Origin of the sequence: Curtobacterium poinsettiae, from assembly GCF_047226435.1 — a bacterium.
Lineage (GTDB): Bacteria > Actinomycetota > Actinomycetes > Actinomycetales > Microbacteriaceae > Curtobacterium > Curtobacterium poinsettiae.
In genome coordinates this window covers 506833-622175 of record NZ_CP178434.1, presented here as the reverse complement: position 1 = coordinate 622175, position 115343 = coordinate 506833, and the positions used below count along the sequence as shown (strand labels likewise).

Annotated in this window: 106 protein-coding genes (2 of these 106 only partly in view); 44 read left to right on the top strand and 62 right to left on the bottom strand. The window is 71.1% G+C overall.

Translation table 11 applies throughout. The features are described 5' to 3' along the window. Together ACL00U_RS02995 and ACL00U_RS02990 are read left to right on the top strand one after the other, a co-directional pair. Window positions 1-156, top strand: partial view of an alpha/beta hydrolase gene (locus ACL00U_RS02995; protein WP_082046918.1) — the 3' end only. It extends 855 nt beyond the left edge of the window; only the last 156 of its 1011 coding nucleotides appear in the window; its start codon lies off the left edge, out of view; it ends in the stop codon at window positions 154-156. 84 nt (window positions 157-240) lie between these two features. Then, window positions 241-537, top strand: a complete 297-nt coding sequence (locus tag ACL00U_RS02990; protein WP_042539069.1) for a hypothetical protein — start codon at window positions 241-243, stop codon at window positions 535-537. On the opposite strand, the gene ACL00U_RS02985 is transcribed toward ACL00U_RS02990, so the two are convergent. The 3 genes from ACL00U_RS02985 to ACL00U_RS02975 all read right to left on the bottom strand — a co-directional run bounded on the left by ACL00U_RS02985 (window position 534) and on the right by ACL00U_RS02975 (window position 6413). Continuing rightward, window positions 534-4019: an efflux RND transporter permease subunit gene (locus ACL00U_RS02985; RefSeq protein WP_412873795.1), complete on the bottom strand. Its 3486-nt coding sequence runs from the start codon at window positions 4017-4019 to the stop codon at window positions 534-536. The two genes, ACL00U_RS02990 and ACL00U_RS02985, sit on opposite strands and share 4 nt — an antisense overlap. 63 nt (window positions 4020-4082) lie before the next feature. Further along, complete coding sequence (locus ACL00U_RS02980) at window positions 4083-4757, bottom strand: DUF6518 family protein (protein ID WP_412873794.1); 675 nt, start codon at window positions 4755-4757, stop codon at window positions 4083-4085. Between the two features lie 204 nt (window positions 4758-4961). Further along, window positions 4962-6413, bottom strand: a complete 1452-nt coding sequence (locus ACL00U_RS02975) for a PLP-dependent aminotransferase family protein (RefSeq protein ID WP_042539078.1) — start codon at window positions 6411-6413, stop codon at window positions 4962-4964. A 61-nt stretch (window positions 6414-6474) separates the two neighbouring features. Between ACL00U_RS02975 and ACL00U_RS02970 the strand changes: the two genes are divergently transcribed. The 3 genes from ACL00U_RS02970 to ACL00U_RS02960 all read left to right on the top strand — a co-directional run bounded on the left by ACL00U_RS02970 (window position 6475) and on the right by ACL00U_RS02960 (window position 8743). Further along, complete coding sequence (locus tag ACL00U_RS02970) at window positions 6475-7128, top strand: YczE/YyaS/YitT family protein (protein ID WP_071251513.1); 654 nt, start codon at window positions 6475-6477, stop codon at window positions 7126-7128. A gap of 134 nt (window positions 7129-7262) precedes the next feature. Then, window positions 7263-8165: a DUF4097 family beta strand repeat-containing protein gene (locus tag ACL00U_RS02965; RefSeq protein ID WP_412873793.1), complete on the top strand. Its 903-nt coding sequence runs from the start codon at window positions 7263-7265 to the stop codon at window positions 8163-8165. Continuing rightward, the gene (locus ACL00U_RS02960; protein WP_214519028.1) at window positions 8162-8743 is read left to right on the top strand and encodes a PadR family transcriptional regulator; all 582 of its coding nucleotides are present in this window, start codon (window positions 8162-8164) and stop codon (window positions 8741-8743) included. The genes ACL00U_RS02965 and ACL00U_RS02960 overlap by 4 nt, the downstream gene beginning before the upstream one ends. Before the next feature lie 83 nt (window positions 8744-8826). Here the strand turns inward: ACL00U_RS02960 and ACL00U_RS02955 are convergent, their stop codons facing one another. Further along, window positions 8827-9279 carry a MerR family transcriptional regulator gene (locus tag ACL00U_RS02955; RefSeq protein ID WP_056069352.1) on the bottom strand — a complete coding sequence of 151 codons (453 nt, stop codon included), beginning with the start codon at window positions 9277-9279 and terminating at the stop codon, window positions 8827-8829. A 130-nt stretch (window positions 9280-9409) separates the two neighbouring features. Between ACL00U_RS02955 and ACL00U_RS02950 the strand changes: the two genes are divergently transcribed. The 4 genes from ACL00U_RS02950 (at window position 9410) to ACL00U_RS02935 (ending at window position 13300) form a co-directional block, all read left to right on the top strand. Next, a complete protein-coding gene (locus ACL00U_RS02950) occupies window positions 9410-11635 on the top strand; it encodes an APC family permease (RefSeq protein WP_412873792.1) in 2226 nt (741 codons plus the stop codon). Window positions 11636-11646: 11 nt separating this feature from the next. After that, the gene (locus ACL00U_RS02945; RefSeq protein ID WP_017886245.1) at window positions 11647-12402 is read left to right on the top strand and encodes a hypothetical protein; all 756 of its coding nucleotides are present in this window, start codon (window positions 11647-11649) and stop codon (window positions 12400-12402) included. A 61-nt stretch (window positions 12403-12463) separates the two neighbouring features. Then, window positions 12464-12739 carry a DUF3072 domain-containing protein gene (locus ACL00U_RS02940; protein ID WP_017886246.1) on the top strand — a complete coding sequence of 92 codons (276 nt, stop codon included), beginning with the start codon at window positions 12464-12466 and terminating at the stop codon, window positions 12737-12739. A 120-nt stretch (window positions 12740-12859) separates the two neighbouring features. Continuing rightward, complete coding sequence (locus ACL00U_RS02935; RefSeq protein ID WP_017886247.1) at window positions 12860-13300, top strand: DoxX family protein; 441 nt, start codon at window positions 12860-12862, stop codon at window positions 13298-13300. A 22-nt stretch (window positions 13301-13322) separates the two neighbouring features. On the opposite strand, the gene ACL00U_RS02930 is transcribed toward ACL00U_RS02935, so the two are convergent. After that, the gene (locus tag ACL00U_RS02930; protein WP_262160507.1) at window positions 13323-14450 is read right to left on the bottom strand and encodes an NAD(P)/FAD-dependent oxidoreductase; all 1128 of its coding nucleotides are present in this window, start codon (window positions 14448-14450) and stop codon (window positions 13323-13325) included. Between the two features lie 158 nt (window positions 14451-14608). Here ACL00U_RS02930 and ACL00U_RS02925 point away from each other — a divergent pair, with 158 nt between their 5' ends. Further along, window positions 14609-14827 (top strand): DUF3073 domain-containing protein, encoded by a 219-nt coding sequence (locus ACL00U_RS02925; protein WP_017886249.1) that lies wholly within the window; start codon window positions 14609-14611, stop codon window positions 14825-14827. A 309-nt stretch (window positions 14828-15136) separates the two neighbouring features. On the opposite strand, the gene purM is transcribed toward ACL00U_RS02925, so the two are convergent. Further along, window positions 15137-16252: a phosphoribosylformylglycinamidine cyclo-ligase gene (gene purM, locus ACL00U_RS02920; RefSeq protein WP_056069361.1), complete on the bottom strand. Its 1116-nt coding sequence runs from the start codon at window positions 16250-16252 to the stop codon at window positions 15137-15139. A gap of 74 nt (window positions 16253-16326) precedes the next feature. Here purM and purF point away from each other — a divergent pair, with 74 nt between their 5' ends. Further along, window positions 16327-17784, top strand: coding sequence for an amidophosphoribosyltransferase (gene purF / locus ACL00U_RS02915; RefSeq protein ID WP_017886251.1), 1458 nt, complete (start codon window positions 16327-16329; stop codon window positions 17782-17784). An 84-nt stretch (window positions 17785-17868) separates the two neighbouring features. Here the strand turns inward: purF and ACL00U_RS02910 are convergent, their stop codons facing one another. Next, complete coding sequence (locus ACL00U_RS02910) at window positions 17869-18270, bottom strand: hypothetical protein (RefSeq protein WP_017886252.1); 402 nt, start codon at window positions 18268-18270, stop codon at window positions 17869-17871. Between the two features lie 108 nt (window positions 18271-18378). Between ACL00U_RS02910 and ACL00U_RS02905 the strand changes: the two genes are divergently transcribed. Beyond that, window positions 18379-20967, top strand: coding sequence for a LuxR C-terminal-related transcriptional regulator (locus tag ACL00U_RS02905; RefSeq protein ID WP_412873791.1), 2589 nt, complete (start codon window positions 18379-18381; stop codon window positions 20965-20967). Window positions 20968-21377: 410 nt separating this feature from the next. Here the strand turns inward: ACL00U_RS02905 and ACL00U_RS02900 are convergent, their stop codons facing one another. Then, window positions 21378-21749 carry a sterol carrier family protein gene (locus tag ACL00U_RS02900; protein ID WP_031259311.1) on the bottom strand — a complete coding sequence of 124 codons (372 nt, stop codon included), beginning with the start codon at window positions 21747-21749 and terminating at the stop codon, window positions 21378-21380. A gap of 57 nt (window positions 21750-21806) precedes the next feature. Between ACL00U_RS02900 and purD the strand changes: the two genes are divergently transcribed. Continuing rightward, on the top strand, window positions 21807-23075 hold the full coding sequence (gene purD, locus ACL00U_RS02895; RefSeq protein ID WP_017886255.1) for a phosphoribosylamine--glycine ligase: 1269 nt from the start codon (window positions 21807-21809) through the stop codon (window positions 23073-23075). Continuing rightward, a complete protein-coding gene (locus ACL00U_RS02890; RefSeq protein ID WP_140448323.1) occupies window positions 23072-23941 on the top strand; it encodes a phosphoribosylaminoimidazolesuccinocarboxamide synthase in 870 nt (289 codons plus the stop codon). The genes purD and ACL00U_RS02890 overlap by 4 nt, the downstream gene beginning before the upstream one ends. Before the next feature lie 490 nt (window positions 23942-24431). Here ACL00U_RS02890 and ACL00U_RS02885 read toward each other — a convergent pair whose 3' ends face one another. Further along, a complete protein-coding gene (locus tag ACL00U_RS02885; protein ID WP_071250456.1) occupies window positions 24432-25646 on the bottom strand; it encodes a PP2C family protein-serine/threonine phosphatase in 1215 nt (404 codons plus the stop codon). Between the two features lie 109 nt (window positions 25647-25755). On the opposite strand from ACL00U_RS02885, the gene ACL00U_RS02880 reads away from it, so the two are divergent. Beyond that, window positions 25756-26073, top strand: coding sequence for a hypothetical protein (locus ACL00U_RS02880; protein WP_017886258.1), 318 nt, complete (start codon window positions 25756-25758; stop codon window positions 26071-26073). 65 nt (window positions 26074-26138) lie between these two features. On the opposite strand, the gene ACL00U_RS02875 is transcribed toward ACL00U_RS02880, so the two are convergent. The 4 genes from ACL00U_RS02875 to ACL00U_RS02860 form a co-directional block, all read right to left on the bottom strand. Next, complete coding sequence (locus tag ACL00U_RS02875; protein ID WP_161598091.1) at window positions 26139-27758, bottom strand: MFS transporter; 1620 nt, start codon at window positions 27756-27758, stop codon at window positions 26139-26141. Between the two features lie 252 nt (window positions 27759-28010). Beyond that, entirely contained in the window at window positions 28011-28838 is an 828-nt protein-coding gene (locus ACL00U_RS02870; protein WP_412873790.1) for a helix-turn-helix transcriptional regulator, read from the bottom strand. Then, on the bottom strand, window positions 28835-29482 hold the full coding sequence (gene lepB, locus ACL00U_RS02865; RefSeq protein ID WP_263137118.1) for a signal peptidase I: 648 nt from the start codon (window positions 29480-29482) through the stop codon (window positions 28835-28837). Before lepB ends, ACL00U_RS02870 begins: the two co-directional genes overlap by 4 nt. Next, the gene (locus ACL00U_RS02860; RefSeq protein WP_139179626.1) at window positions 29479-30054 is read right to left on the bottom strand and encodes a hypothetical protein; all 576 of its coding nucleotides are present in this window, start codon (window positions 30052-30054) and stop codon (window positions 29479-29481) included. Before ACL00U_RS02860 ends, lepB begins: the two co-directional genes overlap by 4 nt. 194 nt (window positions 30055-30248) lie before the next feature. Between ACL00U_RS02860 and ACL00U_RS02855 the strand changes: the two genes are divergently transcribed. From ACL00U_RS02855 to ACL00U_RS02845, 3 genes are all read left to right on the top strand, one after another. After that, window positions 30249-31034 carry an SDR family oxidoreductase gene (locus ACL00U_RS02855; protein WP_042539098.1) on the top strand — a complete coding sequence of 262 codons (786 nt, stop codon included), beginning with the start codon at window positions 30249-30251 and terminating at the stop codon, window positions 31032-31034. A 68-nt stretch (window positions 31035-31102) separates the two neighbouring features. Beyond that, entirely contained in the window at window positions 31103-31972 is an 870-nt protein-coding gene (locus tag ACL00U_RS02850) for a VOC family protein (RefSeq protein ID WP_214532703.1), read from the top strand. Window positions 31973-32082: 110 nt separating this feature from the next. Further along, the gene (locus ACL00U_RS02845) at window positions 32083-32649 is read left to right on the top strand and encodes a GNAT family N-acetyltransferase (RefSeq protein WP_412873789.1); all 567 of its coding nucleotides are present in this window, start codon (window positions 32083-32085) and stop codon (window positions 32647-32649) included. Window positions 32650-32723: 74 nt separating this feature from the next. Here ACL00U_RS02845 and ACL00U_RS02840 read toward each other — a convergent pair whose 3' ends face one another. Both ACL00U_RS02840 and ACL00U_RS02835 read right to left on the bottom strand, forming a co-directional pair. Beyond that, window positions 32724-34241 (bottom strand): catalase, encoded by a 1518-nt coding sequence (locus ACL00U_RS02840; RefSeq protein WP_412873788.1) that lies wholly within the window; start codon window positions 34239-34241, stop codon window positions 32724-32726. 94 nt (window positions 34242-34335) lie between these two features. After that, a complete protein-coding gene (locus ACL00U_RS02835; protein WP_017886267.1) occupies window positions 34336-34782 on the bottom strand; it encodes a Fur family transcriptional regulator in 447 nt (148 codons plus the stop codon). Window positions 34783-34951: 169 nt separating this feature from the next. Here ACL00U_RS02835 and ACL00U_RS02830 point away from each other — a divergent pair, with 169 nt between their 5' ends. After that, window positions 34952-36265 (top strand): acyltransferase family protein, encoded by a 1314-nt coding sequence (locus tag ACL00U_RS02830; protein WP_412873787.1) that lies wholly within the window; start codon window positions 34952-34954, stop codon window positions 36263-36265. A 166-nt stretch (window positions 36266-36431) separates the two neighbouring features. Continuing rightward, on the top strand, window positions 36432-37253 hold the full coding sequence (locus tag ACL00U_RS02825; RefSeq protein WP_017886269.1) for a cytochrome c oxidase assembly protein: 822 nt from the start codon (window positions 36432-36434) through the stop codon (window positions 37251-37253). Between the two features lie 103 nt (window positions 37254-37356). Here the strand turns inward: ACL00U_RS02825 and ACL00U_RS02820 are convergent, their stop codons facing one another. Both ACL00U_RS02820 and ACL00U_RS02815 read right to left on the bottom strand, forming a co-directional pair. After that, window positions 37357-38901, bottom strand: coding sequence for a DHA2 family efflux MFS transporter permease subunit (locus ACL00U_RS02820; protein ID WP_412873786.1), 1545 nt, complete (start codon window positions 38899-38901; stop codon window positions 37357-37359). Continuing rightward, on the bottom strand, window positions 38898-39506 hold the full coding sequence (locus ACL00U_RS02815; protein ID WP_017886271.1) for a PadR family transcriptional regulator: 609 nt from the start codon (window positions 39504-39506) through the stop codon (window positions 38898-38900). Before ACL00U_RS02815 ends, ACL00U_RS02820 begins: the two co-directional genes overlap by 4 nt. A 178-nt stretch (window positions 39507-39684) precedes the next feature. On the opposite strand from ACL00U_RS02815, the gene purS reads away from it, so the two are divergent. The 4 genes from purS to ACL00U_RS02795 are packed head-to-tail and all read left to right on the top strand — an operon-like array spanning window position 39685 to window position 43970. Continuing rightward, the gene (gene purS, locus ACL00U_RS02810; protein ID WP_017886272.1) at window positions 39685-39936 is read left to right on the top strand and encodes a phosphoribosylformylglycinamidine synthase subunit PurS; all 252 of its coding nucleotides are present in this window, start codon (window positions 39685-39687) and stop codon (window positions 39934-39936) included. Between the two features lie 5 nt (window positions 39937-39941). Continuing rightward, the gene (purQ, locus tag ACL00U_RS02805) at window positions 39942-40637 is read left to right on the top strand and encodes a phosphoribosylformylglycinamidine synthase subunit PurQ (RefSeq protein ID WP_031259320.1); all 696 of its coding nucleotides are present in this window, start codon (window positions 39942-39944) and stop codon (window positions 40635-40637) included. A gap of 17 nt (window positions 40638-40654) precedes the next feature. Continuing rightward, window positions 40655-43036, top strand: a complete 2382-nt coding sequence (gene purL, locus ACL00U_RS02800) for a phosphoribosylformylglycinamidine synthase subunit PurL (RefSeq protein ID WP_236559540.1) — start codon at window positions 40655-40657, stop codon at window positions 43034-43036. A gap of 13 nt (window positions 43037-43049) precedes the next feature. Then, window positions 43050-43970: a 2-hydroxyacid dehydrogenase gene (locus ACL00U_RS02795; RefSeq protein WP_412873785.1), complete on the top strand. Its 921-nt coding sequence runs from the start codon at window positions 43050-43052 to the stop codon at window positions 43968-43970. A 254-nt stretch (window positions 43971-44224) separates the two neighbouring features. Here the strand turns inward: ACL00U_RS02795 and ACL00U_RS02790 are convergent, their stop codons facing one another. Both ACL00U_RS02790 and ACL00U_RS02785 read right to left on the bottom strand, forming a co-directional pair. Next, window positions 44225-45313 (bottom strand): lactonase family protein, encoded by a 1089-nt coding sequence (locus ACL00U_RS02790; protein WP_412873784.1) that lies wholly within the window; start codon window positions 45311-45313, stop codon window positions 44225-44227. Next, window positions 45310-45645 carry a chorismate mutase gene (locus ACL00U_RS02785; protein ID WP_017886277.1) on the bottom strand — a complete coding sequence of 112 codons (336 nt, stop codon included), beginning with the start codon at window positions 45643-45645 and terminating at the stop codon, window positions 45310-45312. Before ACL00U_RS02785 ends, ACL00U_RS02790 begins: the two co-directional genes overlap by 4 nt. Window positions 45646-45705: 60 nt before the next feature. Between ACL00U_RS02785 and ACL00U_RS02780 the strand changes: the two genes are divergently transcribed. Next, entirely contained in the window at window positions 45706-46110 is a 405-nt protein-coding gene (locus ACL00U_RS02780) for a DUF1304 domain-containing protein (protein ID WP_017886278.1), read from the top strand. A gap of 86 nt (window positions 46111-46196) precedes the next feature. On the opposite strand, the gene ACL00U_RS02775 is transcribed toward ACL00U_RS02780, so the two are convergent. Continuing rightward, the gene (locus ACL00U_RS02775; protein WP_031259322.1) at window positions 46197-47204 is read right to left on the bottom strand and encodes an iron-siderophore ABC transporter substrate-binding protein; all 1008 of its coding nucleotides are present in this window, start codon (window positions 47202-47204) and stop codon (window positions 46197-46199) included. Window positions 47205-47262: 58 nt separating this feature from the next. Between ACL00U_RS02775 and ACL00U_RS02770 the strand changes: the two genes are divergently transcribed. Next, complete coding sequence (locus ACL00U_RS02770) at window positions 47263-48129, top strand: shikimate dehydrogenase family protein (RefSeq protein WP_159557320.1); 867 nt, start codon at window positions 47263-47265, stop codon at window positions 48127-48129. 20 nt (window positions 48130-48149) lie between these two features. On the opposite strand, the gene ACL00U_RS02765 is transcribed toward ACL00U_RS02770, so the two are convergent. From ACL00U_RS02765 to ACL00U_RS02755, 3 genes are read right to left on the bottom strand one after another with little or no spacing between them, the layout of a single operon-like run. After that, on the bottom strand, window positions 48150-49103 hold the full coding sequence (locus ACL00U_RS02765; RefSeq protein WP_412873783.1) for an SDR family NAD(P)-dependent oxidoreductase: 954 nt from the start codon (window positions 49101-49103) through the stop codon (window positions 48150-48152). Between the two features lie 34 nt (window positions 49104-49137). Next, window positions 49138-49524 carry a YchJ family protein gene (locus ACL00U_RS02760; protein ID WP_017886282.1) on the bottom strand — a complete coding sequence of 129 codons (387 nt, stop codon included), beginning with the start codon at window positions 49522-49524 and terminating at the stop codon, window positions 49138-49140. 10 nt (window positions 49525-49534) lie between these two features. Then, window positions 49535-49960, bottom strand: coding sequence for an organic hydroperoxide resistance protein (locus ACL00U_RS02755; protein ID WP_017886283.1), 426 nt, complete (start codon window positions 49958-49960; stop codon window positions 49535-49537). 253 nt (window positions 49961-50213) lie between these two features. Here ACL00U_RS02755 and ACL00U_RS02750 point away from each other — a divergent pair, with 253 nt between their 5' ends. From ACL00U_RS02750 to ACL00U_RS02740, 3 genes are read left to right on the top strand one after another with little or no spacing between them, the layout of a single operon-like run. Next, window positions 50214-50909, top strand: a complete 696-nt coding sequence (locus ACL00U_RS02750; protein ID WP_140448313.1) for a hypothetical protein — start codon at window positions 50214-50216, stop codon at window positions 50907-50909. 3 nt (window positions 50910-50912) lie between these two features. Next, window positions 50913-51542 (top strand): hypothetical protein, encoded by a 630-nt coding sequence (locus tag ACL00U_RS02745; RefSeq protein WP_263137116.1) that lies wholly within the window; start codon window positions 50913-50915, stop codon window positions 51540-51542. Window positions 51543-51591: 49 nt separating this feature from the next. Continuing rightward, window positions 51592-52323, top strand: a complete 732-nt coding sequence (locus ACL00U_RS02740) for an SOS response-associated peptidase (RefSeq protein ID WP_262160530.1) — start codon at window positions 51592-51594, stop codon at window positions 52321-52323. Between the two features lie 105 nt (window positions 52324-52428). Here the strand turns inward: ACL00U_RS02740 and ACL00U_RS02735 are convergent, their stop codons facing one another. Further along, window positions 52429-52758: a hypothetical protein gene (locus ACL00U_RS02735; RefSeq protein WP_214519769.1), complete on the bottom strand. Its 330-nt coding sequence runs from the start codon at window positions 52756-52758 to the stop codon at window positions 52429-52431. Between the two features lie 101 nt (window positions 52759-52859). Continuing rightward, window positions 52860-53189 (bottom strand): hypothetical protein, encoded by a 330-nt coding sequence (locus ACL00U_RS02730; protein WP_412873782.1) that lies wholly within the window; start codon window positions 53187-53189, stop codon window positions 52860-52862. Window positions 53190-53448: 259 nt separating this feature from the next. Here ACL00U_RS02730 and ACL00U_RS02725 point away from each other — a divergent pair, with 259 nt between their 5' ends. Then, window positions 53449-53913, top strand: coding sequence for a VanZ family protein (locus ACL00U_RS02725; protein WP_017886289.1), 465 nt, complete (start codon window positions 53449-53451; stop codon window positions 53911-53913). 69 nt (window positions 53914-53982) lie between these two features. Here the strand turns inward: ACL00U_RS02725 and ACL00U_RS02720 are convergent, their stop codons facing one another. The 18 genes from ACL00U_RS02720 to ACL00U_RS02635 all read right to left on the bottom strand — a co-directional run bounded on the left by ACL00U_RS02720 (window position 53983) and on the right by ACL00U_RS02635 (window position 74047). Further along, window positions 53983-54546, bottom strand: a complete 564-nt coding sequence (locus tag ACL00U_RS02720) for a hypothetical protein (protein WP_017886290.1) — start codon at window positions 54544-54546, stop codon at window positions 53983-53985. 379 nt (window positions 54547-54925) lie between these two features. Next, the gene (locus ACL00U_RS02715; RefSeq protein ID WP_017886291.1) at window positions 54926-56746 is read right to left on the bottom strand and encodes a DUF4012 domain-containing protein; all 1821 of its coding nucleotides are present in this window, start codon (window positions 56744-56746) and stop codon (window positions 54926-54928) included. A 35-nt stretch (window positions 56747-56781) separates the two neighbouring features. Next, window positions 56782-57753 (bottom strand): GDP-L-fucose synthase family protein, encoded by a 972-nt coding sequence (locus tag ACL00U_RS02710; RefSeq protein WP_017886292.1) that lies wholly within the window; start codon window positions 57751-57753, stop codon window positions 56782-56784. Continuing rightward, entirely contained in the window at window positions 57753-58781 is a 1029-nt protein-coding gene (gene gmd / locus ACL00U_RS02705; protein WP_017886293.1) for a GDP-mannose 4,6-dehydratase, read from the bottom strand. Before gmd ends, ACL00U_RS02710 begins: the two co-directional genes overlap by 1 nt. A gap of 40 nt (window positions 58782-58821) precedes the next feature. Beyond that, the gene (locus tag ACL00U_RS02700; protein ID WP_017886294.1) at window positions 58822-59727 is read right to left on the bottom strand and encodes a beta-1,6-N-acetylglucosaminyltransferase; all 906 of its coding nucleotides are present in this window, start codon (window positions 59725-59727) and stop codon (window positions 58822-58824) included. 124 nt (window positions 59728-59851) lie between these two features. Beyond that, complete coding sequence (locus ACL00U_RS02695; protein WP_412873781.1) at window positions 59852-61303, bottom strand: oligosaccharide flippase family protein; 1452 nt, start codon at window positions 61301-61303, stop codon at window positions 59852-59854. Continuing rightward, window positions 61300-62127, bottom strand: a complete 828-nt coding sequence (locus ACL00U_RS02690) for a hypothetical protein (protein ID WP_017886296.1) — start codon at window positions 62125-62127, stop codon at window positions 61300-61302. The genes ACL00U_RS02695 and ACL00U_RS02690 overlap by 4 nt, the downstream gene beginning before the upstream one ends. A 143-nt stretch (window positions 62128-62270) precedes the next feature. Continuing rightward, window positions 62271-63359: a hypothetical protein gene (locus ACL00U_RS02685; RefSeq protein ID WP_152427178.1), complete on the bottom strand. Its 1089-nt coding sequence runs from the start codon at window positions 63357-63359 to the stop codon at window positions 62271-62273. Further along, on the bottom strand, window positions 63352-63921 hold the full coding sequence (locus ACL00U_RS02680; RefSeq protein WP_315972888.1) for an acyltransferase: 570 nt from the start codon (window positions 63919-63921) through the stop codon (window positions 63352-63354). Before ACL00U_RS02680 ends, ACL00U_RS02685 begins: the two co-directional genes overlap by 8 nt. Beyond that, a complete protein-coding gene (locus tag ACL00U_RS02675; protein WP_262160538.1) occupies window positions 63918-65000 on the bottom strand; it encodes a glycosyltransferase in 1083 nt (360 codons plus the stop codon). Before ACL00U_RS02675 ends, ACL00U_RS02680 begins: the two co-directional genes overlap by 4 nt. Then, the gene (locus ACL00U_RS02670; protein ID WP_042539119.1) at window positions 64997-66298 is read right to left on the bottom strand and encodes a hypothetical protein; all 1302 of its coding nucleotides are present in this window, start codon (window positions 66296-66298) and stop codon (window positions 64997-64999) included. Before ACL00U_RS02670 ends, ACL00U_RS02675 begins: the two co-directional genes overlap by 4 nt. Beyond that, a complete protein-coding gene (locus tag ACL00U_RS02665) occupies window positions 66295-67161 on the bottom strand; it encodes a glycosyltransferase family 2 protein (protein WP_017886301.1) in 867 nt (288 codons plus the stop codon). The genes ACL00U_RS02670 and ACL00U_RS02665 overlap by 4 nt, the downstream gene beginning before the upstream one ends. Continuing rightward, the gene (locus ACL00U_RS02660) at window positions 67154-68257 is read right to left on the bottom strand and encodes a glycosyltransferase family 4 protein (RefSeq protein ID WP_152427179.1); all 1104 of its coding nucleotides are present in this window, start codon (window positions 68255-68257) and stop codon (window positions 67154-67156) included. The genes ACL00U_RS02665 and ACL00U_RS02660 overlap by 8 nt, the downstream gene beginning before the upstream one ends. 1 nt (window position 68258) lies before the next feature. Beyond that, on the bottom strand, window positions 68259-69353 hold the full coding sequence (locus ACL00U_RS02655; RefSeq protein WP_017886303.1) for a glycosyltransferase family 4 protein: 1095 nt from the start codon (window positions 69351-69353) through the stop codon (window positions 68259-68261). Then, the gene (locus ACL00U_RS02650; RefSeq protein ID WP_017886304.1) at window positions 69346-70152 is read right to left on the bottom strand and encodes a WecB/TagA/CpsF family glycosyltransferase; all 807 of its coding nucleotides are present in this window, start codon (window positions 70150-70152) and stop codon (window positions 69346-69348) included. The genes ACL00U_RS02655 and ACL00U_RS02650 overlap by 8 nt, the downstream gene beginning before the upstream one ends. Continuing rightward, window positions 70153-71649: a sugar transferase gene (locus ACL00U_RS02645; RefSeq protein WP_017886305.1), complete on the bottom strand. Its 1497-nt coding sequence runs from the start codon at window positions 71647-71649 to the stop codon at window positions 70153-70155. Beyond that, window positions 71633-72580, bottom strand: a complete 948-nt coding sequence (locus tag ACL00U_RS02640) for a hypothetical protein (protein ID WP_017886306.1) — start codon at window positions 72578-72580, stop codon at window positions 71633-71635. Before ACL00U_RS02640 ends, ACL00U_RS02645 begins: the two co-directional genes overlap by 17 nt. Window positions 72581-72595: 15 nt before the next feature. After that, entirely contained in the window at window positions 72596-74047 is a 1452-nt protein-coding gene (locus ACL00U_RS02635; protein WP_017886307.1) for a polysaccharide biosynthesis tyrosine autokinase, read from the bottom strand. A gap of 152 nt (window positions 74048-74199) precedes the next feature. Here ACL00U_RS02635 and ACL00U_RS02630 point away from each other — a divergent pair, with 152 nt between their 5' ends. Both ACL00U_RS02630 and ACL00U_RS02625 read left to right on the top strand, forming a co-directional pair. After that, a complete protein-coding gene (locus ACL00U_RS02630; RefSeq protein ID WP_017886308.1) occupies window positions 74200-74922 on the top strand; it encodes a CPBP family intramembrane glutamic endopeptidase in 723 nt (240 codons plus the stop codon). 74 nt (window positions 74923-74996) lie between these two features. Continuing rightward, entirely contained in the window at window positions 74997-76280 is a 1284-nt protein-coding gene (locus ACL00U_RS02625; RefSeq protein WP_017886309.1) for a PP2C family protein-serine/threonine phosphatase, read from the top strand. Window positions 76281-76446: 166 nt separating this feature from the next. Here the strand turns inward: ACL00U_RS02625 and ACL00U_RS02620 are convergent, their stop codons facing one another. Beyond that, window positions 76447-76929, bottom strand: coding sequence for a hypothetical protein (locus ACL00U_RS02620; protein WP_412873780.1), 483 nt, complete (start codon window positions 76927-76929; stop codon window positions 76447-76449). A 117-nt stretch (window positions 76930-77046) separates the two neighbouring features. Here ACL00U_RS02620 and ACL00U_RS02615 point away from each other — a divergent pair, with 117 nt between their 5' ends. After that, window positions 77047-77586: a hypothetical protein gene (locus tag ACL00U_RS02615; protein ID WP_412873779.1), complete on the top strand. Its 540-nt coding sequence runs from the start codon at window positions 77047-77049 to the stop codon at window positions 77584-77586. A 47-nt stretch (window positions 77587-77633) separates the two neighbouring features. Here ACL00U_RS02615 and ACL00U_RS02610 read toward each other — a convergent pair whose 3' ends face one another. The 10 genes from ACL00U_RS02610 to ACL00U_RS02565 form a co-directional block, all read right to left on the bottom strand. Further along, the gene (locus tag ACL00U_RS02610) at window positions 77634-78305 is read right to left on the bottom strand and encodes a response regulator (RefSeq protein WP_017886312.1); all 672 of its coding nucleotides are present in this window, start codon (window positions 78303-78305) and stop codon (window positions 77634-77636) included. Next, the gene (locus ACL00U_RS02605; protein WP_412873778.1) at window positions 78302-79741 is read right to left on the bottom strand and encodes a sensor histidine kinase; all 1440 of its coding nucleotides are present in this window, start codon (window positions 79739-79741) and stop codon (window positions 78302-78304) included. The genes ACL00U_RS02610 and ACL00U_RS02605 overlap by 4 nt, the downstream gene beginning before the upstream one ends. After that, the gene (locus ACL00U_RS02600) at window positions 79728-80702 is read right to left on the bottom strand and encodes a CPBP family intramembrane glutamic endopeptidase (RefSeq protein ID WP_159557280.1); all 975 of its coding nucleotides are present in this window, start codon (window positions 80700-80702) and stop codon (window positions 79728-79730) included. Before ACL00U_RS02600 ends, ACL00U_RS02605 begins: the two co-directional genes overlap by 14 nt. A 334-nt stretch (window positions 80703-81036) precedes the next feature. Continuing rightward, a complete protein-coding gene (locus ACL00U_RS02595; protein ID WP_017886316.1) occupies window positions 81037-81528 on the bottom strand; it encodes an SRPBCC family protein in 492 nt (163 codons plus the stop codon). A gap of 109 nt (window positions 81529-81637) precedes the next feature. Further along, window positions 81638-84313: a hypothetical protein gene (locus ACL00U_RS02590; RefSeq protein WP_412873777.1), complete on the bottom strand. Its 2676-nt coding sequence runs from the start codon at window positions 84311-84313 to the stop codon at window positions 81638-81640. After that, window positions 84310-86112: a S53 family peptidase gene (locus ACL00U_RS02585; protein ID WP_017886317.1), complete on the bottom strand. Its 1803-nt coding sequence runs from the start codon at window positions 86110-86112 to the stop codon at window positions 84310-84312. The genes ACL00U_RS02590 and ACL00U_RS02585 overlap by 4 nt, the downstream gene beginning before the upstream one ends. A 158-nt stretch (window positions 86113-86270) precedes the next feature. Continuing rightward, window positions 86271-86828, bottom strand: a complete 558-nt coding sequence (locus tag ACL00U_RS02580; RefSeq protein WP_031259331.1) for a hypothetical protein — start codon at window positions 86826-86828, stop codon at window positions 86271-86273. Window positions 86829-86830: 2 nt separating this feature from the next. Next, window positions 86831-88165, bottom strand: a complete 1335-nt coding sequence (locus tag ACL00U_RS02575; RefSeq protein WP_017886319.1) for an adenylosuccinate synthase — start codon at window positions 88163-88165, stop codon at window positions 86831-86833. 230 nt (window positions 88166-88395) lie between these two features. Further along, window positions 88396-88560, bottom strand: a complete 165-nt coding sequence (locus tag ACL00U_RS02570) for a hypothetical protein (RefSeq protein ID WP_159557278.1) — start codon at window positions 88558-88560, stop codon at window positions 88396-88398. Window positions 88561-88714: 154 nt separating this feature from the next. Next, window positions 88715-92362, bottom strand: coding sequence for a S8 family serine peptidase (locus tag ACL00U_RS02565; RefSeq protein ID WP_250894424.1), 3648 nt, complete (start codon window positions 92360-92362; stop codon window positions 88715-88717). 160 nt (window positions 92363-92522) lie between these two features. On the opposite strand from ACL00U_RS02565, the gene ACL00U_RS02560 reads away from it, so the two are divergent. From ACL00U_RS02560 to ACL00U_RS02550, 3 genes are read left to right on the top strand one after another with little or no spacing between them, the layout of a single operon-like run. After that, window positions 92523-93173: a TetR/AcrR family transcriptional regulator gene (locus ACL00U_RS02560; protein ID WP_194590366.1), complete on the top strand. Its 651-nt coding sequence runs from the start codon at window positions 92523-92525 to the stop codon at window positions 93171-93173. Continuing rightward, window positions 93170-93958 (top strand): hypothetical protein, encoded by a 789-nt coding sequence (locus ACL00U_RS02555; RefSeq protein WP_259575652.1) that lies wholly within the window; start codon window positions 93170-93172, stop codon window positions 93956-93958. The genes ACL00U_RS02560 and ACL00U_RS02555 overlap by 4 nt, the downstream gene beginning before the upstream one ends. Next, window positions 93955-96189, top strand: coding sequence for a YhgE/Pip family protein (locus ACL00U_RS02550; RefSeq protein WP_159557274.1), 2235 nt, complete (start codon window positions 93955-93957; stop codon window positions 96187-96189). The genes ACL00U_RS02555 and ACL00U_RS02550 overlap by 4 nt, the downstream gene beginning before the upstream one ends. 78 nt (window positions 96190-96267) lie before the next feature. Here the strand turns inward: ACL00U_RS02550 and ACL00U_RS02545 are convergent, their stop codons facing one another. Further along, entirely contained in the window at window positions 96268-97239 is a 972-nt protein-coding gene (locus ACL00U_RS02545) for an endonuclease domain-containing protein (RefSeq protein WP_263137106.1), read from the bottom strand. Between the two features lie 186 nt (window positions 97240-97425). Here ACL00U_RS02545 and ACL00U_RS02540 point away from each other — a divergent pair, with 186 nt between their 5' ends. Beyond that, a complete protein-coding gene (locus ACL00U_RS02540) occupies window positions 97426-98415 on the top strand; it encodes a LacI family DNA-binding transcriptional regulator (RefSeq protein WP_017886326.1) in 990 nt (329 codons plus the stop codon). 103 nt (window positions 98416-98518) lie between these two features. On the opposite strand, the gene ACL00U_RS02535 is transcribed toward ACL00U_RS02540, so the two are convergent. After that, entirely contained in the window at window positions 98519-99166 is a 648-nt protein-coding gene (locus ACL00U_RS02535; protein ID WP_056069460.1) for a TrmH family RNA methyltransferase, read from the bottom strand. A gap of 42 nt (window positions 99167-99208) precedes the next feature. After that, window positions 99209-99898 (bottom strand): TetR/AcrR family transcriptional regulator C-terminal domain-containing protein, encoded by a 690-nt coding sequence (locus ACL00U_RS02530; RefSeq protein WP_017886328.1) that lies wholly within the window; start codon window positions 99896-99898, stop codon window positions 99209-99211. A gap of 188 nt (window positions 99899-100086) precedes the next feature. Here ACL00U_RS02530 and ACL00U_RS02525 point away from each other — a divergent pair, with 188 nt between their 5' ends. Then, a complete protein-coding gene (locus ACL00U_RS02525) occupies window positions 100087-100884 on the top strand; it encodes an HAD-IIA family hydrolase (RefSeq protein ID WP_017886329.1) in 798 nt (265 codons plus the stop codon). Window positions 100885-100933: 49 nt separating this feature from the next. On the opposite strand, the gene ACL00U_RS02520 is transcribed toward ACL00U_RS02525, so the two are convergent. Next, complete coding sequence (locus ACL00U_RS02520; protein WP_042539144.1) at window positions 100934-101350, bottom strand: hypothetical protein; 417 nt, start codon at window positions 101348-101350, stop codon at window positions 100934-100936. 759 nt (window positions 101351-102109) lie between these two features. Here ACL00U_RS02520 and ACL00U_RS02515 point away from each other — a divergent pair. From ACL00U_RS02515 to ACL00U_RS02505, 3 genes are all read left to right on the top strand, one after another. Beyond that, window positions 102110-103303 carry an EfeM/EfeO family lipoprotein gene (locus tag ACL00U_RS02515; protein WP_307360080.1) on the top strand — a complete coding sequence of 398 codons (1194 nt, stop codon included), beginning with the start codon at window positions 102110-102112 and terminating at the stop codon, window positions 103301-103303. Next, window positions 103300-104724 carry an iron uptake transporter deferrochelatase/peroxidase subunit gene (gene efeB / locus ACL00U_RS02510; protein WP_412873776.1) on the top strand — a complete coding sequence of 475 codons (1425 nt, stop codon included), beginning with the start codon at window positions 103300-103302 and terminating at the stop codon, window positions 104722-104724. Before ACL00U_RS02515 ends, efeB begins: the two co-directional genes overlap by 4 nt. A 162-nt stretch (window positions 104725-104886) precedes the next feature. Then, window positions 104887-106854, top strand: a complete 1968-nt coding sequence (locus ACL00U_RS02505) for a phospholipase C (RefSeq protein ID WP_412873775.1) — start codon at window positions 104887-104889, stop codon at window positions 106852-106854. Between the two features lie 155 nt (window positions 106855-107009). On the opposite strand, the gene ACL00U_RS02500 is transcribed toward ACL00U_RS02505, so the two are convergent. Further along, window positions 107010-107900, bottom strand: a complete 891-nt coding sequence (locus ACL00U_RS02500) for a CPBP family intramembrane glutamic endopeptidase (protein WP_259495273.1) — start codon at window positions 107898-107900, stop codon at window positions 107010-107012. Between the two features lie 37 nt (window positions 107901-107937). On the opposite strand from ACL00U_RS02500, the gene ACL00U_RS02495 reads away from it, so the two are divergent. Continuing rightward, window positions 107938-108627 carry a metal-dependent transcriptional regulator gene (locus ACL00U_RS02495; RefSeq protein ID WP_017886335.1) on the top strand — a complete coding sequence of 230 codons (690 nt, stop codon included), beginning with the start codon at window positions 107938-107940 and terminating at the stop codon, window positions 108625-108627. Window positions 108628-108991: 364 nt separating this feature from the next. On the opposite strand, the gene ACL00U_RS02490 is transcribed toward ACL00U_RS02495, so the two are convergent. Further along, window positions 108992-109636: a HEAT repeat domain-containing protein gene (locus tag ACL00U_RS02490; protein ID WP_412873774.1), complete on the bottom strand. Its 645-nt coding sequence runs from the start codon at window positions 109634-109636 to the stop codon at window positions 108992-108994. Between the two features lie 108 nt (window positions 109637-109744). Between ACL00U_RS02490 and ACL00U_RS02485 the strand changes: the two genes are divergently transcribed. Further along, window positions 109745-110698, top strand: coding sequence for an aldo/keto reductase (locus tag ACL00U_RS02485; RefSeq protein ID WP_412873773.1), 954 nt, complete (start codon window positions 109745-109747; stop codon window positions 110696-110698). A 168-nt stretch (window positions 110699-110866) separates the two neighbouring features. On the opposite strand, the gene ACL00U_RS02480 is transcribed toward ACL00U_RS02485, so the two are convergent. Then, window positions 110867-113155 carry a septum formation family protein gene (locus tag ACL00U_RS02480; protein ID WP_412873772.1) on the bottom strand — a complete coding sequence of 763 codons (2289 nt, stop codon included), beginning with the start codon at window positions 113153-113155 and terminating at the stop codon, window positions 110867-110869. Further along, complete coding sequence (gene pyrE, locus ACL00U_RS02475) at window positions 113152-113703, bottom strand: orotate phosphoribosyltransferase (RefSeq protein ID WP_017886338.1); 552 nt, start codon at window positions 113701-113703, stop codon at window positions 113152-113154. The genes ACL00U_RS02480 and pyrE overlap by 4 nt, the downstream gene beginning before the upstream one ends. Window positions 113704-113799: 96 nt before the next feature. Between pyrE and ACL00U_RS02470 the strand changes: the two genes are divergently transcribed. Beyond that, window positions 113800-115343: the 5' portion of a hypothetical protein gene (locus ACL00U_RS02470; RefSeq protein WP_412873771.1), read on the top strand. It continues 124 nt past the right edge of the window; only the first 1544 of its 1668 coding nucleotides appear in the window; its start codon is at window positions 113800-113802; its stop codon lies off the right edge, out of view.

The window sequence follows — 115343 nt, the reverse complement described above, 5'->3', positions numbered from 1 at the left end:
CCTTTGTGGGAGTCGCAGGAGTTCGCCGCGACACTCCGATCCCACGACGTCCCGGTGACGTTCGTGGCGGTCGAGGGCACGGCGCACTCGATCGCGCAGCTCGACGAGGCGATGAGCCGCCGGGTGGTCACCTTCCTGCGGACCCAGCTCGGCTGACCGGACGACCGACCGCGTGCCCCGGGTGGGTGGCACCCGGAGTCGGGACTGCCGCTGCGGAGCCCGTGGCCGCAGACTTCGGTGGTGACCGACACCTCGACCCGCCCTGCCCGCGCCGCTGCGACGCGCTGGGACCGCCCTGCGCTGCAGACGTTCGCGGAGCTGCTGCTCGGGCTGTCGTTCGTCACCGCGGTGGCCTTCGGCGGCTACGCCTCGGTCACCGGGCAGCTGGCCGTCGTGTCGCAGGGCGCCGCCGTGGTGTTCCTCGTGACGCTGACCCTGGTGCTGGTGTCGTGGTTCCGGGGCGTCGAGCGCGAGGAACGAGCCGAGCCGGTCGTCGTCTCGCCCCTCGCCGCGGTCGACGCCGAGTACCGCCGCTAGGCAGCGCTGCCGGAACGCTCCGCTCGCCGCCGCTGTCGTTCCGCCCGACGCTCCGCACGTTCCTGGCGTCGCTCGGCACGCGCCTGCTTCCGGGTCTTTCCCGCGGCGATCCGGTCCGTGTTGCGTTCGCGGGCCCGCTCGACCACGAAGTACAGCGCCGGCAGCACCACGAGCGTCAGCAGTGTCGAGGACACCAGACCACCGATCACGACCAGCGCCAGCGGCTGCGAGATGAAGCCGGACTTGCCGGTCAGTCCGATCGCCATCGGCAGCAGCGCGAAGATCGTCGCCATCGCCGTCATGAGGATCGGACGGAGGCGTCGTGTCGCGCCCTCGATCAGGGCCTCACGCACCCGCAGCCCGCGTCGTCGGTACTGGTTGACCAGGTCGATGAGCACGATGGCGTTCGTCACGACGATGCCGACGAGCATGAGCAGACCGATGAGCGACGCGACGCCGATCGGGACACCGGATGCGATCTGCAGCAGGATCGCGCCCGTCGCAGCGAACGGCACCGACACGAGCAGCAGCAGCGGCTGGAGCAGGCTCCGGAACGTCGCGACCATGATCACGTAGACGATCAGCACGGCGACCAGGACCGCGAGCCCGAGCTGCGAGAACGCCGATGACTGGCTGGCGGCGACGCCACCGATGGAGGCGGTCGCACCCTTCGGCAGGTCGAGTTCGTCGACCGCGGTCGTGACGGACTGCACGGCCGCACCCAGGTTGGTTGCGTCCGGCGTCACGGTGATCGTGGCGGTGCGGGCGGCGTTCGTCGTGGTGACGGTGGTGGGGCCCTCGGACTCCTCGACCGTGGCGACGTCGGACAGCGGGACGGTGCCGGTGCTCGTCGGGACGTCGAGGGCACGGAGCGCGGCGATGGTGGTCGGCGGCTCCGGGTCGGCGATGTAGACGTCGAGCGTCGCGTCGTCGATCTCGATGCTGCCGGTGTCCCGCGGTGAGACCGCGGCGGCGACGAGGCCGCCCACCTGGGTCTCGGTGAGGCCGAGCGACGCGGCCTTGGCACGGTCGACCCGGACGGCGAGGAACGGTTCCGCGGCGGAAAGGTTGCTGGTGGCGGCCGTGGTGTCCGGCACCGACTGCATGGTCTTCAGCACCTGGCGCGATGCCGTCTCGAGCTGCGACTGGGTCGGCGCGGTGACGTCGACCTCGATGTCGCTGCTGCCGCCGAACCCGCCGCCGGAGGACGCGATGGTGACCTCGCCGACGTCCTTGATCGACCCGATCGCCTTGCGGGCGTCGGCTTGGATCGTCGGCTGGTCGGCCTCGGCGTCGGTCGTCACGGCGTACTGCACCGAGGCGCTGCCGACACCGCCGAACGCGGCCTGGATCGACTGGCCGCTCGTGCCGATGGTGGTCTGCACGGTCTCGACGCCGTCGACGTCCTGCAGCGCCCGCTCGACCTTGCGCGCGGACTCGGACTGGACGGCGAGGCTGGAACCGGCCTTCAGGTCCTGCGTGACCGTGAACGTGTTCTGGCCCGAGTCGCCGAGGTAGTTCGTGGTGACGAACGGCAGCGTGGCGGCCGTGCCACCGAGGACGATCACGGCGAGCAGGATGACGACGACCGGCTTCCGGACGACCCACCGGAGCACCGGCAGGTAGACGCGGCGCAGGCGGTCGACCCGGCCGGCGTCGTGCAGGTCCGCGGCGGAGGCGAGCGCGCCTTCCGAACGGTCGCGGTCGCGGTCGCGGTCACGATCGGCATCAACCGCCGACGGTGCTGCTGCCGCTGCTGTGTCTGCGTCTGCGTCTGCGGCCGTCGTCGCGTCGCCCGGCTTCGCCTTCGGCGGGCGGAGCCACCAGTACGCGAGCACCGGGACGATCGTGAGCGAGACGAACAGGGAGGCGACGAGTGCCAGGGTGACCGTCACGGCGAACGGCCGGAACAGCTCCCCGACGAGTTCGGCGACGAAGGCCACCGGCAGGAACACCGCGACGGTCGTCAGGGTCGAGGCGGTGACCGCACCGGCGACCTCGCGCACGGCGTCGCGCACGGCCTGGCCGCGGTCGACGCCGGGGAGCATGTGCCGCTTGATGTTCTCGATGACGACGATGGAGTCGTCGACCACGCGGCCGATCGCGATCGTGAGCGCGGCGAGCGTGATGATGTTGAGCGTGTACCCGGCCGCGCGCATGCCGATCGCGGCGAGGAGCACCGACGTCGGGATCGAGATCGCGGTGACGAGCGTGGAGCGCCAGGACAGCAGGAACACCAGGATGACGAGCACCGCGAAGGCCAGGCCGAGCAGGCCTTCCTCGGCCAGGGAGTCGATGGACTGTTGGATGTAGGGCGCCTGGTCGAAGACGACGGTGAAGCGGGGGTCGCCCTCGATCTTGTCCTCGATGCCGGGCAGGGCCGCACGCACGGTGTTCGAGACGTCGACGGTGTTGGCTTCCTGCGTCTTCGTGATCGAGATCGTCAGGGCCTGCTGGCCGTCCACACGACTGATCGAGGTGCGCGGGGACTGCGTGATGGCGACCTTCGCGACGTCGCCCAACGTGGTGTCGGTCGGGGTGGCCGCGGTCGTCGACGTGTCCGTCGCCGCGGATCCCGTCGGCGCAGCACCGGTCGCATCCGTGCCGGTCCCCGTCGTCCCCGTGCCCGTCGCGCCCGCGGCCGTGCCGTCACCGGACGACGCCGCGCCGTCGGCACCTGCGGCCCCTGCCCCGGCCGCGTCCGAACCGGAAGAACCGGAAGAACCGGAAGAACCCGACGAGCTCGACGAGCTGGTCAGTGGCAGGGCCCGGATGTCCTTGAGCGAAGCGATCCGCTCACCCGTCTGCACCGACAGCGTCGAGCCGTCCTCGGTGATGGTTCCGCCGGGGATCAGGGTGCCGTTGTCGTCGAGCGCGTCCGAGATGGCCGTCTGGCTGAGGCCGCGCGCGGCGAGCTCGTCCTGGTCGGGCGTGATGACGACACGACGGCCGGGGTTGCCGAAGACGTCCGCCTGTCGCACACCGTCGAGCTTCTCGAGGTCGGGGATCGCCGAGGCCTGCAGCCGGTCGACGAGCTGTTCCTGGTTGCCGGACGCCGAGACCGCGACCTGCAGCACCGGCAGGTCGTCGAAGGACCCGGTGACGATCTGCGTCTGCACCGAGTCCGGCAGCGACAGGGCGTTCACCGCGGTCTGGATCTTGTCCTCGGCGCTGGCCAGGTTCGAGCCGTACTGGAACGACGCCGACACCACGCTCTGCCCCGTGGACGAGGTCGCGCTGGTGGACTCGAGGTCCGGGACGACCTGGATCGCCTGCTCGATCTTGGTCGAGACGTCGTTCGACACGACCTCTGGCGTGGCGCCGGGGTAGGCGCTGACGATCGCGACCTGCGGGAACTCGACGCTCGGGATCAGCTCCTGCTTGAGGCTGGAGAGCGCGATGCCGCCGAAGACCGCGACGACGATCGTGACGAGCGCGATGAGGGCCCGGTTGCGCAGGCTGAAGACCGAGAGGAGGTGCACGACATCGATCCTCGCAGGAGCGACCGACGAACGTTCAGTTCCGGGCCGGGACCCGCCGGGCGATCAGGACCCGCCGAGCAACAGGTACGCCCCGAGCACCGCGACGGTGCCGACCACCCCGGCCCCCAGCGCCACCACGCTCCCGACCGGCGACCGCGCGCCGACGACCCCGATGCCGAGGAGCACCACCCCGACCACGATCTCGACGATCCACGTGCCGTGCCCGGTCGTCGCCGCGACCAGCAGGAGTCCGCGGACGCCTTCGCCCAGGAGCACCGCAGCGGTCACACCGAACGCCCCCGCCCGCCACCGGGCGTCATCGGAGCGCACGGCCACGGCGACCGCTCCGGCCAGCAGCCCGGCCGGGACCCCGAGCAGCACCCACGGGTTCGTGATCGACAACACGTCCGGGAACCCGCGCAGGACCGTCGTGGCCCAGTACCCGACGTGCATGAGTTCGAGGAGCACGACGCCGAGCACCGTCGCCAGCGGCAGGGCGATCCGGCCCGCTCGGGCTCCGGCCACGAGGCACAGCAGCGCGGCCACCACGAACCAGGGGCCGGCGGAGTTCGACACCGAGGCGAGCGCGGGCACGGCCTGCCCGAACGAGGTCAGGACCCCCGCCAGGAACGCCCCGCTCAGCGCGATGGTGACCCGCACCACGGCGGGGACCGCCGCGGGCGGCTCGACCGACGTCGGCACAGCGGAGCGGGTTCCGGCGGACAGGGTCGCGTTCATGGCACCCAGCCTCGCCGGACCCCGCTGAAGCCGCATCACCCCGGGGAGCGAGAACCCCCGACCCGACCTCACCCCAGAGGATGACGCCGAGCCCCGGGGATGACGCCGAGCCCCGGCGGACGACGCCGAGCCCCGGCGGACGACCCCGATCCCCGGCGGACGACCCCGAGCCCCGCAAGACACCGAGCCCTGGACGAAGCCCGCTCAGACCACCGCCGCCAACGACCCCCGCACCCCGGTCGACTCGCCGCCCACCCGCTCCCACGCGCGTGACAGCACGTCGACCAGGCGCCCCCGGTCGGCCGGGGCCATCGTGAACGGCACCCGCAGGAACCGCTCGAACCCGCCGTCCGGCCCGAACACCCCGCCGGAGGCGAGCACCACGCCCTCGGTCCGCGCGGCGAGCACGAGCGCGCTCGACACGGGTCTGCCGAGCCCCACCCACGTCGTCAACCCGCCCGCCGGTGCCGGGACGTCCCACTCCGGCAGCCGGGCCCGGAGCGCGCCCACGACGGCGTCGCGACCTTCGCGCAGGGACGCACGCCGCGCCTCCAGGACGGCAGCCGTGCGCGGGACCAGCTCGCGCACGACCAGCTGGTCGAGCACGGGGGTACCGAGGTCGCCGGTCGGGCGGGCGAGCAGCAGCCGCTGCAGCAGCGCCGGGTCGGCGCGGATCCAGCCGATCCGCAGCCCACCCCAGAAGACCTTGGCGGCGGAACCGATCATCACGACCGACGCCCCCGTCGGGTCCGCCGCTGCCAACGGCGGCGACGGCGAACCGTCGATCCGGAGCTCCCCCATCGTCTCGTCGGCGATGACGGTCGTGCCGACCGAGGCCGCGGTCGACAGCAGGAGCTGGCGGGTCGATGCGGACATGGTCGCACCGGTCGGGTTGTGGAGCTCGGGCATGACGTACGCGACCGAGGGCGCGGTCCGGCGGAGCGTCGTCTCGAGCGCGGCGGCGTCCCACCCGGTCCGCGCGTCGACGGGGACGCCGACCAGGCGGCCGCCGGCCTCGCGGAAGGCCTCGTGCGCGTGCGGGTAGGTCGGCGACTCGACGAGCACGGCGTCGCCGCGGCGGACGAGCACGCGTGCGAGCAGCGCGATGGCGTGCTGCGCGCCGATCGTCACGATGACCTGGGCGGGATCGGTGGGCAGCCCGCGCTCGGTGTAGCGGGCGGCGATCGCGGCCCGCAGGCCGGGGTCGCCGACGGTGTCGTAGCCGATGCCGGCGAGCGCCGCCGGCACGTGTCGGACCGCTCGCTCGACGGCCTCGTCGATGCCGGGGGCCGCGTGCAGGGCAGCCTTGCGGAGGTCGAGCACGTCCCCCTCGACGACCCCGCCGAGGCGTTCGGGGTCGGGCCGGCCGACCAGGTCCCGGGGCAGGTGGACCACGCTGCCGGAGCCACGGACGGACACCAGGAACCCGTCCGAGCGCAGTCGGGCGTAGGCGTTCGCCACGGTGGTGCGCGAGACGCCGAGGGCTGCGGCCAGTCCGCGCTCGGCCGGCAGCCGGACCCCCTGGGCGACGCGACCGTCGATGACCAGGACCCGGAGGGCGTCGGCGAGCGCCTCGTAGGCGGGGGCGGTGGTGCCGGCGCGCCAGTCGGTCAGCAGGTGGGCGGCGGCGCGAGCACTGATGAGAACCGGGGGCACGGGTCCACGGTAGCGCGATTGGCTCTCGACCAGCAGGCCAATCCATCGCGACGATGGGACCATGCCCCGCCGCACCGCCCTCACCCTGCGCTTCGTCCAGCTCTTCGTCGGGCTGTTCCTCTACGGCGCCTCGACCGCACTGCAGGTCCGCGCGGTGGTCGGTGTGAGCTCGTGGACCGTGCTGACCCAGGGGCTCGAGAACGTCGTCCCGTGGTCGTTCGGCGTCATCACGGTCGTGTCGAGCGGGGTCATCCTCCTGCTCTGGATCCCGCTCCGCCAGAAGCCGGGCATCGGGACGCTGCTGAACGCCCTGGCGATCGGACCGAGTGCCGACCTGGTGCTCTGGCTCGTGCCGGAGCCGTCGGGGATCGTCGCCCGGATCGGGCTGTTCGCGGCGGGGCTCGTGCTGCTCGCGGTCGCGACGGCGTTCTACATCGGTGCGGGGTTCGGCACCGGGGCACGGGACGGCCTGATGGTCGGCCTGCACCAGCGGCTCGGCTGGCCGATCTGGCTCGCCCGGACCCTGGTCGAGGTCACCGTGGTGATCGTCGGGTGGGTGCTCGGCGGGGACGTCGGCGCCGGCACCGTCATCGCGGCGTTCGCGATCGGGCCGATGGTCCAGCCGCTCATGCCGCACTTCCGCCGGTTCCCGTGGAGCCCGGAGCGCCGGATCGTCCAGGAGGCGCGCCCCACCCCCGTCACGCACGCTTCGTGAGCAGGAACGGTCGGGTCGCACGGCCCCACCCGACCACTTCTGCTCACCATCCGCCCGGCACCCTTGCGGAGCGCCGAGTCACGATATAACGTGACCTCGACAGACGCGATACATCGCGAGTTCCAGGAGGCACCATGGCGCAGGAGAAGTGGCTCGTTGACGAGCCCAAGGTCATCGACACCGGCATCGTGCGCACCGTGCGCGTCGGTCTCGTCGGCGGACAGGTGGACGTCGTCGCGCACGACGAGCCGACCGCACGGGTCGAGATCCACAGCGTGTCCGGCAAGCAGATGCTCGTCGAGGTCGACGGCGACACGCTCACCGTCGACCACCCCCAGGTCCGGTGGGACGACCCCATCGGGTTCCTGAAGTCCTTCCGCGGCAAGGCCCACGCCGACGTCAGCATCCTGGTCCCCCGCGACGCCGGCATCACGCTCGGTGTCGTCTCGGCCGGTGCGCTGCTCTCCGGCACGAACCGCGGCGCGACCCTCAACACGGTGTCCGGCGACCTGGTGGTCGACGGCGTCGCGGGTGACGTCACGGTCAACGCCGTCTCGGGCGCCACCACGATCCGCGACCTCGACGGCGCCCTCACGGTGCACACCGTCTCCGGCGACGTCGTGGCCACCGGCGAGATCCCCCGGTTCCAGGCCGACGGCGTCTCCGCCGACGTCGTGCTGGACCTGCACGGGGTCCCCGAGTCCGCCCGCATCAACACGGTGTCCGGCGCGGTGAGCGTCCGGCTCGAGGACGGCGTCGCCTACAACTGCACGGTCAACACCGCGACCGGCAAGCTGCAGTTCGACGACGCCGAGATCCGCGGCGTGCGCGGCTCGTACGTCAAGCAGGGCGGCGAGCTGTCCGGCCAGTGGCTCGACCTGCGGGTGAACTCCGTGTCCGGCGACATCGCGGTGCTGCACGCCCCGCCGGTCGCCGAGGCGCCGGCCGCACCGACGCCGCCGGCGACTGCGCCGAGCACGCCGACGGCGCGGACGGCTCCGACCACCCCGACGAACGACAGCGAGGTGCCCGAATGAGTCCCGTCTTCGCCCACGGCCACCTGCGTCTCTACCTGCTCGTCCTGCTCGCAGACCACCCCATGCACGGCTACGAGCTCATCCAGGCACTCGGCGACCGCTTCGGCGGCACCTACGTGCCGAGCGCCGGCACCGTCTACCCCCGGCTCGCGAAGCTCGAGGACGACGGCCTGGTCACCAAGACCGCCGACGGCCGCAAGACCGTCTACGCGATCACGGACGCCGGTCGCGCCGAACTCGCGGCGCGTGCCGACGAGATCGCCGCGGTCGAGTCCGGCCTGAGCGACTCGGTGAAGTCGTTGGCCGACGGCGTGCGCGCCTCGGTGGGCGAGGCCATGCGCTCGCTCCGTGCCGACCTGGCCGCCGCGGCCGAGAGCCCGGCGACCGGTTCCACCGAGGAGCCCGTGTCCGTCCCGTCGGACAGCGCCCGCGCCCTGCGCGAGCTCGAGATGGCACTGTCGTCGTTCCGGCAGCAGGTGCGCGCGGACCTGCGTCGTCGCGCGACCCGCGGCACGCTCGGTTCGGACACCGTGACGCGTCTGCGTGACGGCCTGGAGGCCCTGCGCAAGTCGCTCTGACGGCCCGCGGCCGACAGGCGGTGGCGACCAGGGCCTCCCGGCCGTCGTCCGCCCGCGGTCGCGACCGACGCATCCACGGAAGCTCACCGCCCCGCAACCGTTGGGTCGTCGGCCGACGGCCGCGTCGGCGCGAAGCCGGCGAACGCGTCGGACGCCGTCAGGGGTTCCCCGTGCGAGACGCGCGCGACGGTGGTGCGCACCGCCGCGAGCTGCCGGGCCAGCCGGTCCCGCTCGTGCTCCAGCCATCTCAGGTGCACCGTGAGTGCCGCGACGTCGTCGCCCTCGTCGTCGAGTCGTCGCGCGATGTCGGGCAGGGCGAAGCCGAGCCCGCGCAGCAGCAGGATCCGCTGCAGCCGGACCAGTGCGTGGTCGTCGTAGCGCCGGAGTCCACCCGCTCCGACGGCGGTGGCCGGCAGCAGTCCGACCGCCTCGTAGTGCCGCAGGGTCCGGCTCGAGACACCGGCGGAACGCGCCACCTCGGCGATGGCGTGGGGTGCTTTCGCAGCTGCCTCGTCGGTGCCTGTCGATGCGCTCATGCTCGCGACTGTACTGCTTGACGCTGCGTCAACCACAGTGGGTACCGAGCAGCCGCCGCCGAGCGCCCGCGGCCGACCGGGAATGTGCGGCGGGGGAACCGTGTTGACTCGCGCCCGGAACTGAGTAGGTTTGCCGCTCGTGACGAACGAGATCCGGTCGTTGAAAGCGCGACTGATCGGGGATCCCCTCCCCTCCGAGAAGCTCGAAGGACAGCTCCTCCCGAAGCACCTGGCCCTGCCGATCTTCGCGAGTGACCCGCTGTCCTCTGTCGCGTACGCGCCGCAGGAACTCCTGATGATCCTGCTGCTCGGTGGCATGGCCTTCCTGACGTTCGCGCCGTGGGTCGCCGCACTCGTCGTGCTGCTGCTCGTCGTGGTCGTCGCCTCGTACCGGCAGCTCATCAAGGCCTACCCGTCCGGTGGTGGCGACTACGAGGTGGCGCACCGGAACCTGGGCGAGAAGGCCGGGCTGGTCGTCGCCAGCGCACTGCTCGTCGACTACGTGATGACGGTGGCGGTGTCGGTCGCCTCCGGTGTCGACAACATCATCTCGGCGCTCCCGATGCTCGACCACTTCCGCGTCGAGCTCGCCCTGCTGTTCGTCGTGCTGCTCGCCGCCGCCAACCTGCGCGGCGTGCGCGAGTCGAGCAAGGCCTTCGCGATCCCGACCTACCTGTTCGTGGCGAGCGTGTTCGTGATGGTCGTCACCGGGCTCGTCCGGGTCGCAGCCGGCAACGCCCCGGTCGCCGAGTCCGCGGCGTACACCGTGCAGAACGTGGAGCACACGACGCAGGCGGCGTTCATCCTGCTGCTCCTGCGTGCCTTCGCCTCGGGCTGCTCGGCCCTGACCGGCGTCGAGGCCATCGCGAACGGCGTGCAGGCGTTCCGTCGCCCGAAGATCAAGAACGCGCAGGCCACCCTGGTCGCGATGGGCGGCATCGCGATCGTCCTGTTCATCGGCCTCATCACCCTGGCACTCGTGTCGCACGTGCACTACGCCGAGCGCGCCTGCGACCTGCAGGGATTCGCGAACTGCGCGACCACGCCGCAGCGCTCCCTGATCGCGCAGATCGCGGCGGCGACGTTCGGCAACAACTCGGTGCTGTTCTTCGTGATCCAGGCGACGACCGCGGCGGTCCTGCTCCTCGCCGCGAACACGGCCTTCAACGGGTTCCCGCTGCTCGGCTCGATCCTGGCGCGCGACTCGTACGCCCCGAAGGCGCTGTCGACCCGCGGCGACCGCCTCATCTACTCGAACGGCGTCATCGTCCTGGCCTTGGTCGCCGCGGCCCTGCTCGTGGTCTACCGGGCGAACGTCACCAGCCTGATCCAGCTCTACATCATCGGTGTCTTCGTGTCGTTCACGCTCGGCCAGACGGGCATGGTCGTGCACTGGACGCGGCTGCTGCGGGCGGACCGCGACGGGACGGTTCCCGAGGGCGACCCTTCCGTGAACCGTGGGCAGGTCGTCCGCTCCCGCACCATCAACGCGATCGGTGCCACCTTCACCTTCGTGGTGCTCGTCATCGTCACGATCACGAAGTTCACCCACGGTGCCTGGCTCGTGTTCCTGATCATGCCGGTGCTGTACGTGCTCATGCTCGGCGTGAACCGCTACTACCGCGACGTCTCGCACGAGATCGAGGCCGACGTCGAGACGAAGTTCGGCGCCACCGGCGACCACGCCATCGTCCTGGTGAACAAGCTGCAGAAGCCCGTGCTCAAGGCGCTCGACTACGCGGTCGCCGCCGAGCACGCGAGCATCGAAGCCGTGCACGTCGCCATCGACGACGCCGAGTCACAGCGTCTGCGCGACCAGTGGGCGGAGTACGGCATCCAGGTGCCGCTGACGATCGTGCCGAGCCCGTACCGCGACATCTCGATGCCCCTGATCAAGTACATCAAGGCGCACCGGGCCGAGCACGGCTCCGAGGTCGTCACCGTCTACACGCCGATCTTCATCGTCGGCCACTGGTGGGAGGGGCTGCTCCACAACCACCGCGGCCGCCGCATCCGCAAGAAGCTGCTGCTCGTGCACGGCGTCACCGTGGCCCTGGTGCCGTGGCTGCTCGACTCGTCCGAGCTGCTGTACGGCCGCCGCTCCCGACCGTTGCCCGGCCAGGAGCGCCGCGGCGAGCCCGTCCGGCCCCCGCTCCGCCGGCCAGCGCAGCCCGGGTCGTCGGCCGAGGGCGCAGCCGAGGACCGCCTGCTCCGGTCCGCCGAGCGCAACAGCATCCAGCCGCGCCGCGCGACCCGTCCGGCCGGCCCCGCCGAGGGCGTCGACCACGCGCTCTGCACGGGCGAGATCCACGCCCTCGTCCCCTCGCCGCCGCGACGGGGAGCCGACGAGTCGTAGCATGTGGCCCCATGACCATCAGTGACCTGCGGACGTTCGCCACGTTCGACGGACACGGCGGCAAGGTCTCGAAGCGCGTCGAGGTGCTCGACCACGAGCCGCCGGCCGGCAGCCCGCTCGAAGGACTCGTCGCCGTGCGCGGCGAGCACCCGCTCGGTGCGGTCGACGAGCGTGCCGCCGACGAGTCCGCCGCGCTCTCCCGCGGGGTCCCGAGCGTCGGGTGGGTCGACCCCGCCGCGCTCCGCGACTGGTACCGCCCCGACCGCGTGGTCCTGACCCGGCTCGAGGCGCGGCGGTCCGGCATCGAGCCCGGCGTCTACGCCGACTCCCGTGGGCGCGGTCGCGTCCGGATCGACGGCCTGGAGGCCCACCTCGCCCCCGACGGTCGGCCCGCCTTCCGCGCGCTGGCCGGGCCCACCGCCGAGCCCGTCGTCGACGTGCCGCTACCGACCGACCAGGCCGTCCGCCTGGTGGCGGTGACCGACGTCGCCGAGGGGCTCGAGGTCGTCACCGCGCCGGTGTCACCGTTCCTGCAGCCCGGTGAGCACCCGGCGTACGGCGACGACGTGGTCGGGTTGCCGCCACGTCCGGCGAGCGGCCTGGTCCGGGTCACGGCGTCGGTGCTGCTCGACGGCGAGCTGCACGAGGTCGACCGGATCGACGAACGTGCCGCGACGATCTGGATCCGGCGCGACGACCGCGTCGTGCCGATCGCCACGAGTGCCGTCGGGCCCGACCTGGTGCGGTACGCGGCCACCGCGGTCTGAGGCCGATCGGGGGACGCCGCTGCTGCGTGTCGTGCCGGGGGTGCGGCGTACGTTCGCGGACATGAGTGACGCAGACCGCGACCAGCAGCAGACCCCGGACGCACCGATCCAGGGCGAGACCCTCGGTGGCCCCCGACCCGACCCCTCCACCGACGCGAGCAAGGACCCCGAGCAGTGGGTCACCGGCGACGAGCCGATGACCGGACCGCAGCGCAGCTACCTCGACACCCTGGCCCGTGAAGCCGGCGAGGAACTCCCCGCCGACCTCACCAAGGCCCAGGCGTCGGAGCACATCGACCGCCTCCAGCAGCAGACGGGCCGCGGCGCCGATTCCTGAGAAGCAGTCCGCCCTTCGGCGGACCGCTGTCTGTGCATGCTCTGGGCATGTTCTGGCGAAGCGCGGTCAGTGCCCTGTCCGAGGATGATCGATGACGCGTCAACGGCTACCTTCGTGGCCATGCGAACGACATCGACCTCCATCGGCCTGACCGCGCTCCGCATCGTCCTCGGGGTGGTGTTCATCGCCCACGGTGCCCAGAAGTTCGCCCAGGGCATCCCGAACGTGGTGCAGGGCTTCTCGGGCATGGGCGTCCCCCTGGCCGAGGTCGCGGCACCCCTCGTCGCCGGCCTCGAGCTCGTCGGCGGCGTCCTGCTCGTGCTCGGCGTCGCGACCCGCGTCGTCGGCGTGCTGCTGGCCGTCGACATGGTGGTCGCCGGCGTCCTGGCCCACGGCTCGGCCGGCTTCTACTCGCAGGACGGCGGGTTCGAGTACGTGCTCGTGCTCGCGGTGGCCTCGCTCGCCGTGGCGCTGACCGGGCCCGGGCGGTTCTCGCTCGACGCCCTGGTGCTCAAGTCGTCACGACGTCGTCGTGGCGTCGAGGAGCCCCTCCCCGCCTGAGCCGCGCGTCCCGGTTCCGTCTTCAGGCCGCCAGCGCGTCCATGACCTGACGGGCGATCAGGCGTCCGGCCCGGTTCGCCCCGATGGTCGACGCTTGTGGGCCGTACCCGGCCAGGAACAGCCGCGGCTCCTCCGCCGACCGACCGTCCTCGACCACCACACCGCCCGCCGTGGTCCGCAGGTGCAAGGGCGCGAGGTGCCGCAGGTCGGCCCGGAACCCCGTCGCCCAGATCACCGCGTCGGCGTGCACGTGGGTACCGTCGCCGGTCACCACGCCGGTCTCGTCCATCCGCGCGAACATCGGCTCGTCGCGCAGCACGCCACGGTCGATCCCGGCCCGGATCCGTCGCGACACGGGGACCCCGGTACCACTGACGATGCTCGGCAGGACCTCGCCGGCGCGGGCGGCGCGGTCCTGTTCGTCGACGGCGGCCACCGCGGACTCGACGTCGAGCGAGGCCGTCCCGGCCCAGACCATCGGGCGCCGCGTGAACCACCGCGTCGAACGGGCAACGCCGTCGAGCTCGAGCAGGAACCCGATCGCGCTCGTCCCACCGCCCACCACCACGAGGTCCTGCCGGGCGAAGTCGGTGGCGCTGCGGTACTCGGTCGTGTCCACCTGGCGGCCGCGGAACACGTCGCGCCCCGGGTACCACGGCACGAAGGGCGTGCCCCACGTGCCCGAGGCGTTCACCACCACGTCGGCGCCGATGCGCGTGACGGTACCGTCGGCGCCCCGGGTCGTGACGCACAGCCCACCGTCCACCTCGCCGACTGCGCCGATGCGCGAGACGGACGTCACCGACACGGGCCGCCGCACCCGCAGGTCGTAGTGCTGTTCGAACCGGCGGTAGTACTCGCCGACGACGTCCCGCGCGGGTCGTGACCGGTCGGCGTCGTCGAACTCCAGGCCCATCGCGCGCATGCCGGGCAGGTCGTGCACACGGTGCGCCGCCCCGAGCCGCAGGGCCTCCCACCGGAACTGCCACGCTCCTCCAGTGCTCGGCGCGCGGTCGAGGATCACCAGGTCGGTGCCGGGGACGAGCCCCAGGCGCCGCAGGTGGTATCCCACCGAGAGTCCCGCCTGCCCCGCACCGATCACCACCACGCGGGCGTGCTGGTCGACCGGGGTCTCGAGGGGTTCCGTCATCACTTCGATTCTGCTGTGCGGGCCAGCCGTCGCGCGACGTCCAGATCGAGGTACATGGTAGAGTGATCGGCAGATTTCAAACCACGAACCGTCTGGTTCCCCGAGTGATCCTCCGTCATTCGCCAGGACCGGACCAGAGCCGAACGAGGGGGTCACGCATGGGGCGCGGCCGTCAGAAGGCGAAGCACACCAAGGTCGCCCGTGAGCTGAAGTACTTCAGCCCGCAGACGAACTACGGTGCGCTCGAGCAGGAGCTCTCCGCCGGACAACACTCCGACGAGAACTACGTCGACCGTTGGGCGGACCAGTACGGTCCGGAACCGGCGGAAGACGAAGACGAGTTCGAGACCCAGGCAGACCAGAACAAGTCCGCCTGACATCTCTTGTAGTCGCGCCGCGCAGCCCTCGGGCAGCGCGGCGTTTCTGCGTGCCCGGACACTGCGTGGCCGGACACTGCGTGGCCGGACACTGTGCGCCCGGACACCGGGTCCGCCCGTGCACCGGTCGGCGCGCCCGGGCCCCGGCTTCGAGTGGTCACGACTCCCCGCGCACACGATGCCGAGCGGTCAAGAACCGTCGGTTGCAGGCCCGCCAGGCGACGGTTCGTGACCACTCGCCGCACGCACCACGGCGCGGCGGAACCGGCCACCGGCACGGCACCGCACCGCACCGCACCGCACGGCAGGTCAGCCCGCGTAGCTCCCGACGAGCCGGACCGCGCCACCGTCGACGCCCTTGGCACCCTGCTCGAAGCCGGTCAGGTCACGGGCGGACGTGGCGATCGTGCCCACGGGCCACGTCGGCATGCCGGCAGCACCGAGCGACGCGATGACCTCGGCAGCGGCACCGGCCGAGACGACCGCGAACATGCCGATGCCCAGGTTCCAGGTGCCCTCGGTGTCCTCGATCGGGGTGCCGGCCATGTCCGCAAGGACCCGGAAGACGGGGAGCGGCTGCCAGGTGGAGCGGTCGACCTCGACCCAGGAGCCGACGGGCAGCACGCGCGCCAGGTTCGCGGCGATGCCACCACCGGTCACGTGCGAGAGCGAGTGCACCGCGCCCGGGTGCTGCTCGAGGAGCGCCAGGAGCGGTGCGGTGTACAGGCGGGTGGGCTCGAGCAGGGCTTCACCGACGGAGACGGCGCCCCCGAACCCGGCGCCGCTCAGCTCGGGCAGCTGGTCCGTGAACCCGACGCCCCGCGTCGACAGGATGTGCCGCACGAGCGAGTAGCCGTTCGAGTGCAGACCCGACGACTCGATCGCCAGGACCACGTCGCCGTCCTGCACCAGGTGCGCGCCGAGCTGGGCATCGGCCTCGACGACGCCCGTCGCCGCACCGGCCACGTCGTAGTCGTCCGGGCCGAGCAGACCGGGGTGCTCCGCGGTCTCGCCACCGACCAGGGCGGTGCCGGTCTCCGAGCACCCGCGGGCGATGCCGGCGACGATGTCGGCGATGCGGCCAGGCACCACGCGGCCGCAGGCGATGTAGTCGGTCATGAACAGCGGCTTCGCGCCGACCACGACGATGTCGTCGACGACCATGCCGACCAGGTCCTGCCCGATGGTGTCGTGCTTGTCGATCGCCTGCGCGATGGCGACCTTGGTGCCGACGCCGTCGGTCGAGGTCGCGAGCAACGGGTGTGAGAAGTCCTTCAGGAACGAGACATCGTAGAGCCCGGCGAACCCACCGACGCCCCCGAGGACCGAGGAGTTGTGGGTGGCCGCGACCGCGGACTTCATCAGTTCGACGGCCAGGTCACCGGCAGCGGTGTCCACTCCGGCTTCGGCGTACGGGTTGGGCATGCGGAGTCCTTCGCGGTGACATGGCAGACTTGTGCGGTACCCCCCGATTCTACTGATCTGGAGCACACCCGCGAATGTGCGGCATCGTCGGCCTTGTTGCGCAGGGCCCCGCCAACCAATCCATCTACGACGCACTGCTCCTCCTGCAGCACCGCGGGCAGGACTCGACGGGCATCGCCACGGTCGAGGGTCACGTGCACCACATGCACAAGACCCGCGGGCACGTGCGCGAGGCGTTCCGGACCCGCGACATGCGTGCCCTCCTCGGCACCATGGGGCTCGGGCACGTCCGGTACGCCACCAAGGGCGCCGCGACGAACGAAGAAGAAGCCCAGCCGTTCTACGTGAACGCGCCGTACGGCATCGTCCTCGTGCACAACGGCAACCTCACCAACACACGGGAACTCACGCGTGAGCTGTTCGACATCGACCGTCGACACCTGAACACCACGAGCGACACCGAGCTCCTGGTCAACGTGCTGGCCCACGAGCTGCAGGGCCAGGTCCGCGGCGCGAACCTCGACCCAGGACAGGTCTTCGACGCCGTCGAGCGCGTGCACGAGCGGGTCGAGGGCTCCTACGCCACGATCGCGACCATCGCCGGGCACGGGCTGCTGGCCTTCCGCGACCCGTTCGGCATCCGCCCGCTGATCCTCGGCCACAAGCTCGACGAGACCGGCCAGCCGGAGTGGGTCGTCGCGAGCGAGTCGCTCGTGCTCGAGTCCGGCGGCTACGAGATCGTGCGCGACATCGCTCCGGGCGAAGCCGTCTTCATCGAGATGAACGGTCAGATGCACGCCCGCCAGTGCGCGAAGAACCCGCGCTTGGTGCCGTGCTCGTTCGAGTACGTCTACCTGGCCCGTCCCGACTCGGTGATGAACGGCATCTCGGTCTACGACGCACGTCTGCGCCTCGGCAACCGGCTGGCGGACACCATCGAGCAGTACGCGCCGACCGGTGACATCGACGTCGTCATGCCGATCCCGGACTCCAGCCGTCCGGCTGCCATGCAGGTCGCTCGGAAGCTCGGCATCGAGTACCGCGAGGGCTTCTACAAGAACCGCTACGTCGGCCGCACCTTCATCATGCCGGGCCAGGCGGAGCGCAAGCGTTCGGTGCGTCAGAAGCTCAACGCGATGTCGTCCGAGTTCAAGGGCAAGAACATCCTGATCGTCGACGACTCGATCGTGCGTGGCACGACGAGCCGCGAGATCGTCGAGATGGCCCGGGCCGCCGGCGCGAACGAGGTCACGTTCACGAGCGCGGCTCCCCCTGTCCGGTTCCCGCACGTCTACGGCATCAACATGCCGACGCGCGCCGAGCTCATCGCGCACGACAGGAAGATCCCGGACATCAACCGCGTGCTCGGCAGCGACCACCTGATCTACCAGGAGGTCGGGGACATGCGCGACGCCATCATCGAGGGCTCCGACGTGACCGACCTCGAGATGAGCTGCTTCACGGGCGAGTACGTCACGGGCACCGTGAGCCCGGAGTACCTGTCCTGGGTCGAGGCCAACCAGCTCAGCTAGGTCGCGTCCGAGACGCGACCAGACGACAGACGGGAGGCCCGGTGCCAGCTGGCACCGGGCCTCCTGTCCGTTGATCGGGGGCGGCTACGGCCGCTGGTCACCGTGGTCGTCGAGCTCGCCGTCGACTGTCTCGGGCGGGAGTTCGACCTCGACGCGCTCCGCAGTCAGGCGGGCCGACCGCCGGGCGTAGACCCGGTCGAACACGACGGCGACGACCGCGCCGACGAAGGCGCCGATCGTGACGCCCCACAGGCTGAAGTAGCCGACCAGGCTGCCGAAGCTGGTCTGGTCCCGCTGTCCACCGAGGTTCATGGTGAGGGCGACCACGACGAGGGTCGCGAGGAAGCCGAGCACGGCACCGCCGACGATGAACACGCCGAACTTCGGGGCACGGCGGATGGTGACCTCGTCGGGGCTGGCGACCGCGCTGGGAGCCGGGGCCGGCGCGGGGAGCGGCTGCTCGTCGGGTTGATCGGTGTTGCTCACCCGTCCATTGTCCCCCACTGTGGGACGTCCCGCGGCCTGTGCGCTGCGACCGATCCGGGAGAGGATGGTCGCTACTGGTCGGTATCCCAAGCGGAAGAGGTGCGTCGCGTGCGTGAACCAACGGCACCCGCCCGCGGTCGCCGACCCACCTCGCCCGCTCGCGTCGCCTGGCCCGTCGCGCAGCGCGTCGAGGAGGACCGCGCAGTCGCCGTCGTGGCCGAGCACCGCTGGAGCGTCGCGATCGTCGGGGCCCCCGGTCTCGGCAAGAGCACCGCCGCGGCTCGCGTGACCGACCGGGTCGCCGGTCGTGACGGCACCGGCCGCACCGTGGTCGTGCCGATCACCGCGGTCGCCGCGAGTCGGTCGATGCCCTTCGGCGCCGTCGTCGAGCGCTTCGGCGAACTCCCCGCCTCGATCTCCGAGCTGTCCGACGACGCGAGTGCCGAGCAGCGCTTCCGGGCGATCGAGGACCTGGTCGACCGTGACGTGCTGCTCCGTGTCGACGACGCCGACCACCTGGACGCGATCTCGGCGCGGTACGTCGCCTGGCTGGTCCGTCGGCAGGGCGCGCGACTCGTCCTGACCTGCCGCGACTTCACGGCGCTCCCCGAACCGCTCCGCGCGCTGTGGCAGGACGACCTGCTCGAACGCATCGACCTGCAGCCGCTGGCGTTGCACGAGACCGCCGCGCTCGTCGCCGAGGCGCTGGGCTCACCGCTCGAGAACGCCTCGGCGGAGCGCGTGCACCGGGCCACCGCCGGCAACCCGCTGTACCTGCGCGAGGTGGTGCGCGCAGCACGGGCCTCCGGTGCGCTCGACCACACCGCGAGCGGCTGGTACTGGCGTGGGCGGGTGACCGCGTCGGACAGCCTGGCGGACATGTACCGCACGGAGCTCGGGACGCTGCCGGAGGACCTGCGTGACGTCGTCGACATCGTGGCCCTCGCCGACCCGATCCCGCTCGCCCGTCTGCTCGGACTGGTCACCGGCGGAGACGTCGACCGGGTCGTCGCGCTCGGCCTCGTCCGGATCGACTCGCTCGACGACGGTGCCGCGGTCGTCCGGCCGTCGCACCCGCTCGTCGGCGAGGTCATCCGGACCCTGGTGCCGGTGGCCCGACGCACGGCGCTCTTCGCCCGTGCCAACGCCTTCCGCACCGACCGGCCCGAGGGCGCTCCGCCCGCCGCACGGCTGCGCGCCGCACTGTGGTCGCTCGAGTGCGGGGTCCTGCCGTCGGTCGACCAGCTGCTCGACGCGGCACAGGTCGCCGTGCGGTTGCAGGAGCACGAGAGCGGGATCGCCCTGGCCTCGGCAGCACTCCGCACGACCCTCACCCCGACCGAGCAGGTCACGGCGCACTGCCTCCGCTCGCTGGCGCACTCGTACTCGGACGGCCGCGAAGCCGGCCGTGCCGACGCCGAAGCGGCGTGGGGCATCGCGAAGCGGCACGTCGGCGACGTCACCGACGAGGCCGTCACCGAAGCGTGCGAGATCCTGGCGAACATCCGCCAGTTCCACGACGACGATGTCGCGGCCGCGGTCGCACTCACCGACGCCGCCGTGCATCTGGTGGTGTCCGACGAAGCGGTCGAGCGTCTGCGGTTGCTGCGGATGGCGCACCAGGGCTGGGGCGGCGACTTCGCCGAGGTCCGTGCCGAGATCGAGCGCAGCGGCATCGTGCAGGCACCGACGATGCCGATGTCGTTCCTGGCCGTCGCACCGTGCGCCGTGATGGCGTTGGCGACAGCCGGCCGGCTCGACGACGCCGCAGCCCTGGGCCGCCGGGCACTGGCCACCGCGGCGGCACACGTCGAGGCGGCCCCGTGGAGCGTGGGCGAGAACTCCTCCGTCCTGCACCAGGTGCAGGTGTGGCGCGGCGACCTCGACGACCTGATCACCGAGGTGCCCGCCGGACGCTCCAGCCCCTACCTGAAGTACGACTTCACCCTCGAGCTCATCGGCCAGGGCAACCTGGCCATCGGACAGCGCCGATGGGACGACGCGATCGCGGCCTTCACCGCGGCGTGCGAGCGGTACGACATCGCCGACCACGGTGGGTTCGCCGCGTACCCGTGGGCCCGCTTGGCGATGTCACACGCGTATGCCGGGCACCCGGAGGACGCGGCCCGGGCGCTCGAACGTGCGAAGACCACGCCGCAGCGGGCGATGCGGATCACCGGTGAACAGGTCGCCGTGACCATCGCCTGGACCGAGTCCGTGCTCGGCAACCCCGCCGGTCTGCAGCACGCCGACGAGATCATCGAACGCAGCACCGCGAACGGGTCCTGGACGCACGTGATGTACGGGTACGCCCTGCACTACTCGGTCGGCATGCTCACCGGGCGCGAGAGCCCCGGCACGCTCGACCGGATGCGCGACGCCGCCTCGCGCGTCGACGGGCCGCTCGCCGCCGCGATCGTGCAGTACGCGGACGCGGTGCAGGCGGACGACCGGACCCGGGTGATCGCGGCGCGGGGCGTGCTGGCGGTCCACGGCATGTCGGTGGCTGCCGGACGGTCCAAGCCACCGCTGACGAAGCGCGAGTACGAGGTCGCCGAGCTCGCCGCACAGGGCCTGAGCAACCGGCGGATCGCGGAGTCCCTCGGGCTCTCGACGCGGACGATCGACGCGCACCTGTCCCGTGTCTTCGCGAAGTGGGACCTGCACGCGCGGTCGGAACTCACCGAGCTGCTCTGAGCGGACGGCCGGCCGGTGCTGCTGGGCGCCCGGCGCGGGCTGCTGGGCACCGGGCGTGGGCTGTTCGGCACCCGGCAGGGGGGGCGCTCGGCGCCCCGCGAGGGGCTGCTTCGCGTTCGACATCACGTGTCGCGCACGCAAGAACGTTGCGGATTGCAGCACAACACGCCGCCGCGATTGACACGACGTGCGGAACATCGCGTACCTTTGTCCCTGTCGCCGGGTTCGGACCCGTTCGGGTCGGGTCCGAATCCCGGCGACTTCAAGCTTAGGAACGCGATCGATGCGGGCGCATCGGTAGGCACTACCTAATTCGCGCCGGACTCCGCGCGGCGTCACGGACGCCCGGGTCGGGTGTCCGTCGCCGATGCCGGATCGGGCGTCGCCGCCGATGCCGGGTCCGAGCGGTGTCAGGCGCCGGGAGCGGGCAGCCGGACCGGCAGGAACGCCGTCAGGTCGGCGCGTGATCCCGATGCGCTGACGCGTGACTGCGCGACCGCCTCTGCCCAGGTCAGCTCGCCGGACGCGAGTGCCAGCCACGTGGTGGCGTCGGTCTCGACCACGTTCGGCGGCGTGCCACGGGTGTGCCGTGGGCCGGGGACTGCCTGGATCGCAGCGAACGGCGGTACCCGTACCTCGACGCTGTTCCCCGGGACCTCGTCCGCCAAGCACTGCAAGGTCCACCGCACCGCGGTCGCCACGGCGGGTCGAGCCGTCTCCCCACCGCGCACCGCAGCCAGTGCCGCGCGGCCGTCGGCGTCCTCGATCCTCCTGGGTGGCATCTCCACAGGCTAGCCCTCGCATCGCGGGCGGCGAGTCGGGCTGGGTAGGGTGATCGGGTGCGAATCCTCGTCCTCGGTTCCGGTGCCCGCGAGCACGCGATCATCACGGCCCTGCTCGCTGAGCATGCCGGTCACGTCATCACGGCAGCGCCCGGCAACGCCGGCATCGCGGCCGACGTCGAGACCGTCTCCCTCGACCCCACCAACGGTGCGCTCGTCGCCGAGTACGCGATCGAGAACGACGTCGAGCTCGTCGTCGTGGGCCCCGAGGCCCCGCTCATCGCCGGCGTGGCCGACCCGGTGCGCACCCGCGGCATCCCGGTGTTCGGCCCGGGCAAGGCCGCGGCCCAGCTCGAGGGCTCCAAGGCGTTCGCCAAGCGGATCATGGGCGAGGCCGGTGTGCCCACCGGGCGTCCGGTCTACGCCGGCACCGTGGACGAAGCCGTCGGCGCCATCGACGAGCTCGGCGCACCGTACGTGGTCAAGGCCGACGGGCTCGCCGCCGGCAAGGGCGTGCTCGTCACCGACGACCGCCAGGCCGCGATCGACCACGCCACCTACTGGCTCCAGCACGGCCACGTCGTGGTCGAGGAGTTCCTCGACGGCGAAGAAGTCTCCTTGTTCTTCCTGAGCGACGGCCACGACGTGCGTGCGCTCAGCCCCGCGCAGGACTACAAGCGCCTGGCCGACGGCGACCTCGGCCCGAACACGGGCGGCATGGGCGCGTACTCGCCGCTGCCCTGGCTCGCCGACCGCTGGCCGTCCGAGCAGGCCTTCGTCGACGAGGTCACCGAGCTCGTGGCCCTGCCGACGGTCCGCCGGCTCGAGCACGAGGGCACGCCGTTCGTCGGGCTCCTGTACTGCGGCCTCATCGTCACCGAGCAGGGCGTCCGCGTGATCGAGTTCAACGCGCGGTTCGGCGACCCGGAGACGCAGGTCGTGCTCCCCCGCCTGGCGACCCCGCTCAGCGAACTCCTGCTCGCCGCAGCCACCGGGCAGCTCGGCGCCGTCCCCGCTCCCGTGTTCCGCGACGACGTCGCCGTGACCGTCGTCCTGGCGAGCGAGGGCTACCCGGAGAACCCGCAGACCGGCCGACCGATCACCGGCATCGACGATGCGAACGCCCGTGACGGCGTCTCCGTCGCGCACGCTGCCACCGGCGTCCTCGACGACACGCTCATTGCCACAGGGGGCCGGGTGCTCAGCGTGGTCGCGACGGGGTCCGACTTCGCCCAGGCCCGCGAGCGTGCCTACGCCGGGCTCGGCGACATCACGCTCGACGGCGCGCAGTTCCGCACCGACATCGCCGCGAAGGTCGCCCGGTGACCGCCCCCGCGCCGATCGCCGGCTGGCGGCACGTCTCGTCCGGCAAGGTCCGCGAGCTCTACGTGCCCGAGGGAACCGCCGACCTGTCGAGCGCATCCGAGTTGCTGCTCGTCGCCTCGGACCGGGTCAGCGCGTACGACTTCGCGCTCGAGCCGCCGATCCCCGGCAAGGGCGAGCTGCTGACCCGTCTGTCGCGCTTCTGGTTCACCCAGCTCAGCGACGTCCCGAACCACATCATCGGCCCGTCCTCCGGTGGCACGCCGGTGCCCGCCGACGTCGAGGCACGGTCGATGCACGTCATGCCGCTCACGATGTTCCCCGTCGAGTGCGTGGTGCGCGGGTACCTGGTCGGCAGCGGCTGGGCCGAGTACCAGGAGAGCGGCAGCGTCTGTGGCGTCGCGCTCCCCGCCGGGCTGTCGAACGGCGACCGCCTGCCGGAGCCGATCTACACGCCGGCGTACAAGGCGGCCCAGGGCGAGCACGACGAGAACATCTCGTACGAGCAGACCGTCGACCTGGTCGGTGCCGAGACCGCGGCGACCCTGCGCGAGCTCTCGCTGCACGTCTACACCGAGGCCGCGGCCATCGCGCTGGACCGCGACGTCGTCATCGCGGACACCAAGTTCGAGTTCGGGCAGGACGCCACCGGTCGGATCCGCATCGCGGACGAGGTCCTGACGAGCGACTCCAGCCGCTACTGGGACGCCAGATCCGCCGACCGCACCGATTCGTTCGACAAGCAGATCGTGCGGGACTGGCTCAGCGCCAACTGGGACCGCCAGGGCACGCCGCCGGTGCTCCCGGACCAGATCGTCGAGCGCACGGCTGCGCGCTACGCCGAGCTGATCGAGCGTCTCGGGGCCTGACGTCGCACCCGGCCGGCGTCCGGCTCCGGTCACGACACCCCGCTCACGTCTGGCGAACGGTCACAAAGCGTCGCCCGACGCCCCGCCAACCGACAGTTCGCGACCACTCGGCGGCACGTACACGACGTGTTGCGACCACCCGCCCCGCGCCGCCTGATGCCTGGCGCCCGGCCGACCGGCGGTCACGACACCCCGCTCAGGTCTGGCGAACGGTCACGAACCGTCGCCCGACGCCCCGCCAACCAACAGTTCGCGACCACTCGGCAGCACGCACACGACGTGTCGCGACCACCCGCCCCGCGCCGCCTGATGCCTGGCGCCCGGCCGACCGGCGGTCACGACACCCCGCTCAGGTCTGGCGAACGGTCACGAAGCGTCGCCCGAAGCCCCGCCAGCCGACAGTTCGCGACCACTCGGCGGCACGCACGCGACGTGTCGCGACCACACGCCGCGCGACCGGCCGACGAGTCAGCCGACGGTTCGTGACCGCTCAGGCTTCCACGGCGTCGCGCGCCACCACGACGACGGTCAGGTCGTCGCCCGGGTCGTGCTCGACGACGCGGGCTCGCACCCGCTGCAGGAACGTCTCGACGTCCGCGGACTCCCGGTACAGCGATCCGAGTTCGGACAGCGCCGCGAGCGTCGAGTCCCAGAGCTCGAGCGCGCCGTCGGTCACGACGATGAGCACCTCACCCGGCCGGAGCACGAGCGACCCGGCCGCGCGGGGCATCCCGGTGGGGTGCAACCCGATCGGCAGGTCCGACGACCGCAGGATCCGCTCGGCACCGTCGTCGCGGAGCTGCAGCACGAGCCCGTGCCCGGCATCGGCGAAGTCGAGTCGCCCGGTGGACGGGGTCAGCCGCCCGTGGAACATCGTCGCGAAGGACTCTGCGCGGCTGAGTTCGGGCGCGACCTGCACCTCGAGTTCGGCGAGCGCGACGCACGGGTCCTGGTCGCCGCGGGCGAGCAGCCCACCGCGGATGTTCGCCGCGAGGAGCCCGGCGGACATCCCCTTGCCCATGACGTCCGACACGGTGAGGTGGATCGAGTCCTCGCCGGAGCGGTGCCAGTCGTGGAAGTCGCCGGAGACGAGGCCGTGCGGGATCGACACCCCCGTGATCCGGTACCCGGGGACCTGCACCTCGGCCGGCTGCAGACCGTTGAGCACGGTGCGCAGTCGGTCCTCGTCCGCACCGGTGAGCAGTTCACGCTCCGCCCAGACGCCGAGTTCCTGCAGCAGTTCGAGCTCGTCGGGGTCCAGGGTTCGCGGCTCGGGGTCGATCAGGCAGAGGGTGCCGATCTTCAGGTCGTCGTCGGGGGCGCGGAGTCCGACGCCGGCGTAGAACCGGACGTTCGGGTCGCCGAGCACCATCGGCAGGTCGGCGTACCGGTCGTCCAGTCGGGCATCGGCGACGACCACGGGGCCCTGCTCGCCCAGGGTCCGGCCGCAGAACGTGTCCTGCAGCGGGATGACGGGGCCGAAGACCGCGTCGCTCTGCTGCGACTTGATCGTCAGGGTGTTCTCGCCGGCCAGGTTGAGGAACGAGCCGGAGACCCCGAGGGCCTCGCGTGCGATCCGGGTGATCCGTTCGAACCGTTCCTCGACGCCGCCGTCGACCACGTCGAGCGCCGCGATCAGGGCCGCTCGCCGGACCGCATCGGCCCCGGTCGGCGCGGGCACGGACATCGCGGTTTCCGGCTGCATGCGTCCACGGTAACGCGCCGAACGGACAGTGCCTGGCCCCAGTCCGGAGGGCGCAGGAGCGTGGGCGGAGCGCACTGGAGCGAGCGAGCATCGGCGTACGCTGGTCGTCGTGCTCCGAGTCGTCCCCGCAACCGTCCTCGGCGTGGCCGCGCTCCTGGCCCTCGCCGGCTGCGGCGCCCACGACTCCACCGGCCAGGTGTCGGTCACGGTCTCGTCGAACGCCGCCGACCGCCCCTACGAGGTCAAGGTGTTCGCCTCGACCGGCAAGCTCTCCGAGCACCAGCGGGTGTTCCCGGGCGGGACGGCCGACTTCGCAGGTGTCCCGCTCGGCCAGGTCACCGTCCGCGCCGGCGACCTCTGCCCCCAGACGACCAAGGTCTCCAACGGCACGGTCGCGACGGTCACCCTGACGACGACGGGCTGCTGACCCCGTCACCCCGACGACGGCCCGCTGACCCCGTCACCCCGACGACGGCCCGCTGACCCCGCCCGTCACCTCGACGACGGCCCGCTGGCCCCCTCCGCCACCAGGTGCTCCACCCGCGGTTCACCCGCGATCTCGTGCACGGCCCGCAGGGTCCGGGCATCGTCACCGGTCTGCCGGACCTCGTGCTGGTCGACGTGCTCCTGCCACGACCCCACTCGGAACGCCTCGACCCAGGCGTCCGGCCCGGTCGCCCGGTCCCGGTACAGGTTCCAGTCACGGGCGCCGGTCCGGCGTCGGCTCCGCCCGAGCCGTTCGGCCCGCGCCCGGAACTCGTCGACCGCGCCCGCCGGGACCGTCCAGTGCAGCAGCACGAGGGTCTCCCCCGTTGCAGCGCTGTGGTCGTCCGGCACGAACACCTGGTCGCCGAACGGCATCGGCGTCACGGCCCGTTGCCGGTCGGTGAGCACCGGGAACCCGGACACGAGCAGCAGGGCGGCACTGAGCGCGGTGAGGACTCCGGCCCCGGCGAGCACGCCCGTCACCCCGAGGGGTGTGGCGACGGCACCGGCGAGCGCCGCCCCGATCGCCGTGCAGCCGAAGAGCACCAGCTGGTAGGCGGCGAGCCCTCGGGTCCGCACCCACGCGGGCAGGAACGCCTGCACCGTGCCGTTCAGCGTCGTCACCACGGCGATCCACGCCACCCCGCCGACCAGGAGCGCGACGAGCACGACCGCCAGCACCGGGACGAGCGCGACGACCGTGGTGCAGACCCCGAACACGACGGAGGCGGTGCCGACCGTGCGGCCGATCCCGAGCCGTGCGCGGACCGCGGGCATCACGAACGCCCCGCCGACCGAACCGGTTCCGACGGCGGCGAGCAGCAGGCCGTACCCGCCGGACGACAGCCCGAGCGACCCGTCGGCGACGAGCGGCAGGAGTGCCCACAGCGCGTTCGCGGGCACCATGAAGACCGCGAGCTGCACCAGCAACCGGCGGACGACCGCCGCGTGCAGGACGTACCGCAGGCCGGCGCGGGTCGCGTCGATGAACGGTTCGGCCCGGGTCTCGGGCCGCTGGTAGCCGCGCCAGGCGACGAGCACCACCAGGAAGAGCGCGAACGACAGCGCGTTGGCCGCGAACACGAACGGCACGCCGAGCTGCGCGATCACCACGCCGGCGAGCGCCGGTCCGATCGCACGGGCGACGTTGACCCCGACGGAACTCAGCGCGGCGGCGTCGGTGATGGCGGCACGTGGCACGATCTCGGGTACGAGTGCCTGGTACGCGGGCAGCTGGAGCGCCGAGGCCGTGCCGAGCAGGAACGTCACGGTGAGCAGGAGCGCCGGGGTCATGTCGCCGGTCGCGGTCAGCACGGTCATCACGACGCCGACGACCACCTGGAACGCCTGCACGCCGATGAGCAGGCGTCGCCGGTCGACGAACTCGCCGATCACCCCGGCGGGGATCCCGACCAGCAGTACCGGCAGGCTCGATGCGGTCTGCACGAGGGCGACGACGACGGGTGCGGCGTGCTCGTCGACGAGCAGCCACTGCGCCCCGACGGTCTGCATCCAGCTGCCGATGTTGCTCACCAGCACCGCGATCCACAGGGCGCGGAAGACCGGTATCGCGAGCGGCGCCAGGGCGCCGCCGCGGGGTGCGTCGGTGGTGCGGTCCGTGGTCACGTCGCCTCCTGGGGTGGAACCGGGACTGTCTGGAGGCGCGGTGCGCGTCGGGCGCACACCGCGCCTCCAGGCCGTGGTCGCGTCACACGCGCACCGTGGCGACCAGGACGCACGGTCCGGGCGCCGTCACGCCCGGCGCGGCAACTGCGGGCAGGATAGCCGGAATCCGCAAAGTACGGGAGGGCCAGGCTCCGCGGGTTCGGTCAACGGACGAACCGGACCGAGCCGGGCCGAGCCGGCCCCGATCCGGGATCACCGCGTCGGTCGACCCGTGCCCAGGGCGCCCCGTTCGATGGTCTGGTGCGGCTGCTCCCCGAAGCGATCCCGGTAGTACGCCGCGAACCGACCCAGGTGACGGAACCGCCACCGCCGCGCGACCTCGCTGACGAGCAGCGCGCGGGCACCCGGGCGCCCCAGCTCCAGGTGCACCCGGTCGAGTCGGACCTCGCGCAGGTACTCCATGGGGGTGACGCCGAGCCGACGGCGGAACAGGTCCTGCAGCCCGCGCTCGCTCAGGTCGCAGGCTGCCGCGACGTCCGCCACGGTCAGCACCTGGTCGGCGTGGTCGTGGACGAAGCCGATCGCCCGCCGCATCCGGTCCGCGACGTCCGATCGTGACCGGGTGAAGGTCGACAGGACGACGGTCGCGATCCGTCGGTTCAGGGCCGCACGGTCGTCGACGGGCAGGGCGGGGTCGAGGATGCGCCCGGAGACCTCACGCAGCAGTGCCCGCAGTGGTTCGAGCGCGGGGTCGGCCGCGTCCGGCTGCCGGAACACCCAGGACTCCCCCGTGTCACCGAGCAGCGACGGCGACAGGTGCAGCAGCGTCGTGGCGGTCGCGTCGGTCTCGAAGCCGTACGCAGACGATGCCGAGAGCATCATCGGCCGCTCCGCCCCGACCTCCCAGTGCTCGCCGTCGTCCGCGGTCAGGCTGGCCCGGCCGTCGGCGAGCCAGAACACGACGTGGTCGGGGCGCGGACCGATCGTGCCGGACCGCTTGCCCGGGGTCGCGATCCGGTGGATCGACAGGTCGTCGTCGCCGCCGGTCTCGTACCCGAATCCCTGGTCGTCCGTGGTCACGGCGACGGGACCCGGTCCCACTCGTCGCCGTACCGGGACAGCACCGACCACCGCGAGATCGGCCACGTCGTCACGAAGGCGCGCCCCACGACGTCGTCGACCGGCACGGTGCCGTGCACCCGCGAGTCGGCGGAGTCGTACCGGTTGTCGCCCATCACCCAGATGCGCCCCTTCGGCACGGTGACCTCGAAGTCCTTGCCGACGACGCGGTTCGACCCGCGTTCGAGCACGACGTAGGGCTCGTCGACCGCGTGCCCGTTCACCGACAGCCGGCCCCGGGTGTCACAGCACGACACCGTGTCACCCGGCAGGCCGATGACCCGCTTGATCAGGTCGTCGCCCTGGCCCATGCCGAGCCAGCCGCCCGGGTCGTGGAACACCACGACGTCACCGCGCTGCAGCGGGACGACCCCGGGCACGAGCTCGTTGACGAGCACCCGGTCCCCGATGAGCAGCGTGTTCTGCATCGAGCCGGAGGGGATGGAGAACGCGCGGACCAGGTAGGCCTTGACCAGGAAGGACGCCAGGAGCGCCACGACGACGATGATGACGAGGTCGCGCAGGAACCGCAGACCGCCGCGCTTCGGGTCGGTCTCGGCGGTGGGTCCGGAGTCGGGTCCGGCGTCGGGGTGCGTGCCACTCAATGCGTCAGCACCACCTTGACGAGGCCGATCACGAACGCCACCGCGGCGAGCACGATCCCGCCCCACAGTCCGAGGAACGTCGGCTGCTTCCCGCTGAACCGCTGCATGAACACCCCCACCAGACCGATGCGCACGACCAGGATCACGGTCGCCGCGATCTGCGCCCACTCGGCCGGCAGCCAGCCGATCCAGGCCGCGGCATAGAGGACCGCCGGGATCAGCCCGGAGGTCGCGATCGGGTTGGCGTTCCGGACGATCGTCGCGACGGACTCGCGGCGGGCAGCACGCTCGGCGGCTGATCCTTCGCCGTCGTCGCCCAGGCCGTGCGCGACCAGGTGCGCGAGCACGTGCGCCAGGTACGTCAGCACCGCGGTCGCCAGCACGGTCGCCACCGCGGCGCCGTGGTGGATCTGCTCCGGGTCCACCGCGATCGCGACGGCCAGCACCGTGATGTTGCCGTAGATGTAGGACGACATCCGGTCGCGCACGTGCTCGAGTGGCAGGTCGCGGGGGTCCGGGCGACCGCCGCGGGGTCCGCGCCCCGGTCGCGAGGGCCGTCGTGTTCGTGGCATCCGTCCATCTTGGCCCCCGCGGTCGGCCGTCCGCCGACAGGACACCGGGTGCGATGGCCACACGGGTGGCCGGTTCCGGCAGACTGGGTGCCGATCGGCGCGACGGAGCGCCGGACAGGGCCCCACGAGCCGGTTCCGACACGCTACGGAGCTTGCGGAGTAGCGTGTCGGCCGAGGGAGAGGGAGAGGAACGGATGACGTCCGCACGACCACTCGCCCTGGTGACCGGCGTGGGCCGCAGAGCCGGCATCGGCGCGGCACTCGCGACCCGACTGGCAACAGACGGATGGGACCTCGCCATCTCGTGGTGGGGGCCCTACGACGACCGCGTGAGCGGCGGGGCGGACCCGGACGGGGTCGAGTCGGTGGTGCAGGAGTGCGAGGCGGCGGGAGCACGGGTGACGCGCCTCCCGGTCGACCTGGAGGACCCGGAGCAGGCGGCCGCACTCGTCGGCCGCGCCGAGACGGAAGCCGGCGCCCCCGTGTCCGCCCTCGTCATGTCGCACTGCGAGTCCGTCGACTCCGACTTCCGCACCACGACCGTCGAGTCGTGGGACCGCCACTTCGCCGTGAACGCGCGCGCACCGTTCCTGCTCGTGCAGGCCTACGCGGCCGGGCTCGAGCGCGCCGGTGACGCCGCCCCGCGCGACCGACGCCGGATCGTCGCACTGACGAGCGACCACATCGCGTACAACCTGCCGTACGGGGCGTCGAAGGGGGCGCTCGACCGGATCGTGTTCGGTGCCGCGAAGGAGCTCGGCAGCCTCGGGGTGAGCGCCAACGTGGTGAACCCCGGGCCGAACGACACCGGCTGGATGTCCGACGAGGTCAAGGGGTGGGCCGTCGAGGGCACGCCGCTCGGCCGGCTCGGACGCCCGTCGGACACCGCGGCGCTCGTCGGGTTCCTCTGCTCGGAGCAGGGTGCGTGGGTGAACGGCCAGCTGCTGAAGTCGGACGGCGGGATCTCGAACAGCGCTTGACGCACCGGATTGGTTGACGCGTCATCGAATTGGTTGACGCGTCAACCAAATGGGCGCACACTTGGTGCATGCAAACGCACGAACTCCTCGCCGCCGACACCGGGATGGGCGCCGTCACACTCCGCGTCGCGGACCTGGACGCGATGATCCGGTACTACCGCGACGGCGTCCGGCTGTCGCTGCTCTCCCACGACGGCGGCGTCGCCGTGCTGGGTCGCGGCAGGACGCCGATCGTGATCCTCGAGCACGCCCCCGCGATGCAGCACGCCGGCCCGCGCGAGGCCGGACTGTTCCACACGGCGATCCTGTTCGACACCCGGGCCGACCTGGCCGCCGCGCTGTACTCGGTCGCCACGCAGTACCCGGCGTCCTTCACCGGCAGCGCCGACCACCTGGTGAGCAACGCGTTCTACTTCACCGACCCCGAGGGCAACGGCGTCGAGCTGTACTGGGACCGCGACCGCACCGAGTGGTCGTGGACGCACGGCGTGATCGACATGGACACGAAGTACGTCGACCCGAACGCGTTCCTGCAGTCCCACCTGACCGAGGACGCCCTGGACACCGCCGCGGCACGCCCGGGCAAGGTCGGCCACGTGCACCTGTCCGTCGGCGACGTCGCCACCGCGCGCTCGTTCTACGTCGACACGCTCGGCTTCGAGACCACCGCGGGGTTCGGCGAGGCGCTGTTCGTCAGCGCCGGCGGCTACCACCACCACATGGCGATGAACACCTGGAACTCCCGCGGCGCCGGGCGACGACAGCAGGCCCTCGGGCTGGGCCTCGTCCGCATCGAGGTCCCCGCCGTCGACGACCTCGGCGCGCTGACCGAACGCATGCGGCACGGCGGCGTGGAGCTCGCCGACGACGGCCGGACCGTGGCGTTCGACGACCCCTGGGCGAACCGCATCGAGGTGACGACGCCCGGTCGCGGCTGATGTGTCGCGACACTTCGCGCTGACCGACACCCCACGCCCGCCCGGACCCGCGAGGTGTCGCCCAGCGCGAAACCTCCCCACACCGGCCGCCGGACCGGCAGGATGGACCCGTGACTGACGACATCCGGTGGGAGGTGGTCGAGGAGAGCACGCTGTCGCTCCCCGACCACGAAGCGATCGCGGCGCTGCTCGGGCAGGCCTTCCCCGACTGGTCGCACTGGTACGTGGGCGGCCGGAGCTGGTCCGGCATGCAGCCGGAACGCCGCGTGCTCGCGCACGACGCCGACGGGGTCGTCCTGGCCCACGTCGGCATCCGCCGCATGTTCGTCACCGTCGGCGGGCAGGACGTCCTGGTCGGCGACACCGGCCTGGTCGCCGTGTCACCCCGGCTGCAGGGCACCGGCGTCGGCCGTGAGCTCATGACCCGGACCCACGCGGTCCTCGACGGGCTGCAGGTGCCGTACGGGTTCCTCGGGGCCGGCGAGGACCGGATCCCCTTCTACGCGAAGCTCGGCTGGCACGAGTTCCCCGAGGCCGTCGGCACCTTCTCGGCGTTCACCGCCGAGGGCGCCGGCGTCAGCAACACCGAACAGGGCGGCTGGATGGCGCTGCCGGTGGCAGCGCAGCTCGAGGAGTGGCCGACGGGCCCGATCTGGCTGAACGGCCAGCAGGTCTAGCCACAACGACCGACGGACGGGAGGCCCGGTACCAGCTGGTACCGGGCCTCCCGTCCGCTCGTTGCGGCCTGGGCTTACGCCTCGACCGCGACCTTCTCGGGGTTCTCGTTCGAGCCGGGCGCGCTCGGCGCGACCGCGGCGCGCACGCGCGCACCCAGGTCGGCGTCGACGTTCGTCCAGTAGGCGAACACGCGCTCGCGCAGGTCGTCGCGCGTCACCTTCGAGACGTGACCGGCGATGTTGCCGACCAGGCGCTCACGGGCGGCGTCGTCCAGGACCTCGCGGACGAGCGTGCCGGCCTGACCGAAGTCGTCGTCCTCCGGGTGCAGGGTCGCGGCGGAACGCTGCAGCGCGCCGTCGGACTCCCAGCCCGGGGCGTCGTCGGTCGCGGTCGGGTCGGCGTGCGCACCACCGAGGGAGTTCGGCGCGTACACCGGCACCTCGGACTTCTGGAAGTCGAAGCGCATACCGCCGTCCTTCGAGTACGAGTGGACCTCGTTCTTCGGGGCGTTCACGGGCAGCTGGGCGTGGTTCGTGCCGACGCGGTAGCGGTGGGCGTCCGCGTAGCTGAAGATGCGCGCGAGGAGCATCTTGTCGGGGCTCGCCGCGATGCCGGGCACGAAGTTCGAGGGGGCGAAGGTCGCCTGCTCGATCTGCGCGAAGTAGTTCTCCGGGTTGCGGTTGAGCTCCATCGTGCCGACCTCGATGAGCGGGTAGTCCGCGTGCGGCCACACCTTCGTCAGGTCGAACGGGTTGAAGCGGTAGGTCGCGGCGTCCTCGTAGGGCATGACCTGCACCTTGAGGGTCCAGCGCGGGAAGTCCTCACGCTCGATCGCGGCGTGCAGGTCACGGATGTGGAAGTCCGCGTCCTCACCGGCGATGCGGTCGGCGTCCTCCTGCGTCAGGGTCTTGTGGCCCTGCTCGGTGATGAAGTGGTACTTCACCCAGAAGCGCTCGCCGTCGGCGTTGATCCACTGGTAGGTGTGCGAGCCGAAGCCGTCCATCTCACGCCAGCTCGCCGGCAGACCGCGGTCGCCCATCAGCCACGTGACCTGGTGCGCCGACTCGGGCGACAGGGTCCAGAAGTCCCACTGCATGTCGTGGTCGCGCAGGTGCGAGCCGGGCAGACGCTTCTGCGAACGGATGAAGTCCGGGAACTTGATGCCGTCGCGGATGAAGAACACCGGGGTGTTGTTGCCGACGAGGTCGTAGTTGCCCTCGGACGTGTAGAACTTCAGCGCGAAGCCGCGGGGGTCGCGCCAGGTGTCGGGCGAGCCCTGCTCACCGGCGACGCTCGAGAACCGGGCGAGCATCTCGGTGGTCTGCCCGGGCTGCAGGAACGCGGCACGGGTGAAGCGCGAGACGTCCTGCGTGACGGTGAAGGTGCCGAAGGCGCCGCCGCCCTTGGCGTGCACGACACGCTCCGGGATGCGCTCACGGTTGAACTGGGCGAGCTTCTCGACCAGGTAGTGGTCGTGCAGCGCGAGGGGGCCGTCGGCCCCGACGCCCATCGAGTGCTCGTCGCTCGAGACGGGTGCGCCGCTGTTGGTCGTTGTGGTCGGGGTGCCGGTCGGCGTGTTCTGGTCGGACACGGTTCCTCCTGGGGTGGGACTTGGTTCGGTCAGGGGTGCTCGGGTGGCTCGGGGTCCGGCGCGTCGTGGCGCCGGTGCGGTGGGGCGGTCGCCGTCAGGCGGGCGTGGGGGCGTCTGCGTCGTCGCGCTCTGCCGCTGCGCAGCGGTCGCAGATGCCCCAGTAGGTGACCTCGGCGGTGGTGACCGCGAAGCCGTGGGTCTCGGACGGTGTCAGGCAGGGCGAGTGGCCGACCGCGCAGTCGACGTCCTCGATCGCGCCGCACAGCGTGCAGACGATGTGGTGGTGGTTGTCACCGGTCCGGCGCTCGTAGCGCGCGGGGCTGCCTGCCGGTTCGATGCGGCGGACGAGCCCGACGCCGGTCAGGGCGTTCAACACCCCGTAGACGGCCTGGTGACTGGTGGTCGGCAGCTCGGCGGCGAGCGCGACGACGATGTCATCCGCGGTGGCGTGCGGCATCGAGTCCGTCGCGCGGAGCACGGCGAGGCGCGGGGTCGTGACCCGGAGCCCCGACGTGCGGAGCAGATCGGCGTCGGCATCCATGCTGAGCCTTTCTTTTGCAGGAATCAAGACAACACGTCCACTGTACACGAGCTGTTGCTGCTGGCCAGCGAGGTGACGCATGCCGCTACCGGAATACGAAGTGTCACGATCCGGTCGCGATCAGCTGGAACGACACTGGACCGACCGTTCCGCACGCTAACGTCCGGACATGTCCACGAGCCAAGGTCTGCCTGAACAGGCGAACAGCAGAGCGGACGTCCGGGGGATCATCGCGAAGCGGGACCTGGTCGTCGACCTCATCCGGACGGCCTGCGTCGTCCTCGTCGTCATCGTGCACGTCACGATGGTCGGCGTCGCCGCCGATGCCCAGGGGGTGCGGGTGACGAGCCCGCTGCAGGAACTCCCCTGGTACGTCGCCGCCACCTGGGTCGGGCAGGTGATGCCGCTGTTCTTCGTGGTCGGCGGGTTCGCGAGCGCCGTCGGCTGGCGCAGCACCGTCGCCCGTGGTGCGCCGAGCCCCGCCCGCGACTACCTGGCCACCCGCCTGGTGCGGCTGTTCCGGCCCGCGGTACCCCTGTTCGTGTTCCTCGCGCTCGGGCTCGGGGTCGCGACGGCCGCGGGCACGCCGCCGGCGCTGCTGGCCGAGGTCGCGTTCGGCATCGGGTCGCCGCTCTGGTTCCTGGCCGCCTACGGCATCACCCAGTGCTGCGTCCCCGTGATGATGCGCCTGCACGAGCGAGCACCCTGGGCCACCCTCGCCGTGCTGCTCGTGCTCGCCGCGGTGGTCGACGCCGTCCGCCTGGCCACCGGGGTCGCCGAGGTCGGGCTGCTCAACCTGGGACCGGTGTGGCTCTTCGCGCAGCAGCTCGGGTTCCTCTGGGCCGACGGGTGGTTCGCGCGCCGGTCGAAGGTGCTCCTGCTGGCCATCGCGGTCGCCGCCTACGCCGTGCTCGTGCCGATGACCTCGGTCGGGCTGTGGGCGCCGGACATGCTGCAGGACCTGAACCCGCCGATGCTGCCGCTGGCGTTCCTGGCGATCGCGCAGGCGTGCCTGGTCCAGCTCGTGCACGCGCCGCTCACCCGGCTGATGCGCACCCGTGCCGCGCTCGGGGCCGTGTTCGTGCTCGGCCGCGACGGCATGACGATCTACCTGTGGCACCTGCCGCTGTTCATCGCGCTGAACGGCATCGCCCTGCTCGTCGGGGTGCCGTTCCCGGCGCCGGGCTCCGGCCCGTGGTGGGCGTCCCGGATCGTCGCGCTGGTCGTGGTGCTCGCAGTCGCCCTCGGGGTGGCTCGTGCCCTTCGCTGGTTCGACCGGCCGCTCCCCCGCCTGCTGCCGTCGGCGGACCGTCCGGCCTGGCCGGTCGTCGCCGTCGCGGCCCTCTGCACCATCGGCCCGGCGTTCCTCGTGATGCAGCTGCACCTGTCGTTCGGTGTCGCGCTCGTCGGAGCCGTGGCCGTTCCGGTGGGCGTCTGGCTGCTGTCGCGGACCGTCCCGGCACGCGGAGTCGCCCGGATCTGAACCGGTTCTCACCGTCCCGGGGGCACGCCGGACCCCCGGCGCACCCCGGGCGGACGGAGGATGGCTCCGGCGGAACGACGGACGAGTCCGCCTGATCCCCAGGAGGCTCCCCACGCCGTCGACACCCGAGTTCTGGAGCACCTGGCGGTTCGACCCCCTGGCGGCGGTGCTCCTCGTCGTCGCCGCGCTCGCCTACGGCCGCTGGGTCGTCGGAGCGGTCCGACGAGGTGCCCGGTGGCCGTGGTGGCGCACGCTCGCCTTCGTCACGGCGCTCGTGCTGTTCGGCGTCCTGCAGTTCGGCATCGTCGGCGTCGACGACGAGCGGTTGCGCTGGGCGTTCGTCCTGCGCGCCGCCCTGCTGTTCTTCGCGGTCCCCACCTTCGCCGCGCTCGGTGCGCCCGTCGCACTGCTCCGGATCGGAGGCCCGGCTCGCCTCGCGCAGGCCGCCGACGCCGTCATGGGGTCACGTCCGGTGCGTCTGCTCGGCAACGCGATCGTCGCCCCGCTGGTCGCGCTGGCGCTGTTCGCCGTCCTGCTCACCCCGTTCTCGAGCGTGATCCGGGAGTCCCCCGTCTGGGCCGCCGTCATCACCGTGACCGTGCCGGCGCTCGGGTTCGGCCTGCTCGCGCCGCTGTCCGAGGTCGGTGTGCTCGTCTCGTCGACGTTCGCCACGGCCGAGTTCCTGCTGGCGTTCGTCGAGCTCGTCGTCGACGCGGTGCCGGGCATCGTGCTGCGGATCACGAACCACGTGCTCGACGGGTCCCTCGTGCCCGTGGTCGGACGGGCCTGGTACCCGTCCCCGCTGCAGGACCAGCACCTGGCGGGCGACCTGCTGTGGTTCATCGCCGAGGTGGCGGACATCCCCGTGCTCGTCGCGCTGTTCATCCGGTGGCAGCGGACCGACCGCCGCGAGGCCCGGGACGTCGACGCCCTGACCGACGAGCAGATGGATGAGCTCACCCGGGCGCACCTGCAGCGCCGCAGCTGACGGGCGGGGGTGCGTCCCCGACACGAGTGAGCAGAAGAAGTCGAGTACCCGGAGGTGACTCGACTTCTTCTGCTCACTCGTTGGGCGCCGAAGCGCTCGTGCTCTACTTCGCCGGGGCTCCCGCGGGCTCGGCGTCGGGCTGCGTGGTGACCGAACCGGTCTGCTGCCAGGCGACGGTCTGCTTCGGCTTCGCCAGGAACAGCGCCGCGACGATGGCCACGACGAGCACGATCGCCGGCAGGTAGAGCGACTCACCCATGGCCGTGGAGAACGGCTCGAGCAGGAAGCCCGGCAGAGCGCCGACCTGCTGCTCCGCGCCACCGGCCGTGGCCCCACCGGACGACGCCGGGAAGTTCGCGGTGATCCGGGCCTCCATCAGGGCGGCGATGCCGGCGGAACCGAGCACAGCACCGATCTGCCGCGTGGTGTTGTAGACGCCCGAGCCGGCACCGGCCAGCTTCGGCGGCAGGTTGCGCGTCGCCGAGACGGACAGCGGCCCCCACATGCAGGCGTTGGCGAGCCCGAGGAGCGCGCTCGGCAGGAGCACCCAGCCCCACCCGGCGCCGCTCGTCAGCAGGGCACCGAACCAGAACAGGCCGACCGAGAAGCAGGCGAGCCCGAACGCGGCGACCCAGCGCGGGTTCCAGCGGTTGAGGTTCTTGCCGACGACCGGCGCGAGCGCGGCGGACAGCACGGCCTGCGGCACGAGGAGCAGTGCGGCCTGGGTCGGCGAGAAGCGCAGGACGTCCTGCGCCCACAGCATGATCGGCAGCGCGAACGAGGCGATCGCGACACCGACGGCCGTGATGGCGACGTTGGCCAGCGTGAAGTTGCGGTCCTTGAACAGACCGAGCGGCAGCAGCGGCTCGCCCTTCTGCACGCCCTGCCAGACCACGAAGCCGGCGAGCACCACGAGACCGACGATGATGAGCGACCACACCGAGATCGGACCGGCGATGACACCCCAGTCGTAGGTCTCGCCTTCCTGGATGCCGAACACGAGCAGGAACAGGCCCGCTGCGGACAGGAAGATGCCGAGGTAGTCGAACCGGTGCCCGTGCCGCTCGAACGACGGCACGAAACGCTGCGCGAGCACGAACGCGACGACACCGACGGGGACGTTCACGAAGAAGATCCACTCCCAGCCGAAGCCGTCGACGAGCAGGCCGCCCACGATCGGGCCGACGAGCGAGGCGACACCGGCGACGGCGCCCCAGAGGCCCATCGCCGCACCGCGGTTCTGCGGCGGGAAGATGCGGGTGATGACCGACATGGTCTGCGGGCTCATCATCGCGGCGCCGAGGCCCTGCACGACGCGGGCGACGATCAGCACCTCAATCGAGCCGGCCAGGCCGCACCACAGGCTGGCGAGCGTGAAGACCACGAGGCCGATCTGGTACATGACCTTCGGGCCGAAGCGGTCACCGAGCCGGCCGGTGATGAGCAGCGGCACGGCGTAGGCGAGCAGGTAGGCGCTCGTCACCCAGATCACGGAGTTGATGTCCGCGTCGAGCTCCTGGGCGATGGTGGGGGTGGCGACCGACACGATGGTCGAGTCGACGAGGATCATGAAGAACCCGACGACGAGTGCCCACAGGGCAGGCCACGGCTTCTTCTCGGTCGTCCGCGGAGGCGTGACGGTGGTCATCGAGTGGTTTCCTTGCTGTTCGTGGTGGTGTCTGCGGACGCGGCGTGGGCGTCCCAGGAGATGTGGCCGGCGGCGATCCGGTCGGCCGTGGCGGCGAGCCACTCGATCTGCGTCGTGAGCATCGCACGCACGTACGACACGTCGAGCCAGTACCGCTCGGGCAGGTCCTTCGCCCGGACGATCCCGAGGATCTCGTCCGCCTCGTCGCGCTGGGCCCGGAGTGCCGTGACCCGCGCCCGCAGCGCGGACTCGGCCTCGTCGACCGACAGGTTCTCGATCTCGGCGACGGCCAGGTGGAAGACGGGGTACTCCTCGGCCGGTTCGGCGATCAGCCGGACGAGCCCGTCGTGCAGGGCCGTCCACCCGTCGTCCGTGATGGCGTAGGTGGTGCGTTCCGGACGGTTGCCCGCCCGGTCGGTCCCCACGATCTCGGCGAGGCCGAGCTCCACCAGTCGGCCGACCTGGTGGTACAGGGTTCCGGGCCGGACCTTGACGTTCCGGCCGTCCCGGCGGTGCGTCATCGTCTGGAACATCTCGTAGGGATGCGTCGGCCCCTCGGCCAGGAGCCCGAGCGCGGCGAACGCGAGTGGCGTGAGCGACGGCACACGTGCCTCCAGTCCGCTTGTTCGTTGTTGACTATTCGACTTGGAATATACGCGTTGGAACAGACGTGAGCAACCGCACAGGAAGGGCCCGCCTGGAGGCCCGGGGCCGTCCCGGCGTGTCGCGCGCGCCCCGTAGACTGGTCGCGTCCCCCCACCCCTGAAGTGCTGGAGAGAACACGTGCCAACGATCGTCGTCGAGGTCATGCCCAAGGCCGAGATCCTCGACCCCCAGGGGAAGGCCGTGGGCAACGCCCTGGCCCGCCTCGGCAAGGCCGACCTGACCAACGTCCGCATCGGCAAGCGCTTCGAGGTGACCGTCGACGGCCCCGTCGACGACGCCAAGCTCGCCGAGGTCCGCGACATCGCAGCCGACGTCTTCTCCAACGCGGTCATCGAGGACGTCGTGTCCGTGACCGTGGAAGGCCAGTGACCCGGATGCGCATCGGCGTCATCACGTTCCCGGGCTCGCTCGACGACCGCGACGCCCAGCGCGCCGTCCGTCTCGCCGGCGCCGACCCCGTCGCCCTGTGGCACGGCGACCACGACCTGCAGGGTGTCGACGCGATCGTGCTGCCCGGCGGGTTCTCGTACGGCGACTACCTGCGTGCCGGCGCGATCGCCGCGAAGGCCCCGATCATGGCCGAGGTCATCGACGCCGCCGGCAAGGGCATGCCCGTGCTCGGCATCTGCAACGGGTTCCAGATGCTGGCCGAGGCCCGTCTGGTCCCCGGGGCACACACCCGCAACGCACACCAGCAGTTCATCCGTCGCGACCAGAAGCTCCGCGTCGAGACCACCGCGACCGCCTGGACCTCCGGCTTCAGCGCCCAGCAGGAGATCACCATCCCGCTGAAGAACGCCGACGGCCGCTTCGTCGCGGACGCCGACACCATCAAGCGCATCGAGGACAACGGCCAGGTCGTGTTCCGCTACCTCGGCGTGAACCCGAACGGCTCCATCGACGACATCGCCGGCGTCTCGAACGAGCGCGGCAACGTCGTCGGCCTGATGCCGCACCCCGAGCACGCGACCGAGGCCGGGTTCGGCCCGGACACCCCCGCCGCGATGGCCTCGGGCACCGACGGCCTGACCTTCTTCACCTCCGTGATCGAGCACGCGCTCGTCAAGTGACAGGGAACAACGACACCGTGACGACACACGTTCGCCCGAAGCCCGACACCGTGCAGGACGCGGCAGCAACCCCCGACAAGGAGCAGCCGTACGACGCGCTGGGCCTGAAGCCGGACGAGTACGCCCGCATCAAGGAGATCCTCGGCCGCCGCCCCACCTCGGGCGAGCTGGCGATGTACTCGGTGATGTGGAGCGAGCACTGCTCCTACAAGTCCTCGAAGAACTACCTGCGGCAGTTCGGCAAGAAGGTCACGCCGGAGATGACCAAGAACCTGATGGTCGGCATGGGCGAGAACGCCGGTGTCGTCGACGTCGGCAACGGCTGGGCGGTGACGTTCAAGGTCGAGTCGCACAACCACCCGTCCTACGTCGAGCCCTACCAGGGTGCGGCCACCGGCGTCGGCGGCATCGTCCGCGACATCATCTCGATGGGTGCCCGCCCCGTCGCCGTGATGGACCAGCTCCGCTTCGGCGCGATCGACCACGAGGACACCGCGCGCGTCGTGCACGGGGTCGTCGGCGGCATCTCGTTCTACGGCAACTGCCTCGGCCTGCCGAACATCGGCGGCGAGACCTACTTCGACCCGGTGTACCAGGGCAACCCGCTGGTCAACGCCCTGGCCGTCGGCGTCCTGCGCCACGAGGACCTGCATCTGGCGAACGCCTCCGGTGCCGGCAACAAGGTCGTCCTGTTCGGGGCCCGCACCGGCGGCGACGGCATCGGCGGCGCATCGATCCTGGCGTCCGACACCTTCACCGAGGGCGGCCCGACCAAGCGCCCGGCCGTGCAGGTCGGCGACCCCTTCGCCGAGAAGGTCCTGATCGAGTGCTGCCTCGAGCTGTTCCAGAAGGACCTGGTCGAGGGCATCCAGGACCTCGGTGCGGCGGGCATCTCCTGCGCCACCTCGGAGCTCGCGAGCAACGGTGACGGCGGCATGCACATCTCGCTCGACGACGTCCTGCTCCGCGACCCCACGCTCACCGCCGAAGAGATCCTGATGTCGGAGAGCCAGGAACGCATGATGGCCGTCGTCCGCCCCGACAAGCTCGACGACTTCCTGAGCGTCGTCGGCAAGTGGGAGGTCGAGACCAGCGTGCTCGGCGAGGTCACCGGCACCGGCCGCCTGGTCATCGACTGGCAGGGCCAGGAGATCGTGAACGTCGACCCGCGCACCGTCGCCGTCGACGGCCCGGTCTACGACCGCCCGGTCGCCTACCCGACCTGGATCGACGCGCTGCAGGCCGACACGGCCGCCTCGCTCGACCGTCCGGCCGACGGCCCCGCGCTCAGGGCACAGTTCCTGCAGCTGCTCGGTTCGCCGAACCTGGCGTCGAAGAACTGGGTCACGAACCAGTACGACACCTACGTGCTCGGCAACACCGCGCTGTCCTTCCCCGACGACGGCGGCATGATCCGCGTCGACGAGGAAACCGGGCTCGGCGTCGCGATCGCCACCGACGCCAACGGCCGCTACTGCCAGCTCGACCCGAAGCAGGGTGCCCGTCTGGCCCTCGCCGAGGCGTACCGGAACGTCGCCGTCACCGGTGCCGTTCCCGCTGCCGTCACCGACTGCCTGAACTTCGGCTCCCCCGAGAACCCCGAGGTCATGTGGCAGTTCTCCGAGGCGGTCGAGGGCCTGGCCGACGGCTGCATGGAGCTCGGCATCCCGGTCACCGGCGGCAACGTGTCGTTCTACAACCAGACCGGCTCGACCCCGATCCACCCGACGCCCGTCGTCGGCGTGCTCGGCATCATCGACGACGTCGCCAAGCGCGTGCCGTCGGGATGGCAGGACGACGGCCACAACATCTACCTGCTCGGCACCACGAGCCTGGAGCTCGACGGCTCCGCGTGGGCCGGCACCGTGCACGGCCACCTGGGCGGGCGTCCGCCGGCGGTCGACCTCGAGCGCGAGAAGGCCCTCGCCGAGCTGCTGTACGCGGCGTCCGGTGAGCAGCTGCTCACCAGCGCGCACGACCTGGCGGACGGCGGCCTCGGCCAGTCGCTCGCCGAGTCCGTGCTCCGCTTCGGCATCGGTGCCCGCGTGGTCCTCGACGAGCTCGAGACCCGTGACGGCATCGACACCGCGACGGCGCTGTTCTCCGAGTCGACCGGTCGCGTCATCGTGACCGTCCGGCGTGAGGACGACGTGCGGTTCCAGGGCATGTGCGCCGGCCGGGGCTTCCCGGTGCTGCGCATCGGCGTGACCGACGCGACGTCGAGCACGCTCGAGGTCCAGGGCGCGTTCGAGGCCACGGTCGACGAGCTGCGCGGCACGCACGCCGCGACGCTGCCGGCCCGCTTCGGCGACGTGATCGTCGAGGACGTCACCGAGGGGTACGTCGGCCGCGGGCCGCTCGACTCCGACGGTGCCTTCTCGCCGCGCACCGACGCCTAGGCCCGGTCCGCGGATGCCGATCGTCACCCTGCCGTTCGCCGAGCTCGTCGACCGGTTCGGCCCCGTGCCGGACGGCATCGAGCTGGACGTCTGGGACGTCGAGTCGCCGTACGGTCGCCCGGACGACGTCGCGATCACGTTCCTGCCGTTCTACTTCGCGGGGCGGCACCGCTGGCAGTTCGTGCACGACCTGCCCGAGCTCCAGCTGCTGCAGCTGCCGAGCGCCGGGTACGAGCACGCGATCCCGCACGTGCCCGGGCACTCGCAGCTGGCGAACGGTCGCGGCATCCACGACGACGAGACCGCCGAGCTCGCCGTCGGCCTGGCGCTGACCTCGCTCCGCGAGATCTCGGCGTTCCAGGTCGACCGGGCGAACGGCGTCTGGGACGCCCGCGAGACCCGATCGCTCGCCGACCGCCGGGTGACCGTCGTCGGCTACGGGGCGATCGGGTCCGCGATCGCCACCCGGTTCGAGGCCTTCCGCACCGAGGTGACGGTGGTCGCCCGGACCGCTCGCGACCAGGACGGTCGGCACGTGCACGCGTTCGGCGAGCTGCCCGACCTGGCTCCGACGACGGACGTGCTCGTGCTCATCGCCCCGCTCACCGCCGAGACCGAACGGCTGGTCGACGCGGAGCTGCTCGCGGCGCTGCCGGACGGCGCCCTCGTGGTGAACGTGGCGCGCGGGAAGGTCGTCGACACCGATGCCCTGGTCGCCGAGCTGCGGTCGGAGCGGCTGTTCGCGGCGCTCGACGTCACCGACCCGGAACCCCTGCCCGACGGACACCCGCTGTGGACGACGCCGAACACCGTGCTCACGCCGCACGTCGGCGGCAACACCGACCTGAGCGTGCCGAGGTCGATCGAGCTCATGCGCAAGCAGGTCGCCGCGCTGGCCGAGGGCCGCCCCTTCGAGAACCTGATCGACTTCTAGCGCGCTGGGCTTCGAAGACGCCGGCGTCTCGTCTCGTCTCGTCTCGTCCCGCTGCGGCATTGCGGCGTTGGGGCGTTGCGGTGTTGTCCAGACGCCGTCGTGTCGCTCCGACGCCGCAGTGTCGTCGAGACGCCGCCGAATTCGGGGGCGTCTCGACGACTTCGGGGCGTCACACGAACACGCCGGCGTCACGCAGGCACGCACGCACGAACACGCCGGCGTCACGCAGGCTCGCACGCACGAACACGCCGGCGTCAGACGCGGACGATGCAGGTCGGGGTGGCGACCGGGATCTGCGCGACGGCTTCGCCGGGCATGCCGTCGGCGTCGAGCGGCAGCACGGCCACCGCGTCGGACATCTGGTTCGCGACCAGCACGAACCCGGGCACCCGCGCGAAGTGCCGCGGCCAGACCCCACCGCAGGGAACGGACCCGATGACGGAGAGCCCGCCGTCACGCGCGTCGAGCACCACGAGCAGGTCACGCCCACGCACGGCCACGTAGACACGGCCGGCGTCGTCGACCTCGATGTGGCTGAGCAGCGACTCCCCCACGGCACCGTCGAACACGGGCACCGCGGCGATCGTCACCAGCGACCCCGAGTCATCGCGACGCAGCCGGTACACGCGGCCGTCGAGCTCACCGGCGACGAGCAGGTCGCCGTCGATCCAGGTCATGTGCCGCGGGCCGGCACCCGGTGCCACGTGGTGCACGCGGACCGCCTCGATGTCGGGGGCCCCGTCGACGGACACCGTGATGCGGAACTCGTGCAGGGCGTCGCCGCCCAGGTCGGCGACCAGGACCGTGCCGTCCGGGGTGGCGATCGACTGGTGCGCGTGCGGGCCGTCCTGGCGGTCCTCGTCGGGGCCGGTGACGTCGGGCAGCACGGCGACCTCGGCCGCGTCGGCCGGCACCGAGCGCTGGTCGGCGTCACCGTGCAGCACCACACCGTCGCTCGCCGTCAGCGAGGCCGCGTGCGACTCGGCTGCCAGCAACGAGATCGCCGTGACGGTGCCGGAGACGTAGTTCGTGACGACGAGCGCGCCCGAGGGGTCGACCCGGATGTGGCACGGGGCGTCCCCACCGGCGGGGGCGTCCCACAGGTGCTCGAGCGCGCCGCCCTGCAGCCGGAAGGCCGACACGGCGCCGTCGTTCGTCTCGGAGACCGCGTAGACCCGGTCACCCGAGACGGCCAGGAACGAGGGGTCGTCGAGCACCGCGACGGTCCGGGGCGCCGGAGTGGTTCCGACCGGGCCGGCGTCGACCAGCGAGATGCCCGTGGCGTTCCCGCCGCCGGTCGCCGTGTACGACCCGATCAGCAGCGACGGCAGCCCGACGTTCATTCGTCGCGGCCCGCGATGCGCTCGTGGTGGTGGATGACCTCGGCGACGATGAAGTTGAGGAACTTCTCGGCGAAGGCGGGGTCGAGGTGGGAGTCGGTGGCGAGCGACCGGAGCCGGGCGACCTGGGTCCGTTCGCGGTCCGGGTCGGCAGCCGGCATGCCCGAGTCGGCCTTCAGGTGTCCCACGCGCTGCGTGTACTTGAAGCGTTCCGCGAGCATGTGGATCACGGCGGCGTCGATGTTGTCGATGCTCTGCCGGATGCTGCGGAGTTCGGCGACGGCGCTGGTTTCCGCGCTCGGTTCGGCCTCGGGCGGGGTGACCTCGTCGTTCATGGTCCGAGCCTACTGGCGGACGTGCAGCGGAACCCCGCCCGCGCCTGCGAGAATGTGCACATGTCGGTCCTGCTGGTGATCTCGGGTGTCTGTGCGGTCCTCGCGGGCCTCATCCACGTGTACATCTTCTTCCTCGAATCGGTCATCTGGACCAGTCCGCAAGCGCGCCGGATCTTCGGCATCGCTTCCGAGACCGAAGCCGTGGCGACCCGCTCGCTCGCCTTCAACCAGGGCTTCTACAACCTGTTCCTGGCGATCGGGGCCATCCTCGGCGTCGTGCTCGTGCTCGCGGGCAACACGGTGAGCGGCTGGACGCTCGTGGTGTTCTCCACCGCGAGCATGCTCGGGGCAGCGGTCGTCCTGATCGGCTCCGGCCGGAAGTACGTCAACTCCGCGTTCAAGCAGGGCACGCTCCCCCTGATCGCCCTGCTCTTCGCGCTGCTGGGGTCCACCGTCGGCGCCTAGTCCGTCCCCCCGAACTGCGAAAGCGACAGGGTGCCGCCGAACATCGGCGGCACCCTGTCGCTTTCGCGGTGGAGAAGCGCTCTGGGTCAGCCGAGCTTCTTCTCGAACTCCGCCGGCAGCTTGTCGAGCGCCCACTCGATCGCGGCCGTGGTGCCCATCGAGAACGCCGACGACACGTCCTTGTCGTCGAACACGATCGCGTGCCCGGCCTCGACCGACGGCACCTTCTGGAACAGCTTGTTCGATGAAGCCTCGGACGCGTCCACGTAGATCGGCAGGATCAGCGTCAGGTCGGCGTCGAGCAGGTCGAGGTTCTCGTCGGACAGGTGCACGGAGAACTCCTTGCCGGCCTGCTGGTCGATGGCCTTCGGGATCTCGAAGCCCAGGTTTCGCATGAAGGTCGAGCGGCTGTCGGTGGAGGCGTACGCCCCGAAGCCCTCGGAACTGTAGGCACCGACGACGGCCGTCTTGCCCGCGAAGTCCGGGTGCGCCTTGCGGGCCGCGGCGTAGGCGTCGTCGAGGCCGGAGAGCAGCTTCTTGCCCTCGGACTCCTTGCCGAGCGCCTTCGCGATCATGGTCGTCTGCTGCTCGGTCGAGGCGAGGTAGTTCGCGCCGCCCTTCGGGATCGCCAGGGTGGGCGCGATCGCGGACAGCTTGTCGTACCGCTCCTTGTCGCCCGAGGACTTCACGTCGAGGATCAGGTCGGGGTTGAGCTTGAGGATGTCCTCGTAGCTCGGCTCGAGCGTCTGGATGATCTTCGGGGACTTGTCGTACGCACCCTTGAGCCACGGGCCGACACCGTCGCCACCGAAGGCGAGCCAGTCGCTCGCGCCGACCGGCTGCACACCGAGTTCGAGGGCGGTCTCGGCGTCGCCCCAGCCGAGCGCCACGACGCGCTTCGGTGCCGACTCGATGGTGGTGGTGCCGAGGCCGGTCGTGATCGAGACCGGGAACGCGGCGTCGGACGACCCCGAGGACGCCGAGTCCGTCGAGGAGCCGGAGCCGGACGCGCAGCCGGCGAGGACGAGGGACGCGGCGACGACGGCGCCGGCCGCGGCGAGCACGCGTCGGAGACGCAAGGGGGAACGGTTCACGAAGGGTAGCCTAACCTAACGGGGTGCTCAAGAAAACGGCTGGCTAGGCTGGGTGACCGTGGCGTTCACCGAACCAGGCCGCACGCACCTCGCGGTGCTCGGCTCCCCCATCGCGCACTCGCTCTCGCCCACGCTCCACGCAGCGGCCTACGATGCGCTCGACCTGCCCTTCACGTACGGGAGGCACGAGGTCGCGTCCGGCGGGCTCGCCGCGTTCGTCGCGGGGCTGGGTCCGGAATGGCGTGGGCTGAGCCTCACGATGCCGCTCAAGCGCGAGGTGCTTCCGCTGCTCGACCGCACGACCCCGCTCGTCGACGAGCTCGGGGTCGCCAACACGGTCGCGTTCCGCCACGAGGGCACCACGATCGTGCGAGCCGGCGCGAACACCGACGTGCAGGGCCTCGTCCGACCGGTCGAGACGCTCGGACACCTGCCCGGCGAGGCCACGATCCTGGGCGGCGGTGCCACCGCGGCGAGTGCCCTGACCGCTGCCGTCCGGCTCGGTGCCTCGCTCGTGCGGGTGTTCGTCCGCCACACCGCGAAGACCCACCCGCTGGTCGACCTGGCCGTCCGGCTCGGTGTGACGCTCGAGGTCCACCCGTTGACCGACCTCACCGGCACCCACCACGGGTTCGTCCTGTCGACGCTGCCGGGCGGCGCCGCCGACGCGTTGGACGTCCGGCCGTCGGGACCCGACGCCGTCCTGTTCGACGTCGCCTACGAACCGTGGCCGACCGCGGTCGCCAGCCGCTGGACCGAGGCCGGGGGGCGGGTGCTGAACGGCCTCGACATGCTCACCGAGCAGGCGATCGGGCAGATCCGGTTCTTCCTGACCGGCGACGAGGACGAGCTGCTCCCCGACGAGGCCGGGGTCCGCCGGGCGATGCGCACCGCGGTCGATCTGCCCGCCGTCATCAGCGGTTAGCCGAACCGGGCAGCCCTCGGTCAGCCGCGGGACCGCGCCTCGGCATCGAGCAGCGCGACGGAGACGTCCCACAGCCGATCGGCCTGGTCGGGATCGAGCGCCCAGGGCAGCACGCCGTGCAGGCCGTCCTCGATCCGCTCCACCACCGCTGCTTCGTGGCAGTCCTCGAAGTAGCGACCCGTGACCCCGTCGAGTTCGGGTGCGGTGGCGAGCAGGACCGAGGTCGCGGCTCCCTGTTCCGGGGACTTCACGGCGTCGGCCGCGGCGAGCTTCGTGGCGGCCAGGACCTCCGGGTCCCAGTGCTTCTGCAGCCCGGTCCAGATCCCGCCGGGCATCAGGGCGTTGGCGGTGATGCCGTCGGCGGCCCACCGTCGGCCGGCAGCGACGGCGAACAGGACGTTGGCGGTCTTCGACTGCCCGTACGCGAGTCCGGGCTCGTAGCGACGTCGGCGGAAGAACAGGTCGTCGAACACGACGGGCGAACCACCGTGTCCGCTCGACGACACGGAGACGATCCGTGCCGAACCCGAGGCGGCAAGGGCGTCGTGCAGCCCGAGCGCGAGGGCGAAGTGCCCCAGGTGGTTGGTCGCGAAGTGCGACTCCCACCCGGCGGGCGTGTACGACTCGGGCGCGTCCATGATGCCGGCGTTGGCGACGAGCACGTCGAGCGGCCCGGACCACGCTGCGGCGCAGGCCTCGACGGAGGCCGGCCGGTCCAGGTGCAGCTCGACGACGGCCGGTGCGTCCGTCCCCGTCGTCCGCGCGATGTCGTCCGCCACCCGTCGGCCGGCCTCGACGTCCCGCACCGCGAGCGTCACGCGGGCCCCGGCTCCGGCGAGTGCTCGGGCGGTCTCCACCCCGATGCCGGACGCAGCACCGGTGACGATCGCCGTGCGCCCCGTCAGGTCGAGGCCGTCGACGACCTCGGCGGCCGTGGTCCGTTCGCCGAAGCGGGTGAGGTCGCGTGCGGGCATGTGGGCTCCTGTCAGCTGGCGTGGTGCGGAGCCGTCAGGCGACGACCCCGTCCACGTAGAACCATCGTCCCTGCTCGCGGACGAAGTCGCTCGTCTCCTCGAGCGTGCCGCGCTCGTCGTCGGAACGCCACCACGCGCGGAACGTGACGGTGCCGTGGGAGTCGAACGGGCCTCCCGAGGTGGTCGCCAGCACGTCCAACCGTGTCCAGCGCTGGGACGCATCCAACTCGAGGCCCGCCGGACGCGTGCGCGGGTGCCAGGTGAGCAGCAGGTACTCCGGCAGGCCCAGCGCGAAGGCGCTGAAGCGGGAGCGCATGAGCCGTTCCGCGGTCGGCGCCACCGCCCCGGCGTGCAGGGGGCCGCAGCACTCGCCGTAGGGGTTGCCGCTCAGGCAGGGGCAGCGCGTCTCGTCGGTGACCACCGGCGGAACGCTAGTCGACGATGGACAGCGTGACCGTGATGTTGCCGCGGGTGGCGTTCGAGTACGGGCAGATCTCGTGCGCGCGCTCGGCCAGACGCTGCCGCTGCTCCTGGGGGGCGTTCGGGGCGTAGACGTCGAGCTCCACGGCGAGGCCGAAGCCCCCGTTGCCGATGCCGCCGATGCCGACCTCGGCGGAGACCTCGGCGCCGGTGGTGTCGAGCTCGAGCTCCTTGCCGGCGGCGTGCAGCGCACCGAGGAAGCACGCGGCGTACCCGGCGGCGAAGAGCTGCTCGGGGTTCGTGCCCTCGCCGCTGCCGCCCATCTCCTTGGGCGGGCGGGTGTCGAGGTCGAGCCGGTCGTCCTCGCTGCGGACGTGCCCGTCGCGGCCGCCCCCGGTGGCGTGGGCAGCGGCGGTGTAGACGATGTCGAGACTCATGGTCCGAGGTCACCGTGCTCGCCTGGACGATCGCTGAGGGGCAGCACCACGTCGCGGGCGCGGTCACTCCGGGCGGCGCGCGCTCGGGCGTGTCCGGGTGGGGAGGGTGCGGGCGCGGCCGGGGCGAGGGCGCGGGACGCCGCGCATCGAGTGAGCAGAAGACGTCGAGTCCCCGCCAGCACCCGACGTCTTCTGCTCACTGAACGCAAAGCGCGCGCAGACACCCCGCACCAGCACCGGGTAGACATGATGAGTGTTCAAGATCGGGTGGCAGGTGTTCCGCGAGCGCCTCCCCGCACTCGTCGGCCCCCGGCGCCGCCGCCGCATCCGGCTCGTCGGCAGCATCGCGGTGGTCGTGGCGTTCGTCGGGTTGGTGGTGCTCGCGCTGACGACGGACGCGTTCGACGCCACTCCGCTCCCACTCGCCGGAAGGGTCGTCGTCGGCCTGCTCCTGTCCGTGGGCTTCGGGTGCCTCGCAGCCGCCTGCGTGCCGTCCGGGCCGAAGGGGTGGGCGATCGCGCCGATCCCGGGCATCGGGTGGCGCACGCAGGAGGCCGTTGCCCGGTACCACCGCAGGAACCCACCCCCGGTCGACCCGAAGCACCGCGACGCCGTCCTCGACCGGCTTCCGGAGACCCGCGACCTGCTCGTCCGCTCGGCGCTCGGCGGCCTCCTGCTCCTGACCGGGTGCGCGGCCACCCTGCTCGCCGTGGTGATCGTCGACGTCGCCGCGATCTCGGCCGGCACCGGCTTGTCCCGCTTGCCGCTGTTCTGGTTCTTCCTCGGCATCACCGGCGCGACCACGGGCATCGGCGGTCTGCGCACCCTCGGTCGTCAGGAGCAGCTCCGCGTCGAGGCCGAAGCGCTCCCGCCGGTCCCTCCACCCCTGCCACCGCGCGGCCGTCCCGGGGCGCGGAGCGGCAGCAAGCTCGCCCTGCCGGAGGAGTGAGCCGTGTTCACGCTCGGCTGGCAGGTCTTCCGTCGGCACGTCACGGACGTGCTCGATCCGGCACGCGTCCGACGCGCCGCCGTGTGGTCCGGCGTCGCAGCGGTCGTCGCGCTGGTCGGCATGGCCATCCTGGAGGCCCGGGTCGACTGGACGGGGACCACTCCGGTCCGCAGCGTGGTCGCGATGGTGTTGCTGGCGCTCGGCGTCGGGCTCCTGACGTTCGCGTGCATCCCGACGTGGCAGCCGCCGGACCCCTCGACGACGATCAACGGTCGGCAGGTGCGGCCCTCGTGGCAGCTCGCCGCGCGGGGTGCCACGCAGCTGTACGTGCAGCGTCGGCCGGTGCCGGTCCTGCCGGAGCACCGCGACATCGTCCGCACCGACACGGTCCTGCTGCGGCGGGGGCTGATCGGTATGCTCGCCCGCGTCGCACCGTTGCTCGGTTCGGGTCTCGTCGCCGTCCTCGGGGCGTTCGTCCTCGGGGCCGCCAGCGGTTTCCACGTGCTCGCGATCGCGGCGTACACAGTCGGGCTGTCGGAGTACTTCGTCCGCATCGGCCGCTCCGAACGAGCCCGCGTGGCCGCCGAGTCCCTCGAGCCCGCACCCGAGACGCCCGCACGCCCCACTTCGTGAGCAGGAACGGCACCGCACCGCTGTCGGCGGCGACGGGCACACTGGGCGCATGTGTGGAAGGTTCGTCGTCTCCGACACCACAGCCGATCTGTTGCCCGAGCTCATGGGCGAGCTCGCCGCCCGGACCGAGCACGTCGACCAGGACACCGGCGAGGTGCACCCCGGCCTCGCCCCGAGCTGGAACGTCGCCCCGACCGACCCCGTGTACGCCGTCCGCCAGCGCCACGGCGAACGCGAACTGCCGCAGATCAGCTGGGGCTTCGTGCCGAGCTGGGCGAAGGACTTCCAGAAGCAGCGCCCGAAACCGATCAACGCGCGCATCGAGACGGTCGCGACGAGCGGCATGTTCAAGCGGGCCTTCGCCACGAACCGCTGCATCGTCCCGGCGCAGGGCTACTACGAGTGGGTGGTGCGCGAGGACGGCAAGGAACCCCACTTCGTGCACGAACCCGGCGGCGCCCTGGCGATGGCCGGCGTCGTGAGCGCCTGGCCCGACCCCACGAAGCCCGAGGGCGACCCGGACAAGTGGCGGCTGTCGCTCGCGATCATCACCCGTGACGCCCACGTCGCTCCGGGCGAGGTCCACGACCGCATGCCGGCGTTCCTGACGCCCGACGGCTACGACGACTGGCTCGGCGGCGACCTGCACACCGACGACCTGCTGGCCCTGCTCGACCACGAGTCGCTGACGGTGGCCGCGGGACTTGCGCAGTACGAGGTCTCCCGCATGGTGAACAGCGTGCGGAACGACGGGCCGCAGCTCATCGAGCCCGTCGCGTAGGCGGTTGCGCCCCGCGCGCGCAGGGCAGGGCTGGCAAGCAGACGCGAAGAACCCCCGTCGGCATGCCGGCGGGGGTTCGAGGATCAGCGATCGGTCAGCAGCAGATCAAGCGGTGGGACGGATGACGTCCGGCAGCACCACGTGCAGGCGCTCGGTCAGCCGCGCCTTCGCTTCGTCGAGGGAGCGGAAGTCCCCGACGTACTGGCCGAAGGTGTCGGCGACGAAGAAGTGGGTGCCCTGACGGTCGACGGTGCCGCCGTAGTAGCCGCCGTAGTTCGCGACCCACAGGCCGGTGTCGGCCTGCGCCCACGTGATGTGGACGGGGGCTGCCTGCACCGGAGCCACGACCTGGGCCTCGATCTCGGCGATGACCTCGATCGTCTGGGTGTCCAGGGTCACCTCGGCCTGCTGGCGGTGGGCGACGGTCGTGCTCATGGTGCTGCTCCTTCGTGCTGTGCTGCGTGCCGGGTGGCGCCGGTGGTTCCGGGTGGTGCGGGCGTCGCGGTCGACGCCGGGGGTCTTGGTGTCCGCTGTCGTCACTCGACCGGCCGGATGACCGGCGGGAGCATGACGTGCAGCTGGTCCTCGAGCTTGGTCTGTGCCTCTTCGAGGGAGGAGAACTCGCCCACGACGAGTCCGAAGGTGTCGGAAGCCACGTAGCGGTCGTGCCGCTTGTCGACGCTGCCGCCGAAGTACCCGCCGTAACCGGCGATCCACTCGCCCTGGTCTTCCTGCACCCAGGTGACCTTGGCGCGCTTCGGGCGCGAGGAGAACTCTGCGTCGGCTTCGAGGATCGCGATGGTGTCCACGGTTTCGGTGTCGAGGGTGACCTCGACCTGCGTCGCGTTGTTCACGGTGATGCTCATGTCGCTCTCCTTCACGATCCGGGGTACATCTGCTGACACCAGAACGCTACGAGAACAGCCGCGGGGATCGCCAGCGAGGCCCGTGGATTCACGGGTTCCGTCAATGCAACCCATCGGCCAGCCCCGGATTTCCGGGCAGGTGCGTCGCATTTCCGGGGTACAGGGCCAGGATCGGGGTACTCGTTTTCCGGATCGACGCGATCGGGGGACGAAACGGTGCGGTCACCGGCCTGGAGGCGCGACTCGCTAGCGTCGGCATGTGACCTCCGACAAGCCCCGCGTCGACGACCGCGCACCCGCCACCTGGCGCAGCCGTCGGTTCGCGACGGGGTTGGCCGTCGCCTACGGCGTCGCCCTGGCACTCGTCGGCTTCTGGGGCTCCCCCGTCGACGCTTCGGGCGGCCCGTGGCTCACCCGTGCACTCGCGGCCGCACACCGTCACGGGCTGCCGGACCGCATCGACTACGCCGCGGTCGAGTCGTTCGCGAACGTCGTGTACTTCGTGCCGCTCGGCCTGCTGGTGGTGCTGCTCGCCGGTGCACGGTGGTGGTGGGCCGCCATCGCCACGGGGCTCGTCGTCAGCGCGTGCATCGAGACCGGCCAGGCGCTGTTCCTGCCGGCCCGCACCGCGACCATCGACGACGTCGTCGCGAACGGCGTGGGGGCGCTCCTGGGGGCCGTGGCGGGCGTGCTGCTCCTCAGCCGTGCGGCCCGGCGTCGCTGACGACGATCCCCGCGCACGAAGAAGCCCCCGGAGCAGGTGCTCCGGGGGCTTCGTTCAGTGTGTCGAGACTCAGACGGACTCGCGCTGGCGGCGGACCGAGCCGCGGACCAGCAGGAGGCCACCACCGAGGACGACTGCGCCACCGGCGACCCAGAGGGCCAGGGCGGAGACGGTCGAACCCGTGAAGGCCAGCGTGCCGTCGGTGCCGTTGCCAGCGCCGGCGCCGGCTGCGGGAACCGCAGCAGCGTCAGCCGGGGCGACGGTGAAGGCCGCGAAGCCGACGACGCCCGAGGTGGCGCCGGTGGCGGTCAGGTTGTAGGTGCCCGAGGCGCCCTGGGGGAACGTGACCTTGACGTCGAGCGAACCATCCGAGGCGGCCGTGTAGGTCTTCGAGACGGTCGTGGTCGGCAGCGCGCCGAGCGTGACCGCACCGGCACCGGTGACCTGGACGTTGACGGTCTCGTTGTCCTGGAAGGCACCCGGCGTGAAGTTCACGGCCGCGGTGCCACCGGCGACGGCGCTGCCGGAGACGGAGACGTCGGAGTCAGGCGTGTAACCGGCGGCGTTGGCGACGGCCGGAGTGGCGAGCAGTGCGGCGCCAGCCAGCACCACCGCTGCGATGAGCTTCTTCATGAATGGTTCCCCTAAAGATCTGAATATCCAGACCCTGACACCCAGAGCCCGCTGTTCGCCGGTGGTTGACCCCAGCCAAAGAAATGGCGGTTGTGATGGCGATGTTGACTCAATCTAGCGGAGTTTCCCAGCTTGGTGCCAGATCACGTGGATTTTGGTCACTGGTCGACGTGTGTTCACCCTCGACATCGGCGGGACGAGCAGCGGCGCGGTCGCTCGATTCCGGCATCAACCGACCGAAAGCCCTGATGAGACGGCCTGAGCGACGCCACACACGTGCGCTGTGCGTGAGATCAAGAGTCTTTGCGCTCGAACAGGATCGTCCGGCGCCCCTCGGAGTGGGGGCAACGTGCCGGTTCGTTTTGCGGAGGTTCTGCCGTCACCGAGTGGCGAGTGGCTGCTGACAGTCGAACGTCAGGGGCTTCGTTTTCGTCTGCTGGACGCCTGGAGTGGAACTCGCCTGCACGGCTGCCTTCGCGTACTTCGCCTCGCCGAGGAAGGCCACCCGGAAGGTCAGGCTCTCGCCGGGGGCGAGCAGTGTCTGCAGTTGCGCGACCGGGTGCCCACCGTCGGTGGCCGTCTGCACCGCGGTCGTCTTGCCGTCCTTCGTCGCGCCCAGGAAGATCGCGTCCTCGGGCGCGTACGCGGCGAGCAGGGTCTTGATCTTGCCGGGGTCCACGCCGAAGTCGCCGCCACCGGTGACGTACCGCGGCAGGCTCGTCGCGGCATCGGCCGGCGCGGTGTTCTTGATCGTGATCTGCACGACGGACGTGGGGCGACCGTCCTTGCGGCACACCGAGCTGCCGACGGAGACGCTCTTGTCGAGGTAGTAGTCCATCTTCGCGCCGGTGCCGTCGTTCAGGTAGACGGCGAACTGGCTCGAGTCGGCGGTCGCCGTCGGGAGCTCACCGGCGACCGGGGTCCCACTGATCCTGCGCTGCTCGGCGTTGTCGGCGCTCCAGAGCCGCAGACGGCCCTCGTCCGAGCTCTGGGTCAGCGCAGACACGAACGCCTTCGTGTCGAACCCGCCCGACGAGATCTTCTCGAACACCGCGCCGGCGGCCGACGCGAAGAACGCGTCCTGCACCACCGGATCGGGGTACTTCGCGTAGACGTCGCTCAGCAGGAGCTTCACCGCGTTGTCGGACGTCAGGGTGTCACCGGTCGGCAGCTGCACCGGACCGGTCGCCTTGAGGATGTAGCTCAGCGTCACCGGGTCCATGGCGATGACCCCGTCGACCTGCTGCCCGAACTTCTGCTTCCACATCTCCCGCGCGAGCTTCGCCGAGACGTCGAACCGCGGCGTGAGGGTGACGTCCTGCATGTACTCGCCGGTGATGTTGCCGTAGAGCCCACGCGTGTCGGCGGTCAAGGGCAGGACTGGCTGGTCGTACGGCCCGAAGTCTCCGCTCGAGGCCTGCGCCGACAGATGCAGTGATCCGTCCTTCGCCTCGAGTTCCGCCACTGCGCCGGGGATCCCGCCTCCGGCTCGGAGTTCGGCGTTGTTCTGGAACAGCAGCAGGTAGTTCCGGTCCCCGTCGTGACCGAGCATGGCTGGCGCGAGCTGCACGATGCGGTTCGCTGCGACCGCCTGCTCGGAGGCAGTCGACAGCGCGTTCCGGAGCTGTCCCACGGCGGTGGTGACCGGCGACAGGGTTCCGCTGGTGTCGATCCGTGCCGCGTCGGTGCGCGCCTGCTCGAGCGTCTTGGTGGCCTTCGCGACCGCCGGCTGCGCATCCTCGATCGGCTGCAGGTCGATCCGGCCGTTCTTCGGCGCGAACGAGTCCGACCCGAGCTTCCCGACGACTCCGGCCACCGGGCTGACAGCATCGCGGGCCACATCATCGACGACGACCGACACGTCCCGCACGGCCCGCAGGTTGGTTCCGAAGAACGGCACAGCCTGCGCCGCACCCCAGACCGGGTCACCGGTCAGCGACCGAGCCGACGCGGCTTCGTCCTCCAGGTGGCGTGCGGTCTTCTGGGCAGCGCCGGTGTCGCCGCTCGTCAGCTGGGTCCGCAGCGTGTCGACGTCCCCGACGGCACGCTCCAGGTGCCCCTTCGCGAGCAGGCCACGCACACCGACCCACGCGACGGCGAGGATCAGCAGCAGGACAAGGGCGAGGACGACCCACAGGACGATCCGGGCCCTGGACCCCCGGCGTGCTGCAGTGCGTCGCGACTCGGGCTGGTCGGACATGAAGCGATCCTACGGTTCCGTGGGTCCAGCACCCATCACTTACGGACGGAATCCGCGTGTTCGCGGTACCAGTCGATGGTGCTGCGGAGCCCGTCTTCGAGCCCGATCTGCGCCGTCCACCCGGCTTCCGCCAGCTTCGACACGTCGAGCAGCTTCTGCGGCGTCCCGTCCGGCTTGCTGGTGTCCCAGACCGTCTCACCCTCGAAACCGACGATCTTGCCGATCGTCTCGGCGATCTCCTTGATGGTGACGTCCGAACCGGTCCCGACGTTGACCTGGTCAGGACCGTCGTAGTGCTCCATCAGGTGGAACACGGCAGCCGCCATGTCGTCGACGTGCAGGAACTCGCGGCGGGGCGACCCGGTCCCCCAGTTCTCCACCGTCGACGCACCGCTGCGGGCTGCCTCGTCGTACCGGCGGATGAGCGCCGGCAGCACGTGGGAGCCGGTCGGCGAGAAGTTGTCGCCCGGGCCGTAGAGGTTGGTCGGCATCGCCGAGATCCACCGACGACCGAACTGTCGGCGGACGGCCTGAACCTGCAGGATGCCGGCGATCTTGGCGATGGCGTACGCGTCGTTGGTGGGCTCCAGGTGGCCGGTGAGCAGCGCGTCCTCGTGGATCGGCTGCTCGGCCATCTTCGGGTAGATGCAGGAGGAGCCGAGGAACACGAGGCGCTCGACACCGTGCTCCACCGCGGCGTCCATCACGTTGACCTGGATCTGCAGGTTCTCGCTCAGGAAGTCGTGCGGGTAGGTGTTGTTCGCCATGATCCCGCCGACCTTCGCGGCGGCGAGCACGACGTGCTTCGGCTGCTGCTCCGCGAAGAACGCGAAGACGGCGCTGCGGTCCTTCAGGTCGAGCTCGGACGAGGTCCGCCCGACCAGGTCGGTGAATCCCTCCGACTCGAGCTTGCGGAGGACCGCCGAGCCGACCAGGCCGCGGTGCCCGGCGACGTACACGCGATCGGACCGGTCGATTGGACCGGGGGTGAAGTCGGTCGTGGACATCAGGAACCCCAGCTCTCGAGTCGGACTTTGTCGATCCACGGACGGCCTTCGTGCTCGAGCGCCGAGATGTCGGCGTCGACCATGATCCGTGCGAGTTCGGCGGTGTCGACCGTGGCCTCCCAGCCGAGCTTCTCCTTGGCCTTCGAGGCGTCACCGACGAGGGCGTCCACCTCGCTCGGCCGCAGGTAGCGCTCGTCGAACCGGACGTGGTCTTCCCAGTTGAGCCCGGCGTGGGAGAACGCCGTCGTCAGGAAGTCCTTGACGGTGAAGTCACCGCCGGTCGCCAGGACGAAGTCGTCCGGCTCGTCGACCTGCAGCATCCGCCACATGCCCTCGACGTACTCGGCGGCGTACCCCCAGTCGCGGACGGAGTCGAGGTTGCCGAGGTACACGTGGTCCTCGAGGCCGGCCTTGATCCGAGCGACGGCGCGGGTGATCTTGCGGGTGACGAACGTCTCACCGCGACGCGGCGACTCGTGGTTGAACAGGATGCCGTTCACCGCGAACATGCCGTAGGCCTCGCGGTAGTTCCGGGTCACCCAGTAGCTGTAGACCTTCGCTGCGCCGTACGGGGATCGCGGCCAGAACGGCGTCTCCTCGTTCTGCGGCGGCGGGGTGGCACCGAACATCTCGGACGAGGACGCCTGGTAGAAGCGCGTGTGGATGCCGGAGACGCGGACCGCCTCGAGCATGCGCATCGTGCCGACACCGGTGACGTCGCCGGTGTGCTCCGGCTCGTCGAACGACACCCGCACGTGCGACTGCGCGGCGAGGTTGTAGACCTCGTCGGGCTTCAGCTCGCTGAGCAGGCTGACGAGCCGCGCACCGTCACCGAGGTCCCCGTAGTGCAGGAACAACTTGGCATCGGGGTTGTGCGGGTCCACGTACAGGTGGTCGATCCGCGATGTGTTGAACGTGGACGCACGACGGATGAGTCCGTGCACCTCGTACCCCTTGCGGAGCAGCAGCTCGGCCAGGTAGGAGCCGTCCTGTCCGGTGATGCCTGTGATCAAGGCCTTCTTACGCAACTTGGTCCTCTACTTCACGTCGTTGATTCGAACGTGCGGCTCAGAGCCGCTCCGCCTTGATTTTGTCTCGCAAAGCCGTACTGGGGCCCGACACGATCTTGCGGATGAAGAACGCGTCGTTGGAGGCCACCAGTGGCCAATCCTCCGCAGTGAACACCCGGATGAGAGTCGGATCAATCAGATGCAGGTTGGCGTACCGCCAGTTCCCTGGCCCGACGTAGTCCTCGAAGCCACCCGCTGGGGTCGACGACGCGAACCGCGTTTGCATGATCAACGATTGGTAGAACTTCTCCTCCGGACAGAAGATCGACGCGAAGTAACGCTCGACCTCCGGCGTCACCAGCGCCTCCATCTCGCGAAGGCAGGTGGCGGTCAACGCGAAGTGTGTCCCACCGTGGCCCACTCGAAGTCCGTCAGGCACGCGCGGAGCCCGCCGCATGCTCAAGGGGCCGTCGATGATCCGTATGAGTCCGTTCCGGATCTTCCGGAGGACCCTGTTGTTCGTCCGCGTCGACAGAAGACGTAGGTCGCGGTGATGACGGCGGTCGATCTGGCTACGGTACTTCTGCTCGCTCTTCGATATCTCGAAAGCACGGAGGTACTGCCGCCCCGGGTGGTCCACTAGCTGCGCGATCAGCTCGCCCATTGCGCGAAGGGGATAGTCGGACCCGGAGAGCAGGATCAGGTAGTCATCGTCGTCTGCGAATTCGAGACCTCGCTCCACGAGTTTCCGGATGGCCCGCACTTGCGAGTAGCCGCCCCAGTTGACCTGGACCCTGTCCTCGATCATCCGGACGTTGGACCTGCCCGCAACAGCTCGCCTGAACGCCGACAGTTCGACCTTTGCATCGACATGCACGATCACTTCGTGCGGTGACAAGGCGTCGACGAGCTCCCGGAGGTGTTCCGCGTCTTGGAAGGTGTAGACGAGGAATATGGGCTTCACTGTCGACCCTTCATGGTGGAGGGAAACCCGGTCCACGCCGCGGCGCGACCCGTCTCCTGAGTGGCCGAATCTACCGTACGAGGGTAAGGCTCGGTCACCCGTCGAACCGGGCTTCGGTGGCCCACTAGGCGGCCTTGCCGCGACGCCCCAAGATCCCCCGGCGCCGAAGGATCTCAAGTGGTGGGAAAGCTCGACGCGCAACGAGGACCCACCCTGCAAGGAGGACGAGCCCGACACTCCCACCGGCGACGTTTGCGAGTGAGACTGATGAGTCGCGGAAGAGCGCGAGGAGCGCGAAGTAGAGCACGAGCGCGAATGCGGCGGGCTGGGCATATCCGAGCACGAGTCGCCGGAGACGGATCGCTCGGACTCGACGGGCCGCGAGGATGTGGACCACGTGCCTCCCAACCGTCGCTGCGATGAGCGCCACAAGGGCGAAGACGTACTGCTGGTGGACTGCGACCATCGCCACCCCGACGGCACTGAGAACGAATGCGATGGCCTCGGACATCCAGATGGCCCGGAACAGCGCCGCTGATTCGAGCGCACCGGCCAGGAGCACCATCAAGGGCTGGACAGCTCCGAGAACGGCGAGCAGAGGAAGGATCTGAGCTGCGAGTCCCCACCCCGGCCCCAACGCCACGTGAACGAGTTCTGGTCCCACTCCAGCGATGACTGCACCCAACGGCAACGTGAACCAGGCAACGAGGCTCAGCATGTCGAGCCATGCGGCTCTCGCGGCCGACGAGCCGATTTGGTAACGACGGAATTCCGGGTAGATCACCTGCATCAACGCGTTCTGGAGTTGCGAGAACGGGATCGTCGAGAGGACATCAGCGCGGTTCCACGCCCCGAGCACACTGGCTCCGACGAACTGACTGACACTCCACCGAGGGGCGTTGCCGGAGATGTACTGGAAGACCGAGACCGCGACCAGCTTGGTGCTGAAGCTGACGTTGTCGGACCGGAGGGCGAGTCGGCCTGGTACGAGATCACCGCGGAGCCGGGTGCCCGCCCAGAGCAAGGTCCCCCACTGTCCGATGATTGCCGACACGGCGAGTGATTCCGGGCTTCGGAAGAGGAGCACCGCTCCGGCACCCGCGGCCATTCCGACGACGTTGGAACAGAAGGTGGCGATCGCCATCTCACGAAAAGCGCCCTGGCGGCGCAGGAGGCCCGTGCTCAAGCTGAGGAACGGCATCACCAGCGCGCTCAAGGCGAGGAGACGAACTGCGCCGGCGGCCTCTGGAGCGCCCCAGAATGCGCTCCAGAGATCGGCTGTGACCAAGGTGAAGAGTGCCGCCGCCACTCCGAGGAGCAGCGCGTAGGTCGCGAGGGGCCGTGTCGACGAACGTTCCGCATCAGGTGCACGAGCGGCCGTCTGCGACAGTCCACCGGAACCCAGGAGGTTGACGAGTGCCGCGATGGAAAGCGCAACGCTGTACGCACCGAAGACGCCGGGAGCAGCGAGCCTCGACGTGAGGGCCGCGTAGCCGAGTTGCACGACGACGGTGAGGAGTTGCAGCCCGTAGACCCATGATGCCCCCGCCATGAGGCGTCGCCCGTTCGACGTCACGAAGAGGCACCCGCGACCAGACGGCCGAGACGAGCGGTATCGAGGCCCTTGTCCTCCTGGTAGGCAAGCCAGCGGCCGGAGTCGGGCACATGGTGCCACCAGGGGGTCCGAGCGATGACGGGAGCCCGCGACACGAGCGCGGCGAGGAAACCGAAGGAACTCGGTGCCGCTACGACCACCCGAGCTGCCGCGATCTCAATGAAGTCCTGATCGCGCTCCCCTCCGTCGCTGATCGACACTCCGACTTGCTCCAGGTCGCGCAGGTCTGCAGCGTCGCCCGATGTGAAGAGCCTTATCGGCATGCTGCTGAGAGCTGGCACGCCCCTGATCTCGTTGATCAGGCGGTCGTAGTAGTCGAGACCGATCCAGCGGTCGGGATGTGACTGAGGGCCGATGTCGCCGCGCCGAGCGTGGACAGCGATGTAGTCCGCACTCGACTCGAGGCTCTGGAGATGGTCGCCGAGGTAACCCCCGAGGACTGCGCGTCGGAGCGGTTCTGCAGCCGGCGTTTGGTCCCAGCGCCGCTGATCCAACGCCAGGCGCCCGATCCACGGACGGCTCGAACGAGGTGCTGCACGACTCGTCGATCCTTGGAGAGCGTGAAGCGACCAATCGTCGGTCTCGAACCCAGTAGCGGCGAGGCGATGCTCGAGCACGTTCTCGGACGGTGCGGCAGCAGTCAGCTGCGCCAGGTCGAAGAGCCCTTTCGTGTCCTTCGTCACTTCCCCGCCGAGGTACGGCACCCCGAGATCGGCGGACCAGAGGTAACCCGCGATCCACGTCGACAGCTGATGGCCGAGATCGGGGTACGGATCGATGCGCACACGGAGTCCCAGCAAGTTTCGCGGAGGTGTCCAGTCCCCGGGCGCAGTTCGGCCAACGCTCCTCCTGCGAAGCTCGTTGGCGTTCCTGCCCCGCTCGATCCGAAGCGAAGCACGCAGGGGGAGCGTACTGATCGGTCCGATCCTCACGGCCGTCCTCCCTTCGTCCGGCCCCAAACCGCGTGGGCGTCCGCTTGGTCAATCCACCGGGTGCGCCAGTTCAGCATCTGAACCATGAGATCGTCCTGTCGAAAGGACTCGTCAGCGAAGCGACGGCCTGCGGCGATCGCGTCGAGGCGGTCGGTCGTGGTCGTCTCGGCCAGCACCTGCTCGATGGAACCGATGAGGGCCTCCGGCGTCCGTCCACGCAACAGGAATCGGCTGCTGCTCGCGGGGAATATCTCGTCGTACCCGGGGTGTTCGGTCGTCGCATGGATCGACCCTGCAGCCAACGAGATGGGCAGCCTGTTCGAGAAGTAGGACGCTTCGCCCGCGAAGTGATCCCAGTTGGCGCTGACCCAGCCTGAGGTGATGGCCTCGTCCTGCGCTTCGAAGGGCACGGGCCCCTTGGCTGTCGTTCCGTCCCAGCCTCTCCCGAAGACAGCGAGCCGGTCTCCGAAATGCTGCTGCATCAACTCGACGAATCGAATGCGTTCCCGCCAGTCCGGCAGACCCCGGAGCCGAGGACGATTCCGGTTGGCGACGATGACGACGTCGTACGGGCGGTCCTTCCGGATCGGTCGGTCGAAGTTGGCGCTCCTCGTCGGTTCGTAGGCCGAAGGGATCCAGCGGACGTCTGCGCTCCCCGCCCTGCGGAAGTTCTCGCTGAACCCGCTGCTCCCCACCGTGAAGACGACGTCCGCGGCCCTGCCTGCCGCCTTCGCTTCGGGAGGGATCGGATGAAGGTACCTCGAGTAAGGGTCGGCCTCGTGGTAGATGAAATCACCGGGACAGGCTGCGCGCAGGGCCGCGAAGTGCTGCCGACGCAGTCCGGTGTGTCCGAGGTGTTGCATGAGCAGGATGTCCGGGCGGAAATCCGACACCCGTCGCACGAGCTCCGCACGGTGACGCTCGGCGTCTCCACCGTTCCGGATCGCGTCCAGGACGCTGAAGGTTGCGAGTGAAGCGACGCGACCAGCCCTGACCAGCGCTTCCAGCGGATCACGAAAGCCGAGTTGCCGGAAACCGCCAAACTCGTTCGGCACGTAGAAGATCCGTGGCGACGATTCAGGCATCGGGTGCACCTGTCGCCTTGTCAACGGCGAGCCGGACACCCTGTCTTCGCAAGACGTCCCAGTGCGCGCTCAGTTCTCCTTCGCGGAATCGAGGCCTGAGGACCTTTGCCGGGTTGCCGGCGACGACCGTGTTCGCCTCGACGTCCTGCGTGACGACTGAGCCAGCCGCGATGACGGAGCTGTCCCCGACCGTGACGCCGGACAAGATGATCGCTCCGAACCCGATCCAGACGTCACTTCCGATCGTCGTGACGGCGCTGAGGGTCGGAGTGTCACCAACCCAAGGACTCGCTGTGATGGGGACCCCTACGACCGTCATGTCGTGATCACGTCGACCGATGATGGCCGCCCGATTGGCGATGAGGACCGCGTCGCCGATGCTGCCGTCGACTTCGATACGGACGTCAGACCCGAGATGGACATCCGAGCCGATGGTCAGCGACGTCGGCGCCCAGAGACGGACGCGTGCGCCGAAGCGCAGGCCGCGCTCGCAGGACACGGTCGTCGGCAGCGCACGGAACCACCGCCGCCGCCGGATGCCTGTCAGCACTCCTCGGATCACGGGGCAGCCCTTCTTCGTCGTCTGGTGGTGCTGGTGGTGGTGGTGGTGGCTCGGTACACCGCTGTGTACTCGGCGACTCCCCTGGCGGCATGGAAGTCGATCGTCGGACCGCTACTCGCCACGGCTCCCGCTCGGAGACGTTCGCTCCACTTCGCCGGTTCCCGTTCTGCGAGTGCGACGACACCACTCTGCCCCACGGCCCACCGGAGCCCCGGAACGTCCGAAACGATCGCGGGGAGGCCGACGACCAACGCTTCGGCAAGCGCAACGGGCATGCCCTCGTGACGGCTGGGCATCGCGAACACGCGCCCAGCGACGAGCGCTTCTCCCGGATCAGCTACCCCGCGAGCGACGAGGAGTCCTGCTCGCTCGAGACGTTCGAGGAGCTCTTCTTCAACGGGCCCGGCATCTTCTTCGGAACCGACGTGGGCAACGCGGAGGTTCCCGAGGAGCGCTGCCTCGAGTGCGATTTCGTGGTTCTTGATCCTCGAGCAGTTCCCCACGATGACGATCGGGGCTGAGGGCGCAACCGCCGACTCGGCGCGCTGACGCGCCAGATCGAAGAACCTGTCCTCCACCCAGTTGAAGATCACCTGGGGCCGACGGCCGAAGCGCATCTCATTCCCCGCCACGTCAGGGCTCGGAGCGATCAGAGCACTGATCAATCGGTCAGCGACGACCGCCTGCAAGGCACGACGCACAAACCATCGACCGCGCGCGTCGAACACGTTGTGGATGGTCCTCACGATGGGGAGTCTCCGATTCACCCTCCGGAAGGCGAGAACTGTCTGCAAGTACCGGCCCTCGGTGTGGATGTGCACGACATCCGGCTCGATGTCAGTGAGGAGGTGCCGCAGCACCTCGCGCCCAGCGGTGGTGTGCAACGCGCGGTCGGTGGTGGTCACCGAGTAGCCAGCGTCCCGGATCGCGCTTTCGAACGGGTGTTGCCGGCCCACGCCGAGGACATGACCGTCAACACCCGCCGTTTCGAACTCCTGTGCTCCGGATACGAGCATTCGCTCCATGCCACTCGGTTTGAGATCCCCGAGGACGTGCAGGACCCGAATCCTGGGCTTCACCCGTGCACCTCAAGCCGCCGCGAGCCGCGGGACGCGGGTACTTCCGGGGAGATCGCCTCGGGGAAGTCACGGTCGAGGAACGCCAGGGCGAGGGGCAGACAAGTCCACCACTGCCATGAGTACGTCCAACCGTAGACGAGGAAGCACACGAGCACAGCTGTCAAGAACACGTCGCGGTTGGCCCTGAACCCTGCGAAGAACCGAGGCAGGAAGATGACCAACATCGCACCGAGCCCGATCAGCCCCTCCCGCAGGTACACGGTGACGTACCAATTGTGCGGGGCGAAGACCACCCATCGACCAACGCCCTCGAATCTGCCGAAACCGTGACCGAAGGGTGCTCCGAACAGGACAGTCAGCGCGCCCTCGCTCACCGACTGCACGATGAGCCCGATCCAGCTCGTGAGTCGCGCGGAGTACGTCCCGGTGTTCGATGCTGACCCGGCGAACTCCGCCGCGATGCTGCTCGACGACGACTGAGCAGCGGACACCAGGACGCCCCCGACGATGAGCACCCCGAAGAGCAGCACGAGCTTCTGGCGAAGCGCGCGAGGTCCGCGAAGCAGGAGAACGACCGCGACTGCGAGGGCCGTCACCCAAACAGTCCGCTGCTGGCTGACTATCACGAACACCATGAACAAGCCGAACAACCAAAACCAGCGTGCCTGAGCATTGCGTTGCCAGAGCCGGAGGGCAAGGACTGCGCAGAGCGTGAGGAGCAGGGCTTGGCCCGAGACCAGAGGCCGGCCAGTCTGGCTGAGTTCTCCACTTACGAGCACGAAGTCCGCGGTCCCGCCCAACCCGTACCGCGCGACGTGGTAAAGGCCGACGACGCACAGACCGACACCCTGCACGATGACGAAGAACTTCTCCGCGTAGACGACCTCGGATTGCGGCCAGGGACGCGTCACAGCCCAAAACAATATCCCGAGGACGTACAAGAACCCACGTGCTTCGTTCACGGCGACGCCGAGCCCGAAGGTCGCGATCCCGTGCACGAGCGAGATCGCGAGCAGTGCGACGAGCACCGCACCGGCGATGACCGCAACAGGTGGGAAGCGCCGGACAACGGCCCGAGCGTCCAGGAGTCCCGCGACGATCAGGCTCACTGCAAGCCCGTCGCCGAGGGTGATGGTCGTGCCACCGAACGTCCCGATCGTTCCGAAGTTCGGGTACTCCCAGGCCGTCACGGCGTACAGGGAGGCGGCCCAGTAGACGATGCGCGGCTGCATCCGCACCAGGCCGATCGCGAGGACCATCAAGATGATCGCCACCACGAGGAAGAGCAAGGTCGTCATCGGCTTGCCCCCTTGTCGCGAATCGTACGGCGGAGGGTCCGAAGCCACCAGAGCGCATAGGACGCTGTGTAGAAGAACCACCACGAGCGCCCACCGTGCCGGCGCAGGTAACGCCGCAGCGAGCGTGGATTGCCCGCGCCTTTCTGACTGGTGAACGAGCGCCAGGCGGTGATGATGGATCGATGCGAGACGGTCGGGTTCCGGCTGCAGGAACCGACCGTCCCCCCGACCACCCAGATCGGCACACCCCTCGAAGTCGCCCGCATCCCGTAGTCCACATCCGCGTACGCGTGGCTGAACCCTCCGTCGATCGGTCCGACCACCCGAGCGACATCGACCTGTAGGAGCACGACATTGCCGTTGAACGCGTCGACTCGCACCGCCTCCTCGACGCGTTCTGGCGGCTCGACGAGAGCGAACGAGAGCGGGTGGATTCCCGCCCGGCGGAGGCCTCCGTACGTCAGCTCGCCCGAAACTGGGTCGACGGTACTCCCGATCAGGATTCCCCCCGGCAGACGAGATCCCGCTTCGAAAAGGGCACGGAACCCGAAGCGCTCGAGCTGGACATCGTCGTTGAACCACAGCAACCAGTCGTCGTCCTGGACGTCGTTCCGTGCCAGCACCGCTGCCTCAGCAGTGGCCATGGACAACGCCCAGAAGGCCGAACCGTCACCTTGCAGCACCATCAGCAGGTCCACGGCAGCGTTGGCCTGTGCGATGGTGTCATCTGATGAGCCGTCGTCGAACAACGTGACGTCGTACTCGATGCCCGCACCGGAAGCTGCTTCGTGGAGCGAACGCAACGCGGTTCCGGTGGTCTCAGCGCGGTTGTGGCTGGCCACGATCACGTGCAACTTACTCATCGTCGTCCTTGACCGCTTCCTTAAGACCGCTGTGGAAATACTGCGCCATGTTCTCGATGGAGTACTTCTGAGACGCCCGGCGGCAGCTGTCTTGCATCGTCGCGAGCGTCTGCGGATCGCGAAGGAGCATCACGACCGACCGGGCGGCGGCCTCGATACCATCAGACACGACGCAGGTCCGGCCGGGCTCGAGGTAGCCGAACTCCGGTCCGTGCAGTGAAGAAGCGAGTGTGACGATCGGTCGGCCTGCTGCGAGGCTGTCGATGGCTGCCAAGCCGACTCGACCCGGAAGCAGGAGCAACTCGCTTTCGCGGAGCATGGCCGCTTTCGCCCGCCCGGAAACAGCGCCGCGGTAGTCGAGCCACGGAAGCCGGTCAGCGGCGGACTGGACCACACTTCGAAGCCGTCCGTCGCCCCCGACCGCCAGGCGGAAGGCGGGGTCCGCACGGTGCGCAGCCTCACCGATCGCTATCAGCTCGCTTATCTTCTTGCTGACGTCGAGGCCGCCGATGAAGCACACCTGGTGCTCAGACGTCGTCGTCATGACGGATCGGAGGTCCTCCTGCAACTGCCCCACGTCGATGCTGTTGTACAGGGTCGTGGTCCGCCTTGGATCTCGACCGATCCCGGCTGCCCACTCGGCACCTGATGGCGTGTACGCGAAGAACCAGGCGGCCTTCCGCGTTATCAGGCGGCTGTACAGGCGTTCGAGGCGGGACGGTACCTTCACGACGTCGGGACCGTGACCCCACAGCGCTGTCTTCCGCGCCATGCGGGGCCAGAGCAGCAGCAGCGGGACGTCGAGATTCCGTCGAGCTTGTTCCACAACGATGAGGTCTGCTCGCCAGACGTCGCGAGGCAAGGCTCGGAAAGTCAGTCGCTTTCCGAGCAAACGTACCTCTCGCTGCCGGATCTTGCGCAACCACGGGCGGTCCCGAACGGCATCTCGTCGTTGTGCGAGCGTGCCCGATGGTTCTCCCGCGAAGACGGTGAGCTCATCACCCTCCGCAGACAGCGCTTCCGCCAACTTGTCGAAGAGTGGCGCGCGGTACGCCGGAACGTACTCCTGAACGATTGCGAACCGTCGACCTGTCACCTCACACACCTGCCTTGAGGACCTTGGCCCAAGCGGCGCTGTAGCGAGTGAGTCCGAAGCCCTCACGCGAGGTTGCGAGCGCTCCGGCTGCAAGGCGTTCGCGATCACGCTCTGACGACAGGATCTCCCGACAACGATCGGACGCTGCCTCCCAGTCCCCCGAGGCGACGAGGAATCCGTTCTCGTTGTCTTCGATGACGTCACCGAGGCCGCCGACGTCGTAAGCCACGACAGGGACGCCCAACCGCATCGCTTCCAACACCGTCAAGGGTTGTGCCTCGTAGCGGTAGGTGCTGGGGAAGACGAGCACGGCTGCCGTCGAGAGCACATCGTCGCGCTCCTCATCGAACAGAGCACCCGTGAAGTTCACTCGATCGCGAACGTGCGGGGCAAGGAGCGCGCGGAGACCATCGAGGTACTCCTCCGACGACGCGCGCCCGATCACGACGGCGCGCGATCCCGGCGTGCTGGCGAGGCACCGGTTCGCGATGCGCATGAAGTCCTCAGCACCCTTGCCGGGGATGAGATTCGACAAAAAGACGATCGGCGATGCGTCGGAGCCAGATGCGGGCTTCCGCTCCTTTGCCGACACAGCGTTGGGGATCGTGATGAGCGAGTCGTTGAATCGCCGGACGTCTGCGACCATCGACTCTCCGAGAACGACCACGGAGGTAGCGCCACCGAGGAGAAGAGCGACCCCGCGGCGTTGCATTGCGCCTCGATCAGCAAGCTCGCGGTACCCCGATGTGTGCACGTAGGCGATGTAGGGACGCCGCAGCACTTGGAGTACTGCGCTCATGATCACGTCGACCCAGAACGACGGCGGCCGGTTCGTTGTGAAGAAGACCACCACCGCGCGTCTGTTGCGTCGGAGTGCGTTCCCGAGTCGGAGCAGGAGCGAGAAAGCGCTGAGGACCTTCTTGAGGCTGGTTCCGCCGATCTCGTCGACCGACTTGCTGAATCGTCGATCCACGAGGACCGCCCGCAGCCCGGAACGAGAAATCGCGTCCAGGAACGTCCTCGTCATGATCGTCGATCCGTGCACCGGCGGGGGAAGCTGGCTGATCACGACGACGTCCGCGCCTGCCTCAGCCATGTTGTCTCCGAAGCGCGAGGAGCAGGAACTTCACGTTGCCGAGCAAGTACCGTCGCCAGAGGCGTCGTGGCTCACGGGAGAGTCGGTACAACCATTCCAGGCCCGTCCGACGCCAAAGTTTCGGGGCTTCGACCACGTCTCCAGACACGAAATTGAAGGCAGCTCCCACCGCCAACACGACTGCGGGGTGCCGCTCAGCGAGTCGCTGGACCTCGTAGTCCTGTTTGGGCGTCCCGATACCCACCCACAGCATGTTCGCTCCCGAGTCCCGAATCAACGAGTCGATCAGTTCTCGATCGCTCGGTTCGAAGTCGGTGAAGGGCGGACTGAATGATCCCGCCACCACTGCATCGGGGTAGTCCCGCGCGATTGCCTGTTCGAGACGGGCAAGTGAGGCGTTGCTTCCGCCGAGGAGGAAATGACGGATGCCGTGGGACGGGTCCGACGAGAGCAGCTCGCGGAATGCGTCTGGACCCCGCAGGTGGGCCACCTGGCCACCCGCGCGACGGGCGATCCAAGCGAGAGGCGTCCCGTCGGCGATGTTCAGCCCGTCCGACTGGAACAAACGCAAGTAGCGCTCATCAGCGGTCAACGACACGGTGTAGGCGTTGACGAAGTGCACCGGCACCCCCACGTCGTCCAGGTGGTCGGCGATGAGCCTCAGTTCGTCGACGATCGTCGATCCGAGCACCGCGACCAGTGGCACGCCCGCGACGAGCACCGTGGGAAGGGCCAGCAGGTTGTCGCGGGGGTTGGCCTTGTTCTCACCGTCGGACTGGGCGTCGCTGTGATCAACCATCTAGTACGCACCCCGGCTGTTGGCGATTGCCTTAAAGGTCTTCCAGAGGATGAGGAGGTCTGCCACGATCGACCAGTTCTCCACGTAGTACAGATCGAGCCGCACCGAATCCTCCCACGACAGGTCGGACCGGCCGCTCACCTGCCACAGGCCGGTCATGCCGGGCTTGACGAGGAACCGACGGTGGACGTGTGTGTCGTAGCGGGCGACCTCGCGCGCCAGCGGCGGTCGGGGCCCGACCAGGGACATGCTGCCGGCCAGGACGTTGAACAGCTGCGGCACCTCGTCCAGGCTGTAGCGGCGCATGAACCCGCCGACCCGGGTGACGCGGGGGTCGTTCCGCATCTTGAACAGGACGTCGTTCCCCTCGGCCCGGTCGAGTGCGCTGAGCTCCTGCAGCCGTTCCTCGGCGTCGACGACCATCGAACGGAACTTGATCATCCGGAAGGTGCTGCCGTTCAGGCCGACGCGCTCCTGGTGGAAGAAGACCGGACCGGTCGAGGTCGTCTTCACCAGCACGGCGAGCACGAGCAGCAGCGGCGACAGGACGACGACGAGCAGCGCTGCGCCGATCAGGTCGAAGGCGCGCTTCGTGTAGAGCTTGCGCCCCGAGTACGTCGGCGTCTCGACGTGGATGAGCGGCAGGCCCTGCACCGGTCGGGTGTGGATGCGCGGGCCGCCGATGTCGGTCAGGCTCGGCGCGACGACCAGGTGCTGCCGCCCCGGCTCGAGCGACCAGCTGAGCTCGCGGACGCGCTCCGGCGGCAGGTCGTCGGAGCTCGTGATCACGACGGTGTCGGCGCCGGTCTCACGCAGCGCGGAGCCGACGTCGTCGAAGCCGCCGTGGCTCTGGATGCTCGAACCCGCCAGCAGGCCGCGGTGGTTCGTCGACACGACGGCGCCGACCACGCGGTAGCCGGCTTCGGGGGAACGCGCGAGCTCGCGCCCGATGTGCAGCACGCTGGCCGGGGAGCCGACGAGCAGTACCGTCGCCGAGTAGGCACCGTGTTGGCGCTGGGCGACCAGCCACTGCCGCCAGATCCACCGGGAGAGCAGCAGGACGAGGATCCCGATGGGGAACGCGATGAGCACGTACCCGCGGGCCAGGTCGACGTGCAGCAGGAACGCTGCGATCGCGAGCAGGCCGAACACCCGGACGCTGGAGTCCGCGACGAGCCGGTACTCGGTGCTCCCCACGCCGATGACGCGTGCGCCGCGGGTGTCGTACAGGGCGAGCGCGCTCATCCACACGACGATCACGACGATGGAGATCGAGAAGTAGCTCAGCCGCAGGTCGGCGGTGTTCGTCGCCAGGTTCGACTTCAGCCCGAGCCAGGCGATCTGCACACCGAACACGACCCAGATCAGGGCCAGCAGGTCGGTGAAGAGCACACGGCGTGAGTAGCTCCGGCTCCACTCGTCCGTCGCGCCGATCGGTCGCGGTGCGCGCAGTGCGTCCGCTGTCACGGTCGCCGTCCGGTCACCACGTCGCGCCACCGTCCGACGAGACCCGGACGGTCGTGCCGTCCCACAGCCACACGTCCTGCCCGGCGCGGTCGATGGTGACGGTGTTGTCGGTGTCGGCTCCGTCGGCGCAGCCGATCGGCGTGGTGGACGACGACGGCGTCACGTCGGAAGCGGACATGGTCTCGATCTGCACGCCGTCGCACGACGCTGCGCCGACACGGGCGAGCGTGTACTCCCCGCCGTCGACGCCGACCGAGCGCACGCCGCCCAGCGGCACGTCGACCCACGCTGCCTCGCCGGTCCGCCACTCGAGCTGGCCGTCGCAGATGACGACCGAGGTCTTGTCGCCCTGGAACGCGTCGATGGGGTCTGCGCAGGGCGCCTGGACGGTCCCGCTCGCGAGCACGACGCCGTCGGTGCTGATGCCGGCGCCGGCGGCGCCGGGCGCACCGGCTGCCCACGTCACACCGGCGTCGGTGCTGGTCCGCGCGGTCGCGGTGCAGTCGTCGCCGACGCCCGCCAGGATCGAGAGCTCCGCACTGGAGGCCCGGATCGCCATGAGCGATCCGACATCCGTCCCGAGTCCCACCTTGACCCACGTCGCCCCGCCGTCCACGGAGTGTTCCAGCACCGGCCGCGGGCCGCCGCACGATCCGCCGGACGCGCGCCATGCCTCCTGGCCGTCGACGGCTGCCAACAGGCGCCGGCCCTGTTGCTTGGTCCCTGCGGCGTCCGCGTCAGCGGTCGCGCTGGCCCGCGGGGACTCGCTCGCGTGCGGCATCCGTGTGAAGGTCGGGATCGGACCGGCGGGTCCGTTCTGTTCGGGCGCGGTGCGGCCCAGGGCGAGCGAGACGAGCACGACGTCGATGATGATCAGCGCCACCACCACGACGGCCACCACGATCAGGGTGGTCTTCGGCAGCGCACGACCGAGGCCCCGGGTCCCCCGGCGATTCTTCATCGTCCGCCGCTCCGCTCAGCGTCCGGCGCGGCGGAGCACGCCGAGCTTCTTGCTGGCACGCTTCGGCGGGTGCGTCGACGTGGTCACGGTGTTGTCGTCCTCGTCGTGGCCGTAGCTGTACCCGTAGCCGTACCGGCCGTGGCCGTAGGCGCCCGGGCCCTTCAGCGGCATCTTCGTCAGGACGAACCCGGAGATCGGTGCGCCGACGTTCGCGAGCGAAGCGACGGCAGCGGCGAGCTGGCCCTTCAGGGTCTGCCCGGAGGCGACGGCGATGATCGCACCGGACGCCTTCTTGGCCAGGATCGCGGCGTCGGTGACCGGCAGCAGCGGCGGGGCGTCGAACAGGACGTAGTCGAACTGCTGCTCGAGCAGGTCGATCAGGTCCTGCATCGCCCGCGAGCCGAGCAGCTCGGACGGGTTCGGCGGGATCTGGCCGGCGGGCAGGACGACGAGCTTGCCGCGGCCCCAGGGGTGGGCGACGTCCTCCAGGTCGGCGCGACCGATCAGCACGTCGGTCAGCCCGGCGTTGCTCTCGACGTCCATGTACTCGGCGACGCGGGGGCGGCGCAGGTCGGCGTCGATCAGGATGACGCGGAACCCGGCGCTGTCCAGGGCGATCGCCAGGTTCGCGACGGTGGTGCTCTTGCCCTCGGACTGCATCGACGACGTCATGACGAAGGTGCGGGCACCGGTGCCGATGTCCAGGAACTGCAGGTTCGTGCGGAGCGTGCGGAACGACTCGGCGCGGGGGCTGCGCGGATCGACCTGCACGATGAGCGGGCGTTCGGCCGCCTTGGCGTCGAAGGCGATCCCGCCGACGACCGGCTTGTCGCTGATCTTCTCGACGTCGAGTTCGGTGCGGATCCGGTTGTCCAGGGTCTCGCGCAGGATGGAGATGCCGATGCCCAGTGCGAGCCCGACGAGCAGCCCGAGCGCGACGTTGACGGGCACGTTCGGGCTGACCGGCGTGCTCGGCACGTCGGCCTGCTTGACGCGGGTGAGCTTGACGGTGCTCTTGCCGCTCGCGTCGGTGGCCTCGATGTCCTGCACGACGTTGGTCAGGCTCTGCGAGGTCGCGTTCGCGATGTTCGCGGCCTGCACCGGGTCGGTGCCCTCGACCGAGATGGCGATGAGGGTGGTGCTCGTCGGCGCCGTCGCCGACACCATCGTCGCGAGCTGGTCGGCGTTCATGTCGAGCTTGAGCGACGAGATCACCGGCAGCAGCACGATCGGCGTCGACACCAGGTTGGAGTACGTCAGCACCCGCTGCTGGGTGAACGTGTTGCCCTGCGCCAGGTCACTGGCGCTGCCCGACGTCTCGGTGGAGACGAAGACCTGCGCCGATGCCGAGTAGACCGGCTTCTTCAGCAGGGAGAACCCTGCGGCTGCGGCCACTCCCACCAGGGCGAGTACGACGATCAGTACCCATCCCTTGCGGAGCACCGTGATGTAGTCGCGGAGTTCCACGCCTTTGCCTTCCCCGATCATGGCCGTCCCCGTGGTCCCGACACAGGCGCACCGGGGTACTCCCAGCACACGGCATACAAATAGTGCCACAGGAACGAGTCCTGCCCGGGGGAAGTCGCCATCCGGCGCGCGGTGTCCTCTACGGTGGCCCCATGCGTTCCGAGCCGGCCCAGACCGCGACCACGCCGAGCGTGCGGCGGCAGCGGGACCTCATCGTCATCCTCGTCGCGCTCGGCGTCGCCGTGATCCTGACCCGGATCGTCGGACAGGTCACCCGGACTGGGGGCATCCCGTCGCCGGTCCTGCAGGTGCTCGCCGCGGACGCCGCCGTGTGGGTGCCGCTCGTCATCGCCGCCGCCGTGGCGCTCCGTCGGACCCCGTTGCCGGCGATGCTGTCACGGCTGCGGCTCGACCTGGGGATCGTGGTCTTCGCGATCGGCATCGTGATCATCTGCCGCGTGGTGGACGTGTTCCTGTCCCTGTCGTTCACGGGGACGACCGGCCTGGTCCCCGCACCGACCCTCGGCACGCCGGACGTCGGGCTGCTGCTCGTGTCGGCGATTGGCATCGTCGTCGTCAGCCCGGTGCTCGAGGAAGTGGTGTTCCGCGGGCTGTTCCAGCGCCGACTGGCCGCCGAGCTCACGCCCCGCACCCGGTTCCTCGCGGTGCTGGTCACGGCGCTCCTGTTCGCGCTGCTCCACCTGCTGCTCGGAGCCGGCGGCACGACGCTCGGCGGGTTCCAGGTGTTCGTGACGACGTTCCTGCTCGGCGTCCTCACCGGCACGCTCGTGGCGATGACCGACCGCATCGGCGGTGCGATCCTGGCGCACGTGCTCTTCAACGCGGTCGCGGTCGTCGCGACCTGGCCGCGCTGATCGGCCACGCTGGCGTCCCCAGAAGGGGTCAGCACCGGTCGTCGGCCGTCGCGGAGCACTAACCTGCACTGAGCATGACTCGCCCAACCAGCATCGTCGACAACCCCCTCGTCCGTCAGGCTCCGATCAGCGGCCTGTTGGCGCTGTCTGCGCTGCTCAGCATCGTGATGCCGTCGTTGCCGATCACGGCCCACCACCTGTTCGCGGCGAGTCTGGTGTGCACGGTGGTCGCGACCCTGATGAGCGCCGTCCCCGCGCTCGTGCACGGCGCCGCCTGGCTGGTGCCGGTCCTGCTCACCGTCGACTTCGTGACGATCGCGCTGCTGCGCACCGGGACGGGTTCCGGCTCGTCGCTGTTCACGGCGATCGTGGTGCTCCCCGTGGTCTGGTGGGCGTCGCTCGAGGGCCGTCGCACCGTGCTCTTCGCGATCGCGGGCATCGTGCTCGTGATCCTCGCGCCCTACGTCCTGACCCCGTCCGACGCGCCCGGCCCGAGTGAACTCGTCCGTCTGGGCATCCTCGTCGTCGTGTTCGGCACCGTCGCCGTCGTCGTGCACGAGCTCTCCCGCCGGGCCCGACGCAGCCTGCGGTCCGCCGAAGCACGCGAGGGCAAGGTCCGTGCCGAGATCGACCGGGCAGCCGCGGTGCAGCGTTCCCTGCTCCCGACGACGACGGGCCGCATCACCGAGGACGTCGTCGTCGCCGGTGCCTGCCTGCCCGCCCGGAGCGTCGGCGGGGACTTCTTCGACTGGTACCCGACCAACAGCGGCGTGGCGGTGAGTCTCGGCGACGTCATGGGCAAGGGCGTCGGTGCCGGCCTGATCGCCGCAGCGGTCCGGTCGACGCTCCGGAGCGCCCGGACGGTCGACGACCCGGCCGAGGCGCTGAAGCGGGCGTCCGACGGCCTGAGCGCCGAGGGCATCGGGCCCGACCTGGCCTTCACCACGCTGTTCCACGCCCGGATCTCCGATGACGGCACCCTCCGGTGGTCCGACGCCGGGCACGGGCTGAGCTTCGTGCTGCGGGCCGACGGGCACGTCGACCGACTCCGGTCCGGCGACATGCCGCTCGGGCTCGGCATCCGCGAGGAGTGGGTGACGGCTGAGAGCACCCTGGAGCCGGGCGATCTGCTCGTCTCGTTCAGCGACGGCGTGCTCGACCTGTACGAGGGGCTCGAGGAGACCATCGAGGCGGTGGCCGAGATCGCGCGCGCCGGACGTGACCCGCACGCGGTCGTGCTCGCCCTGTCGGCCCGCGCCGACGAGGTGCCGCACGACGACGACGTGACGGTGATCGCGATCCGTCGGCAGCCGGTCCAGGTGGACGCGGCGCGACCGCTCGCGCTGCACGCCGACTGACGGCGGGTCCGCGGGACGCGTGAGACGGGCCGCGGGCCGCGGGCCGGATTGGTACGCGCCGCCGCTCGAACCCGAATCGTGCGGCGACGCGTGCAGACGGTGCGTCTGCCCTCGGACGCCCTAGCGTCCTCGGTCTGTGGGGTGACCCGTCGGGCCACCGGGCGGGTCAGTGGACCAGGTCGAGCTCCCAGACAGGCGGCACGTACGCGCGGGACCAGCCCTCGCGCAGGCGCGTCACGGCGCGGTCGAAGGCCTCGAGCAGGTCCATCTCCGGCCGCACCATGGACTGCAGCTGCAGCCCCTCGTAGGTCGCGAGCAGCTGCTCCGAGCCGCGAGCCGGCTCCATCGTGCCCGGCTCACGCCCGAGCAGCACGTCCCGCTCCAGTGCGTGCTGCACGAAGGCGTGGAACCGTCGCCACCGGGCGTGCAGCATCGGCGCGAGCGGGTGCTCGGGCGACGCCGCGATGTTCAGCGTCGCCGTCAGGAAACGTGCCACGACATCGAGGTCCACCCCGGCCGCCGCTGCGACGACCCCGGGGGTCACCTCGTGCAGGGGGCGGGACCGCAGCGCCGTGATCATCCCGATGATGGCCTCGCCCCGCAGGGAGGGGTCATCGGGGCTGGTCACCAGCGGCGGCTCGATGTGCATCCAGACACTGCACCAGCCCGTGGCCGCTGCGACCAGTCCCCCGAACGGGAACGTGCGTTCCCCGGACAGGGGCCGAACGCCCTGGTCTCGACGGGTCGCGTGGGTCATACTCGGCCCATGCAGTGGGGACGGATCGCACCGGTCGTGGCACTCGTCGTGTTGCTCGGCGGCACCCTGGCCGGCTGCGCCGCCGAGACGAGCGGCGACGACGACGCCGGCCCCACGGGTCCGAGCACGCAGGCCGGGCCGCTGCAGTCCGGTTTCTGCGCCGACTACGTCCCGCTGAAGACCTCGGCCGAGCGCCGCGACGCCGCCGACCTGGTCGTCGACGCCGACGTCACCAAGACCGACCGGACGGTCGAGCTCCAGGGGATCTACGACGTGTACGAGGCGACGGTCACCGACGTCCCGAAGGGCGACGAGGACGCCTCGGGTCCGAAGCCGGGCGACACGATCCAGGTGATCAGCACCTCGGACCAGTGCGAGACGAGCGGCGAACCGGTCGAGTACCTCGAAGGGGACCCCCTCGCCGACGAGGGCACCTTCCGCCTGTACCTCTCCCCCGCCGACGACGACGGGGACGCCGGCGGCGCCGGGGACGCCGCCGTCTGGCGACTCGTCGTCCCCGGCGCCGCCGAGCCGCAGCCCGCCGGCTGACACCGCATCCTGCAGCCTGACGCAGCAGCCGGCTGACACCGGGTCGACTACGGCTGCTCCGGCACCGTCACGATCCGGTTCTGGTACGCCCACACCACGGCTTGCAACCGCGACCGCACGCCGAGCTTCGGCAGCATCCGCGCCAGGTGCGACTTGACGGTCGACACCTCGAGCACGAGCGCCACCGCGATCTCCTCGTTCGACATCCCCTGCGCCAGCAGCAGCAGGACCTCGCGCTCGCGGGCGGTCAGCACGCCGTCGGCCCGGTCGCCGGACACCGGCTGCAGGCTCCGCCGTGACACGAACTCCCGCAGCACCCGCCGGGTCAGGGCCTGGTCGAGGGTGCCGTTGCCGGCGGCGACCTGCCGCACGGCGTCGACGATGGTGTCCGGCTCGGCGTCCTTGAGCAGGAAGCCCGAGGCACCGGCCTCGAGCGCCCCGAACACGTAGTCGTCCAGGTCGAACGTCGTCAGCATGAGCGCCGGGATCGCCGGATCGGCGTCCGGTGCGCAGAAGATCCGCGCGAGTTCGATGCCGTTCATCACCGGCATCCGGATGTCCAGGCAGGCGACGTCGGGTCGCGTCTCGCGCGCCAGCGCGAGCGCCTCGCCGCCGTCGGCGGCCACGCCGACCACCTCGATGTCCGGCTCCGCGCCGAGCAGCGCGGACACCCCGGCGCGGACCAGGGGCTGGTCGTCCGCGACCAGCACGCGGATCACGCGACCACCCCGGCGCCGCCGGCGGCCTGCGTGGGTGCGGCAGGTGCCTCCCGGCCGAGCGCCAGCTCCACCAGCCATCCGCCGGTCGCGGTCGGGCCGGCCTGGAGGCGCGCCCCGACCAGGTCCGCCCGCTCGCGCATCCCCCGCAGGCCGTTGCCGCCCGAGGGAGAGGTCCCCGCTGCCGGCACGGTGGCCGGTGCGTTCTCCACCCGGATCACCACCCGGGTCGCGTCGCGGTCGTCGATGGTGACGGTGCACGGGGCGGACGGGGCGTGCAGGGCGGCGTTGGCCAGTGCCTCCTGGACGGTGCGGTAGGCGGCGAGCTGCGCGAGCGGGCCGACGCCGTCAGCGAGCGGCCGGTCACCCGGCAGCACGTCGAGCCGGACGTCGCTGCGGAACCGGGCTCGTTCGGCCAGGTCGACGATCCCGGCGACCGTCTCGACCGCACGCTCGGCGGGGGCGTCGTCGCGGAGCAGGCCGACCAGGCGGCGGAGGTCCTCGAGCACGGCGGTGCTCTGCTCCCGCACCTGGCGGGCACCCTCGTGGGCACGCTCCGGGTCCGCGTCGATCTGCCGGTCGATGACCGCTGCCATCAGTGCGATCCCGGACAGGTGGTGCGCGGCGATGTCGTGGAGTTCACGGGCCATCGCGGCACGCTCACGGGACACGGCAGCGTCGACCAGGGCGTCCTGCTCACGGTCCACGGCGCTGGCCTCGGCCGTGCGGGCGACGCGGACCTCGCGGCGGGACTGCACGAGCAGGGTGACCAGCAGGGGCAGGCCGACCGCGCCGATCGCCTGCAGCACGCCCTGCCCGAGCGAGCCGGACACGGCGGTCGTGGCGTCACCGGCGGTCGTGGCGTCACCGGCGAGCGCGAGCACCACGTTGCCGGCTGCCACCAGGGCAGCAGCGACCACGAGTGTCGGCCAGAGGTGAGCCAGCGCCACGCGGAGTGCGGCGACGACGACGCCGACGAGCACCGGCAGGGCGGTCAGACCGAACAGGTCGGACGACTGCGGGGCGAGCGCGGCGACGAGCACCGGGAGTGCAGCGACCACGATCAGCGCGGTGCGGGGTGCCCGGCGGGCGGCGAGCAGGGCGGCGGACTGGGCCAGCAGGCCGAGGGCCAGGACGGTCCAAGCGGCCGAGAACACTGCGGGGACCCCCAGCGCCAGGGCGGGGCCGTCCGGTTCCAGGCTGTCCAGGGGCGGCAGGCCGAGCAGCAGCCCGAGGGCGACGACGGCCGTGCCGAGGGCGACGAGGACGTCGACGCGGCCGGCGCGCTGGGCGGGTCGGGGCGACTGCGCGGGCTGGGCGGGCTGCGTGGGCTGGGCCGGCTGGGCTGGCTGCGCGGGCTTGGCCGGCTTGGCCGGCTGGGCCGGCTGCGCGGCCGGCTCATCCGGTGCGCGCAGCGCGTCGTGCTCAGCGGGTGCCATCGTTGGATCCTACGAGGCGGGCGCGGGTGGGGACCGGTGCGTCGAGGGGCAGGGCGCGTCGGGCGGGGTCGTAGCCCAGGTGGCCACGGGTCGCGACGAGCAGCACCACGGCGGCGATCGTCGACGTGATCGTCAGGCCGATCATCAGCGTGCCGGCGGTCATGCTCGGGTACATCTCAGGGAACAGGGTCGAGATCGTGTTGTTCACACCGACGTGCAGCAGCAGGGCCAGGGGCAGGCTCTCGCGGGTCTTGTTGAACACCTGGATCATCACCACGTTGAAGGTGATGGTGAACAGGGCGAACACGACGGGCTCGCTCCAGTGCGCGTTCGGCCACCCGCCCCAGTCGCTGAGGTACAGCGGCATGTGCCAGAGCGCCCAGATCGGACCGAGGATCGCCGCCGCACCCAGGCCCCCGAAACGGTGCTGCAGGCGGGGCAGGGCGAAGTCGCGCCAGCCGGGCTCTTCACTCAGACCGGTCGAGAACAGCTGGATGATCAGTCCGGGCACGAGCATGGCGAAGGCCAGGGCCGAGGGAGCCCGCACGTCACCACCGGCGAACGGCAGCGCGGACACGACGATCAGGGCCGGCACGACGACGAGCGCCAGCGCGTACCAGTACCAGGCGACCCGCCAGCGGAACAGTCGCCCCACCCAGCGGCGCAGGCCCGCGCGACCGTCGGCGACCGCCGTGACGATGAACGCGCTGCCCAACGGGCCGAGGAGCGCACCGGGCAGGACGCCCGTGAACTGACCGCTGCCCAGGACCTCGGGGAAGTGGATGTCCCACACACCCATGCCGTGCGGGGACAGGATGTACGGCACCCACGCGAGCCAGCTCAGGCCGAGTGCCATGGTGAAGAAGGACACGAGCGGGTGCCGGGCGATGAGGCCGCGGACACCCCCTCGGTCGCGGGCTGCGGTGCCGGCGGGAGGCCGGACTTGGGTGGTGTTCGTCATGCAGACGACGCTAGGAATCATCACGCCCGGGGACGACCGGCTTCGGGACGCACCTGCGGGAGTTCCATCGAAGGATGCAAGTGCTCGTGGTCATGTCCGGGCTCGTGCTCGTGCTCGTGGTCGTGGTCGTGGTCGTGTTCGTGTTCGTGTTCGTGTTCGTGCTCGTGGTCGTGTCCGGCGCTCCTGAACACGCCGTCGTCTTCGTCCGACGCCCCCTGATGCGCGAGACGCCGCCGAATCCGGAGGCGTCTCGAGCGTTCGGCGGCGTCTTCGCAACACGCCGTCGTCTTCCGAACCGACTCGCCCGCACGACGCCGGCGTCTCGCGGGTCCGTTCAAGCGGCGCGCTGTGCGGCCACGTGGGCCAGGACGACGGGGTCCTCGCAGCCGCGGGCGAACCCCAGGATGCGCCGGTCGATGTCCCGCTGCAGCACCAGCACGCCGATTCGCTCGGCGATCGGCGCGAGCCACTTCGGCCGGCACGTGAAGTTGTAGCGCCAGACCGCGAGCGTGTGTCCGGGCTGCCCCTCGGCCGCCGTGAAGCGCCAGCCCCCGCCCATGCGCTCGAAGAACCACGAGCCCTTCGTCATCTTCATCCCCACGTTCGACGGCGGGTGGTACGAGACGTACTCGCTCTCCATCGCCAGCCCGAACCGCTGCACCGTGTACGTCCGGACGCCCTTCGCCGGCACGGTGGCCCCGTCCATCAGGTGCTGGCGGCGGATGAAGGGGTCCCAACGCTTCCGGATCGCCCCCTGTGTCTGCGAGACGGCGAAGGCCACGTCGGGCTCGACCGGGACGACGCAGCGGGACTCGACGACGGGCATGAGTCATCCTCGCACGTGGCGGTCGCGCGGGCCTCCCCCACGCGGCGGACGTCAGGCCCGGTGCCGACCGGCACCGGGCCTGACGTCCCGCGATCCCGCGGGCCTGCGGTCAGCGCACGCGCCGTCGACGCCGCAGCGCCACCATCGCGGTACCCGCACCGAACAGGAGCACCGCCGCGATGAGGCCCGGCAGGAGCGAGGCACCGGTGAACGCGAGGTCTCCGCTGCCCGTCCCGATGCCGTTCGTACCGCTCGTACCGGCCGGGCTCGTGCCGTCCGGCGTCAGGGCACCGGGAGCCGCTTCGTTGCCCGGGCCTCCGGCTGCGCTGCCGCCGCCCTGCCCGCCATTCCCGCCGTTCGCGGGCGGATCGACCTTTGCCGTGGTGACCACCGCTGCCGACACGTCGGCTGCCAACCCGGCGGGGTCGCTCAGGTGCAGCGCGGTGACGGTCCGGTCCCGCCCGCGGGTCCGCTGCTCGTTGAGCACGACCTTCCCCAGCCCGCCGGGCAGGGCGATCCGGGTGTTCGCCCGGATCGTGCCCGCCGGGATGGTGGTGCCCGCGATCTGCCCACCCGCGGTCGTCACGGTGGCACCGCCGTGGGTCACCCGGACACGGACGTCACGGAGCTCGCCGGCGATGCTCGTGCCCGGGTAGAGGACGACCCGTTCGAGTCGGACCTCGCCGCGGTCACTCGCCGACCGCACCGTGACCCCGTCGACACGCAGCTGTCCGGTGGCGCCGTCCCCGGCCTCGTCCGCCCGCTCGGTCACGGTGGTGCCGTCGGCGGCGGGCGCAGCGACGGGTTGTGCCGGGACGTCGCTCGGTCCGGATGCCCGGAGCGCGAAGGCGTGCCAGCGTGCGATGGCCGGGTCGTGCGGCTCCGGTGTCGGCGTGGTGCCGCCCCCTCCCGGGGTCGGGTCCGGGGCGGGCTGCGCCGCCGCCAACGTCACCTGGCCGAGCAGCACGTCGGGGTGCGTCCCGGTCAGGTCCTCGTAGCGGAGCGCCGTGAGCGTGACGGTCCCGTCCGGGTTCTCGGTCCGTTCGCCGATGTGGACGCGGACCCGTTCGGTCCCGTCCGGGGCGAGCCCCGTGTACAGGTCGGTGGCGGTGTTGATCCACACCCCGTTGACGAACACGGCGTTCGACTCGTCGTCGAAGGAGACCGTCATCGTGCCGGCCGCCGTCACCTCGGCGTGCAACCCGTTCACGCGGAGTGCCGGCCAGCGGTAGGCGGCGACGGGGTCGGTGGCCTCGTCCGGGATCTGCTCGAAGTGCCCGACCGAAATGGTCGCGGTGTCGCCGTCGTCCCCGATCGCCGCCGTGACGTCGGTTGCCCGGGCGGGGTAGCCGGCGGTCGCGTCGATGCGGGCGGCGGAACGGTGTTCCCCGGCACTGGTGATCCGCGGCTGCGGGGCGACCAGCGCCGTACCGTCCGTCCCCCGGACGCCCACCCCGAAGGCGGCGGTGACCCGAGCGTCCGTCGGGCTGCTCGCCCTCGCCGGGATCGTGACGGCGCCGAGCCGCACGTCGGGGTGCGCCCCCGTCAGGTCGCGGTAGTGCAGCGCGGTCAGGGTCGTGCTGCCGTCCGCGTGCACCGTGCGCTCCCCGAAGGCCACGCTGACCCGCTCCTTGCCGTCAGCGTCGACGCCGGTGTACAGGTCGGTGGCGGTGTTGATCCACACCCCGTTGACGAACACCGCGTTCGACTCGTTCGCGAAGTCCACGGTCATCGTCCCCTCCGGCGTGAGGTGGGCGTCGAGGCCGTACACGCGCAGCGCTGGCCAGCGGTACTCCGCGACCGGGTCCGAGGCCCGGTCGGGGATCTGCTCGAACGAGTCGAGGTGCACGTCCGAAGTACCGTCCGCCGCAGTCGAGACGGTGACCCCACGTGCGGTCGACGGGGAACCGTCGGCAGCGTCGACCCGGTCGGCGGTGCGCTTCGCGACGCCGGTCACCGTGGGCTGCCCGTCGATGAGCACGGTTCCGTCCGGGGCAGTCACCTGCACACCGCTGACGCTCCGGGTGGCCAGGGCGTCGCCGTGGGCCGGGGTCGGCTGCGGCGCGGGATCAGGCGTCGGAGCCGGGGTCGGGGTGGGCGTCGGCGTCGGCGTCGGGGTGGGTGCCGGCCAGCGGTCACCCGCCGCGCAGGAGACCGATCCGGCACGGACGCGCCAGATCTCGGAGGCACCGGCTTCGGCGTCGATGCGGAGCGCGACCGTCGTCGTGGTGCCGTCGGCGGCCGTCGTGGTGCTACCGACGACGACCTTGGTGGCGCCGTAACGGGACTCCGGCAGGTCGCGGCTCCACCCGGGCGTCGCGGTGGCCTCGGTGGTGACGTCGTCGCCGTCGATGGTCAGGCGGTCGAACGACACCGCGGGGGTGCCGCCGGGAGTGCACGCGGCGCGGAGTCCGGTGAACACGACGGGGGGACGATCGCGCAGGGTGAACTCCCCGCTCGCGATCGTCGAGGTCGCCCCGTCCGGGCCGGCCTCCGAGCGCAGACCGCTCGTGCGGGTGGTGCTGAGCTTCAGGACGTCCTGCGTCGTGTCGACCCGGGCCACCGTCGGGTCGCCCGAGTCCCAGCGCACGGCCGGGGTCGGTGCGGTGAGCGTGCCACCGTCGATGTCGGTCAGTTCGACGCCCGACGCGGCGGCGAGGGTGGCGCCGTCGGCCGCGGTGTCCGCGCTGGCCGGCAGCGCGAGCATGGGCGCCACGAGGCCGATGCCGAGCAGTGCCGAGGCCGCGAGCGCGATGACGGAACTGGTGCGTGGACGATCGGTCATCGGCGGGCCTCCTCGGCGAACGCGGTGAAGAAGGCGCGGCCGGCGGGGACGCCGACCCCGGTCACGTCGTCCCAGCCGGGTGCGGACCGGAGTCCCTGCCGACCGGTGTCCCAGAGGAACAGGGTCTCGGGCCACAGCGCTCCGGCATCGGGCCCGCGCGGCGACCAGGTGGCAGCGGAAGCGGGGCGGACGTCGCGGACGGCGTCGGTCCCGAGCATCTCGTAGAGCATCGGCGTGACGAGCCCGATCCGGACCCCCGTGGCGGCCTTGGCCATGGCGACCATCGAGGCGACCATCGGGGTCGCCAGACTCGTGCCGCCGTGCGTGACGTAGCCGGTCACGCCCTTGTGTGGCCCGTACACGACGAAGCCGGTGTTGGGGTCACCGATCGACGCGACGTCGGGGACGAGTCGCCCGGTCCCCGGTTCGTCGAGCAGCTGGCGCTGCCACGTCGGTCGGCCGTAGACGTCGGACTGGCCGCCGCCGGCGCCGTACGCGAAGCCCGGCGGGATGAGGGCACCGTTGCGCGCGAAGCGGGTCTCGGTCTCCCAACCAGCCTCGACCGCGACGGAACCGTCACGGGCGAGCCCGGTGCTGGTCGCTCCGACCGCGGTCACGTACGGGCTGGACGCCGGCGACGACACGTCGGGGCCGGAGTCGTGGTCACCGACGGCGCTGTTGTCGCCGTCGTTGCCAGAGGACGCGAACACCGAGATGCCCCGGGCCCCCGCCTCGACGAGCACCCGGTTCAGCAGCGTCCGGTCGTCCGCGGTGTCCAGGTCCTCGGTGGACCCGAACGACAGGCTGATGACGTCCGCACTGCCGTGTTCGACGACGTCGAGGATCCGCGAGAACAACGAGGTGGTGCTGCAGTCGTCGGCACCCCAGTACTCGATGTCGGCGTCGGGGGCCATCGCGTGCACCGCCTGCACGTCGAGGTGCTGCTCCTCTGTCCAGCTCTGCGGCCCGCCGCAGCGGGAGGTGTCCGGCGACGCCGGAGCGTGGTGCTGGTACTGCCCCGAGCGGAACGGCTGGGCGCCCGCCGCCCGGAAGTAGGTGTCCGTGTTCGCTTCGACGTCGGGGTCGTCGTAGGCGGCGACGATCGCTATGGTCGCGCCGCGTCCGGTGTACCCGGCCGGCACGTCGTGGACCTCGCGCAACTGGGCCGGCTGGTACCCGCACAGCGCGTTCGATCGGTGCGTGACCGGCACCGATGCGGGCCAGTCCGTAGTGAGGCGCTCGCCCCACCATGCGGCGCACTGTCCGTCGTCGGCCAGGACCGGCGGTCGCGGGACGGTCTCACCCGGTGCCGGGGTGGGTGCCGCCGCTGCTGCAGTGGTCGTCTCGGTCGGTCGGACGGCGTCAGAGTCAACGGCTCCGGACACGCCGACGACGGCGGTCAGCCCGCGTGGCACGGCGAGGGCGCGGACCGGTGCCACGGCGCTCTGTCCGGCGACGTCCCACCGCGCGAAGGAGGTGTGGAAGGCGTCCGCGATGCGCGCGGCCGTCCCGCGAACGGGCAGGGATGCGATCGAGCGCTCGACGGGGCCGACGTGGAGCCCGGCACCGCGCAACCAGGTCGCCACGGCCGGGGCGCGGTCGAGGTGCACGGGGTCGAGGAGGACGGTGAGGGACAACTCGTCGGCGGTCACCGGGTCGCCGCGCTCGGCGTGTGCGGTCCAGGCGGGGACGGAGTCCGCGAGCGGTCGGTCGGGCGAGGGCGGTGCGGGGCGCACGAGGAGCGTGCCGGGGATGATCACGGCGAGCGCGAGCGCACCGATGAGGAAGCGTGGACGCATGGGTTCCTGGTCTGCTGAGAGGCGGGGACGCAGCGCTGCGCGCTGCCACAGCGACCTTACATGCAACTGATAATCGTTATCACTCGCAGGACACGAGCAGTCGGGACAAACGGGAGGCCCGGTGTCAACTGACACCGGGCCTCCTGTCCGTCAGGGGGTCAGACCACGGCGCGCAATGCGTCCGCGATGCCCGTCAGGGCCACGTCGACCTCGTCGGCCACGCGCTGATGCGTCGCCGTCGAGCGACGGTAGGGGTCGTCCACGTCGTCGTCGGCCGGGTCGGCGGGCGGCGGGACCGTGCCCCGCAGCCGGGCGACGCGCTCCACGAGTTCCTGCGGGGTCGTCACGTCGGCCAGGTCACCGGGCTCGAGGCCGGCGAGCACCCGCGCGAACTGCTTGATCGTGAAGGTCCGCTTGGAAGCCCGGGGCGCCAGGGAGACGGCGGCTGCACGGTGCGATCGCTCCGCGGTCAGCACCAGGTCAGCGCTCGCGACGATCTCGGCCGTCAGGTACCGCGACCGGTGCGCCGAGGGGGCGCCCCCGAGCCGGACGGACTGCTCGGCCGCGGCGGCGTCCATCGCGGCGCCGTCGTCGGCGATGGTGCCGGCCGACTCGACCACGAACGCGGGGGCGTCCGGGCCGAGTCGTGCCGTCAGGACCTGCGCGCCGAGCGGCGACCGGCAGATGTTGCCGCTGCAGACGAACAGGATCCGCATCGTCACGCTGCGTCGGTGCGCTCGCCGGCGCGCTGGTCGGCACGCTCGTCGTCGCCGAGCAGGTCGTGCCGCACGACGATGGCGTCACGGCCGGGGCCGACACCGATCGCGGAGATCCGTGCGCCGGACATCGCCTCGATCGCCAGGACGTAGTCCTGCGCGTTCTTCGGCAGGTCGTCGAAGGTGCGGGCTCCGGTGATGTCCTCGGTCCAGCCGGGGAACTCCTGGTACACCGGCTTCGCGTGGTGGAAGTCGGACTGGTTGACCGGGACCTCGTCGACGCGGACGCCGTCGACCTCGTACGCGACGCACACCGGGATCGTCTCGAGCCCGGTCAGGACGTCGAGCTTGGTGAGCACGAAGTCGGTCACACCGTTGATGCGTGCCGTGTAGCGGGCGATCGGGGCGTCGTACCAGCCACAGCGGCGCGGGCGGCCGGTGGTGGTGCCGAACTCGAAGCCGTTGGCGCGCAGGAACTCGCCCGACTCGTCGAACAGCTCGGTCGGGAACGGACCGGCGCCGACGCGGGTCGTGTACGCCTTGACGATGCCGATGATCCGCTCGAGCTTGCCCGGGCCGATGCCCGAACCGGTCGCGGCGCCACCGGCGGTCGCGGACGACGAGGTGACGAACGGGTAGGTGCCGTGGTCGACGTCGAGCATGGTGGCCTGGCCGGCTTCGAACAGGACGGTCTCGCCGCGCTCGAGCGCACGGTGGATCTCGAGGGCGGTGTCGGCGACCATCGGGCGCAGGCGCTCGGCGAACGAGAGCAGCGACTCGACGACTTCTTCCGGGTCGATCGCGCGGCGGTTGAAGACCTTGACCAGCAGGTGGTTCTTCTGGTCGAGCGCGGCCTCGACCTTCTGGCGCAGGATGTTCTCGTCGAAGATGTCCTGGATCCGGATCCCGACGCGGTTGATCTTGTCGGCGTAGGTCGGGCCGATACCGCGACCGGTGGTGCCGATCTGGCGCTTGCCCAGGAACCGCTCAGTCACCTTGTCGACGGTGCGGTGGTAGTGCGTGATGACGTGGGCGTTGGCCGACACGAGGAGCTTCGAGACGTCGACGCCGCGGGCACGCAGGGCGTCGAGTTCCTGGAACAGCACCTCGAGGTCGACGACGACGCCGTTGCCGATGATCGGGGTCACGCCGGGCGTCAGGATGCCGGAGGGCAGCAGGTGCAGGGCGTACTTCTCGCCGCCGACGACGACGGTGTGGCCGGCGTTGTTGCCGCCGTTGAACTTCACGACGTAGTCGATGCGGGAGCCGAGGAGGTCGGTGGCCTTCCCCTTGCCCTCGTCGCCCCACTGGGCTCCGATGATGACTGCTGCGGGCATCTGGTTCTCCTCACGTTGGCGGAGGACCGCACACGGCCGTCCGGGCCGGTGGTCCACCCGAGTCTATCGGCTGGTCACCTGCGCGCCACCCGGCGTGACGCCCCTGTGGACGGCGCGCTGCGCGAGGCTCCGGACGCGACCAGACGGACGGACGGGAGGCGCGGTGCCAGCTGGCACCGCGCCTCCCCTCCGTCGTCCGGTGCGTCCCGGACCGTCCGACGGTGTCCGGATCAGCTCCGGAAGAAGTCCTGGTACGACGGGTCCCCGACGAGCTGGGAGTGCCCCGGCTCGGCCAGACGCTGCTCGATCATGGCCTGGATGACGTCCGGCGGAGTGAGTCCACGACGGCGCCACTCGACCGGGTTGGACCGGAGCTGGTTCAGCGTGCTCTGCATGGGAGCCACACTGGCACCGGTTCACTAGTTTGTCTAACTACCTGTCCCGAACACGCGTTCCGGGCGACGAAGGAGCAGGAGATGCCCGGTCCCCACGAGGGACCCGACATCTCCTGCTCACCGTGTGGCGCGCGAACCGCGCCCCGGCTCCGTCCTAGCGGCGCGTGACCTTCGCGGTCGCGCCGGACTTCGCCGTACCGTCCTCGTACCCGGAGGCATGGGCGGTCACCCGCACGCTGATGCGGTGCCCGAGGTCGGACGAGCCGAGCGTGACCTTCGACCCCGTGGCCGACTTCACGACCTTGCCGTCACGCAGCCACTGGTACTTGTACGTCGCCTTCGTCGTGCTCCAGGTGCCGTGCTTCGCGGTGAGGGTCGAGCCGACCTTCGCCGTCCCGCTCACCGTGACCTTGCTCCCCTTCGCCAGCGCGAGCTTCGGCGGGACCACGTTGATGGTCGACGTGTCGGCCTGCTTGCCCGCCGCGTTGTCGAGGTGGAGCAGCAGCACCGTCGCCTTGGTGACACCCGAGGCGCGGGTGACCGTCAGCGAGTCGGCGTCGGCGAACAGCACGCCGGTGGCGCCGTCCTGCGAGAACGACAGCTTCGGCTTGGTCGGGTCGAACGTGACCGGCTTGGTCTCGTCCACCACCGACGAACCACTGGTGGCGGCACCCGGGGCGTAGGCCGACTCGGTCAGCACGGTGTAGTCGAACTTCGTCGACGCGCCGATCGCCGAGGCACCGACGGTCAGCACCTTGACGGAGCTGTCGAAGGTGTTGACGTCCTGGCCGGCCGCTCCGCCGTTGAGCGGCTGTGCGTCGACCGTCTTGCCCGTTGCCAGGTTCATCGTCGTCGCGAGCGTGGCGTCGATGGTGGCCGACTTCGCGTCGTACACCAGGTAGTCGGGCTCACCGTCACGGTTCGTGTCGATGAGGACCTCGACGTTGGTCACGGCACCGGGGTCGGCATCCGGACCGGCGGTCTGCACACCGAACGCGATGGTGCCCGACGCCTTGTCGTACGACGCACCGTAGGAACGGACGTCGGCCGCCAGCAGCGACTGCTCCGCCGAACCCTCGGGGAACGTCTCGGCCGGGTCGGTGCCACCGAGCACGAACGGGGCGACGGCCGCGTGGTAGCCGGTCGTCAGGCCGCCCTGGTCGAGCGTGCGGCCCTTGAGCGTGAGCTCGGCCGACTTGCCCGGCCCCGTGAAGGGGACCGTGGTCCGCGCACGCACCGCACTGACGGGTTTCGGTGCCACGTAGACACCGAGGCGCATCGGGTTGAGCGTGCTGTCGGTCGGCGCGAAGGCCACGATGCCCGAGGCAGCGGTCACGAACTCGCGCTGGTAACCCTTCTGGACGGCGTCCTGCGTCGGGTCGATGACACGACGGAGCTTCGTCGGGTCGGCGACCGAGAACGTCAGCGTGACCGAAGCGGAGCCGTTGGCGGGCACCGTCACCTGCTTCGAGCTGAGCGCGAAGGTCACACCCGGCTGCGACACCTGCGGCTGGTACGACACGTCGTACGTGTGCGCCGTGCTGTCGGTGTTGTCGACCTGCAGGGTGCGGGTCTCGCTCGTCCCGCTCGCGACCTCGACGACACCGAACGACGCGGTGACGAGCTGGTCGTTCTCGGCGCTGCGGACCGTGGTGCCGGCGGTGACCGCCTGCAGCGCGTCCACGCGACCGGTGCCCTGGCGGAGCAGGGTGGCCGAACGGTTGCCGTCCTTCACGTCGTGCGTCGCCGTGTTCATCAGCGCCGCCTTGACCTGCGGGGCAGACCAGGTCGGGTGCGACTGGAACGTCAGCGCCGCGATGCCCGCGACGTCCGGCGTGGCCATCGAGGTGCCGCTCATCGACATGCGGCCGTCACCGGTGCCGTTCGCCGCCGAGATCACGTTGACCCCGGGGCCGGCGATGTCCGGCTTGACGATGTCGTCGAACGACCCGTGCACACCACGGCTGGTGAACGACGCGAGCGTGTTCACGGCGTCCGCCTCGATGGCGACCTCGAAGCCCTTCAGCTCGTCCGCGAAGCGCACGTGCAGGGTCCCCGCCTTCGCGGTGGCCTGGAGGCTCGCCACGCTCTTCGCGGTCAGCTCGGCACCCGGGATGGTCGCGTTGCCACCGATGCCGGATTCGAACGTGTCGAGCGTGCCCGCCAGCAGGACACCGACACCGCCGGCGGCCTCGACGTTGTCGAAGCGCACGGCGGAACCGCACTCGAGCGCGGCGTCCGTCCACTTCAGCCAGACGACCTTGCCCTTGATCTTCGCGGCGTCGGCGGCGCTGAACGCGGCACAGCCGTCGATGTTCGCGGTCGGGACGACGACGTCGCCCTCGACCGGCAGGGTGCCCTTGAAGTTGGACGAGTACTGCGACCGGTAGGTCTTCGCGACGTCGGCCGGTGCGGTGACCTGCACGCCGTCGTAGAGCGACTGGCCGGTGGCGCTCGCGGCGACGGTGAGCGCACCCTCGGCGTTGCCCGGCGAACCACCGATGTCGGTGAAGTCGTCGGCGTTGCCCGAGGCGATCACGGGGAGCACGCCCCGCGCGGTCAGTGCGTCGATCTTGGCGTTGTCGGGGTCGTCCGGTGCACCGTAGTCGGAGCCGAGCGACAGGTTCAGGACGTTGATGTCCTTGCCCTCGGTGAGCGCCTTGCCCACCCAGTCGAGCGCGGCACCGGTGACGTCGGTCGAACCGCCGTTGTCACCGAAGACCTTCAGGGCGTACAGGCCGGCCTCGGGCGCGGTGCCCGGACCGATCCACATGTCCTGCACCTGCTGCGTGGTGAGCTTGGTGTAGTCGCCGTCGAACTGCTGCTTGTCGGCGGTCAGGCCGTAGCCCGCGATCGAGCCGGACACGTGCGTGCCGTGGTCGCCGCCCTTGCCGTCGATCGGGTTGTCGTCGGGAGCCGGCACCGGGTCGTAGGTGTTCGGGTCCTCGGGGTTGGCGTTGTACGTCGCACCGGCGAAGTCGTACCCGCCCAGGAACTTCGACGCGTCGTACAGGCTCGGGTCCGGGGCGCCGCTGCTCGCGTTCGCCAGGGCCTGCTGGTACGCCTCGGTGGTGCCGGGGCCGCCGAAGTCGGCCTGCGTGTAGTCGAGACCGGTGTCGAGGACGGCGACGTTGACGCCCTTGCCGGTGTGGCCGGTCTGCTGCCAGGCGTTGAGCGAGCGCGTGTAGACGTCGCTCGCGGCGTTCTTCGGCGAGACTCCGTCGGCACCGGGGCGCACCAGGCTCGGGTCGACGCCCGAGGGAGCGGCGTCGGCGTTCTCGTTGACCGTCGGCTCGACGATCTTCTTCGGCGTGAGCGGGATGATGCTCTCGACGTCGGAGCGCTCGGCGATCTTCCGGAACGCGTCGACGTCGGCGACGACCGCGACGCCGGGCACGGTGTACTCGGTCGAGTAGAGCTCGGTCGCGTCGGCATCGGCGCGCTTGACGGCCGACCGCACCGCGGCGACGGTGGACTGGATCGCCTCGACGCGGTCCGCGGCGGCGGCGGACTGCCTGCGCGACTGGGTCAGGTCGCCGCCCTTGGCCTTGGCGTCCACCTCGAGGGCGCCCTGGCCGGTCGTGCGCACGAACGCCGCGACGGTCTTCGTCGGCTTGGCGTCGCGGAGCGGCGCGGAGAGCTTGAGGTCGGCCACCGGGATCCCGGCCGGAGCAGCGGAGGCCGCGCCCCCGACTGCGAGACCGCCGCATGCGAGGGCCGCGACGGCGATGCCGGCGGTCAGGACGCGGGTGAAGCGATGGGGGGTGGGTTTCGGGTCGGTGTTCGGTGTTGCACGGTTCAAAGAGGGCACTCCAGGCTCAGTCCGTGGTTCGCATGAGATTCCTGTGAAGCTATGCGTTCGTTCTCAGGGAAGACAGTCCGCACTTTGGGGGACACCCCTCGTCCAGGGGACGGAACCTGTTAAGTTGCACACACGTGTGCACGTTATTACGATGGGGTGCGTGACCACCACGGAGCACCCCTCCCGCGCGCCCCGCCGCGACGCCACGGAGAACCGGGCAGCACTCCTCGACGCGGCGCGGACCTGCCTGCAGCAGGACCCGGACGCCTCCATCGAGACGATCGCCGCCGCGGCCGGCCTCTCGCGTCGCGCGGTGTACGGGCACTTCCCCTCGCGCGACGACCTGGTGCGCGAGGTCGTGACCGCCGGCGCCGCCCGGATCGCCGCCGCCATGCCCACCACGTCGGACCTGCAGGGGCTCCCGCCGGCCGCACGCCTGGCCGCCATCGCGGTGACGCTCTGGACCGAGGTCTCGCACGTCCGCTCGATGGCCCGGATCGCCGTGCGCAGCCCCTTCGCCGAACCCGTCGCCGAGGTCTTCGCCCCGTTGCGCTCGCAGGTGCGTCAGGCGTGCGCGCTCGGCATCGCCGACGGCGCGATGCGGGACGACGTCGACCCCGAGACCCTCGGCCGCCTGGTCGAGGGCGCGTGCATCGCCGTCCTCGACGAAGCCACCCGCTCCGGCACGAGCGACGAGGACGGACGGCGGATGGTGGTGGTGTCGGCGCTGGGCACGGCCGGCATCGACTGGCGCACCGCACTGCTCTCCGAACCCGCAGCTCCCGCTCCCGCCCCGAAGGACCACGTATGACCCTCGAACTCGACCACGTCGGCATCGGCGAGGAGCCCGGCGCACCCCTGCCCGTCGTCTCCGCCGTCGCCGCGCCCGGACGCCCGGGGGTCCTCGCCGTCGAGACCGAGCAGGCACCCGTGCTCGCGTCCCTCGTCGCCGGTGGCCGCATGCAGCCCGACACCGGCCGCCTGCTGCTCGACGGGCACGAGGACCCGGCAGCCGTCCGCCGCGCGTTCGCGCTGGTCGACACCCCCGGGATCGCCGAACCCTTCCCCGTCCTGACCCTCAAGCAGATCGTGCGCGAGGAACTCGCGTTCGCCGGGCAGCGCCCGAACCGCGAGCACGTCGACACGGTGCTCGACGAGCTCGGACTGCGGGACTACGTCGACACCGCCGTGCAGCGGGTCCCGACGGCCGTGCGCATCCGGCTGCTCGTCGAACTCGCCCTGCTCCGCGACGGTGTCACCGGGATCGTGATCACCTCGCCCGAGCGGCACGGCGGCGCCGTCGAGGACTGGTTCCAGGTGGTCCGCGACGTCGCCCGACGGGGCGTGACCGTGGTGCTGGTGACCTCGAAGGCCGCCGCCGCGACCGTCGAGCACCTGCTCGACACGATCGAGACGCACGACGACGTCGCGACGCCCGGCGTCGCCGAGACGCTCGGCGTCGCCGAGACGCTCGAACAGCCCCAGACCGAGGACCCCGAGGACGTGGCCCGAACCGACGGAACCGAGCCGGGCCTCCCGGCCGCTCCTTCCGTCACCACAGCATCCGCAACCGTCCCGACGGAGGCACAGAAGTGACCACCACCTCGCTCGTCCGCGCAGAACTCGCGCGGCTCACCGCGACCCCGCTCGCACGCCTGGCGTTCATCGCGCTGATGATCGTGCCGCTGCTCTACGGCGGCGCCTACCTGTGGGCGAACCGCGACCCGTACGCGAAGCTCGACCAGATCCCCGCCGCGATCGTGGACCTCGACGCCGGCGCCACGCTGGACGGCGACCAGGTCGACTACGGCAAGGACGTCACGAAGGAAGCCATCGACGGCGCCGACTTCAAGTGGACGAAGACGAGCGCCGCCGACGCCCGCTCCGGTGTCCGGAACGGCACCTACGACTTCGTCGTCACCATCCCGCACGACTTCTCCGAGCACCTGGTGTCCGCGCAGTCCGACGACCCGACGCAGGCGAAGCTCGTCATGACGACGGCCGACACGAACTCGTACCTGGCCTCGACCATCGCCGAGCAGGCGGGCAAGACCATGCGCACCGCCGTCGCCGAGCGCGTCGGCAAGCAGGCCGCGAAGACCCTGCTCGTCGGGCTCGCCGACGTCCGCGACAGCCTCGGCGACGCCGTCGACGGTGCCGATGAGCTCGCTTCCGGGGCCAAGAAGGCGGACCGGGGTGCCCACACGCTCGCGGACGGCACCGGCAAGCTGTCGTCCGGTGCGGCGGAGCTCGCCTCCGGCACGGCGTCGTTGCCGTCCCAGACCCAGCAGCTGGACAGCGGGGCGCAGCAGGTGGCGTCGGGGGCGTCGACCCTGGCGTCCGGGCTGGCCAGCGCGCAGCAGCAGACGGCGGCGCTGCCGTCGCAGACGCAGCAGTTGGACAGTGGGGCGCAGCAGCTGCAGTCCGGGCTGCACCGGCTCCGTGACCAGACGGCTTCGCTGCCGTCGGACTCGGCGCGCCTGTCCAGTGGTGCGTCGCAGGTCGCCAGCGGCAACGCCGAGCTCGTCGACAAGGCTGCACCGTTCATCGCGGGCGTCCAGCAGCTCTCTGCGCAGTCGCCCGAACTCGTCGCGTCACTGAAGCCCGTCGTCCAAGCCTCCACGGTGCTCTCCGCGGAACAGAAGACCCAGCTGCTCGCCGGGCTCGACAACCTGCAGGCCGGCAGCACCAAGCTCGGTACCGGTGCCGGCGACCTGTCCGGCAACCTGCAGAAGCTCAAGACCGGCAGCGCGCAGGTGTCCTCGGGCGCCTCCCGGCTCGCCGAGCAGGCCCCGGCGCTGACGAGCGGCATCCAGCAACTCTCCGACGGCTCGGACACGCTCGCCGCCGGCACCGGCAAGCTCGCCGCGAAGGCTCCGGAGCTGTCGTCCGGCATCGCCACCGCCGCGAACGGTGCTTCGAAGGTCTCGTCGGGCGCGTCGAAGGTGGCCGACGGCACGTCGAAATTGGCCTCGGCCGCCCCGACCCTGTCGTCGGGTGCGTCCCAGCTCGCGACCGGTGCGAAGACCGCCGACCAGGGCGCCTCGTCGCTCGCGTCAGGGTTGGACAAGCTCACGACCGGCTCGTCGAAGCTCGCGTCGTCGCTCGACCAGGGCCGCACGAAGATCCCGGCGTCGAACGCCTCGGAGCGTGCGTCGCAGGCCTCGGTCATCTCCGACCCGGTCAAGGTCGGGGACGACAACGTCGCCGCCGCGTCGAACTACGGCGCCGGCCTCGCGCCGTTCTTCATCTCGCTCGCGGCCTGGATCGGCATGTACGCGCTGTTCCTCATCCTCAAGCCGATCTCGAAGCGGGCGATCACCGCGGTGCGGAAGCCCCTCGCGGTGGTGTTCGGTGGCTGGCTGACCCCGGCCCTCCTCGGCCTGGTGCAGATGGTGGCGCTGTTCTTCATCGTGCGCTTCGCCCTCGACCTGAACGTGGTGCACGTCGGCGGCACGATCGGGATCATGGTGCTGGCCTCGGCGACCTTCGCGGCGATCATCATGGCGCTCAACGTGCTGCTCGGATCGGTGGGACAGTTCCTCGGCCTGGTGCTCATGCTCGTGCAGCTCGTCACCGCCGGTGGGACGTTCCCGTGGCAGACGCTGCCTGGGCCGTTGGCAGCGCTGCACTTCGCGCTGCCGATGACGTACTCGGTCGACGCGATCCGGCAGACGATGTACGGCGGGAACCTCGGCGCCGCGTGGTCCGACGCGGGCGTGCTGCTCTGCTGGCTGCTCGGGGCGCTCCTGGTGTCCTTCGTGGTCACGGCGCGGCAGACCCGCTCCCGCACGCTGCGCGACCTGCGCCCGAGCCTGATCGGGTAGCGGGCGCGGGGCGGCGGCGCCGCGACATCGAGTGAGCAGAAGACAACGGGTGTGCAATAGCGACCCGTCGTCTTCTGCTCACTCGACGCGACCTCCGCGTGCAAGGAGCGTCTTCAGGTGCGCCACTGCGGCTGAGCGGTGCAGCGTCAGGTCGGACTTGGTCCACCGGACCACCACCCAGCCGAGTCGTTCCATCTCACGGTAGCGGCGGAGGTCACGGCCCCACTGCTCGGCGTCGGTCCGGTGGTGGTCGCCCTCGTACTCGATGACGATGCGGTGCTCCGGGTAGGCCAGGTCGACGCGGCCGACGAACCGTCCAGCTTCGTCGAGCACCTCGAACTGCAGTTCGGGCTCGGGCAGCCCCGCGCGGACGATCGCCAGCCTCGCTCGGGTCTCCTGCGGCGACCCGGCGCCCACCCGCACGAGCTCGAGTGCGACCCGGAGCTTGCGGACTCCCGATCGTGCTCCGGCCAGGGCGACGGCCGCGGCGAGGTCGTCGATCGTCGTCCCGCACCGTCGTTCCGTGACGATGGCGTCCCCGAGCACGACGAGCTGGTCGACCGAGAGCATCGCACCGCAGTCCACCCACAGCGCCGCGGGCGTGCTCGTCGGCATCCCCCACCGCTCCGTCACCCGGGCACGGTCCGGCGTGATGCGATGCCCGACGACCCCGCGGCGTCGCGGTTGCGCGATCGGTACGGGACTCGTGACGTGCACCGGGGCGTCGTCGGCGACAGGGACGGGGAGCTGCCAGAGGACCGCCGCCGAGACGTGGCTGATGAACTGCCCGGGAACCAGGAGCGGCCGGAGTGCCCGGATCCGGTGGACCGGGTCGGGCGGACGATCACGTGCCCAGCGGATCGACCGGGTCGGCCGGACCAGGTCACGCCGTCGGAGTCGTTGTCGGGAGACGCCGGCGCGGTCGGCCGCGCTGATGTCGAACGCGCGCCCGCGCAGCGGTGTCGGAAGTGGTCGTGCTCGCATGTCCACCACGTTCGCGCCCAGCGCCCACTGCTCGCGCGCCGAACGCGACTTCTGTGTACAACGCACCCCGGGCCTCCCGTGTGGAGGACCAGCCACACGCAGATCGTGAGCAGAAAAGGTCTAGTCGCGGCGCCACACCCGACCATTTCTGCTCACGAAGCGAAACCGACCCCCACACCCCGCCCGCCCGCAGGGCCATGTCACGTCAACCGCTACGATCGACGCACGAGCCAACGGAGGTCGAAGCGCATCATGGGAGACGGCAAGCCCGCGACCATCTACGACGTCGCCGCACGCGCCGGGGTCTCCAAGTCCCTCGTCTCCCTCGTGCTGCAGCGCTCCCCCCGGGTCAGCGACCAGCGCCGGGCCGCGGTGCTCAAGGCGATCCAGGAGCTCGACTACCGGCCCTCCACCGCGGCAGTGTCCCTCGCCGGCACCCGCAGCCGCACCATCGGTGTGGTGCTGGACGACTTCCGCAACCAGTGGTTCGTGGACCTGCTCACCGGCCTGCGCGAGAGCCTGCAGGACCAGGGGCACCGGCTCGTGGTCGCCGACCGCTTCCTCAACACGGGGCTCGACGCCTCACCGGTCGAGGGCTTCCTGTCCATGCGCGTCGAGGGCATCGTGATCGCCGGCGAGCCGACCACCGACCTGGCGATCCCCGCCTCGATGCCGCTCGTGATCGCCGGCGGCCGCGTCGCGATCCCGCGCGCCGACACGGTGGCGAACGACGACCACGCCGGTGGCGGCATCGCGGCGCAGCACCTGCTCGACCTCGGGCACACCCGACTCGGGTTCGTCGGTGCGAGTTCGGCGGCCTCGGCGGAACGCCAGGCCGGGTTCGAGCAGGTAGCGGCGACACGTGCGTCCGTCGTCACGACGGTGCTGCCCGGCGAGCCCACCGAAGAGGCCGGTTCGCGTGCCCTCGGCATGCTCCTCGACGAGCACCCGGACGTCACGGCGGTCTTCGCCGCGAACGACGTGATGGCCCTGGGTGCCCTGTCCGAACTCGCTGAACGCGGGTTGCGCGTCCCCGAGGACGTCTCCGTCATCGGCTACGACGACACCCCCGTGGCCGCGATGCGGTACGTCGGCCTGACGAGCATCGACGACCGCAGTGTCGAGATTGGCCGCGGCGCCGGCGAGCGTCTGCTCGCCCGCATCGCCGATCCGCGGATCGCCGCGACGGAACTGCTCGTCGAACCCCGCCTGGTCGCGCGCCGCACCACCGCCGCGCGCTGACGCGGCACCCCTGCCCCCGGCCGGGAGGCCCGCCCCGCGTCCGTCACGCCCGCTTCGTGAGCAGGAATGGTCGGGTCCAGGGCCCGCACCCGACCACTTCTGCTCACGACGTCGCGCCGGGCAACTCCGCGTGCTGGACGACCCAGCTGTGCATGACGATCGCCGCGGCGGCCGAGGCGTTGATGCTCCGCGTCGACCCGAACTGCGTGATCTCGAGGTGCGCGTCGGCACCGGCGACCGCCTGCTCGGTGAGTCCGGGGCCCTCCTGCCCGAACAGGAACACGCAGCGCTCCGGGATCGTCGCGGTCTCGATGCGTTCGGCCCCGGGGGTGTTGTCGATGGCGACGACGGGTCGCGCTTCATCGGCCATCGCGGCGAGGAACGCTTCGACGTCGGGGTGGTACCGGACGTGCTGGTAGCGGTCGGTCACCATCGCCCCGCGCTTGTTCCACCGCCGCCGTCCGATGATGTGCACCGTGCCGGCGAGGAACGCGTTGGCGCTCCGCACGATCGAGCCGATGTTCAGGTCGTGCTGCCAGTTCTCGATCGCCACGTCGAACGCGTGCCGGCGGGTGTCGAGTTCGGCGACGATCGCGTCCATCGACCAGTACCGGTAGCGGTCGAGCACGTTCCGGGAATCCCCCGCGGCGAGCAGCTCCGGGTCGAGCCTCGGGTCGTCGGGCCAGGGTTCCGGGTGCGGCCCCACCCCGTTGGTCGTCAGCTCGTGCGACGGTTCGGGCGCAGTGGTCACCCGACCAGCGTACGGCCGGGCGCGGGGTCGGGCGCCGCCGGCTCAGGCGGTGCGGGCGATGCGCGCCTCGATGCCGGCGATCAGGATGTCGAGGCCGAGCGCGAACCGGTCGTCGTAGGAGTGCTCGCCGAGGATCTCGCCCACCAGGCGGTGCCGCTCGGGTCGGCCGGCCTCGGAGTCCCCGCGTCCGACCTGCACCCCGGCGTGCCCGACCACGAAGTCGTAGACGACGAAGAAGGCGTACATCGCCTCGGCCGGCGGCAGCCCGGCGTCCTGCAGGGCACCGACGACCTTCGCCACGACGGCGTCCGACTCGGTCGAGGCGAGCGGGGCCCGCTGGCTGTGCGACTCGAGCACGAGCGGGTGGGTGCGCATCAGGTCGCGGAACGTCGTGGCGAAGGTGCGGACGACGGCGTGCCACTCGTCGGGCCAGACGAAGGTGGCGGTGAACTCGTCGACCGTGCGGCGGACGAGTTCGGCGTGCAGGTCGTCCAGGCCGCCGATGGTCCGGTGCACGGTCATCGGGGCGACGCCGAGCCGGACGCCCAACGCACGGAAGGACAGCCGGTCGAGGCCGTCCTCGTTCGCGATGGTCGTGGCGGCGTCGATCACCTGCTCGCGGGAGAGCACGTTCGGGCGGCCTCGGCGTCGTCGCGGCGTCACCTCGAGCTCCGTCTCCGACACCGGGGTGGGTCGGGGCGCGGTGGACGGGGTTCCGGGTTCGACGAGCACGAGGGGGCCTCCTTGATTCGGTACGTGTCCCGAAAAGCGTAGGGCAAACCCGACCGCGGTTCGGTGTCTCGACCATCTCGGGTCTGGCAGCAGCGCGCAAGAGCCGCCCCGGGCCTCCCGGCCCTTTCCGAGCCGGCCACGAGCCGACGCGAGCCGGACCTGAACCCCCGCGCAGTAGGGTGAGGCGCATGGCGACCCGAGACGACGTCGAGTGCTGGCTGACCGACATGGACGGCGTGCTCGTCCACGAGAACCAGGCGCTCCCCGGCGCGCCGGAGCTCATCCAGCAGTGGCTCGACGACGGCACCGAGTTCCTCGTGCTGACGAACAACTCGATCTTCACGCCGCGCGACCTGAGCGCCCGGCTGCGGGGCTCCGGCCTGCACGTGCCCGAAGAGCGGATCTGGACGAGTGCGCTCGCGACGGCCGACTTCTGCAAGTCGCAGATGCCGGGCGGGTCCGCGTTCGTGATCGGCGAGGCCGGCATGACGACCGCCCTGCACGAGGCCGGGTTCATCATGACCGAGACCGCTCCCGACTACGTCGTCGTCGGCGAGACCCGCAACTACTCGTTCGAGGCGATCACGAAGGCCGTACGGCTCATCCGCGACGGCGCACGGTTCATCGTGACGAACCCCGACGCCACCGGCCCGAGCGCCGAGGGGGTCCTGCCGGCCACCGGCGCCATCGCGGCCATGATCGAGAAGGCGACCGGCAAGCAGCCCTACGTGGTGGGCAAGCCGAACCCGATGATGTTCCGGTCGGCGATGAACCGGATCGGCGCGCACTCCGAGAACACCGGCATGATCGGCGACCGGATGGACACCGACGTGCAGGCCGGCATCGAGGCGGGGCTGCACACCGTGCTCGTGATGACGGGGATCAGCGACCAGGCCGAGATCGACCGGTACCCGTTCCGTCCGAGCGAGGTCATCTCCGGCGTGCACGAACTCGTGCGCACCGAGCCGTTCGAGGTCGAGCTCTAGCCCTGACGACCCACCGGCGTCGGGCCGTCGGCAGTGCGCCGGTGGCCGGTCAGTTGCCGGCAGCCGACTCGCGCCAGCGCGCCTGACCGATGATGTTCTGCGCATAGGAGACCCGGTTGAACACGTCGACGCGCTGCTCCTCGGAGAAGACCTGCACGAACTCGGTGTGCGACTGACCGTTCGCGGCCCAGATCGACACGGAGACGTTGCCCTGCGTCCGTCGCTCCTTCGCGAGCAGGAACAGGAGTCCGAGCAGGAAGAACCACACCGTGATGACGGTCATCACGATCGCCCACGTCGGGATGTGCGACGTCGACGACGACTGGTCCTGCGCGGTGATGTTCACCTGCGCGGCCGGCCAGGTCCCGCTCGGCGTGACGATGCGGTCCTGCGTCACCCCCACGGATCCGATCGAGACGAGTACGGGGCTCGGCGCCGGCGCCCCACCGGTCGGCTGCATGCTCATGGTGGAACCCTAGCGGCCCACGCACCCCGGGCGGCTTTCGGAGTGCAGCCTGCGCCGTGCGGGGGGGGTGGGGGCGTGGCGAGGTCGCACGCGGGGTGGGTGGCGGCGGCGCACGGTGGGCGGCAGCGGCGCACGGTGCGGAGTTGGGCAGCGGGCGCCGGGTTGGTGGTTCCTTGCGAGCCTGCAGCGCCGCACCCAGCCGTCAAGCTCGCACCGCATGAACGAACCCGCACCGTGCCGAGCCCGGCGAGACGGGGCGGGCGCGAGGTTGGCGGCGGCGCACGGTGCGAGGTTGGGCAGCTGGTGCCGCGGTGCTGGTTCGGTGCAAGCCTGCAGCGCCGCACCCAGCCGTCAAGCTCGCACCGCATGTACGAACCTGCACCGTGCCGAGCCCGGCGAGACAGAGCGGGCGCGAGGTTGGCGGCGGCGCACCGTGCGAGGTTGAGCAGCGGGTGCCGCGGCCGGGCGCGAGGTTGGCGGCGGCGCACGGTGCGGGGTTGGGCAGCTGGTGCCGGGTTGGTGGTTCCGTGCGAGCCTGCAGCGCCGCACCCAGCCGTCAAGCTCGCACGGGGGCGCGCACCCCGGGCGCGCCCGTGCGGCGCGGCGCGGCCCGCATGACGATCGGGTGAACAGAACCGTTCCGCGGTGAACGACGGGAAAACTGCCCCGGGAGCGACCCTAGGGTTGCCCTGGTCGAGCTGAAAGCGGCTCTGACCAGGGTTTTCTGTGAATTACTACAGGATGGGGTCATCGGTGCCGATGTCGGTTCGTGCCACGACGGCAGTGGTCGTCGGCGCGCTCGGAGCACTCGTGGGGACCGCGATCGTCGCCCCGCACCTGGTCCCTCCGACGGCGCCGCACGCGAGCGCGGTCACCGTGCAGGCCGGCACCGACGCCTGCGGAACGGGGTGGCCCGCGAGTCCGGACCGCGCTCTCGCCGGCCCCCAGACGTTCCGGATCCACAACACCTCCGTCGCCGGGATCGAGGTGCAGCTGGTCGACCCCACGAACGGCGCGGTCTACCTCGACGCGGAGGGGCTGGGAGCGGGTGCGACGCACGACTACGGCGTCCGACTCCCGCGCGGCCAGTACCGGTTCCGCTGCCTGCCCGCCGACGCGAACCCCGGCACCGGGCCCATCGTCCACCTGCGCGGCGCCACGCACGTCAGCGACGAGACCCCCGGGATCGTCCCGGTCACCCGCGACGACCTGATCCCCGCCGCCAAGTCGTACGGCGACTGGATCGAGAGCCGCCTGCCGACGCTGCTCGCCGACGTGCGTGCACTGGACTCCGACGTCCGGACGGGTGACGTCCGGGCCGCACGACGGGACTGGCTGGTCGGTCACCGCGAGTACGAGCAGCTCGGAGCCGCCTACGGCGCGTTCGGGGACGACGACACCGCGATCGACGGGCTCCCGGCCGCCGGACGGACCGCACTCGACGACCCGCACCTGACCGGCTTCCACCGCCTCGAGGCGCTGCTGTGGTCCGGAGTGCCCAGCAGCCGCGCCGTCGCACCCGCAGACGCCCTGGTCGCCGCCGTCGAACACCTGCGCCGGACGTTCCCCACCCAGCGGGTCGACCCGCTCGACATCGGCCTGCGCTCGCACGAGATCCTCGAGAACGCGCTCCGCTTCGAGGCGACCGGGGCCACCGACGCCGGCAGCCACACGGCACTGGCGACGATCGACGCGAACATCAGCGGGACGGAGCACGCGCTCGAGCCGCTCCGGTCGATCCTGCGGACCCGCTACCCGGGCCTCCGGGCCACCGACCGTGCGCTGGCGACCCTGCGCGCCGACGTCGAGTCACACCGACGGACCGACGGTAGCTGGGACACCCTCGACGGTCTCGACCGCACCGCCCGCGAGCACCTGGACGCCGACCTCGACGCTGCGCTCGAACAGCTCGCGCCCGTCGCCGCCATCTGCGACCCGAGGAGGACCTCGTGACCGAACGACCGCAGCGCCCGGGCCCGGCGGGTCCCCGGAGCCAGCAGCGCCCACGCGGGATGGACGCGGCGACGTACCGCCGGATGGCCGAGGCGCACGCCCGCCTCGGGCTCTCCGCCGACGGCAGTGTGTGTCCCTCAGGCGCACCGGACGACCAGCAGCAGCCCGGCCCCACCCGCGGGGTCGGACGCCGCGCGTTCCTGACCAGCGCGGTCGGGGCAGGTGCCGGAGCCGCCGCGGCGGCAGCGAGCCTCACCGCCGGGCGTGGGACGGGCCTCCAGGCAGCCGCCGCGACCACCGGCGGTGCCGACGCCTCGTACGCGTTCCACGGCGCGCACCAGGCCGGGATCACCACACCCGCGCAGCGACAGTCGGCGTTCCTGGCGTTCGACGTGACCGCGGCCGACCGCGGGGACCTCGCCGACCTGCTCCGGACGATCACCGAGCGGGCCCGGTTCCTGACCCGCGGCGGCACGCCTGCCGACGTCGGGATCACCGCGCCGCCGGCCGACTCCGGCGTGCTCGGACCGCAGGTCGCGGCCGACGGGCTCACCGTGACGGCGAGCGTCGGCGCCTCGCTCTTCGACCACCGGTACGGCCTGTCGGGGCAGCGCCCGGCGCGGTTGCGGACGATGGAGGACTTCCCGAACGACGACCTCGACCGGTCGATCTCGGACGGCGACCTGCTGCTGCAGGTGTGCGCGCACAACACCGACACCGTCCTGCACGCCGTCCGCGACATCGCCCGGGCCACCCGCGGCGGCATGCAGGTGCGCTGGCGCCAGGACGGTTTCGCGTCCCCGCCGCGCCCCTCCGGCACCCCGCGCAACCTGCTCGGGTTCAAGGACGGCACCGGCAACCCCTCCACCGCGGACCGCAGCGTGATGGACGACCTGGTCTGGACCCGCGGTGGACAGGACGGCGAACCCGACTGGGTCACCGGAGGCAGCTACCACGTCGTGCGGACCATCCGGATGTTCGTCGAGTTCTGGGACCGCGTCTCGCTGCACGAGCAGGAGAACATGATCGGCCGGCACCGCGACTCGGGTGCCCCGCTCACCCGCAGCGGCGAGTTCGACGACCCCCGGTACCAGGACGACCCGACCGGCGACGTCATCCAGATGGACGCACACATCCGGTTGGCGAACCCGCGCACCGCCGAGGCGCGTGCGCAGCAGATGCTCCGCCGTCCGTACAACTACGACAACGGCACCGACACGAACGGCGACCTCGACATGGGCCTGTTGTTCGCGTGCTTCCAGGCCGACCTGGAACGGCAGTTCGTCGCCGTGCAGAAGCGCCTGGTCGACGAGCCCCTGGTCGACTACGTGTCACCGGTCGGCGGCGGCTACTTCTTCGCCCTGCCCGGGGTCCGCCACGCGGACGACTGGCTGGGCCGTCGACTGCTCGCACGGACTTAGCCGGGCCGACGCTCGCACATCCGAGCCCGGGCCGTCGCCCGCACGGCCCCGCCCGCACGGACCCGCACGGACGGACCCGCACGGACCCGCCCGGACCCGCCCGCCCGCCGGGCCCCACCGCTCCCCCACCACCCCACCGTCCCGACCAGTGAGAGGTTCCACGTGTTCCGACCTTCCGAACGACGCGTCCAACAGGGCGCGCTCGCCATCATGGCCCTGGCGGCCGTCGCCGGGACGGCCCTCGCCATCCCGCAGTCGGCGTCCGCCGCGGACAACTCCCTCAGGACCACCACCCCGATCAAGCACGTCGTCGTCATGTACGACGAGAACGTGTCGTTCGACCACTACTTCGGCACCTACCCGAAGGCCGCGAACACCGACGGCACCCGCTTCACCGCCGCACGGAGCACCCCGAAGGTGAACACGCTCGCGTCCTCCGGCACCCTGACGAAGAACCCGAACGCCTACGCCCCGTCACGGCTGACGCCCGCCCAGGCGCTCACCTGCGACCAGAACCACAACTACCTGCCCGAGCAGAAGGCCGTCGACGGCGGTGCCATGGACAAGTTCGTCGAGAGCACCTCGGTGGACACCTGCACCGGGCTGTACGGGTCGCCGGGCCTGACGATGGACTACTACGACGGCAACACCACCACGGGGCTGTGGAACTACGCCCAGAACTACGCGATGAGCGACAACGCCTGGGACACCGGCTTCGGCCCCTCCACCCCCGGGGCGCTCAACCTGATCAGCGGCAACACCCACGGCGGCACCGGCGTGGACTCGGTCACCGGTGCCACGGTGCCGACCTCGACCGCCGTCGTCGCGAAGGACGCCGCGGGCCAGGGCACCGTCACCGCCGACCCGGACCCCGCCTACGACGACTGCTCCGACAAGGACCACACGTCGACGTCGAACCTGGTGAAGATGTCGGGCAAGAACATCGGCGACCTGCTCAACGCGAAGGGCGTCACCTGGGGCTGGTTCCAGGGCGGCTTCACCCCGACGACGGCCTACGCGGGCACCGGCACGCTCGCCAAGTGCGACGCCACCACGACGAACGTCGGCGGCTCGGTCAGCAACGACTACTCGCCGCACCACAACCCGTTCGCGTACTACGCGTCGACGTCGAACCCGCACCACCTGGCACCGACGAGCGACCGCATGATCGGCTCCACCGACCGGGCGAACCACCAGTACGACCTGTCCGCGTTCGACACGGCCCTCGCCGAGCACCGGATGCCCGCCGTGTCCTTCCTCAAGGCACCCGAGGCCCAGGACGGCCACGCCGCGTACTCCGACCCGCTCGACGAGCAGAAGTTCCTGACGTCGAAGATCAACGAGATCGAGCGGTCGCCGGAGTGGTCGAGCACGGCCATCGTCATCAACTACGACGACTCGGACGGCTGGTACGACCACGTCGCGCCGACGATCCTGAACGGCTCGACGGACTCCTCGAACGACACCACGGTCTGCACCACGGCCGCGACCAAGGTCGGTGTCGCCGGTGGGTACCTCGACCGCTGCGGCCCCTCGCAGCGGCTGCCGTACCTGGTCATCTCGCCGTTCGCCAAGCAGGACCACGTCGACCACACCGCCATCGAGCAGACCTCGACCACGAAGTTCATCGAGGACAACTGGTCGACGGGCCGGATCGGTGACCAGTCGTTCGATGCTCGTGCCGGGTCCCTCCGGGGCATGTTCGACTTCACGCACCCGCAGCACCGCGAGGTGCTCCTGAACACCAAGACGGGTGCGGTCTCGCGGATCGTGTCGACGGCCGTCACGCCGAAGCCGACCCCGAAGCCCACGACGAAGCCGCACACGGGCTCCGGCAGCGGTACGGGCGCGAGCACCGGTTCCGCTGGTGGGACCGGCAGCGGCTCGAGCACGGGTGCGGGCACGGGCACGGGGAGCGGGGCAGCGCCGGTCTCGAGTGCCTCAGCAGGAGCCGGGGCCGCGGGGCAGACCGTCGCCGCCGACCCGTCCGCGACCGACCCGTCCGCGACGCGCCTGGCCTTCACCGGTGCGCAGCTCACCGGGGTCACGATCGCCGCGATCGTGTTCCTGATGTCCGGCACCGCTCTGGTCGTCATCCGCCGTCGCCAGCTCCGCCGTCGGGCCGACTGACACGGAGCGTCGGGCCGACTGACACGACGCGTCGGGCCGACTGACACGACGTGTCGGGCCGACTGACTCGACAGACCGGTGCCCCGGAGCGTGCTGCGTTCCGGGGCACCGTCGCGTCTGCGCGGGGTCGCCCCGCGCCCGTCGCGTCCGTTCCCTCAGACCACGTCGGCCTGGAGGCGCGGCTCGCCTCCCGGCACCACGACCGCCCCCATGGGCGGTACCGTCCGCCACCGCTTCGCCAGCCGCCGCGGCCGGTCGTCGTACCAGGCGACGAGCCCGCCCGCCACGATGCCGAACGCGAGCACCCCGAACGAGAACAGCCCGATCAGGCCGAGCAGGGTCAGCTTCCCGAAGTCGCCCGTGTCCGCGGTCGCCGAGAACCCGATCGACCCGAAGTCCCAGAAGGCGTGCAGCAGCACCGGTGCGAGCAGGGACCCGGTCAGCCGACGCGCGACGTACAGCGTCGACCCGAACGATGCCGCGAACACGACCTGGATCAGCGTCGGTCCGATGCCCGCCCCGGCGAGCGCGTTGAGCAGGTGCAGCAGCCCGAACAGCACACACGACAGCGCCCAGACACCCATCTCGGGCAGGCGGCGGCGCAGCCCGACGAGCAGGGTCCCGCGGGCCATCAGCTCCTCGAACACCCCGACGAACAGCACCCCGACGGCGAGCAGCAGGAAGTAGTGCGCCGGCAGCGCCGTCCAGTCGATCAGGGGCAGCCGCACGACGCACACCACCAGCACGAGGATCGGCGCGAGCATCGTCCACCGCACCCGCGTCCGGACCGGGTCGACCGTGGCGATCCGCCACCAGCCGAGCGCCGTGACGAACACGGCGAGCGCGGCGACGGCGATGCCCTCGGGGATGACCAGGGCGTGCACGACGCTGTCGACGGTCTGCGCGAGGGTCGCGTAGTCGTCACTCGGCCGCGAGCGCCAGGCGCTGATGGCCGCGAACACCACGAGCGGCGCGAGCCCGAGCAGCAGCGACGGGGGCACCGGCCAGCGACGGCGGCGGGCTCGGGTGGGGGTGGTCGTGGTCACCTCCCGGTTGTACCAGGCGGGACGTACGATTGGCGGTATGCGCCTGCCCTCCCTGTCCACGATGGCAGAGGACTACGTCAAGCTCATCTGGAAGGCCAGCGAGCGCGGCGGGCCCGGGCTGGCGACGCGGGACATCGCCGCGTCGCTGAAGGTGTCGGCGTCGACGGTGTCGGGCAACCTCAAGAAGCTCGACCGTGACGGCCTGATCGAGCACACCCCGTACTACGGCGTCGTCCTCACGCCCCTGGGCCAGCAGGTCGCGGTGGCGATGGTCCGCCGGCACCGGCTGATCGAGACGTTCCTGGTGCGACGGCTCGGCTACTCGTGGGACGAGGTCCACACCGAGGCCGAGGCGCTCGAACACGCGGTCTCGGAGCGGTTCCTGGACCGTGTCGACGCCGACCTCGGGCACCCGACGCACGACCCCCACGGTGACCCGATCCCCGGCGCGGACGGCATCGTGCCGGACTCCCCCGGCACGCTCCTCGGCGCGATCGAGCCCGGTGCGTGCGGCACGGTCGACCGGGTCTCGGACGACGACCCGTCGCTGCTGCGGTACTTCGACGAGCTCGGGGTCCGGCTGGGCACGCACCTGCGGGTGGAGCGGGTGCGCGACTACGCCGGCGTCATCGCGGTGTCACGACGCTCGACCGACGGTTCGGAGTCCCTCGTCGACCTGCCGGCCGCCGCCGCCGCGTCCATCTGGCTGGCGCCCGACGGCGACTGACCGCGCTGCGGCCGCTGGCCGGCTGGTCGCGGCTGGTCGGCCGGTCGGCCGGTCGGCTGGTCGCGACACCCCGCTCACGTCCGCCGACCGGTCACGAACTGTCGTCCGACAGCCCCGCAACCGACGATTCGCGACCGCTCGGCGCCGAGCGCACGGGGTGTCACGACCGCACCGCGCCCCGCGAACGCGCGTGGCGACGGACGGGAGGCTCGGCGCACCGCCGCCACGCGCCTCCCGTCCGACACCCCCGCCGGTCACGACACCCCGCTCACGTCCGCCGACCGGTCACCATCCGTCGCCCGACAGCCCCACAACCGACAGTCCGCGACCACTCGGCGCGCCCGGCCGGGCGCGCCCGCCGGCCCTACCCCTTGACGGAACGCGTCCGGCCGAGGGCGACCTCGCGCCGAGCCCGTTCGAGCGCGTACTCGGAGGCGACGCCGGGGTCGTGCAGCAGGCGTTCGGTCTCGCGCACGTGCTCGCGGACGACGTCGGAGCCCCGGTCGGCAGCCGCGGCCAGCACCGGCGCGACGGTGTCCTCGCCGAGTCCCACCAGCGCACGCGACAGGCTGAGCCGACGATCCCGGTCGCCGACGCCGAGCTGCACCGCGAGGGTCCGCGCGAGCGACGCCCGCTCGTCGCCGGGGACCAGGGCGACCGCAGTACGCCAGGCGGCTCGGAGCACCTCGTCGTCCTGGTCCCCGAGCAGCGGGCGCACCGCCGGCCAGGCGTCCGGGTCACCGATCTTCGACAGGGTGTGCAGCGCCTGGCTGCGGGCCTGCGACTCGGGGCGCTCGAGTTCGGGCAGCACCCGGGCCACGACGTCCTCGGCCCGGTGTCGGGTCAGTGCCCACGTCAGCATGTCGCGGACGAAGAAGTCCGGCTCCACGGCGCACTGCGCGACGAGCACCTCGAGGTCCGACGGGTCCGGGGTGGTGCCCGCGGCCATCACGGCCTGCAACCGGGCAGAGGATCGCGGGTCGGTGAGGGCATCGGTGAGCGTGGTCATCCCTCCATCGAAGCCCCTCGCGCCGGGGCCGTGTCAAGCATCGGGGCATAGCGTCGGGAGACGTGCGGTTCGCTCCCACCGCACCTCCGACCACGAAAGGACCTCCGCATGCCCCGCATCGGTACCACTGACCTGCACGTGTTCCCACTCGCCCTCGGCGGCAACGTCTTCGGGTGGACGGCGGACGAGTCGACCTCGCACCAGGTCCTCGACGCCTACACCGCGGCCGGCGGCGACTTCATCGACACCGCCGACGTCTACTCCGCGTGGGCGCCGGGCAACTCGGGTGGCGAGTCCGAGCGTGTGATCGGTTCGTGGCTCCGGGCCTCGGGCAAGCGGGACGACGTCGTCATCGCCACCAAGGGTTCGCAGCACCCGGAGTTCCAGGGCCTGGGCGCCGACACCGTCGCCGCCGCTGCCCGCGCCAGCCTCGAGCGCCTCGGCACCGACCGGATCGACCTGTACTACGCGCACTTCGACGACCAGTCGACCCCGCTCGAGGAGACCGTCCGCGCCTTCGACCAGCTCGTGCAGGACGGTCTGGTCCGGTACACCGCGATCTCGAACTACTCGAAGGACCGCGCCGCGGAGTGGATCCGCATCGCGACGGAGAACGGCCTCGCCCAGCCCGTCGCGATCCAGCCGCACTACAACCTGGTCACCCGCCAGCCGTACGAGTCCGACATCGCACCGCTCGCCCACGAGCACGGGCTCGGCGTCGTGCCGTACTTCTCGCTCGCCGCGGGGTTCCTGACCGGCAAGTACCGCACGAAGGACGACTTCGCCGGCAAGGACCGCGAGGGCCAGGTGTCCGGCTACTTCACCGACGAAGGGCTCGCCGTCGTGGACGCGCTGTCCTCGATCGCCGATGCGCACGGTTCCGAGATCGCCACGGTCGCACTCGCCTGGTTGCAGGCGCAGCCCGACGTCGTCGCGCCGATCGCGAGCGCCCGGAACACCGAGCAGCTGCCGGCGCTGCTGGCCTCCGCCGAGCTCGAGCTCTCCGCCGACGAGCTGCAGACGCTGTCCGACGTGTCGGCGAAGGTGCCCGCGAGCGCCTGACGCCCGCGCGCCAAAGGAGGCGCGTGCACGTTCCGACATCCCACTCGTCGTTCGACGGGTGGGATGTCGTTCGTTGCGCACGCATCCGCTGCGTGTGCATGTTCCGACAGATCACCCGTCGATCACGGGGTGGATCGTCGCGGAACGGGTGCGCCCCGCCCCGCGCCCCTACGCCCCCGGAGCCAGCGACCCGGTCAGCGGCTGCCCCGACGACCGCGTCACGAAGCACGCGATGAACCGGTCACCCTGGTCCCACGTCGCCTGGTCCGGCGCGTAGGAACCCTGCACCTGCACGTCGCCCACAGCAGCCGCGGCCGAGGCGTTCAGGGCCGTGTCGGACTGGCACTGGTCGGCCGCCTGGGTCGCAAGGGCCTCGGCACCGGGGTAGGTGTCACCCTCGACGGCGAGGCGTGCGGTCAGCTGCCCGATGTGCGGCGTCGCGCAGTCCACCACCGTGAAGGTCTGCGACCACGCGTTCGTGAACGGGGACAGGCACTCCCCACCGGCCAGGTCGGTCCACGGGTGCTCACCGGGCTGGGCCGGTGTGGTCGCGAACTGCAGCGCGGCGGCGGGTGCGGTGGCCTCGCTCGACTGCGCGGTCGAGGGAGCGGCGGTCGGGGCCGCCGATGCCGACGACGCAGCCGAGGGCGACTTCGTCGGGACGGCCTGGTCGGCGATGTTGTTGCCGAGGATCCACTTCGACAGCAGGAAGACCAGCACGATGAGCACGAGGATCAGGGCGATCGACCCGTAGATCAGCAGCTGCTTGCCGCGCTTGCCCTCGTTCCGCAGCCGCGCAAAGCCCTCGTTGATGAAGTTGTCGCGTTCGCCGGGCTGTCGGTCCGGACCAGCCGCGGACCGGCCGACACCAGCACCAGCAGCAGGGCGGGCCGCAGCCGGCGCAGCAGCAGTGGGCACGGCAGCCGCGGGCATCATCCGCGTGCCGGTGTCCTCGGGGTCGTAGCCGGTGTCGCCGAGCTGCCCGACGGCCTCGGTGCCGAACAGGTCCTTGATGGCGCTCGTGTCGCTGGTCTCGCGGCCGTCCCACTCGGACTGGTCCAGGTCGTCCGGCGCGGCGGCGGGCAGCGACTCCGGCTGAGGACCGGTGTCGGTCCGGCCCAATCCAAGCACGGCGTCCAGGTCCTGTCCGACCGACGGCGGCAGGTGTGCCGGGTACTCCTGGGCACCCGCGGTCGGCTCCACGAGCGGCGGCGCAGCGGTCGGCGGCACGGTCGCGTCGGGCTCGGACCACCAGGGCGTCCCGGCTGCCGGGATCGCGGTGGTCGGGGCGTCAGATCGGAGGCCCTCGGTCGCCTGCGCTTCGTCGGCTCCGGTGGACGCACGGGGCGCGTCCACTGCCTCGGTCGGGTCCGCGGGGTCGCTCGTGTCCGGCGAAGCGGCGCCGGCAGCAGCAGCGGCGGCGGCACCTGCGCCGGCAGCGGTGGCACCGGCAGCGGGCACAGCCGGCGGCACCACGGGCGGGACCGGCACGGCCGGCGGCACCGGGTAGGTGCGCGGCGCCTGGGGCAGCCCGGCGGCCGGGGTGTCGACCTCGCCGGCCACGACCTCGTCCTCGTCGTCGAACTCGTCGGCGAGCGACCAGGACCCTGCGGACAGTGCGGTGGTGTCGAACGAGTCGGTGGTCAGCGTCGCCGGGACCTCGCCGGGCTCGTCGTCGTCGCCGATCGCCCAGTCGAACGGCCGGTCGTGGGCGCCGGTCTGCGTGGGGACCGGCCCGGTGCTCGTGATGCGCAACAGGTCGGTGAAGGTCGGCGGCTCCTCGGTCGGGGGCAGCACGTTCTCGACACCGAGGGGCTGCGGCGCAGCGGGCGCCACGGGCTCCGGGTGCGATCCCGTCGCACGGCCGAGCCAGTCGACGTCGGCACGGCCCTCGCCGAACGGGTCGACGCGGCGACGCTCGTCCTCGATCGCCTTGGACGCGGCGGCACGTTCGTCGCGGTGGGCCTGGGCCGTCGGCAGCACGATCGACGACGGGTGCGGTGCGGTGGAGTCCGGGGGGACGTCCGCGGCGGCCGGGATCCGGTCGTGCAGCGTGGAGCGCTCGTGCTCGACGGCGGCGTCGGGGTTCTCCGACGGCGCGAGCAGCTCGGCGGGCATCGAGATGGCCTGGGTCGAGTCGTCCGGCGCAGCAGGAGGAGCAGGCGCAGGCGCAGGCGCAGGCGCAGGCGCAGGCGCAGCATCTTCGGGCTCGGGCACGAACGGCTCGGGCAGCGGTGCGCCCGTCTCACGCGCGGTGCGCTCGGCCTCGCGACGCTCCCGGCGCGACGGCCAGTCCTCCTCGCCCCGCGGGGCCCCGAAGATGTCCGCAGCGCTGCGGAGACCGTGGAACGGAGCGTCCGATCCGGACGCACGCCGAGCCTCCTGGCCGTCGTCCCCGTCTGCCGGGCCGGCGGTGCCGTCGGGTTCGCGTGCGTCGTCCGGACGCTCCTCGGTCACGCGGTCAGCCCCAGATCAGCCAACCCGATGGCTGCGAAGTACGGGTAGCCAGCCGCTTCGATCGTCTCCTTGGCACCGGTGTCCCGGTCGACGACGACCGCGACGGCGGCGATGATCGCGCCCTCGCGCTCGAGCGCCTCGGCCGCCTTGAGCGGCGAGCCACCGGTGGTGGAGGTGTCCTCGAGCACGACGACGCGCTTGCCCTGCAGGTCCGGGCCCTCGACCTGCTTGCCGCGGCCGTGGTCCTTCGGTTCCTTGCGGACGACGAAGGCGTCGTAGGTCAGTCCCTGGGCGGCGGCCTGGTGCAGGACGGCGCTGGCGATGGGATCGGCGCCCATGGTGAGCCCGCCGACGGCGGAGACGTCCGGCACCTGCTGCACGAGCTCGGTCATGACCTGTCCGATCAGCGGCGCGACGCGGTGGTCCAGGCTGACCTTCCGCAGGTCGATGTAGTACGTCGCCTTCTTCCCGCTGGTCAGGGTGAAGTCGCCGTGGAACACCGCTTCGGAGGAGATGTACTGGATCAACTGTTCGCGCGCGTCGGTCACAGCGCACAAGGGTAGCCGGTCGGGCCCGCAGCGCGCTCCCCCAGCCTGAGCGTCTGTGCGTGCTGGCACCGAGGCAGCGTCGGTACGCTCCGGGGCATGTCCCGTGCACCGCGTCGCGCCGCCGTGGAGCCGGCTCCGGCCGGCGTCCGCCGGCCGGGTGCCGTGGCCGTCACGATCGGACGGGAGGCCCTTGGCGGCCTGGTCGCGCTGGCCCTGGCCGTCATCGCCCTGCGCCACGTCGTCGCGACGGAACGGGTGGCGTTGCTCTGGTACGACGGCGACTCGGTGCTGCTGCCGCTCGTCGAGCGTTCGCTGCAGGCCGGGCAGCCGTTCGAGTGGGCGATGTCGCCCGCGCTGTTCTTCTTCCCGGAGCTGCCCGCGTACCTGTTCAGCGCGCTGGTGACCGCGACGCCGCAGCAGGCCCTGGCGTTGAACGGGGTGCTCGTGCTCCTCGCCGTCTACGCGCTGGTGCGTGCGGCCGCGAACGAACTGATGCCGTCCGCCGGGCGCCCCGCCCGGATCGCGGTGTCGGCCGGGGCGCTCGGCCTCGTCACCCTGCTGGTGCTGACCGAGTCGTCGGCGACGGCGACCTCGCTCGAGCTGGCGTCGCTGCTGCTCACGACGACCTACTACTACGGTGCCGTGCTGGCGATGCTCGGCACCGCGGTCCTCGTGCTGCGGTCGGTGCGGCTCGGCCGGGCGTCGGTGCTGCTGCTCGTGGTGCTCGGACTCGTCGCCGCGTGCACGACGGCGTCGAACCCGCTGTACGTGCCGTGGTCCGCCGCTCCGGTCGTCGTCACGCTCGGGCTCCTGGTGCTGGCGCGCCGGGTGCCGTGGCGTCCGGCGGCGCTGCTGTCCGGTGCCGTCACCATCGGCTCGGTCGTCGGGTACCTGGTGCGGATCCCGCTGCGGCCGTTCGTCTCCCTCGACCCCGCGACGTACGTGCAGCCGTCGCGGGCCGGTGAGACGCTGCGGTTCTTCGCGGCACTGACCGACGACCGGGCGGGCACGGCACCGGGCGACGTCGGCCTGCTGCTGCTGTTCGCCGGCGTGCTCGTCACCGTCGGCGGCACGGTCTGGGCCTGGCGGGTCCGCACCGCCCGCACCGTGCTGGTCGCGACGCTGCTCCCCCTGGTGACCGTCGTCGCGGTGTCCGTCGGGGTCGTCGTCGCCGGGTCCGAGACCCCGCGCTACCTGCAGCCGATCGTGACCGCACCGCTGCTCGCACTCGTCGCCGTGGCCGAACTCACCCGCACCGCGGTGCGCCGGACACGGGTCCACCGTCCGCACCGGGGCGTCCGAGCGGGGGTCGCGGTCGCGATGGCCGCCGTGCTCGCGGTGGGCGTCGCGGTGACCCCCGGGACCGCCCACGCCGTGGCGACCGCCCGGTACCCGGCGGCGGCGTGCCTCGACCGTTGGGCGCACGGACGCCAGGTCACCGGCGTCGGACAGTTCTGGACCGTCCGTCCCCTCGCCACCTACGCGTCGACGAACCTCGAGCTGCTGCAGGTGCGCGACACCTTCGAGACGTACCCGTGGCTCGTCGACCTCGGGGCGTACCGCGGAGCCGACCCGAGCTTCGTGGTGGTCGGGTCGCACGACCTCTGGACCACCGCGGTCGAGGACTCCCTCGGCCCGCC

Coding starts and splice junctions, on each gene's coding strand:
- ACL00U_RS02980 (WP_412873794.1), bottom strand. CDS start 4,757: ATGAACGCGACCCTGTCCGCCGGAACCCGCTCCGCTGTGCCGACGTCG.
- ACL00U_RS02970 (WP_071251513.1), top strand. CDS start 6,475: ATGCCCCGCCGCACCGCCCTCACCCTGCGCTTCGTCCAGCTCTTCGTC.
- ACL00U_RS02965 (WP_412873793.1), top strand. CDS start 7,263: ATGGCGCAGGAGAAGTGGCTCGTTGACGAGCCCAAGGTCATCGACACC.
- ACL00U_RS02960 (WP_214519028.1), top strand. CDS start 8,162: ATGAGTCCCGTCTTCGCCCACGGCCACCTGCGTCTCTACCTGCTCGTC.
- ACL00U_RS02955 (WP_056069352.1), bottom strand. CDS start 9,279: ATGAGCGCATCGACAGGCACCGACGAGGCAGCTGCGAAAGCACCCCAC.
- ACL00U_RS02945 (WP_017886245.1), top strand. CDS start 11,647: ATGACCATCAGTGACCTGCGGACGTTCGCCACGTTCGACGGACACGGC.
- ACL00U_RS02940 (WP_017886246.1), top strand. CDS start 12,464: ATGAGTGACGCAGACCGCGACCAGCAGCAGACCCCGGACGCACCGATC.
- ACL00U_RS02935 (WP_017886247.1), top strand. CDS start 12,860: ATGCGAACGACATCGACCTCCATCGGCCTGACCGCGCTCCGCATCGTC.
- ACL00U_RS02930 (WP_262160507.1), bottom strand. CDS start 14,450: ATGACGGAACCCCTCGAGACCCCGGTCGACCAGCACGCCCGCGTGGTG.
- ACL00U_RS02925 (WP_017886249.1), top strand. CDS start 14,609: ATGGGGCGCGGCCGTCAGAAGGCGAAGCACACCAAGGTCGCCCGTGAG.
- purM (WP_056069361.1), bottom strand. CDS start 16,252: ATGCCCAACCCGTACGCCGAAGCCGGAGTGGACACCGCTGCCGGTGAC.
- purF (WP_017886251.1), top strand. CDS start 16,327: ATGTGCGGCATCGTCGGCCTTGTTGCGCAGGGCCCCGCCAACCAATCC.
- ACL00U_RS02900 (WP_031259311.1), bottom strand. CDS start 21,749: ATGCCACCCAGGAGGATCGAGGACGCCGACGGCCGCGCGGCACTGGCT.
- ACL00U_RS02885 (WP_071250456.1), bottom strand. CDS start 25,646: ATGCAGCCGGAAACCGCGATGTCCGTGCCCGCGCCGACCGGGGCCGAT.
- ACL00U_RS02860 (WP_139179626.1), bottom strand. CDS start 30,054: ATGCCACGAACACGACGGCCCTCGCGACCGGGGCGCGGACCCCGCGGC.
- ACL00U_RS02855 (WP_042539098.1), top strand. CDS start 30,249: ATGACGTCCGCACGACCACTCGCCCTGGTGACCGGCGTGGGCCGCAGA.
- ACL00U_RS02850 (WP_214532703.1), top strand. CDS start 31,103: ATGCAAACGCACGAACTCCTCGCCGCCGACACCGGGATGGGCGCCGTC.
- ACL00U_RS02835 (WP_017886267.1), bottom strand. CDS start 34,782: ATGGATGCCGACGCCGATCTGCTCCGCACGTCGGGGCTCCGGGTCACG.
- ACL00U_RS02830 (WP_412873787.1), top strand. CDS start 34,952: ATGTCCACGAGCCAAGGTCTGCCTGAACAGGCGAACAGCAGAGCGGAC.
- ACL00U_RS02820 (WP_412873786.1), bottom strand. CDS start 38,901: ATGACCACCGTCACGCCTCCGCGGACGACCGAGAAGAAGCCGTGGCCT.
- purQ (WP_031259320.1), top strand. CDS start 39,942: ATGCGCATCGGCGTCATCACGTTCCCGGGCTCGCTCGACGACCGCGAC.
- ACL00U_RS02795 (WP_412873785.1), top strand. CDS start 43,050: ATGCCGATCGTCACCCTGCCGTTCGCCGAGCTCGTCGACCGGTTCGGC.
- ACL00U_RS02790 (WP_412873784.1), bottom strand. CDS start 45,313: ATGAACGTCGGGCTGCCGTCGCTGCTGATCGGGTCGTACACGGCGACC.
- ACL00U_RS02785 (WP_017886277.1), bottom strand. CDS start 45,645: ATGAACGACGAGGTCACCCCGCCCGAGGCCGAACCGAGCGCGGAAACC.
- ACL00U_RS02780 (WP_017886278.1), top strand. CDS start 45,706: ATGTCGGTCCTGCTGGTGATCTCGGGTGTCTGTGCGGTCCTCGCGGGC.
- ACL00U_RS02765 (WP_412873783.1), bottom strand. CDS start 49,103: ATGCCCGCACGCGACCTCACCCGCTTCGGCGAACGGACCACGGCCGCC.
- ACL00U_RS02755 (WP_017886283.1), bottom strand. CDS start 49,960: ATGAGTCTCGACATCGTCTACACCGCCGCTGCCCACGCCACCGGGGGC.
- ACL00U_RS02740 (WP_262160530.1), top strand. CDS start 51,592: ATGTGTGGAAGGTTCGTCGTCTCCGACACCACAGCCGATCTGTTGCCC.
- ACL00U_RS02735 (WP_214519769.1), bottom strand. CDS start 52,758: ATGAGCACGACCGTCGCCCACCGCCAGCAGGCCGAGGTGACCCTGGAC.
- ACL00U_RS02730 (WP_412873782.1), bottom strand. CDS start 53,189: ATGAGCATCACCGTGAACAACGCGACGCAGGTCGAGGTCACCCTCGAC.
- ACL00U_RS02720 (WP_017886290.1), bottom strand. CDS start 54,546: ATGAAGAAGCTCATCGCAGCGGTGGTGCTGGCTGGCGCCGCACTGCTC.
- ACL00U_RS02715 (WP_017886291.1), bottom strand. CDS start 56,746: ATGTCCGACCAGCCCGAGTCGCGACGCACTGCAGCACGCCGGGGGTCC.
- ACL00U_RS02710 (WP_017886292.1), bottom strand. CDS start 57,753: ATGTCCACGACCGACTTCACCCCCGGTCCAATCGACCGGTCCGATCGC.
- ACL00U_RS02685 (WP_152427178.1), bottom strand. CDS start 63,359: ATGCCTGAATCGTCGCCACGGATCTTCTACGTGCCGAACGAGTTTGGC.
- ACL00U_RS02670 (WP_042539119.1), bottom strand. CDS start 66,298: ATGACGACCTTGCTCTTCCTCGTGGTGGCGATCATCTTGATGGTCCTC.
- ACL00U_RS02665 (WP_017886301.1), bottom strand. CDS start 67,161: ATGAGTAAGTTGCACGTGATCGTGGCCAGCCACAACCGCGCTGAGACC.
- ACL00U_RS02655 (WP_017886303.1), bottom strand. CDS start 69,353: ATGGCTGAGGCAGGCGCGGACGTCGTCGTGATCAGCCAGCTTCCCCCG.
- ACL00U_RS02650 (WP_017886304.1), bottom strand. CDS start 70,152: ATGGTTGATCACAGCGACGCCCAGTCCGACGGTGAGAACAAGGCCAAC.
- ACL00U_RS02640 (WP_017886306.1), bottom strand. CDS start 72,580: ATGAAGAATCGCCGGGGGACCCGGGGCCTCGGTCGTGCGCTGCCGAAG.
- ACL00U_RS02630 (WP_017886308.1), top strand. CDS start 74,200: ATGCGTTCCGAGCCGGCCCAGACCGCGACCACGCCGAGCGTGCGGCGG.
- ACL00U_RS02625 (WP_017886309.1), top strand. CDS start 74,997: ATGACTCGCCCAACCAGCATCGTCGACAACCCCCTCGTCCGTCAGGCT.
- ACL00U_RS02620 (WP_412873780.1), bottom strand. CDS start 76,929: ATGCACATCGAGCCGCCGCTGGTGACCAGCCCCGATGACCCCTCCCTG.
- ACL00U_RS02615 (WP_412873779.1), top strand. CDS start 77,047: ATGCAGTGGGGACGGATCGCACCGGTCGTGGCACTCGTCGTGTTGCTC.
- ACL00U_RS02605 (WP_412873778.1), bottom strand. CDS start 79,741: ATGGCACCCGCTGAGCACGACGCGCTGCGCGCACCGGATGAGCCGGCC.
- ACL00U_RS02600 (WP_159557280.1), bottom strand. CDS start 80,702: ATGACGAACACCACCCAAGTCCGGCCTCCCGCCGGCACCGCAGCCCGC.
- ACL00U_RS02595 (WP_017886316.1), bottom strand. CDS start 81,528: ATGCCCGTCGTCGAGTCCCGCTGCGTCGTCCCGGTCGAGCCCGACGTG.
- ACL00U_RS02590 (WP_412873777.1), bottom strand. CDS start 84,313: ATGACCGATCGTCCACGCACCAGTTCCGTCATCGCGCTCGCGGCCTCG.
- ACL00U_RS02585 (WP_017886317.1), bottom strand. CDS start 86,112: ATGCGTCCACGCTTCCTCATCGGTGCGCTCGCGCTCGCCGTGATCATC.
- ACL00U_RS02580 (WP_031259331.1), bottom strand. CDS start 86,828: ATGCGGATCCTGTTCGTCTGCAGCGGCAACATCTGCCGGTCGCCGCTC.
- ACL00U_RS02575 (WP_017886319.1), bottom strand. CDS start 88,165: ATGCCCGCAGCAGTCATCATCGGAGCCCAGTGGGGCGACGAGGGCAAG.
- ACL00U_RS02570 (WP_159557278.1), bottom strand. CDS start 88,560: ATGCAGAGCACGCTGAACCAGCTCCGGTCCAACCCGGTCGAGTGGCGC.
- ACL00U_RS02555 (WP_259575652.1), top strand. CDS start 93,170: ATGACCCTCGAACTCGACCACGTCGGCATCGGCGAGGAGCCCGGCGCA.
- ACL00U_RS02540 (WP_017886326.1), top strand. CDS start 97,426: ATGGGAGACGGCAAGCCCGCGACCATCTACGACGTCGCCGCACGCGCC.
- ACL00U_RS02525 (WP_017886329.1), top strand. CDS start 100,087: ATGGCGACCCGAGACGACGTCGAGTGCTGGCTGACCGACATGGACGGC.
- ACL00U_RS02520 (WP_042539144.1), bottom strand. CDS start 101,350: ATGAGCATGCAGCCGACCGGTGGGGCGCCGGCGCCGAGCCCCGTACTC.
- ACL00U_RS02515 (WP_307360080.1), top strand. CDS start 102,110: ATGTCGGTTCGTGCCACGACGGCAGTGGTCGTCGGCGCGCTCGGAGCA.
- ACL00U_RS02495 (WP_017886335.1), top strand. CDS start 107,938: ATGCGCCTGCCCTCCCTGTCCACGATGGCAGAGGACTACGTCAAGCTC.
- ACL00U_RS02490 (WP_412873774.1), bottom strand. CDS start 109,636: ATGACCACGCTCACCGATGCCCTCACCGACCCGCGATCCTCTGCCCGG.
- ACL00U_RS02485 (WP_412873773.1), top strand. CDS start 109,745: ATGCCCCGCATCGGTACCACTGACCTGCACGTGTTCCCACTCGCCCTC.